The following is a 110,751-nucleotide window of genomic DNA, read 5'->3' as shown; positions in this document are numbered from 1 at the left end:
GCGCAACGGCTCGGTGCTGGGCGCGGTGACGACGCTGGCCGATCCGGTGCAGGGCTGCCGCATCCATGCGCTGGGCAGCATGCGCTACGTAGCGACGTGCACGCCGGCTTTCCACAAACGCTACTTCGCGCAAGGCGTGAACGCGCAGACGCTGGCGCAGGCGCCAGTGCTGGTGTTCAACCGCAAGGACGCATTGCAGGCCCGCTTCGCCCACAAGATCTCCGACCCGGCGCCGTGGCAGCCGCCGGTCTGGTGGGTGCCGTCCACGCGCGCCTTCGTGCAGGCTACGCTGGGCGGGCTGGGCTGGACGATGAATCCGCTACCGCTGGTGCAGGAACATCTTGACGCAGGTCATCTGGTGCTGCTGCGGGGCCGCGCCTGGGAGGATGTGCCCCTGTATTGGCAGCATTGGCGGGTAAACTCCGAGGCCATGGAAGCTTTGACCGACTCGGTTCTGTCAGCCGCCCGCAGCCTGGTCCGGCGGCGTTAACCCTTTAGGAGAACACCTCATGAACATCCGCAAGTTCGCCGCTGTCGCCATCCTGGGCCTGTGCGCGGCCGGGTCCGCCTGGGCCAAGGACTACAAGGTTGGCGAGGTCGAGGTCGATGATCTCTGGGTGCGCGCGTCCGCGCCGGGCCAGTCCAACGGCGCCGGCTACATGGATATCGACAACGATGCCAAGACGCCCGACCGCCTGCTATCGATCTCTTCCGACGCTGCCGAGCGCGTTGAGCTGCATACGGTCGAAACCGCCAACGGCGTGGCCAAGATGCGCCAGGTCGAGGGCGGCATCCCGCTGCCGGCCAATGGCGAGGTCAAACTTTCGCCGGGCGGCTATCACGTCATGTTCATCAAGCTGAAGGCGCCGTTCGCCGAGGGCGCCACCGTGCCGGCCACGCTCAAGTTTGAAAAGGCGGGCGAGGTGGCGGTGCAGTTCAAGGTCAAGCCGGCTTCGCACAATCCCGGCATGAGCCATGACCACGGGGCGATGAAGCACTGATCCCGCCAGGCTGTCCGGAATAAAGAAAGGCGGCAGGCTGTTCGAGCCTGCCGCCTTTCTTTTGCCGCCAGCCGGCGCACGGGGCGCCGGCATGTCGATCAATACAGCCCTTGCTGGCGCATCGCGTCGGCGACCTTGACGAAGCCGGCGATGTTGGCGCCGTCCAGGTAGTTCACGTATTCGCGCTCGCTGTGGCCGTGGCGCACGCAATTCTCGTGGATGTCGCGCATGATGGCGTGCAGGCGCGTGTCCACTTCTTCGCGGGTCCACGCCAGGCGGGCCGAGTTCTGGGCCATCTCCAGGCCCGACACGGCCACGCCGCCAGCGTTGCTGGCCTTGCCCGGGGCGTACAGCACGCGGGCGGCGATGAAGGCCTTGGCGGCGTCCAGGGTGGCGGGCATGTTGGCGCCTTCGGCCACGCATTGCACGCCGTTCTTGATCAGCGTTTCGGCGTCGGCCAGCTCCAGCTCATTCTGGGTGGCGCAGGGCAGGGCCACGTCCACGGGCACGTGCCAGGGGCGCTTGCCGGGTTCGTAGACCAGGCCGAATTGGCGTGCGTAGGCGTCCAGGCGGCCGCGCAGGTCGTTCTTGACGTGCATCAGCGCCACCAGCTTCTCGTGGTTGAAGCCGGCTTCGTCGACCACCGTGCCGTTCGAGTCGGACACCGTCACGACCTTGGCGCCCAGCGCCATGGCCTTCTCGATGGCGTACTGGGCCACGTTGCCCGAGCCCGAGACCGACACGCGCAGGCCGTCGAACGACTTGCCGACGCGCTTGAGCATTTCCTCGGCGAAGTAGACGGTGCCGTAGCCGGTGGCTTCGGGGCGGATCAGGCTGCCGCCGAAGGTCAGGCCCTTGCCGGTGAAGACGCTGGCGGTGGAGTTCGACAGCTTCTTCATCATGCCGGCCATGAAGCCGACTTCACGCGCGCCCACGCCGATGTCGCCGGCCGGCACGTCGGTGTCCGGGCCCAGGTGGCGGTACAGCTCGATCATCAGGGCCTGGCAGAAGCGCATGACTTCGGCGTCGGACTTGCCCTTGGGGTCGAAGTCGGAGCCGCCCTTGCCGCCGCCCATGGGCAGCGTGGTCAGCGAGTTCTTCAGGGTCTGCTCGAACGCCAGGAACTTCAGGATCGACAGGTTCACCGAGGGGTGGAAACGCATGCCGCCCTTGAACGGGCCGATGGCCGAGCTGTGCTGGATGCGGAAAGCGCGGTTGACCTGCGCCTGGCCCTTGTCGTCGGTCCAGCACACGCGGAACTGGATCACGCGTTCCGGTTCCACCAGGCGCTCGAGCAGGGCGTGCTCGGCGTAGTGGGGGTGCTTTTCGATGAAAGGCCACAGACTCAGCATCACCTCCTGGACGGCTTGCATGAATTCCGGTTGCTGCGGATCGCGCACGGCGACGCTACGCAGGAAGTCGTCCAGACGCTGCACTTTCAACATGATCTCCTTGGGGGCGCTTCGAATGAGTGCGGAGATGCGCTTTTTTGGGGCGTCGAATCTCCGGATTGGTGCAATACGCACCGGCTTGGTGCGAGATTGTAGGGCTAATTTGTTGCCCTGCGCAAAGCCGAGAGGCGCGCCATCATCTTGATATCAAAGCACTTTTTTCTTATTTTATTGGTGACGTATCAGACTTTGGCGAGTGGGCGGAGAACCCGAGATTTCATAGGTGAAGCCATGGGGCATTGAATTCACAGGGAAAATTTGTATGTCCCCAATATAATTGAGGTCTCGAGCGCGATATGGGATCGCCGCCTCATAGGGGAATCCGGCCTTTTGGCGGGATATGGTCCTCATCTTGCGAGGTCAGTTCTGCTTTATATGTCCCTAATTTTATTTTGAGCAGAATCATGCTCGGGCGGCGGACTTCGGCTCCCCGCCGCCCGCGTCTTCAGAGCGTGGCGTCGTAGTCGATGGTCAGCGGCGCGTGGTCGGAAAAGCGTTCGTCCTTGTAGATGGCGACGCTGCGCGCGCGGGCGGCGATGCCCGGCGTGGCGATCTGGTAGTCGATGCGCCACCCGACGTTCTTGGCCCAGGCCTGGCCTCGGTTGCTCCACCAGGTGTATTGGTCGGGGCGGTCGTCGATGGTGCGGAACACGTCCACAAAGCCGCGCTTGTCGAAGACGTCGGTCAGCCAGGCGCGTTCCTCGGGCAGGAAGCCGGAGTTCTTCAGGTTGCCCTTCCAGTTCTTGAGGTCGATTTCCTTGTGGGCGATGTTCCAATCGCCACAGATGATGAATTCGCGGCCGGTCTTCTTGTGTTCGTGCATCAACTCGTCGATCCATGGGCCGAAGCGGTCCAGGAAGCGGTACTTGGCCTGCTGGCGTTCGTCGCCGCTGGAGCCGGAGGGCAGGTAGGCGCTGATCACGGACAGGTTTTTCCAGTCGGCGCGGATGACGCGGCCTTCCGGGTCGAACTCCTCGCAGCCCAGGCCGATATTGACGCGCTCGGCCGCGTCGCGCAGGTAGATGCCGACGCCGCTGTAGCCTTTCTTGACGGCATGGTGGAAGTGGCCGGTGTAGCCCGGCGGGTGGCGCAGGTCGTCGGTCAGGTCCTCGTCGGACACCTTGATTTCCTGCAGGCACAGCACGTCGGCGGCGTGCTTTTCCATCCAGGGTTGCAGGCCCTTGCGGAAGGCGGACCGGATGCCATTGAGGTTGATCGACGTGATGCGCAGCAAAGCGGGACTCCTGTAGAGCGGCCGGAAACGGCCGGAACAATGCCAGGAATTTAACCGACTGGGCGACGTTGTCCGGGAAAGGCCCCGACAGCGGATAAAATGCCCGGGTTTGCCACCTCCCGGATCCTCCTCGCATGTCTGCCGCCCACACCGCCTCCGCCACCTCGCTCGACTTTGTCCGCTTCGCCCTGAACGAAGGCGTGCTGCGCTTCGGCAGCTTCAAGGTGAAGTCTGGTCGTATCAGTCCCTATTTCTTTAATGCGGGCCTGTTCAACAGCGGCGCATCGGTCGGCAAGCTGGCGGGTTTCTACGCCCAGGCGCTCCTGGATTCGGGCGTGGCCTTCGACATGCTGTTCGGCCCGGCCTACAAGGGCATCCCGCTGGCCACGGCAACCGCTGTCGCGCTGGCCAGCCATCCCGCGATGCAGGGCCGCAGCGACGTGCCGTTTGCCTACAACCGCAAGGAAGCCAAGGACCACGGCGAAGGCGGCACCCTGGTGGGCGCGCCGCTCAAGGGCAAGGTCGTCATCATCGACGATGTGATCACCGCGGGCACCTCGGTGCGCGAGTCGGTGGAGATCATCCGCAGCGCCGGCGCCGAGCCGGCCGCGGTGCTGATCGCCATGGACCGCATGGAACGCGCGGGCGCCGACGACGCGCTGTCGGCGCACTCGGCGGTGCAGGACGTGGCCAAGACCTATGGCATTCCGGTGGTGGCGATTGCATCGCTGGCGGACATCATGGCGCTGCTGCAGGACGACGCCGCGTTCGCCGAGCACCGCGAGGCGGTGCAGGCGTACCGGACGAAGTACGGGGTGAAGTAAGCGCGAGTCGGCCAAGGCATTGCCGGCCACCGTATCGCGCGACAGGCTCGTCGAGCCTGTGGGTCGGCTCATGCCCAACGACCAACACGCCGCTCGCATGTGCCGCTTGCGCCAGACGTTTCGAACGTGGCCAGCGCCGCGCCGCGCCATAACGCGAGTTCCAGGTACGATGCGTCGTAAACGGTAAGCCCGTGTTCGCGGGCGAGCCGCTCGCATTGAGGCAACCAGGCGGTAGAGGGGCGCGATTCGTTGACGACGGGTACGCTGTTCAGCACGGCAGAGAATTTGGCCAATATGGCTGCCGTGGCCTGTTGCTGCCGCTCGACGCGCAAGGTGCCTTGAGCCACTTCCATTGGCCAGATCTGCGGGACAAGGATGGCTTCGCCGTTCAGGTCGTCCAGGATGGCAAACGCCTGTTCGCTGCAGGTTTGACTGGGCAATCGCAGCCAGCTCAACGCAACCGAGGCATCGAGCACGAGCTTCATTCGCGGACCCCTTTGACGGCGTACCACCAGGTGGCTTCGTCGGTGTACGGGATGGCCGGGAACCGTTTCAGTTCTTCTATCGCATTGTGACCCGCTTCGGTCATCAGGGGATTGACCCGCCTGAGCTGCGCTTGCGCCAGACCGTCATGGGTGATGACAACGAACACACCATCGTTTGCGGCTTGGATCATTTCGTCGAGTCGATCCGCAACTTGTTCGCGTGGGATGGATAGGTAGGGGGCGTTCATGGCCGAAATCTCCAGTCGGAATTGACCGGATCATTCTTGGCCAAGCAAAAGGCCGCGACAAGATGCCGCGGCCATAGGAGTGGTCTGATCTTGCGCGCCGCCTCGAGGTCGGGGTGGCGCAGAGGGATCAGCTATCCAGCTTCTGCTTGAGCAGGTCGTTGACCTGCTGCGGGTTGGCCTTGCCGCGCGCGGCCTTCATGATCTGGCCGACCAGCGAGTTGAACGCCTTCTGCTTGCCGGCGCGGTATTCCTCGACGATGGCCGGATTGGCCGCCAGCACCTCGTCGATCATGGCGCCGATGGCGCCGGTGTCGCTGATCTGCTTGAGGCCGCGGGCTTCGATGATGGCGTCGGGCTGGCCGCCGTTCTCGCCGGCCCACATGGCACCGAACACTTCGCGCGCGATCTTGTTGGAGATCGTGCCGTCGATGATGCGGTTGATCAGCGCGGCCAGGGCCGGCGCCTGCACCGGCGCCTCGGCGATGGCCTTTTCTTCCTTGTTCAGGGTGGCGGCCACTTCGCCCATGATCCAGTTGGCGGCCAGCTTGGCCTGGCCGGCCGGCAGCGCGTGCGCCACGGCCTCGAAATAGGCGGCCAGATCGCGGCTGACGGTCAGTTGCGCGGCGTCGTAGGCCGGCAGGCCATACTCGGACTCGAAGCGGGCGCGCTGGGCGGCCGGCAGTTCGGGCATGGCGGCGCGGACCTGGTCGACCCATTCGCGCGAGATCACGAGCGTGGGCAGGTCGGGATCGGGGAAGTAACGGTAGTCGTGCGCGTCTTCCTTGCTGCGCATGCTGCGGGTTTCGTCGCGGTCGGCGTCGTACAGGCGGGTTTCCTGGACCACGGTGCCGCCGTCCTCGATCAGCTCGATCTGGCGCCGCGCTTCATACGTGATGGCGCGTTCCAGGAAGCGGAACGAGTTGACGTTCTTGATCTCGGTGCGGGTGCCGAATTCCTTTTGGCCGACCGGACGCACGGAGACGTTGGCGTCGCAGCGGAACGAGCCTTCCTGCATGTTGCCGTCGCAGATGCCGAGCCACACCACCAGGCTGTGCAGGGCGCGGGCGTAGGCCACGGCCTCGGCGGCCGAGCGCATTTCCGGTTCCGTGACGATTTCCAGCAGCGGCGTGCCGGCGCGGTTCAGGTCGATGCCGCTGGCCGGCGAGCCGTTGGCCAGGGTGAAATTGTCGTGCGAGGACTTGCCCGCGTCTTCTTCCAGGTGCGCGCGCGTCAGGTTGACGGTCTTTTCTTCCTCGCCGACGAAGAACGACAGCGAACCGCCCACCACCACCGGCAGTTCGTACTGGCTGATCTGGTAGCCCTTGGGCAGGTCGGGGTAGAAGTAGTTCTTGCGGGCGAACACCGAACGCGGCGCGATCTCGGCGCCGACCGCCAGGCCGAAGCGGATGGCGCGTTCGGCGGCGCCGCGGTTCATGACCGGCAGGCTGCCGGGCAGGGCCAGGTCGACTTCGTTGGCGTGGGTGTTGGGCGCGGCGCCGAACTCGGTGCTGCTGCCCGAAAAGATCTTGGAGTCGGTGGAAAGCTGGGTATGCGTTTCCAGGCCGATGACGATTTCCCAGTTCATGCTTAGGCGTCCTGCTGGGCCGGCGTGGCCTTGTGCCACGTCGTGACTTGTTGGTAGCGGTCGGCGATGGCCAGGAGGCGGCCTTCGTCGAAGTAATTGCCGATGATCTGCAGGCCGACGGGGCGGAGATTCTCGCTTCCTCCGAAACCGCACGGAACCGACATGGCCGGCAGGCCCGCCAGGCTGACGCCCAGCGTGTAGACGTCGGCCAGCCAGTCGGCGGTGGGGTCGTCGCGGTTGTCGCCGATGTTCTTGGCCACCGTCGGGGTCACCGGGCCCATGATGACGTCGCACTGGCCGGCGAAGGCGCGCTGGAAGTCCTGGGCGATCATGCGGCGCAGGCGCTGGGCCTGCAGATAATAGGCGTCGTAATAGCCGTGCGACAGCACGTAGGTGCCGATCAGGATGCGGCGCTTGACCTCGTCGCCGAAACCTTCGGCGCGCGAGCGGCTGATCATCTCGTTCAGGTCGCCGTACTGCTTGGCGCGGTGGCCGTAGCGCACGCCGTCGTAGCGCGCCAGGTTGCTCGACGCTTCGGCGGGGGCGATGACGTAGTAGGCGGGGATGGCCAGCTCGGTGCGCGGCAGCGACACCGGCACGCGCACCGCGCCCAGGGCTTCGAACTGGGCCAGAGCGGCCTGCACCGCGGCGGCCACGTCCGGGGCCAGGCCGGCGCCGAAGTATTCCTCGGGCACGCCGATGCGCAGGCCCTTCAGGGGCTGGCTGCCGGCGGCGTCGAACTTGCCTTGCGCGGCATCGAAATCGCGCCGCACGCGGCCCGGTTCGTTGATGGCGGCGTCGCATTTCTCCAGGCTGGTGGCGTCGCGCGGGTCGAAGCCGCTGATGACGTCCAGCAGTTCGAGCAGATCGCGGCTGCTGGGGGCCAGCGGGCCGGCCTGGTCCAGGCTGGAGCCGAAGGCGACCATGCCGTAGCGCGACACGGTGCCGTAGGTCGGCTTGATGCCGCTGACGCCGCACAGCGCGGCGGGCTGGCGGACCGAGCCACCGGTGTCGGTGCCCGTGGTGGCGGCCACCAGGCGGGCGGCGACGGCCGCGGCCGAACCGCCCGACGAGCCGCCGGGCACGGCGGCCGGATCCCACGGGTTGCGGACCGCGCCGTAGGCCGAGTTCTCGTTGCCCGAGCCCATGGCGAATTCGTCGCAGTTGAGCTTGCCGAGCGACACGGCGCCGGCGGCCTGCAGGCGCTCGACCACGGTGGCGTCGAACGGGCTGACGTAGCCGTCCAGCATCTTGCTGCCGGCGGTGGTGCGCCAGCCGCGGGTGACGAAGGCGTCCTTGTGGGCGATGGGCACGCCCGCCAGCGGACCGGCATTGCCGGCGGCCAGCGCGGCATCGGCGGCGCGGGCCTGGGCCAGCGTCAATTCGGCATCAATATGTAAGAAGGCGTTCAGGCCGCTGGCCGCCTCGGCGGCCGCCAGCGAGCTTTGCGCCAGCTCGACGGCGCTGACCTGGCGTTGGGCGAGGGCCGCGCGCAGGGCGGCGATCCCCTCGAATTGAGTATGCAGGGCGGGTTGGGTCATGGCTTAATCGAGAACCTTGGGGACCAGGAAAAGACCGTCCTGGGCATCGGGGGCGTTGGCCAGCAGTTCGGCGCGGCGGGCCTCCGAGGCGGATTCGGTCACGGCGTCCTGGCGCAGGCGCAGCACGATGTCCTCGTGGGCCGACAGCGGGTGGGCGAGGGGTTCGACGCCCTGGGTGTCGACGGCCTGCAGCCGTTCGATCAGGTGGAGGATGCCATTGAGCTCGGCCTGCGCGTGGCCGCGCTGGTCCGGGGTCAGTTCGATTCTGGCCAGCCTGGCAATGCGGGCCACATCTGTGTCATTGAGCGCCATGGGGATTGCAAATATAGAGAAGCGGAGGCCGAGGGGGGACTGGGCAGTATGCACATGCCAAACCCGTTACAAAGCTTGAATAGCCTGCATTTATGCGCTATTTCCGGGGAAATTATAAGTTATGATTCACGGTTTAATCGCCGTGATGACAGGCGCACCCAGGCTTTCCTGGGCCGTACGCCCCGCGGCATGACCCCAATTCCCCCCAGAATTTAGCTGAGCTCCCATGTTCGGATTCCTGCGCAGTTATTTTTCCAGCGATATGGCGATCGACCTCGGTACCGCCAATACGCTGATCTACGTCCGCGGCAAGGGCATCGTGCTCGATGAGCCCTCCGTGGTCGCTATCCGTCATGAAGGCGGGCCGCACGGCAAGAAAATCATCCAGGCCGTCGGGCAGGAGGCCAAGCAGATGCTGGGTCGCGTGCCCGGCAACATCGAGGCCATCCGGCCCATGAAGGACGGCGTCATCGCCGACTTCACGGTCACCGAGCAGATGCTCAAGCAGTTCATCCGCATGGTGCACCCGCGCAACATGCTGGCGCCCAGCCCGCGCATCATCGTCTGCGTGCCCTGCGGTTCCACCCAGGTTGAACGCCGCGCCATCCGCGAATCGGCCCTCGGCGCTGGCGCCTCGCACGTGTTCCTGATCGAAGAACCCATGGCCGCGGCCATCGGCGCCGGCCTGGCCGTCTCCGACGCCAGCGGCTCCATGGTCGTGGACATCGGCGGGGGCACCACGGAAGTGGCGGTCATCTCGCTGGGCGGCATGGTCTACAAGGGTTCGGTGCGCGTCGGCGGCGACAAGTTCGACGAGGCCATCGTCAACTACATCCGCCGCAACTACGGCATGCTGATCGGCGAACCCACCGCCGAACTCATCAAGAAGGAAATCGGCTCGGCATTCCCGGGTTCCGAGGTCCGCGAAATCGAAGTCAAGGGCCGCAACCTGGCCGAAGGCGTGCCGCGCAGTTTCACGGTGTCGTCCAACGAAATCCTGGAATCGCTGACCGACCCGCTCAACCAGATCGTCTCGGCCGTCAAGATCGCCCTGGAGCAGACCCCGCCCGAACTCGGCGCCGACATCACCGACAAGGGCATTGCCCTGACCGGCGGTGGCGCGCTGCTGCGCGACCTCGACCGCCTGCTGCAGGAAGAGACCGGCCTGCCGGTGGTGGTCGCCGATGATCCCCTGACCTGCGTCGTGCGCGGCTGCGGCGAGGCGCTGGAACATCTTGAGAAACTGGGCGCGATCTTCATCAACGACTAATTCCGCCCGCCAGCCCGGAGCCCCGCTTTTTCCAGGCTCCGGCCGCTGCGGGGGCTGCGGGCGCGGGCGCCCGGGCTGAGATTCATGCAACGACAAGGGACTCCCCCCCTATTCAGGCGCGGCCCTCCCGCGGAGGTGCGGCTGGTCATCCTGGTCGTCCTGGCACTGGCTCTGATCATCATGGATTCGCAGTGGCGCATGCTGGAACCGGCACGCCGCGCGATGTCCGTGGCGCTGTATCCCTTCCAGCGCGCCGTCATGGCGCCGCGCGACCTGGTTCAACAGGTCAACGAGTGGGTCAATGCCGCCAACCTCATCCGCACTGAAAACGAAGCCCTGCAGCGCCAGCGCATCGAGTTGGCCCAGGTTGCCACGCACGCGGCCCAGTTGGCCGCCGAAAACGCGCAATTGCGCCGCCTGCTTGGCGTGACCGATACCGTGGCGCAGTCGGCCGTGGTGGTGGAAGTGCTGTACGAGCCTACCAACGCCTTCAACCAGCGGCTGGTGTTCAACAAGGGCAGCAAGGCCGGCCTGGCGCCGGGCATGCCCGTGATCGATGAAGGCGGCGTGGTCGGCCAGATCGTGCGCGTGACCCCCATGACGGCCGAAGCCGCCCTGGTCACCGACGAGCAGGTGTCCATTCCGGTGCAACTGCTGCGCAATGGCCTGCGGCTGATCGCCTTTGGCGGGAACTCTCCCGGCAAGATGGAGGTCCGTTACCTCGCGGCCAATGCCGACATCAAGGAAGGCGATACGATCGTCACCAGCGGTGTCGGCGGGCTGTTTCCCGCCGGCCTGCCGGTGGCCAAAGTAACCTCGGTCGAGCGCGATACCGCTTCCGGCTTCGCGCGCGCCGTCTGCGAACCGCTGGCCCACCCTGAACGCTATCGCCACTTCCTGGTCCTGCAGGTGGACGTGGAACGTGCCGAGTCCAACCGTCAGGAGGTCGATTCCGGTGGATCGGACTAACCAACAATCATCCGGGCAACCGCGGCGCCGGCTGGGCACGCCCAGCAACGTCCACCCGGAACGCCTGTCGGGCCCCGCGCACGGGGTGTTCGTCTGGGGCACCATCCTGCTGGTCTGGCTGGTGTCGCTGCTGCCCTGGCGCCTGTGGCAGGGCGCGCCGGACGTCCTGATCCTGATCATCGCCTTCTGGTGCGTGCACGAGCCGCGCCGTGTCGGCCTGTTCACCGCCTTCTTTTTCGGCCTGCTGATGGACGTGCATGACGCCGGCCTGCTCGGCGAGCACGCGCTGTCCTACACCTTGGTCGCCTACGGCGCCGTGGTGCTGCACCGCCGCCTGCAACGGTTCGACCTCTGGAGCCAGGCCATGCACATGCTGCCTGTGTTCCTGATCGCCCGTTTCCTCACCCAGATCATCCACGCCTGGCTGGCCGGCAAGTGGCCGGGTTGGGATTGGGGCGTCAGCGTGGCCATCACGGCTGCTCTGTGGCCGCTGGCGGGCTGGGTGCTGCACTTGCCGCAGCGCGGCGCCGACGACGCCGAATCTTCCTCCGCCTGACGGCGGCGCCGCGTCTCATGTTCGAATTCAAGAAAACCGGCCAGCAGCAGAAGCAGCGCTTTCGCCTGCGCGCCTGGGTGGGCGGCGTGTTCGCGCTGGCCTGCTTCGGCGTGCTGGTGGGCCGGTTCTGGTACCTGCAGGTCGACCGCTACGAAGGCCTGTCCGAGCGCGCCGACCGCAACCGCATCGCGGTGGTGCCGATCCCGCCGCGCCGCGGCGAGATCCTCGACCGCAACGGCGAGGTGCTGGCGCGCAACTACCGCACCTACACGCTTGAAGTGGTGCCGGCGCAGGCCGGCAACATGAATGCGCTGTTCGAGCGGTTGACGCAGGTGGTCTACATCAGCCCGGCCGACCAACGCCGCTTCAAGCGCCGCGCGGCCGAGTCCAGCCGTTACGCCAGCCTGCAACTGCGCAACAACCTCAATGAAACCGAGGCCGCCTGGTTCGCCGCCCACGCCTTCCAGTTTCCGGGTGTCGAGCTGCGCGCGCGCTGGGTGCGCGAGTATCCGCAAGGCCAGTCCGCCGCCCACGTGGTCGGCTACATCGGCCGCATTGCCGAGGGCGACATCGAGGAACTCGAGCGCGCCGGCCAATTGGGCAATTACCGGGGCACTGACGTCATCGGCAAGAAGGGCATCGAGAAAACCTGGGAAGAAGCCCTGCACGGCCGCACCGGCCTCGAAGAAGTGGAAGTGACCGCGGGCGGACGCCCCATGCGCACGCTGCGCAGGATCGATCCCGTGCCTGGTTCGGACATCATGCTGTCGATCGACCTGGGCCTGCAGAAGGTGGCCGAGGAAGCCTTCGTCGGCCAGCGTGGCGCGCTGGTGGCGATCGATCCCGACACCGGCGAGGTGCTGGCCTTCGTATCGCAGCCTTCGTTCGACCCCAACCTGTTCGTCGATGGCATCGACGTGGACAACTGGCGCATGCTGAACGAATCGCCGGACCACCCGCTGATCAATCGGCCTCTGTACGGCACCTATCCGATCGGCTCGACCTACAAGCCCTTCGTTGGCCTGGCGGCGCTGGAGCTGGGCAAGCGCCGCGCCACCGACCGCATCTCCGATCCCGGCTACTTCGAGTTCGGCGGCCAGAAATTCCGCAACGCCGGCGGCGCCGCCTACGGCATGACCGACATGCACAAGGCCATCGTGGTGTCGTCGGATACGTATTTCTATTCGCTGGGCCCCGAGATCGGCGTGAACGCGCTGCACGATTTCACCAAGCAATTCGGCTTCGGCCAGATCACCGGCATCGACCTAGAAGGCGAAAAGCGCGGCGTGCTGCCGTCCACCGACTGGAAGCGTTCGGCCTACAAGGACAAGGAACGCCAGCGCTGGTACGCCGGCGAGACCATCTCCGTCGCCGTGGGCCAGGGCTACAACGCCTTCACATTGCTGCAGTTGGCGCAGGGCACCTCGACGCTGGCCAACGACGGGCTGTACCGCCGTCCGCACCTGGTGCACGCGGTGCGGGATCCGCGCTCGGGCGTGGCCAAGCCCACCGAGTCCGCGCCCGACTACCGCATCCCGCTCAAGCAGGCCAACGTCGACGTCATCAAGAACGCCATGGCCGACGTGGTCCGCGCCGGCACGGCGCGCCGCGCGTTTGCCAATGCACCCTACCAGGCCGCCGGCAAGACCGGCACGGCCCAGGTTTTCAGCCTGCGTGGCGGCCACTACCGCGCCAGCGCCATCGACGAACGCCTGCGCGACCACGCGCTGTTCATGGGTTTCGCGCCGCTGGAACACCCGCGCATCGCGGTCGCCCTGATCGTCGAGAACGCCGGCTGGGGCGCCAGCGTGGCCGCGCCGGTGGCGCGCAAGGTATTCGACTACTGGTTGTCCAAGGACCGCCAGGACAAGATCCAGCGCCCCGAGCGCAACGCGTCGACGGCCTCGGTCGAAACCATCACCTCCGACCTGGTGCGCCAACAATGAAGCGTCTCGGCCTGATCCTGCTGCGCGTCTTCACGGCCTTTGACTGGCCGCTGCTGGCGATCCTGATGATGTTCGCCGCGCTCGGCCTGACCGTCATGCATTCGGCGGTGGGCGGCACCGACTGGCGCTTCGCCGAGCAGTCGCGCAACTTCATCATCGCCTTCTTCGCCATGTGGACCATGGCGCTGATCCCGCCCAAGTGGCTGATGAAGCTGGCCTTGCCGTTCTACGTGGTCGGCGTGGTGCTGCTGCTGGGCGTGGAATTCTTCGGCGAGACCAGCAAGGGCGCGACGCGCTGGCTCAACCTGGGCGTGACCCGCATCCAGCCGTCCGAGATGATGAAGATCGCCGTGCCCATGATGCTGGCCTGGTACTTCCAGCGCCACGAGGGCGCGGTCCGCATCCGCGACTTCCTGGCCGCCGCCGCGATGCTGGCGGCCCCTTTCGGCCTGATCGTGCTGCAACCCGACCTGGGCACCGCGCTGCTGGTGTTCGGCGCCGGTTTCTTCGTCATCTACTTCGCCGGCCTCTCATTCAAGCTGCTGGTCCCGGTCATGCTGGCCGGCATCATCGGCATCGGCACGCTGGTGTACTACGAAGACCAGTTATGCGAACCGGACGTCAACTGGGTGGTGCTGCACGACTACCAGAAGCATCGCGTCTGCACGCTGCTCAACCCCAGTTCCGACCCGCTCGGCAAGGGCTTCCACACGATCCAGTCGATGATCGCGGTGGGCTCGGGCGGCGTCTACGGCAAGGGTTACATGAAGGGCACGCAGACCCATCTGGACTTCATTCCCGAACGCACCACCGACTTCATCTTCGCCGTCTACGCCGAGGAATTCGGCCTGTACGGCGGCATCGCCATCCTGGTGCTGTACGGCCTGATGATGGCCCGCGGCCTGACCATCGCTTCGCGCGCGTCATCGCAGTTCGGGCGGTTGCTGTCCGGGGCGTTGACGATGATGCTGTTCATCTATGTATTTGTGAACGTGGGCATGGTGACGGGGATTCTGCCTGTCGTGGGCGTGCCATTACCTTTCATGAGCTATGGCGGTACCGCGTTGTTCACCATGGGGATTGCGTTTGGGATCATGATGAGCATTAGTCGGCATCGGTCGGTCAAGAGCTGAGCAGTTTTTCTTCGTAGGCCGCCCGGGGTGGTGGGCGCACGGGTGGGCGCGCCTGCGATTGCGGTCCGGAGCGTTCGCTCCGGACTTCCCCGTCCTCAACCTCGTCCGCCTTCGGCTCCCTACGGTTTCCGTCGGGCGCATCTGAACGGCGCGCCCCCCCGTGCGCCCACCGCCCCGGGCTACCGGTGTCGAGGAATGTGACGCTGCTGCAGCGTGGGGTAAGGAGAGAGTCTTGCGTCGCCCGCCGATGATGGCCGCGCGGGTGGCCATCATCGGCATACATGGTGTCTGGCGTCGGGGCGGGGTTCGCTGCGCGTGGGTGACGAGTGGGGTTCTGATAATTCCGTATGGTCAGGGGAGGGGGCGGTGGTGGTCGGCGCGGCGTAGAACGTATTGCGCGTGACGGACCTCTCGCGCCGACCACGCCGATGAACATCACACGTCCCTCACCAGCGGCTACGCCGCCACCCCCTCGACGTTTCCACATCGCGTAAGCCCAAAAAGGCCGCCCGCGCGGCCGGCTTTGGGCGGGCCCCGCAAGATCCTCCCCTCCATTCCAGTCGTTGGCAAAAACGCCAAGCACACTGCTCGTCCCTGCAATGGCGAAACCAAGACGACGTGAGCCCGTTGCGTTGGCGGGCGGGGGCGGCGGGGCGTGTAGATGCGCCCGAGGGAAACCGTAGGGAGCCGAAGGCGTACGAGGTTGACAACGGGGCAGTCCGGAGCGAACGCTCCGGACCGCAATCGTAGCCCCGCCGCCCCCGCCCGCCAACGCAACGGGCGGCTCAAGAACCCCTGAGCCGCCCGCAAAAACAACCGTAAACACAAACCCTCAAGGCAACGCTTCAGGCACCCCTAAGTCCGCGGCCAGCTTCTTCAATCCATCCCAGATTGGGGGCGCGAATTCCAGCGACTCCGCGTTCAGCTCGCGATTGCGGGCTTCGTACTCGCCCGGATACTGGACGCCGTCCACGCCCGGTTGCGGCGGGCAGGCATGCAGGTAGTCGATGAACGCGCCCACTTCCATCGAGCGCCAGTCCGTATTGAAGTCCACCTGCGGATCCAGCAGCAGCGCGAACATGTTGTTCGTCGCCACCCCGTTGCGCGGATGCTCCGGCTGGATCGTGCCGCCGCCGGACAGCACGCCCGCCAGCAGCTCGGCCACCAGGCCCATCGCGTAACCCTTGTGGCCGCCGAACGGCAGCAGGGCGCCCGGCGGATCGGTGAACAGCGCGCCCGGATCCGTGGTCGGATTGCCCTGCGCATCGATCAGCGACCCCGGAGGCGCCTGCTCGCCCTTGGCCGCCAGCACGCGCGCCTTGTTCACCGCGATCGAGCTGGTCGCCATGTCGACGATGAACGGCGGGCGGCCGCCCGGCAGCGGGCCCGCGAAGCACAGCGGATTGGTCGTCAGGCAGGCGCGCGCGCCGCCGAACGGCGCCACCGTGGGGGCGCGGTTGATTACGTTGGTGAAGGCCAGCAGGATCAGGCCCTTGGCCGCCACCATCTCGCCGTAATGGCCCATGCGGCCCAGGTGATGGCTGCGGCGCAGCGTCAGGATGCACTGGCCGTGCTCCTGCGTGCGTTCGATGGCCTTCTCGATCACGACCTTGCCGATGTACTGGCCCAGGCCGTTGTGGCCGTCATAGGCCAGCATGGCGCCGCGGTCGTTGAGCAGCTCGGGGCGGCCGTCGGCCTGCGCCAGGCCTTCGCCCAGCACACGCCGGTAGTTGGTCAGGATCGACAGGCCGTGGCTGGTGTAGCCGACCCGGTCGGACTCCACCAGGTGCTCGGCCACGTCGTGGGCGATGTCTTCCGGCACGCCTTGCGCCATCAGCACGCGGCGCCCGTATTCATTGGCTTGGGCAATGGAGATCTTCATGATGCGACCTCCTTACAGCCAGCCGAGCCAGCGCCAGTAGGTCATGCCCATCAGCATCATCAGCGCATAGCCGATGACGGTGACCAGGATGCCGACCTTGGCGAACTGCTTGGCGTTGAAGGTTTCCGTGCCCAGGCACACCATGTTCTGCGGCGCGTTGATCGGCAGGATGAAGCCATAGCTCACCACGAAGCCCAGCAGCATGGTCATGCCCAGGCGGCTGAAGTCGCCCGGCAGCGTGGCCAGCACCGAGATCAGGATCGGCAGCATCGCCGAGGTCAGCGCGGTGGCGCTGGCGAACCCCAGGTGGATGATGATCAGGAAGGCCGACAGGATCGCGAAGATGGCCAGCGGGCCGAGGTGGTCCAGACCCGTGTGCGCCACCACCTGGTTGCCCAGCCACTGGCCGGCCTGCGTGGTCAGCAACGCGGTGCCCAGGCTGATGCCGACGCCGAACACGATCACGGTGCCCCATGGAATGCGCGATTGCACGTCTTTCCACGTCATCACGCCAAAGCGCGGCAGCAGCAACAGGACCAGGCCGAAGTAGGTGGTCGAGGTGGTGTCGAACTTGTGCAGCTTGCCTTCGGTCGACCAGAACAGCAGCAGCATGACCGATACGGCCATCAGGCGCTTTTGCGCGCCCGTCATCGGGCCAAGCTCGAGCAGCGATTTCTCGACGGCTTCCTTGCCCCCCGCGATGCTGTCGCTCTCCGGCGGCAGCAGCTTGAGCACGATGATGATCAGCACGGCCGACATGATCAGCGACCACGGTGCGCCCGCGATCAGCCAGTCCGACCAGGCCACGCGCTGGCCCAGCATCTTTTCCATGAAGCCGACGGTCAGCAGGTTCTGCGCGGCGGCGGTCTGGATGCCGACGTTCCAGATGCTGGTGGCCTGCGCCACGATGATCATGATGCCGGCGGCGATGTTCGAGCGCTTGTCCACGCCGAAGGCCGCGATCACGCCCATCATGATGGGCACCACGGCGGCGCTGCGGGCGGTCGCGCTGGGCACCACCAGGCTCAGCACGATGGTCACCGCGATACATCCGATCAGGATGCGGCGCGTGCTGGTGCCGACCTTGGACAGCGTCACCAGCGCGATGCGCCGGTCCAGCCCGGTGAAGGTCATGGCCGCGGCGATGAACAGGGCGCCGGTGACCAGCGCGAGCGCCGAGTTGGCAAAGCCGGTCAAGGCCATGCTGATGGCAGCCGAGGTGCCGTACAGCACCTGGGGATCCTTGATTGTGGGCGCGGTGCCCAGCAGGAAGGCCATCAGCGTCGTGATCATGATCGCGCTGGCTTCGTAGGACACGGCTTCCGTGATCCACACCACCACCGCGAAGGCCAGGATGGCCAGCATGCGATGCCCTGCGACCGGCAGGTCGGCGGGCAGCGGCAGCATCAGCACGCCGATCATGACGATGAAGCCGGCGACCAGGCCGATCGGGATTTTTGTTTTCTTGGGGGCTTGCGAGGCAGGGACAGCGGTTTCCGCAGTCATATCCATCTCCGGTTGAGGTCAAACTGACGGCGCCTCGTTGCCAAGCCTTGGCTGGTGCAGAACGAAGTGCCGACGCTACAGAATGATCGTGACGGCATTAAGGAAAACCCGTATTGATAGATGTCAATTTGGGGGACAATCGTGCTTGTCGGAAAACCGATCCGGAGATTATGCTCGTCGGCTGCCGAAAATCGCAACCCTGCGAATGTTGCATAAAAACAAACAAATGCAGGGATCGCAGTCGCACAAGACCGCTAATTCGTTCGTGTTATGACGCGAATAAGGTCAACCCAGCGCCAGGCGCAACTGTTCGTCCAGGTGCTGTGTGGGTAACACGCGCCAGCCGCTCTGGGCGTAGCGCAGCCATCGGCCCAGCACCAGGTGCGTCAGCAGGCTTGCGTGCGCGGCCACGTTGGCCTCGGGCGGCAGGCCGCCATCGCTGACGGCGATGCGCAGCGATTGCTTCAACGACGCCTCGATGCGGTCGTTGATGTGGTTGATCCGTTCCTGCAGGCGATTGTCCTCCGTGACCAGGGCGTCCCCGGTCAGCACCCGCGTCATGCCCTTGTTGCGTTCCGAGAACGTCAGCAGCATCGATACCGTCTGGTGGGCCTGCGACAGGCCGTAGGGCTCGGCGGTCGCGATCTGGTTCACCAGCGTGAAGATGCTGGTCTCGATGAACTCGATCAATCCCTCGAACATCTGCGCCTTGCTGGCGAAGTGCCGGTACAACGCGGCTTCCGAGACCGCCAGGCGCGCGGCCAGCGCCGCCGTGGTGATGCGCGAAGCGTGCGGCTGCTCCAGCATTTCGGCCAGGGTCTGCAGAATCTGGGTCTTGCGCTCGCCGGGTTTGCTCGCCATGGACGGGTCTGGTGTTACGCAGGCAGGGGGTGGGAGAGGAGGGCGCTAGCCCCGCAAGGGACGCCGGCGCAGCAGCAGATCACTGACGCAGTTTACCCGCAAGTCGACGTACGACGGTCGCTGCGCGCGGCCCCGTCCGAACGGCGTGCCGGGATGGAATACGTGCACCGTGCGCAGTCCGGCGCGACGGGCGCCGCGCAGGTTTGCAAGCGTGTCTTCGACCAGCACCGCCTGGCGCGCCGGCACGCCTTCGCGCGCCAGCACGTGGCGCAGCAGGGCGGGTGAAGGCTTGGGACGGAATTCGCCGTGCAGCCGCATGTGCTCGATGGCCCACAGGCTGTCGAACTGTCGCAGGATGCCCAGCCGCCGCAGCACGGCGCGCGCGTAATGCAGCGGCGCGTTGGTCAGCAGCACCTTGCGGCCCGGCAACTGCCGCAGCTTGTAGGCCAGCGCCTTCTCGGCGCGCACCAGCGGGTTGACATCGAAGTCGTGGCTGCGGTGCAGGAAGGCGTGCGGATCGATGCCATGGTTGCGCACCATGCCGATCATCGTCGCGCCGTAGCGCTGCCAGTATTGCTTGCGCACGGCGTTGGCGGTATCGACGTCCACGTCCAGCGCCTCGGCCACGGCCATGGTCATGCCGTGATCGATCTGCGGAAAGATGGCGTGCGAGGTGTCGTGGAGCGTGTTGTCCAGGTCAAACAACCACAGGCGCCCGGGGGCGCCTGTGGCGGTGCGGCGCGAGCGGCGCTGGCGCACCGCCGGCCGCAGCAGGGTGCGCAGCGCTCGCATCAGTGCGAGCTGATCATCGTGCCAACGCCCTGGTCGGTCAGGATTTCCAGCAGCAGGCAGTGCGGCACGCGGCCGTCGACGATGTGCACCGAGTTGACGCCGTTCTTGGCGGCATCCAGCGCCGACGAGATCTTGGGCAGCATGCCGCCCGAGATGGTGCCGTCGGCGAACAGCTCGTCGATGGTCTGGGCCGACAGGCTGCGCAGCAGCTTGCCGCCCTTGTCCAGCACGCCCGGGGTGTTGGTCAGCATCAGCAGCTTTTCGGCGCCCAGGACTTCGGCCATCTTGCCGGCGACGACGTCGGCGTTGATGTTGTAGGCAGTGCCGTCTTCACCGTAGCCGATGGGCGAGATGACCGGAATGAACTGGTCGTCCTGCAAGGCCTTGACCACCGCCGGTTCGACCAGGGTGATGTCGCCCACGAAGCCGATGTCGATCGGTTCGGCGGGGTTCTCCTTGTTGGCCATCAGCTTTTTCTGGGCCTGGATCAGTCCGCCGTCCTTGCCGGTCAGGCCCACGGCCTTGCCGCCGACCTCGTTGATCATCATGACGATGTCCTGCTGGACCTGGCCGCCCAGCACCCATTCGACCACTTCCATGGTCTCGGCGTCGGTCACGCGCATGCCCTGGATGAAGGTGCCTTGCTTGCCGATGCGGCGCAACGCGTCGTCGATCTGCGGACCGCCGCCGTGCACCACCACCGGATTCAGACCCACCAGCTTGAGCAACACCACGTCATGCGCGAAGCTGCGTTGCAATCGCTCTTCCGTCATGGCGTTGCCGCCGTACTTGACCACGATGGTTTTGCCGTGGAATCGTCGGATATAGGGCAGCGCTTCGGAGAGCACCGCGGCTTTGACAGCGGGAGACGAGACGGCAGCAGGGTCGGGGGTGTCGGTCATGGCGGCTAAGTCGGCAATAAGTAGGGTATGAAAGTTAGAGGTTGAAAGCCTGCGCCGCTGATGGCGTGAAGGCATTGCCCCCCGTGGGGGCGTGGGGTCCGGCAGTAAAAAATGCCTGCACAGGAACGCGTTGGCAACGCGGTAGCGCAAGCATACGACGGATTGTAGTCCCCCCAGGTTTCTTATGCTTTAAACCCATGTTGATATGCCCGACAAATAACCGGCATTGGGGTAAATTGGGGGCGTTTTCGCAACGGAGCGCCCCTCACAAGGGGGAATCTCCACACCGGCCGGGCATATGCCCCCAAATTTCTACCTATAAAAGAGGCAACTCATGCGTTTGAATTTCGTCCGTTCCGCCCTGGTGGCGTCGGCCCTGCTGGTGGCGGCCACCGCCGCCCACGCCGAAAAGATCGTCGTCGGCGCCACCCAGGTGCCGCACGCCGAGATCCTGGAAGTGGTCAAGCCGCAACTGGCCAAGGAAGGCGTGGAACTCGACATCAAGGTCTTCAACGACTACGTCCAGCCCAACCTGCAACTGGCCGACAAGCAGCTCGACGCCAACTTCTTCCAGCACAAGCCGTACCTGGACACCTTCAACAAGGACCGCAAGGCCACGCTGGTGCCGGTCGCCCTGGTGCACGTCGAACCCTTCGGCGGCTACTCCAAGAAGATCAAGACCCTGGCCGAACTGAAGGACGGCGCCACCGTCGCCATCCCGAACGACCCCTCCAACGGCGGCCGCGCGCTGGTGCTGCTGCAGAAGCAGGGCGTCATCAAGCTGAAGGATCCGTCCAACATCCTGGCGACCGCCGCCGATGTGGTCGAGAACCCCAAGAAGCTGAAGTTCCGCGAACTCGAAGCCGCGATGCTGCCGCGCTCGCTGGACGACGTCGACCTGGCCCTGATCAACACCAACTACGCGCTCGAAGCCGGCCTGGTGCCGACCAAGGACGCGCTGTTCATCGAAGGCGCCGATTCGCCCTACGCCAACATCCTGGTGACCCGCGCCGACAACAAGGACGCGCCGGGCATCAAGAAGCTGGTCAACGCGCTGCACTCGCCCGAGGTGAAGAAGTTCATCCTCGACAAGTACAAAGGCGCCGTGGTGCCGGCGTTCTGATCGCGACGCGGGCCTGATTCCCCGCCAAGGCCGCCCGCTCATGCGGGCGGTTTCTTTTTGCGGGCCAGGCCGCGGCCAAATGAAAACCGCCCGACAGTGAACTGACCCCCGAAAGTTGGATATTGATCCGACCTTCGGGGGTTTTTACATGGCGAAGTATGAAGAGCAATTCAAGATCAAAGTGGTGCAGGCGTACCTGCAAGGCACGGACGGCTTCAAATCGGTGGCGCGCCGATACGAAGTGCCGCACTCAATGGTGCGGCGCTGGGTCGGGAGTTTTCGAGCGCATGGCGTTAACGGGTTGCGCAGGCAATCTGGCTCGTACAGCGCGGCCTTCAAACAATCGGTGCTGATCAAGATCCGGCGCGAAGGTCTGTCGGACACGCAGGCAGCGGTGTTGCTGGGGATTCGTCATACAGGGCACATTACGAAATGGCGCGCCCAGTATGATGCTGGGGGTATAGAGGCGCTGGCGCGCAAGCGCCGAGGAGCAAGCATGCCGCATAAGTACCCCCCAGAGCCGGTGTCCAAGGACATGACCAAGGAAGAACTCGAGCAAGAGCTGGCCTATCTGCGCGCGGAGAACGATTACCTAAAAAAAATGAAGGCCTTGATCGAAGCGGAGAAGACCCGGGCGCTGGTTGGAAAGCGCAAGTGGTCCAAGGATTAAGGCCCAAGCATCCGCTGGCACTACTGCTACGCGTCGCCAAGCTGTCGCGCAGCACGTTTTATTACCACCTGAAGTCGTTCGGAGCCGTGGACCCGTACGCCGAGCTCAAGCAGCGCATCAGCGCGGTCTACGCCCGTCACAAGGGCCGCTACGGCTACCGCCGGATTACGGCGGTCTTGCGCCAGGCCGGTGAGCTAGTGAACCACAAGACCGTGCAGAAGCTGATGCAGGCGCTAGGCTTGAAGTCGCTGGTGCGCGCCAAGAAGTACCGGTCCTACCGAGGCCAATCACACCACGTGGCGGCCAACGTGTTGGCGCGCGACTTCGAGGCGGCGCGTCCGAACCAAAAGTGGGTCACCGATGTGACCGAGTTCAACGTACGAGGCGAGAAGCTGTACCTGTCGCCGGTGATGGACCTATACAACGGCGAGATCGTGGCCTACGAGACCAGCCGCCGGCCGGTGTTCAAGCTCGTGGGCAGCATGCTGAAGAAGGCGCTGGCGCGGCTGCTGCCGACGGAGCGTCCAGTGCTGCACTCCGATCAGGGCTGGCAGTACCAGCAGCAGAACTACAGGCGGATGCTGGCAGATAGATCGGTGACGCAAAGCATGTCACGCAAGGGAAACTGCCTGGACAATGCCGCTATGGAAAGCTTCTTCGGCACGCTCAAGGCTGAGTTCTTCCACTTGAATCGCTTCGAAAGCATCGAGCAGTTGCAAGCCGGCATTCGACAGTACATCCGTTACTACAATCACGATCGCATCAAGCTCAAGCTAAAAGGCCTGAGCCCGGTGCAATACCGAGCTCAGGCCTTCGGGCTTTAGCTGACTGTCCAACTTCTGGGGGTCAGTTCACAGGCGGGCGGTTCATGGCGGCGGCAAAGGGGACCGGGATCAGCCCGCGGCCAGCGCCTTCTCGACGGTGGCGTGGAATTCAGCCACGTCGTATTCACCCAGGTAACGCTTGATAATGCGTCCCTGCTTGTCGATCAGGAACGCGGTGGGCGTCAGGCGGATGTCGCCGAAGGCGCGGGCGATCTCGCCCTTGGTGTCCAGGGCCACCGGGAACGGCAGCTTGCGGCTTTCCTTGAAGTTGAGCACGAAGTTGGGCGGATCGTAGTCCATGGCGACAGCGATGGCCTCGTAGCCCTTGCCCGCGTATTCGTTGTAGGCGGAGATCGTCTCGGGCATCTGCTTGACGCAGGTCACGCAACTGGTGGCCCAGAACTTGACCAGCACCACCTTGCCGCGCAGGTCCTGCATGGAGAAAGTCTTGCCTTCCAGCGTGGTGAAGGTGACATCCGGCGCGGCTTGCGTGGGGCGCAGGGTGAACCAGGCGCCGATACCGACCGCCACCAGGACGGCCAGGGCTACGATGGCTTTTTTCATTTGATGGGCATGGCCTCTACGGCACTGCCACCGCTGGGCGCGCTGCTGCCGCCGCCGGCAGCACTCGTGTCGCTCTCGATGGGGGCCTTGGTTTCGGTGGTGGTCGATTTGCCGCCGCTGTTCGACAGGCGAATCGCTTCCTCGCGGCTGATGGTCTCGAACAGTTTAACCACCTTTGCGACGCCGCTGAGATCCGCGACCGCGTTGGCGGCGTAGTCGCCCTCGGCCTGCGTCACCTTGCCCATCAGGTAGACCACGCTGTGGTCGGTGGTGACGGCGATGGTGCCGGAGGGCACGTACTTGGTGTTGAGCAGGGCGGTCTTGGCTTTGGAGGTGAGCCAGGTGTCGTTCGAACGCACGCCGAAGGACGCGATCGGGCCCACGGTGAGCTGGTTTATCACCTGCTTGACGTTCTCGACGCTCTGGGCGATGGCGGTGGCCTGCGACTTGGCTTCCTCGGTGGGCACGTCTCCGGTCAGCAGCAGGTGCCCGCCATAGGCCATGGCGTTGACGCGCGCGGTTTCACCCAGCTTTTGGGAGATCTGGCTCTGGGCCTTGAAGGCCATGTTCTGGTCTTCGAGCTGGATACCCGAGGTGCGCCGGTCGGTCACGACCACGGCCGTGGTGGCGGCCGCGCCACCCACGATCAGGGGCGCGCATGCGGACAGCGACAGGGCCGCGCCGGACAGGGCCGCGGCGAGCAGCAGGGGGCGGGCGGCGGTTCTGACGTTTGAAATCATTCGGTGTCTCCAAGCAGAAGAGCGTCAATGCCGTCGCAAAGCGCATGCAACAGCAGTATATGGACTTCCTGGATCCGCATGGTGCGATCGCTGGGAACACATAGATGGACGTCCATCGGCGTAATGAGTTCCCCCATGACGCCGCCGCCCTTGCCCGTCAAGGCCAGGACGTGCATTTCGCGGCTGGCGGCGGCTTCCATGGCGCGCACCACATTGGGCGAGTTGCCGCTGGTGGAGATGGCCACCAGCACGTCGCCAGCCTGGCCGAAGGCGTTGACCTGGCGTTCGAAGACTTCGTCGAAGCCGTAGTCGTTGCCGACCGCGGTGAGGATCGAGGTGTCGGTGTTCAGGGCGATGCCGGCCAGGGGCAGGCGTTCGCGTTCGAAGCGGCCCACCAGCTCGGCGATGAAATGTTGCGCGTCGGCGGCCGAGCCACCGTTGCCGCAAGCCAGAATCTTGCCGTTGTTGGCCAGGGCGCCAAACAGCACGTCCACCGCGATCGCCAGCGGCTCGGCCAGCACGTTCATGCTTTGTTCGTACGTGGCCATGGCGTCGCGAAAGTGCGACGTCATTCGAGAGGTCATATCCATGGCCGCGATTATCTCACGGGCGGACCCGAATCAAGCCAGCTCGAACGCCGCGCGCAGCCACCGGACCTGGTCGCCGTCGAACAGCACGGCGTCGAAGCGGGCCGGCGGCACGGCGCCCTGCCAATGGCGCTGGGCCAGGGTGGGCAGCCAGTGCGCCGCGGCGCGCGCCAGGCGCGCCTGCTTGTCGCGGCCGATGCTGGCCGCCGCGCCGCCGTAGGCGTCGCTCTGGCGTGAGCGCACCTCGACGAACACCAGCACATCGCCGTCGCGCATGACCAGGTCGATCTCCCCGGCGCGGCAGCCCAGGTTGCGGGCCAGCAGCACCAGGCCGGCGGCCCGCAACAGGCGCAGGGCGGCGTCTTCGTGGCCGTCGCCAATACGCTGGCGCGGCGAGCGCCGGGGCGCCGGGCGGTGGTGGTGGTCGGCCGTGGCGCGCGTTCCAGCGCGCCGGCGCCGCTTTTGCGCGCGGCGGCGCGCCGCCAGGGCCAGCTCGAAAGCGAATGTGTCATCCGGCATGCCAGTTCCGAAATGGGGGGGCGATGGCGGCTACACTGACATGGTTTTCCGCGTGAGTAGGCAGCAATGAATCAAAATGTCTCATCCCCGGTGGCCGGCGACGCCTGGGCCCGCGTCGCTGAACGCGTGGCCGGACAGCATTGGCCCGCCTCGACGCTGTATGTGGTGGCCACACCGATCGGCAATCTGGGCGACCTGGGGCTGCGCGCCTGGCATGCGTTGCAACGCGCCGACGTGATCGCGGCCGAAGACACCCGCGCCAGCCGCACGCTGCTGGACGTCTGGGGCGTCAGCACGCCGCTGATGGCGGCCCACCGGCACAACGAGGCCGCGGCGGCGCAGGCCATCTGTGAACGCCTGGCCCAGGGTCAGCGCGTGGCGCTGGTGTCGGATGCCGGCGCGCCGGCGGTCAGCGATCCCGGCGCGCGCGTGGTGCGCGCCGTGCGCGAGGCCGGTTTCGCGGTGGTGCCGGTGCCCGGCCCCAGCGCCGTGATCGCCGCGCTGATGGGCAGCGGCGTCACCACCGACGAGAATCCCGCCTACGCCTTCGCCGGCTTTCCGCCGTCCAAGGCCACCGCGCGCCAGCGCTGGCTGCGAACCTGGTGCGCGCTGCCGGCGCCGGTGGTGATGTTCGAATCGCCGCATCGTCTGGCCGCGACGCTGGCCGACCTGCTGGAGGTCTGCGGTCCCGCCCGCCTGCTGACCGTGGCGCGCGAACTGACCAAGCGCTTCGAGGAGATCGCCACGTTTCCGCTGGGCGAGGCCGCCGCCTGGCTGGCGGCCGATGCGCACCGCGAGCAGGGCGAGTTCGTGCTGATCGCGCATGCCCAGGCCGGCCAGCAGGCCGATGAAGACGCCGACCCGCGCGCCGATGCCTTGTTGGATGCGCTACTCGAAACCCTGTCGGTGCGCGACGCCTCGAAAATCGCCGCCAAGGTCACCGGCCTGTCGCGCGACGTCCTGTACAACCGGGCCCTGGCCCGCAAGAATTCGTAAGCCATGATCTACACCGCAGAGACCCGCAAGCGTCCCGGCGAAGCGGCGGAGCCGATCGTCTACCGTGACATCCCCACGCCGCTGGGCGAAATGCGACTGGTCGCCAGCGCCAAGGGGTTGCGGGGCGCCTGGTTCACTGACCAGACCCTGCTGCCGTCCGCCGAAGGCTGGACCCGCGACGAAGCCGATCCCATTCTGGAACAGGCGCGGCGCGAGCTGGACGAATGGTTCGCCGGCCGGCGCCGCGAGTTCGAGGTGGCGCTGGATCCGGTCGGCACGCCGTTCCAGCATGAAGTCTGGCGCGCCTTGTGCAAACTGGATTTCGGCCAGCTCGCCAGCTACGGCGAACTGGCGCGCATCGTCGGCCGGCCCAAGGGCGCCCAGGCCATCGGCGGGGCGGTGGGCCGCAATCCCGTCATCATCATCATTCCGTGCCATCGCATCATCGGCGCCGATACCTCGCTGACCGGTTTCGGCGGCGGCCTGCCACGCAAGCAGGCGCTGCTCAAGCACGAAGGCAGCGAGTACCTGAGCCGCAATGCGCGCGCGCGACGGGTCTGTGACGGCCAGGCGCAACTGCCGTTCGAGCAGCCCTCGTTCGACTGGCCGCCGGGGCCGTAGGCGACGGGCCGCGTTATTGCGCGGCGATGCTGGGCGTGATGCCGATGCGGTCCGACACCAGTTGCACCGCGTTCAGGGCGCTCTGGCGATCCGGATAGGGGCCGATCTTGACCCGGTACAGGTTGTTCGATTGCTCCACGGCCGCCGGTGGCGCGCCTGCCGCGCCCAGTTGGGTGTTGATGCGGCTGACCAGCGACTGCGCGTTGGCCGGCTGGCTGAACGCGCCCACCTGCAGATAGACATTGCCGATGCCGCCAGCCGCCGGTTGCCGCACCGGCGCGCTGCCCGGCGCGGGCGCCGGTTGCTGCGCCAGCGGTTGCGGCTCGAGCGGCACGGGGGCGGCCGCCACGGGCGTGGCCACCGGCGTCGAGCCGGTCGCCGAGGCGGGCTCGGGGGCGGGCCCTTGCGAGGCCCAGCGGCGGATCTCGTCCTGCTGAATGCTTTCCACCACCACCTGGCCGCTGCCCGGCCCGATGATGCCCAGCTTGTAGGCCGCCACGTACGACAGGTCCATGATGCGGTCGCTGTGGAACGGCCCGCGGTCGTTGACCCGCACGATGATGGTCTTGCCGTTGACCAGGCTGGTGACCCGCGCGTAGCTGGGAATCGGCAGCGTGGTGTGGGCTGCGGTCATGGCGTACATGTCATAGGGCTCGCCGATCGAGGTCGAGTTGCCGTGGAATTTCTTGCCGTACCACGAGGCGATGCCCTGGCGCTTGTAGGGCTGGCCGGTGGTATCCGGCACATAGCGCTGGCCGAACACCACGTACGGACGATTGGCGCCGCTGGCGTAAGGTTCGATGCGCGGCACCGCGTCCGGCACCTGGTCCAGGTTGGACGGCGGATTGGCGTCCGGGCCGTCGTCCTTGTAGTACCCGCCGCCCTTTTTACGTCCCCCGGTGGAAGAGCAGCCGGCCACGGCAATGGCCAGCAACAGCATCATCAGGATATGGAGCGGTCGGGACAGGATCATGCGGATTCGTCGGGCAGTTGGGTGCGATGGCGCACCAGCAGCGGGTCGTGGTCGGCAAAGCGCTTGGCCAGTTGTTCGACCACGTAGACCGAACGGTGCTGGCCACCGGTGCAGCCGATGGCGACGGTGAGGTAATTGCGGGTGTCTTGCGTGTATTGGGGCAGCCAGCGGTTCAGGAAGCCGGCGATGTCGTCGATCATCAGCCCCACTTGTTCATAACCTGCCAACCAGGCGGCGACGGGTTCGTCGCGGCCGGTCAGCGGACGCAGGTTACGGTCGTAATAGGGGTTGGGCAGGCAGCGCACGTCGAACACCAGGTCGGCGTCGCGCGGCACGCCGCGCTTGTACGCGAACGATTCGAAGGTCAGCACCAGCGGCGCGCGGTCGGCCTGGATCAGGTCGCGGATCCAGGCGCGCAGTTGGCCCGGCGTGAGCTCCGAGGTGTCGATGACATGTTCCTGCTCGCGCAGTGGCGCCAGCAGTTCGCGCTCGAGCGCGATGCAGTCGGTCAGCGACGGCGCGGTGCCGCCGCGTTGCAGGCGGTCGGTCAGCGGATGGCGGCGGCGGGATTCGGAATAGCGCTGCACCAGGGTGTCAGTGCTGGCGTCCAGAAACACCACGCGCAGGCTGGTGCCCATGGCGCGCAGCGCGGTGACCACGTCGGGCAGTTCGGCCAGCTCGCCGGGCGAGCGCACGTCGATGGCGACCGCGACGCGCTCCAGGCCATCGTCGCGGGCATTGGCCACGAACTCGGTCAGGAACCGCACGGGCAGGTTGTCGACGCAGGTGTAGCTGGCGTCCTCGAGCATGCGCAGGGCAACGGACTTGCCTGAGCCTGAGATGCCGGTAACGAGGACGACTTTCAACATGGACATGATTGTGGCACGCTTTTCCAGGAGGATGCCGGCGGGTTGGCATCTGATATGGCCGTAAACTGCGAATCTGCGCCTGTACTGCCGCGCGGGCCCTGGCGTAAGCTTGGGCACCCGCACACGACCGATTCATCTACGCGCCCCGCCGCCATGCGCCTTCGGGGTTGGAATTCGACTTAGTGTTAACTGGCCCTAGATGTTAGCCCTCATTTCCTTTCGTAGTGTTTCACTGCCGCGGTTTTGGGCAAAATCCCGCCTTCTGGCCGCCGTCGTTGTTGCCTTTTCGGCAGCGCCCGCGCTGGCCCAGGACACCCCCCAGGTGCTGCAGCCGGGCACCATGGCGGCGCGGGTGGCGGCCTGTACGGCCTGTCATGGCGAACAGGGCCGCGCCGGCGCCGACGGTTACTACCCGCGCCTGGCCGGCAAGCCGCAGGAATACCTCTACCACCAGTTGCTGAACTTCCGCGACGACCGGCGCCAGTACCGCCCCATGGCGCACCTGCTGGCGGGCCTGCCCGACGCCTACCTGCACGAAATGGCCGCCTATTTCTCGGCACAGCATGTGCCGTATCCGCCGCCGGTGCGCGTGGAAGTGTCGGCCGCCACGCTCGAGGCCGGCCGCAAGCTGGCGCTGTCGGGCGACGCCGCCCGCGGCCTGCCGGCCTGTGCCGCCTGCCATGGCGCCTCGCTGGGCGGGGCGCTGCCGGCCATCCCCGGCCTGCTGGGCCTGCCGCGCGATTACGTCGGCTCGCAGATCGGCAGTTGGAAGAACGGCCTGCGCCGCGCCGCCGCGCCGGACTGCATGGCGGATATCGCCGGCAAGCTCACGCCTGAAGACATCGGCGCGCTGGCGGCATGGCTGTCGTCGCAGCCGGTGGCCGACACCTATGCGCCCGAGCCCGCCGGGGCCCTGCGGCTGCCTGCCGAGTGTGGCAGCCAGGCGCAACGTTGAAGGATTGCCGGATGAAACTGATGAAGCGAATCCTTGGCACCCTGCTGGCGCTGGCCGTGATCGCGGTGGGCGCCCTCTACTGGCTCGGCACGCGCGACGACGCCAGCACCGGCGCTGCCGCGGCGCCCGCCGATCCGCAGCAGCGCCTCGAACGCGGACGTTATCTGGCGCTGGCCGGCAATTGCATGGCCTGCCACACCGCGCGTGGCGGCCAGGCCTATGCGGGCGGCACGCCCATTCCGACCCCGTTCGGCACGATCTACGGTCCCAACATCACGCCGGACGAGAAGACCGGCATCGGCGCCTGGAGCGCGGACGATTTCTGGCAGGCGCTGCATAACGGCAAGTCGCGTGACGGCACGCTGCTGTATCCAGCCTTTCCGTACACCGAGTACACCCGCGTGACGCGGGCCGACGCCGATGCGCTGTTCGCCTATCTGCGCACGATCACGCCGGTGAGCCAACCCAGCCGCGCGCCGGATCTCGATTTCCCGTATGACCAACGCCTGCTGCTGGCCGCCTGGCGCGCCCTGTATTTCCGGCCGGGCGTGCAGGAAGCCGATCCGGGCCAGTCGACGCAGTGGAACCGCGGCCGCTACCTGGTCGAAGGCCTGGGCCATTGCGCCGCCTGCCACGCGCCGCGCAACAGCCTGGGCGCGACGCGCGCGGCCGATGGCCTGGCCGGCGGCCTTATCCCGATGCTGGACTGGTACGCGCCGCCGCTGACCAATGATCCGCAGGCGGGCCTGGGGCGCTGGTCGGCCGAAGACATCGCGGCGTTGCTGCGCACCGGCATGGCGGCGCACTCCAGCGCCAGCGGTCCGATGGCCGAGGTGGTGCTGGGCAGCACCCAGCACCTGACCGAGGAAGATGCGCTCGCAATGGGCGTGTATCTCAAGTCGTTGCCGGCCACGCCCGTGGCCTCATCGCGGCCCGCCGTGCCGGTTTCCCCGGCGGCCATGGAACTGGGCGGCAAGATCTACCGCCAGCAATGCGCGCAATGCCACCAGCCGCAAGGCGAAGGCAGCGCGGGCGCCTGGCCCGCGCTGGCTGGCAATCCGACGGTGACCGCGCCGTCGCCCGTCAATGCGATCCGCATCGTGCTGGACGGCGGCTTCGCGCCCGCCACCGCGGCCAATCCGCGGCCGCATGGCATGCCGCCCTTCGGCCAACTGCTCAACGACAACGACGTCGCGATGCTGGTGTCCTACATCCGCAATAGCTGGGGCAACGAGGCCGGCGGCGTGACGCCCCTCGAGGTCAAGCGCGCCCGCGCCGCCTCGACCCGCAACTGATCAGGACGGCCGCGCGGCCAGTTGGCAGGCCGCGCGCGCCATCTCTCCCAGGGAGCGGATGGCATCGGCCTTGGCGTCGTCCCACGGGTGGCCGTAGTTCAGCCGCAGCGCATTGCCGAACTGGCCGCTCGCCGAGAAGATCGGGCCGGGTGCCACGCTGATGCCGCGCGCCAACGCCTGCCGGTGCAGCGCCAGCGCATCGACCGCCGCCGGCATTTCCAGCCAAAGGAAAAAGCCGCCTTGCGGCCGGGTCACGCGAGTGCCCGCGGGAAACTCGCGCGCGATCGCATTGGCCATCAGGTCCTGCTGCGCCTGCAGCGTTTCGCGCAGGCGGCGCAGGTGGCGGTCGTAGCCGCCTTGTTCCAGGTATTCGGCGATGGCGCCCTGCGCCGGACTCGACGCCGACAGCGTGGACGACAGCTTCAGGCGCTGCACGCGTTGCGCGTAGCGTCCAGCGCTGGCCCAGCCGATGCGGTAACCCGGCGCCAGGCATTTTGAGAACGACGAGCAGTGCAGCACCAGCCCCTGCTTGTCGAAGGCCTTGGCGGGCACCGGCCGCGTCGCGCCGAAATACAGCTCGCCGTAGACGTCGTCCTCGATCAGCGGGATCTGGTGGCGCGCAAGCAGTTCCACCAGTTGCCGTTTCTTTTCTTCGGGCATCAGGCTGCCCAGCGGATTCTGGAACTGCGTCATCAGCCAGCAGGCCGTGGGCGCGTGGCGCTGGATCGCGGTTTCAATCGCGCCCAGGTCGACGCCGGTGCGCGGATGCGTGGGCACTTCCAGCGCCTTCAGGCCGTGGCGTTCCAGCGCCTGCAGCGCCCCGTAGAAGGTGGGGGCCTCGACAATGACCGTGTCGCCCGGCCGCGTCACCGCCTGCAGGCAAAGGTTGAGCGCTTCCAGCGCGCCGTTGGTGACGACGATATCGCTGGCCGGCACGTTGATGCCGGCGATCAGGTAACGCAGCGCGATCTGTCGGCGCAGGCCGGGATTGCCGGGCGACAGGTCTTCCATCGTGTCCAGCGGGTCCTGGCGCTTGAGATGTGCCGACATGGCCTGGGCCAGCCGCGGCAGCGGGAACAGCAGAGGGGAAGGGAAGGCCGAACCCAGCGGGGTGACATCGCGGTTGCGCACCGAGTCCAGGATGTCGAAGATGCGCTCGCTGATCGCGAGTTCGGTCGATTCGCCGTCGGGACAGGAAGTGTCGGGTTCTGGGGGCAGGCTGTCGCCGCGCGCGTTGACGTAGTAGCCGGAACGGGGACGGGCGCGGATCAGACCGCGCGCTTCCAGCAGGTAGTAGGCCTGGAATACCGTCGACGGACTGACGCCGCGGCTGGCGCAGGCCTCGCGCACCGACGGCAGTTTGTCGCCCACGCGCAGCACACCGTCGCGGATCGACCTGGCGATCTCGTTGGCGAGTTTCTCGTACAGGCTCACGGTTCCGCGCGGTAACGCGCGTTTACTTGCTGCTTTGCAGGATCGCCATGGCCTGGCGTTCCATGAATTCGCCCAGGGTGTCGATGCCGCGAAGCTTGAGGATGGTGTTGCGCACCGCGGCTTCGACCAGCACCGCCAGGTTGCGGCCGGCTGCCACCTGCAGCATGACCTTGCGCACCGGCAGGCCCAGCATGTCCTGGGTGATGTCCTGCAGCGGCAGGCGTTCGAACTTGTCCTGCGCGGTGGCGCGCACCAGGTGCACGATCAGCTTCAGGCGCATCTTGCGACGCACCGAGGTCTCGCCGAAGATGGTGCGGATGTCGAGCAGGCCCAGGCCGCGCACTTCCAGCAGGTTCTGCAGCAGTTGCGGGCAGTGGCCTTCGATCATGTTGGGCGCGGTGCGCGAGAATTCGACCGCGTCGTCGGCCACCAGCCCGTGGCCGCGCGAGATCAGTTCCAGCGCCAGTTCGCTCTTGCCCAGGCCGGATTCGCCGGTGATCAGGACGCCCAGGCCCAGCACGTCCAGGAACACGCCGTGCACGGTGGTGGTGGGCGCGAGTTTCTTGCCCAGGTAGATGCGCAGCAGGTCGATCAACTGCGCGGCCGCCACCGGAGTGGACAGCAAAGGCACCTGGTGCTGGTCGCACTGGTCCACCAGGTCCTGCGGCGGCGTCAGGCCGTCGGCCAGCAGGATGGCGGGCACGCCGCCGATCAGCAGCTCGTCCATGTGATGCATGCGGCGGCGCAGGTCGAAGCGGGTGTAGTACGCCAGCTCTTCCTGGCCGAACACCTGGATGCGCGACGGGTGGATCAGGTTCAGGTGGCCCACCAGGTCGGCGGCCGCCATGCCGTCATCGGGAATCGCGCGGTCCGCGGCCCCTTGGCCGGAAATCCAGTTGAAGGGGATTTTGTCGGCGTTGTCGTCGACGAGTTCCTGCACCGTGAGCATGGCAGCGTTTCCGCGAGGGGTCAGAGTTGGCCGGTGGTGAGCATCTTGTGGACGACGGCCGGATCGGTCTCGGTGGCCAGCGCTTCGCGCAGCGCCTTGTTGGACATGAGCTGCGCCAGTTCCGCCAGGATATCCAGGTGCTGCTGCGTGGCGGTTTCGGGCACCAGCAGACAAAGCAGCATCGATACGGGCTGTCCGTCGGGGGCGTCGAACGTGATGGGCTGCGCCAGGCGGATGAAGGCGGCAAGCGCCTGCTCCAGTCCCTTCACGCGGCCGTGCGGCACGGCGACGCCCTGGCCGAGCGCGGTCGAGCCCAGACGCTCCCGCGCAAACAGGCTGTCGAACACGAGCGCGCGTGCCAAGCCGTGGTTGTTTTCAAAGAGAAGGCCAGCCTGTTCGAACGCGCGCTTCTTGCTCGTGGCGAGCATATCGAGGACGACGTTGCCGGCGGGAAGGATGCGCGACAAATGATTCATCAGGTCATTATAGGGTTATATGACGCACTGCAAAAAACTCCGGTGGGAGGCGCTCGCGCCGCGGTCCGCACCCTCCTGGATCAGGCCGCCGGTCTCGGCACGAGAGCGACAGCATAGACCGATAGCGCCGGGTTGTGGGCATTCTTCGTGCGCAGGTGGGTATACCAGCACGGTATGGCGTGGATGCCTTGATCGGGTTTTCAGGGGAGGGAATGCGGTTCGCCGGCCTGTGCCGGAGAATGGGGGACAAAGAAGGCGGGGGGAGTTTGCCGATGCCCCGGCTGGACGGGACGTCTAGCGGGACACCGGGACTTAGGCAGGATTCAGGAATCGCTGTTTAGCTTGGCTCGCACGGCGAGCGAATCATGAAGCGCGGTATTACTGGGTTGGCGAAAGGTTCGCCGCTTGCCGCTTCACGGACTCTGCCGTGTGACTTCGCACCTTGTCCTTGTGCTTGATGACCTGACGGTCGACTTTGTCAGCAAGAAGGTCGATCGCGGCGTAGAGGTTTTCATCGGTTGCTTCACAATGAATGTCCTTGCCACTAAGACGCATGGTGATTTCGGCTCTGTGCCGCAGGGGCTCTACTGAGAGCATGACCTGGGTATCGATGACGTGATCGAAATGCCGCAGCACTCGCGCCAGTTTGTTCATGACATATTCCCGGATGGCCGGGGTGACGTCGAGGTGACGACCGCAGATGCTCAGGTTCATAGTGTGCTCTCCTTCTAAAAGAGGAAAAAATGGTGCGCGGAAGGCGCGGTGGGGTCGTTAGGCGTTCTCCTTGTTTGAGGGGTTCGTTTGATACTAGTGTATAGACTCGGGCCGATAAAACAAGCTGACCTAACGCAAGTTCATGGCATTTTCATTGCGCCCGCCCAGGGGCGTGCCCCAGGGGCCGTCACGGACCCTGGGATTTTCCCCAATGGAGGTGTTACATGCGGAAGTGTTCGCCCAGGTAGACGCGGCGAACGGCCGGATCGCCGACGATTTCGTCGGGATGACCGTCGGTCAGCACCTTGCCTTCGCTGATGATGTAGGCGCGGTCGCAGATGCCCAGTGTTTCGCGCACGTTGTGGTCGGTGATCAGCACGCCGATGCCGCGACCCTTCAGGAAGCGCACGATGCGCTGGATCTCGATCACGGCGATCGGGTCCACGCCGGCGAACGGCTCGTCCAGCAGGATGAAGCGCGGACTGGTGGCCAGCGCGCGCGCGATTTCGACGCGGCGGCGCTCGCCGCCCGACAGCGAAATGGCGGCGTTGCTGCGGATGTGGCCGATCTGCAGCTCTTCGAGCAGCAGTTCCATCTGTTCATTGATCTTGGGCGTGGACAGCGTGCGGCCGTCCGGCCCGATCTGCAGTTCGAGCACCGCGCGGATGTTCTGCTCGACCGTCAGGCGGCGGAACACCGAGGCGTCCTGGGGCAGGTACGACAGTCCCATGCGCGCGCGCTTGTGGATCGGCATCGCGGTGATGACCGAGCCGTCGATCTCGATACGGCCGGCGTCGGCCGGCACCAGGCCCACGATCATGTAGAAGCTGGTGGTCTTGCCGGCGCCGTTGGGGCCAAGCAGGCCCACCACTTCGCCGCTGGAGACGGACAGGGACACGTCCTGCACCACGGTGCGGCCGTTGTAGGTCTTGCGCAAGCCGGTTGCGCGCAGGCTGCCCTGCTTGACGCCCGAAGGGGCGGAGGTCACGGGAGTCTGCACTGAAGGTTGGTTCATCGTGGCTGCGTATGGGTGACATGGGAGGCGCTGTCAGCGCCCCTTCTTCGATTCCTGCTGCTTGCGGCACTCGGCCACCGCGGCGTCCGACTTGGCGCGCGGCTCGGCCACGGAACGGACCCGGCCGCCAGCCGCCGAGGAGTTCGGGCCGCCCTGGGCTTCGTAGGTGCCGCTTTTCTCGTTGTAGCGCACCCGGTCGCCGCGAATCGTGTCAAACGGTTTGCCGCAGACATAGCGCACCACCACCGCCTGGCCGATCAGGTCGAAGGTGCTCTTGGTGCCGTCGTATTCGGCGCGCAGGCCCTTGCCCTCGATCAGTTCGAAGGTCTCGGGACGTTCCTGGCGGATGGTGACGACCTTGCCCTTGTTCGCGGTGGCGGTGCCGTACTGGTTGCCAGCGGCGTCCTCGCGCATTTCCAGGTTGTCGGAGGTGAGCGTCATCAGGCCACGCGTCATGTTGACGTTGCCGGTGAACACGCTTTGTTTCTTCACGTCGTCGTAGTGCAGCGTGTCCGACAGGATCGTGGTGGTGGGTTCCTCGGCGGGCGCGGTCTTGCTCGCGCCGGCGGCGGCCGGCTTGGGGTCGGCCGCGAGCGCCGGCGCTACCGCCGATGCCATCAGCAGCATCGCGCCCAGCAGGCGCGTGGTGGGGGCAATGCGAATCCGGAAGTCGGTCATGGTTTCTTCGGGTCAGTGGTGTTGGCAGGCGTCTCGGCCGGGCGGCGCGATTTGTTTTCCGTGCCGGCGATTTCCACGTCGGTGGACGCCGATACCTGCAATTGGCGTGTCTTGTTGTTGTAGTGCATGCCCTTGCCGTTCATGCGCGAGCGGCCCTTGATGACTTCCGCGGGCAGGTCGGTGTAGACCACGTCGTCGTCCGGCAGCAGGATCAGTTGCTGGCTGCGCACGTCCAGGACGTCGTTGTTGGCGTCCGGCTGGCGGTGCACGTGCGCGTCGCCGTTCATGACGATGCGCTTGCCGCCCTGTTCCATGACGGCCGTCTTGGACACGCCCACGGTGATCGGACTGGCTTCGCGCTGGCCGATGGCGCGCGGCTGGGTGATGTGATACGAATCGTCGTCCGGGAAATGTTCGGCGTAATCGCCCTCGAGCCGATTGATGGGTCGCCCGGTGGGGTCGGTGCGCAGCATCACGAAATTACGCGACCAGGCGTCCATTTCGTGCGTGACGCGGCGCGGCGGGTCCGTCTGGATGGCCCGCTGCGCGTAGTCGGCGGCCCAGTACGTGCTGGCGACGAGCACCAGCAGCAGGAACAGCGCGATCAGGGAAGGGAAACGATCTTTCATCAGGTCTGCGGGGCGTGATAGGGGCGCTTACTGGATGGCGCCAGGACCGAGCAGTCCCGGCGCCGCCAGGAATCCGCCCAGCCGGCCCTGGGAGGCCAGCAGCAGGTCGCAACATTCGCGCACCGCGCCGTTGCCGCCCGCTTGCGTTGCGATCCAGTGGGCCGCCTGGCTGACGTAGCCCGGCGCATTCGGCACGCTGGCGGCGAAGCCGGCGCGTTGCATGGCCGGCAGGTCGATGATGTCATCGCCCATGTAGCCGGTCTGGTTCAGTTGGACCGCGCTGCGCTGCGCAAGTTCGGCCAGCGCGGCGCCTTTGTCGCGCACGCCCTGCATGATCTCGGAAATTCCCAGCTCGGCGGCGCGGCGCGCCACGATCGGGCCGGAGCGGCCAGTCATCAGCGCCACCTTCAGGCCGCCTTCCATCAGCAGGCGCAGGCCATGGCCATCCAGGGCGTTGAAGCGCTTCTGGACTTCGCCGGTCTCGCCGTAATACAGGCCGCCGTCGGTCAGCACGCCGTCCACGTCGAAGACCATCAGGCGCACGGCGGCGGCGCGTTCGCGCACCGCTGGCGCGATACGGGCCAGGACCAGGGCTTCGGCGGGGTGGGTGATCGAAGGGGGGAGAGTCATAGTCATACCACTTTGGCGGCCATCAGGTCGTGCATGTGCAAGGCGCCGAGCAGGGCGCCATCGGCGTCCAGCACCAGCATGTGATTGAGCCGCAGTTCGTCCATCTGGCGCGCGGCCTCGACGGCCAGCGCGTCCGGGTTGATGCTGCGCGGCGAGCGCGTCATGCCGGCTTCGACGTTCAGGCTGCGGATGTCGCCGTAGCGTGCGATCAGGCGGCGCAGGTCGCCGTCGGTGAAGATGCCGACCGGGCGGTGCTGCGCATCGCTCACCACGGTCATGCCCATCCCCTTGGCCGACATGACTTCGAGCGCCTGCGAGACCGGCGTGCCCTGCGCCACGACGGGCAGGGCGTCGCCCTGGCGCATGACGTTGCGCACGTGGGTCAGCAGGCGCCGGCCGAGCGCGCCGCCCGGATGCGAGCGGGCGAAATCCCGGGGCCCGAACCCGCGCGCCTCCAGACAGGCCACGGCCAGCGCATCGCCCAGGGCCAGGGCCGTGGTGGTGCTGGCGGTCGGCGCCAGGTTCAGCGGGCAGGCTTCCTGGGACACGCTGGCGTCCAGGTGGACGTCGGCGAGCCGCGCCAGCTCGGACTGCGGATTGCCGGTAATGGCCACCAGGCTGGCGCCCATGCGGCGCACCACCGGCAGGATGGTGAGCAGCTCCTGGCCCGACCCGGAATACGAAATGGCGATCAGGACGTCGTCGCGGGTGATCATGCCCAGGTCGCCGTGCACCGCTTCGGCGGCGTGCACGAAGAAGGCGGGCGTGCCGGTGGAGGCGAAGGTGGCGGCGATCTTGCGGGCGATGTGGCCGGTCTTGCCGATGCCGCTGACGACCACGCGCCCACGGCAGGCCAGCAGCATGGCGACGACCCGCGCGAAGCTGTCGTCCAGCCGCGCGGACAGGTCCAGGATGCCCTGGCTTTCGATTTGCAGCGTCCTGCGCGCAGATGCCAGCGCGGTCTCGGACGTTGTGGTGGGATGATCGGTCATCAGGGGATTTTAATATCAGGTTGCGGGTTTGCCCCTGGGAGGGGGGTATGGCATCCTGGCGACTCTTTTATCCGGCTATCAATCTTTCCTTTCCAGGCCCGCTCATGTCCAGCATTCCCAGCCCCGTCCTTGGCACGCCCCTGTCCCCCCTGGCCACCCGAGTCATGCTGCTCGGCTCGGGCGAGTTGGGCAAAGAGGTCATCATCGCTCTGCAGCGGCTGGGCGTGGAAGTCATCGCGGTGGACCGGTATGCCGACGCGCCGGGCCACCAGGTGGCGCATCGCGCCCATGTGGTGTCGATGACGGACCCTGAAGCCCTGGAAAAAATCATCCGGCAAGAGCAACCGCACGTTATTGTCCCCGAAATCGAGGCCATTGCCACCAATTTGCTGGTGGATCTGGAAGCGGCCGGCGTGGCGCGGGTCACCCCGACCGCCCGGGCGGCGCAACTGACCATGAACCGCGAGGGCATCCGCCGCCTGGCGGCCGAGACCCTGGGCCTGCCCACCTCGCCCTACGCCTTCGTCGATACGGAAGACGAATTGCGCCGGGCCATCGACGGTGGCATCGGCTATCCCTGCGTCATCAAGCCGGTCATGTCCTCGTCGGGCAAGGGCCAGTCCGTGATCAAGGGCGCCGAGGACCTGGGCGCCGCCTGGCGCTACGCCCAGGAGGGCGGCCGGGTGGGCGGCGGCCGCGCCATCGTCGAGGGCTTCATCCGCTTCGATTACGAAATCACGCTGCTGACCGTGCGCGCCCGCGGCGCCGACGGCCAGGTCGAGACCCGCTACTGCGAGCCGATCGGCCACAAGCAGGTCGACGGCGACTACGTCGAGAGCTGGCAACCCCATCCCATGTCGCCCGCGGCGCTGGAGCGTGCCCGCGAGATCGCCCTTGCCGTGACGGCCGAGCTGGGCGGCCTTGGAATTTTCGGCGTCGAACTGTTCGTGGCCGGCGACCAGGTGTGGTTCTCGGAAGTGAGCCCGCGCCCGCATGACACCGGCATGGTCACCATGATTACCCAGGCGCAGAACGAATTCGAACTGCACGCCCGCGCCCTGCTCGGCCTGCCGGTGGACACCTCGCTGCGCCAGCCTGGCGCGAGCAGCGTCATCTATGGCGGCGTCGAGGCCAAGGCCGTGTCGTTCCACAACGTGGCGCAGGCGCTGGCAGAGCCGGGCACCGACATCCGTCTGTTTGGCAAGCCCGAGTCCTTCGTCAAGCGCCGCATGGGCGTGGGCCTGGCGATCGCCGAGGATGTGGCCGCCGCGCGCGCCAAGGCCAAGCGCGTGTCGGCCGCCGTCACCGTCAAGGCCGGCTGACCCGCCCATCCGCCCCGCGCGCCGGGGGCGGCGCCCTGGATTTCCCCTTGATTCGCAGCCACCCGCCAACCGGCGGGTGGCTTTTTTTCGTGGCGCGTCCACCACAGATTGCGACTGATTTCGGGGGCGGAACGACAGAATTGTCATCCCTTGCGGCTATACCCCTGTCATCGGTGTGGTTTGTGTTTTCGCACAGTTTGTTCGATAATTTCAGGAATCTCTGAAAACGGCGTAACTATTTATGTATGCCGTCATCGCATTTGCCGGCCTGGATGGATCATGGTGCTCACCCCTCAAAACGAACGTTTCGTCCTGCACTTTGGCGAAATGGGCAGCCGTTGGGGCGTGAACCGCACCGTCGGCCAGATCTACGCCTTGCTGTTCCTGGCGCCCCAGCCCCTGCATGCCGACGACATCGCCGAAACGCTGGGCTTTTCCCGTTCGAACGTCAGCCTGGGCCTGAAGGAGCTGCAGTCCTGGCGCCTGGTGAAGCTGGTGCACCAGGTCGGCGACCGCCGCGACTACTTCGAGACGCCCAAGGATGTCTGGGAGATCTTCCGCATCCTGATGGAAGAGAAGCGCAAGCGCGAAATCGATCCCACCCTCACCCTGCTGCGAGACACCCTGCTGGAGCCCCCCACGGGACCGGACGGTGCCTACGCGCAGCAACGCATGACCGAAATGCTGGAGCTCATCGAACTGTCCACCGGGTGGTTCGATGAGGTTCAACGTCTGCCGCCGGAGACTCTGCAGAACCTGATGAAGCTGGGTTCGAAAGTGCAGAAAGTGCTGGGCTTCGCCGGCAAGTTGCGGGGCAAAGGCTGATCGCTGATCCGCCCCGATTTTTTCAGGAAACCTCTATGAAGCTGTATACAACGCCCTTATCATGGCGCCAGAGACGGCCTGGGAACCATGCCGGTTGCTGTGGCTACTCACCTGCATGGGAGCGCCCCAATGATTGATCTCGACGTCGTCAACCTGTCGCGATTCCAGTTTGCCGCGACCGCGCTGTACCACTTCCTCTTCGTCCCCCTCACGCTCGGCCTGTCGTTCATCCTGGCCATCATGGAAAGCGTGTACGTCATGACTGGCCGCCCCATCTGGAAGCGGATGACGATGTTCTGGGGCACCCTGTTCGGCATCAACTTCGCGCTGGGCGTGGCCACGGGCGTGGTCATGGAGTTCCAGTTCGGCATGAACTGGTCGTACTACAGCCACTACGTGGGCGACATCTTCGGCGCGCCGCTGGCGCTCGAAGGGCTGATGGCCTTCTTCCTGGAAGCCACCTTCGTCGGCCTGTTCTTCTTCGGCTGGAACCGCATGTCCAAGGTCAGCCACCTGGTGGTGACCTGGCTGGTGGCATTCGGCACCAACTTCTCGGCGCTCTGGATCCTGATCGCCAACGGCTGGATGCAGAACCCGGTGGGCGCGGTGTTCAACCCCGACACCATGCGCATGGAAATGACCGACTTCGCCGCGGTGATCTTCAACCCGGTGGCCCAGGCCAAGTTCGTGCACACGGTCAGCGCGGGCTACGTGGCGGGCGCCATGTTCGTCATGTCGATCAGCGCCTGGTACCTGCTCAAGGGCCGCCACACCGACCTGGCCAAGCGCTCGATGGCGGTCGCCGCCAGCTTCGGCCTGGCCTCGGCGCTGTCGGTCGTCGTGCTGGGTGACGAGAGCGGTTATCTCACCACCGAACACCAGAAGATGAAGATCGCGGCCATGGAATCCATGTGGCACACCGAGCCGGCGCCCGCGTCCTTCAACCTGATCGCGCTGCCCAACCAGGCCGAACGCAAGAACGACTTCGCCATCGAGATTCCCTACGTCATGGGCCTCATCGGCACGCGCTCGCTGACGACCCCGCTGCTGGGCATCAACGACCTGATCCTGCGCGCCGAGAATCGCATCCGCGACGGCATGGTGGCGTACGACGCCCTGCAGAAGATCCGCGCCAATCCCAAGGACGTCGACGCCCGCATGGTGTTCGACCGCACCTGGCCCGATCTCGGCTACGCGTTGCTGGTCAAACGCTACCAGACCGACATGAGCAAGGTCACCGAAGAGGACATCAAGAAGGCCGCGGTGGATACCGTGCCGAACGTGGCGCCGCTGTTCTGGGCGTTCCGCATCATGGTGGCCGTGGGCATGTACCTGATCCTGTTCTTCGGCGTGGCATTCTGGCTGGCCTCGCGCGGTCGCCTGGACAGCCGCCGCGGCCTGCTGAAGGTGGCGCTGTGGAGCCTGCCCATGCCCTGGATCGCCATCGAGAGCGGCTGGTTCGTGGCCGAGTACGGCCGCCAGCCATGGGTGATCGAAGGCGTGCTGCCCACGTATTACGCGGCGTCCGGCCTCACGATCGCCGACCTGGCCATCAGCCTGACGATCTTCCTGGTGCTGTACACCGTGCTGCTGATCATCGGCGTGAAGGTCATGCTGCACGCCGTGCGCAAGGGCCCGAAATCCGACGCGCCGGTCCCGGCCAGCGCCGCCGCCGATCCCGTCCACGCCGCCGTGCGCGCTTAAGGGGAGAGAAACAATGGATACCCTTATTCCTTTCGACTACGCCACCTTGCGGGTGGTCTGGTGGGTGCTGCTGGGCGCGCTGCTGATCGGCTTCGCCGTGATGGACGGCTTCGACCTGGGCGTGGCGGCGCTGCTGCCGGTGGTCGCCAAGACCGATGCCGAACGCCGCGTGGTGATCAACGTGGTCGGCCCCGTGTGGGAAGGCAACCAGGTGTGGCTGATCACCGCGGGCGGCGCGATCTTTGCCGCCTGGCCGCTGTTGTACGCCGCCTCGTTCTCGGGCTTCTACCTGGCGATGATGCTGGCGCTGATCGCGCTGATCCTGCGTCCCGTCGGCTTCAAGTACCGCAGCAAGATGGAAGGCACCCGCTGGCGCAATAGCTGGGACGGCGTGCTGTGCTTCTCCGGCGTGGTGGCCTCGCTGGTGTTCGGCGTGGCCGTGGGCAACATCATCCTCGGCGTGCCGTTCACCTTCGACGAAAACGCGCTGCGCATGGTGTACCAGGGTCACTTCTACCAACTGTTCACGCCGTTCGCGCTGCTGTGCGGCGTGCTGAGCGTGGTGATGCTGGCGATGCACGGCGCGGTGCTGCTGGCCTGGCGCACCGAGGACCCCGTGTCGTCGCGAGCCCGCAACTGGGGCCGCCTGTGCGCGTTGCTGACGCTGGTGTTGTTCGTCGCCGGGGGCTTCTGGGTGAAGTCGCTCAGCGGCCATGCCATCACCAGCGCGGTGGACATGCAAGGTCCTTCGGATCCGATGCTCAAGACGGTCGCGGTGCAGGCCGGCGCCTGGATGGCCAACTACGCCAAGTGGCCGCTGATGTGGATCGCGCCCGCGCTGGGCGTGGCGGGCGCCGTGCTGGTGCTGCTGTTGCTGACGTTGCGCGCCAACGTGTTGTCGTTCCTGGCCTCGGCCGTTTCGATCAGCGGCGTCATCCTGACGGTCGGCTTCTCGCTGTTCCCGTTCCTGATGCCGTCGTCGACCAACCCGAAAGCCGGCCTGACGGTCTGGGACGCCTCGTCCAGCCACATGACGCTGTGGATCATGGTGATCGCGGTGGTGGTGTTCCTGCCGATCGTGACGCTCTACACCGCCTGGGTGTATCGCGTCATGCGCGGCAAGGTGACGCATGCATCCGTGGGCGACACGCCCAATTCGTACTGACAAGGAGCCTTCACCATGTGGTATTTCTCATGGGTACTCGGCCTGGGATTGGCGTGTGCGTTCGCCATCCTCAACGCAATGTGGTTCGAGCTGCGCGAAGGTCACTCGCATGACCCGCGCGCCAGCCGTAACGACGAGTGAGCGGCCGCGCCAGCAGCCTCGAGCATGACCCCTCGGCCACCCTGCGCAAGCCGCCCCGCGAGCAATCGCGCTGGCTGATGGCGCTGGCCGGGGCGGCCCGGCTGCCGCTCATCCTGGCGGGCGCGGCGCCGCTGGTGTCCGGCGCGTTGCTGGTGGTTCAGGCCTGGCTGCTGGCCAGCGTGCTGGATGCCGCCGTCGTGCGGCAGGCGCCGCGCCTGGAACTGCTCGGCCAGATCCTGGCCATCGCCGCGCTGATGCTGGCGCGCGCCTGCATCACCTGGGCGGGCGAGCGCGCCGGGGCCGATGCCGCCGAGCGTATCAAGCGTCACGTGCGCCAGGCGCTGTTCGCGCGCCTGCTGCGCAAAGGACCTGACTGGAGCCGCCGGCAGGCCTCGGGCGAGATCGCCAGCGCGCTGGTGGACCAGGTCGAGGCGCTCGACGGATTCTTCTCCAAGTATCTGCCGGCCATGGCCGCGGCGGCGCTGCTGCCGGTGGCGTTTGCGGTCCTGTTGCTGCCGGTGGATGTGATCGCGGGGCTGGTGCTGTTGATCACCGCGCCGCTGATTCCGCTGTTCATGGCGCTGGTCGGCTGGGGCGCGCAAGGCGCCAGCCGGCGTCATCTGCGGGCTTTCGCGCGGCTGTCGGGATTCTTCGCCGACCGCCTGCGCGGCCTGTCCACCCTGAAGCTGTATGGCCGCGCCGAAGCCGAGGCGGCTTCCGTCGCCGCCGCCAGCGATGCGCTGCGCCAGCGCACCATGTCCGTGCTGCGGATCGCCTTCCTGTCGTCGGCGGTGCTGGAATTCTTCGCCGCGCTGGGCGTGGCGGGCGTGGCCGTCTACATCGGCCTGAGCTACCTGGGGTTCCTCGACCTGCGCTGGTCGCCGTTCACGCTGCAGGCCGGCCTGTTCTGTCTGCTGATGGCGCCCGAGGTCTACGCGCCCTTGCGCCAGTTTGCCGCGCACTACCACGACCGCGCCACGGCGCTGGCCGCGGTGTCGCAGATCGCCACGCTGTTCGATGGGCTGCCGCAGGGGGAAGCCGTCGAATCGCGCCAGGATGGGCCGATGGCGCCGGTATCGGGCGCCGCCGGCCTGACGGTGGCGGGGCTGACCATGACGGCGCCCGGGCGGCCCTTGCCGGTGCTGTCCGCGGCGGCGTTGGCGCTGGCCCCGGGCGAGCACGCGGCCTTGATGGGGCCGAGCGGTATCGGCAAGTCCACGCTGATCGAGGCCATCGCGCGCCTGCGCCGGGGCGACGGCGACATTCGCCTCGATGGCGTGCCGCTGGACCAGTGGAGCGAGGCCGATCTGCGCGCGCGCGTGGCGCTGATCGGGCAGAGGCCGCAACTGCTGGCGGGGTCGATCGCGGACAACATCCGGTTGGGACGCCCCGATGCCACCGACGCGATGGTGCATGATGCGGCTCGCCGCGCCTGTGTGCTCGAATTCGCCGCCGGGCTGCCGCAAGGGCTGGATACGCCGCTGGGCAGCCGCGGTCATGGCCTGTCGGGCGGCCAGGCGCAGCGCGTTGCGCTGGCGCGCCTGTTCCTGCGCGATCCCGGGTTGATCCTGCTGGACGAGCCCACGGCACACCTGGACGAGGCCACGCAGGCGCGAGTGCTGGACGAGATCCTGGCATTCGCCGCTGGCCGCACGCTGCTGCTCGCCACCCATTCGCCCGCGGTCGCGGCGCGTTTCGCGCGGGTGCTGCGCCTCGCCGATGCAAAAGTGAAAGACGTATGAAGAACCTGTTGTTGCTCCTGCCGCTATATGCGCGCCGCAAGGCGGGTTTGTTGCTCGCGCTGTTCTGCGCGCTGGCGACGGTGGCCGCGGGCGTCGGCCTGCTGGGCGTGTCCGGCTGGTTCCTGACCGGCGCCGCGCTGGCCGGCGCGGGCGGCGCCTTCAATCTGTTCGCGCCGTCCGCGCTGGTGCGCGGCCTGTCGTTCCTGCGCATCGTGTCGCGTTATGCCGACCGGGTGGTCGGGCATGCCGCCACGCTGCGCCTGCTGGCCGACCTGCGCGCGGCAGTCTTCACGGCGCTGATCCGCCTGACGCCGCGCCAGTTGGCGAGTTACCGCAGTGGCGACCTGGTGGCGCGCATGACAGGCGACGTCGATGCGCTCGACACCGTGTTCCTGTTCGTGTTGGCGCCGCTGGCGACGGCCATCCTGGCCGGCGCGGCGTTGACCGCCGTGCTGGGTTATTGGGTGCCGGCGGCGGCCCTGGTGTTCGCGCTGGCGCTGCTGGCGGTCTGTGTCCTGGTGCCGCTGTGGCTGCTGCGCGCCGCGCGCAAGCCTGGCGTAGCCGCGCAGGAGAGCGCGGCCGGACTGCGTGCTGCCGTGCTCGACGCGGTCGATGGTCACGCCGACATGGTCGCGCTGCATGCGCAGTCGCAGACCCAGGCGCATTTCGACCAATTGTGCGAGGCCAGCGCGCGTGCCCGCGGCAGCCAGGCCCGGGTCGCGGCGCGGGGGCAATGGTTCCTGCAGGCGGCGGCCGGGCTATCGGTGCTGGCGCTGCTGTGGTTCGGCCTGGCGCGTTACGAAGCCGGCGTATTGCACGGGCCGTTGCTGGTGGGACTGTTGCTGGCCGTAATCGGCATCTTCGAAGTGGCCGGCCCGATCATGCGCGGCGCCTCGCGCATGGGGTCGGCGCTGTCGGCCGCCGCGCGCATCCGCGACGTGGCGCAGCGCGAGCCGGACATGTGCGATCCCGCCGTGCCCAGCCCGCTGCCGACGCGCGGCGCGCTGGAACTGGTTGATGTGTCCTTCGCCTATCCGGCGCGGGCCGGCGAGACGCCCCTGCCTGTGCTGCATCACCTGCAACTGCGGGTCGAGCCGGGAGAACGGGTCGCCATCCTGGGCGAGAGCGGCGCGGGCAAGTCCACGCTGCTGCATCTGCTGCTGCGGCTGGAGGATCCGCTGGACGGCCAGGTGCGCTACGCGGGCATCGATGCCCGCGCCTGTGCGCAGGCGGACTGGCATCGACGCATCGCGTTGCTGTCGCAGGACGCCCCGGTATTCCTGGGCACCTTGCGCACCAATCTGCTGATCGGCGACCCGCAGGCCGGCGACGCCGAGTTGTGGCGCGCGCTGGACGCCGCCCGCCTCGGGGAATTCGTGCGCGGGTTGCCTGATGGGCTGGATACCTGGGCCGGCGAAACCGGTTCCCTGCTGTCCGCCGGGCAGGCGCGGCGCCTGTGCCTGGCGCGGGCGTTGTTGTCGCCGGCCGATGTCATCGTGCTGGATGAACCGACCGCGGGTCTGGATGCGGCCGCCGAGGCGGCGTTCTTCGCCGACCTGGAACACGCGGTGGGGGGACGCACCGTCATCCTGGCCACGCATGCCGTGCTGCCGCCCGGCGCCGTCGACCGCTGTTGCACTTTGCGCGGCGGACAGTTGCATGAGGTGTCCTCAGCCGTGGCGGTCCTGGCTTAAGCGCGGTTGCGCGGTTATAGTTCGCCTTGCTTCAATTCTCCAGGGCCAGCTTCCATGCAGACCGACAACGCCGAGTACATCCGGCGCACCATCCGCAGCGTGCCTGACTGGCCCCAACCTGGTGTCATCTTTCGAGACATCACGCCGGTGTTGCAGGACCCGCGTGCGTTCCGGGTGCTGATCGACCTTTTCGTCTACCGCTACATGCGCCAGCGCCTGGATCTGGTGGCCGGCGTGGACGCGCGCGGCTTCATCATTGGCAGCGTGCTGGCCTATGAGCTCAACCTGGGTTTCGTGCCGGTGCGCAAGAAGGGCAAGCTGCCGTACCGCACCGTCGCCGAGGAATACTCGCTCGAATACGGCAACGCGGCCGTCGAGATGCACACCGATTCCGTGCGTACCGGACAGCGCGTTCTGCTGGTGGATGACCTGATCGCCACGGGCGGCACGATGCTGGCGGCGATCAAGCTGCTGCAGCGCCTGGGCGCGAACGTGGTCGAGGCGGCAGCCATCATCGACCTGCCCGAACTCGGCGGCTCCGCCAAGATCGCGGCCACCGGCACGCCGCTCTACACGGTCTGTCAATACGATAGCGCGTCGGTCTGAGGCCGGCGCGGGCGGACGATTCAGGCGTCCATTCGCCTCAGGCGTCCGAGAGCCGTGGCTGGATGAAGTCCAGGAAGGCCTTGGTCTTGGCCGGCAGCATGCGCGATGGCAGCAGGGCGAACAGGGGCAGGGGCGTCAGGCTCCAGTCGGGCAGCACGCGCACCAGACCGGTCTGCTTGATGGCTCGCTCCATCGCATCGAACACCAGCAGCGGCGTGATGCCCAGGCCCTGTCCGGCCAGGCGTCCCAGCATGCCGACATTGTTGGCCGACAGCCGGCCCGACACCTGCACGCGCTCCACCTTGTCACCCGAATGCAGCATCCAGAAGGATGACTCGTCGCGCATGGTGGGGCGCAGGCATTCGTGGTGGCTCAGGTCGGCCGGCACCCGCGGCTCGCCATGGCGCGCCAGGTAGTCGGGCGAGGCATACAACTGGTGCGCCATCAGCACGATCTTGCGCGAAATGAGGCTGGAATCGGGCTGCTGCCCGAAACGCAGAATCAGGTCGAAGGGATTGCTGATCGGGTCGATCGGCCGCATGCTCAGATCGAAATCACATTCGATGTCGGGGTGCTGTTCGCGGAACTCGCGGATCACGGCGGGCAGGAACAGTTGCGCCAGGCTGGTGGGCAGCGAGATGCGCAGGCGGCCCTTGGGTTGCACCGCCATGTCGAGCAACTGGTCGTGGGCGATGCGGGCTTCTTCCACTATGTGCCGGCAACGCTCGAAATAGATGGCGCCCGCCTCGGTCAGGTCGATTTTGCGGGTGCTGCGATTCAGCAGGCGCATGCCGACGCTGCGCTCCAGCTCACTGACGCGCCGCGAGAGCGTGGACGTTGGAATATTCAAGGCTTCGGCGGCGTGGCTGAAGTTCTTGCGCTTGGCGACCTCGACGAAGAGCGCGATGTCGTTAAGCTGGATATCCATGGTGCCCTCAAACTCAAAATTCCATTTCTGGCAGGTTCATATGATAAGTGGAAATATTGTCCCGCCAGTGGAAATGTCTATTTAGCCACCATGAACGACTATTCCGCCGGACGGGACGCACACATTCCGTTACCGGGCTGGCGCGCCGCTGAATGTCAGGCTGGCCCTGCGGCAGAGGGCGCGAGCGGTTGTTGCACGGTGCCCGAGTCGTGCGGACGGGATACGCTTTGCAATTGTCCCGTCCATGCAAATATGTTCACCAAAATAAGGGTTTTTACTAGGGCCTGATCGCCAGATACTGCATCCCAGCAATCGAATTGTCACATTGCCGCCGCCGCCCTGGCGGCGGACGGTGTGCCAGGTTTAGGATGGAGTCATCACAATGAAAGCCCTAGCTACCGCACTCATGGTTACCGCAACGCTGGTGGGTATGTCCGCCGCCCACGCCGATGGCAAGACGCGTGAACAGGTTCAACAGGAACTGCAGGCCGCCAAGGCCGCCGGGCAGGTCACGTTCGGCGAATTGGACTATCCGCCCGCCATCGCCCAACAGACGGGCATGACGCGTGAGCAGGTCCAACAGGAACTGCAAAGCGCCAAGGCCGCCGGCCAGGTCACCAGCGGCGAATTGGATTACCCGCCGCGCGCGGCGGCCACCCAGACGGCCGGCAAGACCTGCGAGCAGGTTCGCGAGGAACTGGCGCAGGCCAAGGCCCGCGGTGAATACACCTTCGGTGAACTGGACTACCCGCCCAAGGGCCGTTGACCCGCGGCCTTCACCGTTCGGCGCGAAACCAAAGCCCCTTGCACGCCAAGGGGTTTTTTATCTCTCCGTCCGGAGTCCGTCCTCGTCTCGTTGTCGTGTTTATGCCGCATGGACTGTGCCGCCCACACAACATGTGATGTCAATCCCGCTTGAGTGCGACGACCGGCGACCGCGCGGCGAAACCGAATTATGAGCAAGAATTCGCATTTGATATCAAGGCCTTAATACGCAGCTTCCAAGCCCGAGGCGGGTTGGGCGGCGGGCATTATCCCGCCCATGGAAAGTTGTTCTTCGAAATCCGCGTTACTTCAAATTGTTCCAAGGCAGACACTAGATTCAGTGCAGACGCCGCTCGCTTTGTCGTCGCGGCACGCAGGCAGCGGCGATGCCGCCGCGTGGTTGCGGGATGCCTTTATCTTTCGCCATTTTGGGGACTTTTATGAAGAAGACGCTATTGGCTGTCGCGTTGCTGACCGGTTTTGCCGGCGCCGCGCATGCCGCTGATTCCGTGACGCTGTACGGGTTGATCGACGCCGGTATCGGCTACGAGCAAGTGAAGTTCAAGGGCCAGTCGCAGAGCCGCATCGCCGGCGTGCAGGGCGTGAGCAGCGGCTCGCGCTTCGGGCTGCGCGGCACGGAAGACCTGGGTGACGGCCTGCGCGCCGTGTTCAACCTGGAAGGCGGTTTCGGCCCGATGAACGGCCAATCACTGCAGAATGGCCGCCTGTGGGGCCGCCAGGCCACCGTGGGCCTGGACAGTGATTCGTGGGGACGCCTGGAATTCGGTCGCCAGACCAACCTGGCCTCGAAGTACTTCGGCTCGATCGACCCGTTCTCCATCAGCTACAACACCGCCAACCTGGGCACCACGTTCAGCAGCGCCAACACGATGCGCCTGGACAACATGGTCCTGTACCAGACCCCCAGCATGGGCGGTTTCAAGGTGGGCGTGGGCTACTCGTTCAGCGCCGATGACACCGTCGAGGACGGCGTCAAGGAAAAGCACCAGACCGGCTTCGCCACGGGCAACAACAACCGCGTCCTGACCGTGGGCGCGCAATACCTGAACGGTCCGCTGAATCTGGCCGCGGCCTACGACCGCTTCAATCCGTCCAATGACAACATCGGCGGCAAGTCGAGTTCGCGCATCCAGGAATACATCGTTGGCGGCACCTACGATTTCGAGGTCGTGAAGCTGGCGGCGGCGTTCAGCCAGACCCGCGACGGCTGGTTCATCGGCCAGAACATGGGCACCACGCCGGACGGCATGCAGAAGCTGGGCACGTTCAAGCTGGCCGACGGCTTCCGCGCCAATTCCTACATGATCGGCGCCACCGTGCCGCTGGGCCGCCATGCCATCTTCGGCTCCTGGCAGCGCGCCACGCCGAACAACGCCAAGCTGACCGGCGACGACGCGACGTTCAACGTCTACAGCCTGGGTTACACGTACGACTTCACCAAGCGCACCAATCTGTACGCGTATGCCTCCTACGGCGACAACTACGCGTTCCAGCACGATGCGCGCGACACCGCGTTCGCGGTGGGTCTGCGTCACCGTTTCTAAGCGAGGGCATCGGTCCGGTCGCACCTTGCTGAATGCGCGGCACATCTCCGTGAGCCGCCGAGTGACAGCGAACCCCCCCTTCAGGTTGCGGTCGGGCGAGTCCTGAGCAGAGAAGGGAAGGGCCTCCATGCGGAGGCCCTCTCGGTTTTTTGGCCTACAGAAACAGCTTGTAGGCTGGATTGTCGGTCTCGTTCCAGTGGGGATAGCCCAGCTCGGCGACGAAGCCGCGGAATTGCTTCTTGTCCGCCGCCGGCACCTGGATGCCGATCAGGATGCGGCCATAGTCGGCGCCCTGGTTGCGGTAATGGAACAGGCTGATGTTCCAGTCCGGGTTCATGGCGTTCAGGAAACGCATCAGCGCGCCCGGGCGTTCCGGGAACTCGAAGCGATAGAGCAGTTCGTCGCGCGCCTGCGCCGACCGGCCACCGACCATGTGGCGCAAGTGGGTCTTGGCCATTTCGTCGTGCGTCAGATCGAGCGTGTCGAAGCCATGGCGGCGGAAGTGGCTGGCGATCTTGTCGGGTTCGGCCGGCGACGATACCTGCAGGCCGACGAACACGTGGGCGCGGTCCGAATCGGAAATGCGGTAGTTGAACTCGGTCACACTGCGTTCTCCGACCAGTTCGCAGAAGCGGCGGAAGCTGCCGCGCTGCTCCGGCATGGTGACGGCGAAGACCGCCTCGCGCATTTCGCCGACCTCGGCGCGCTCGGCCACGAAGCGCAGGCGGTCGAAGTTCATGTTCGCGCCGCAGGCGATGGCGACCAGCGTCTTGTCCTTGAGCTTGTGTTCGGCGGCGTATTGCTTGGCGCCGGCCACGGCCATGGCGCCGGCTGGTTCCAGCACGCTGCGGGTGTCCTGGAACACGTCTTTGATGGCGGCGCAGATCGAGTCTGTGTCGACCACCACGAAATCATCGACGTACTTGCGGGTGAGCTTGAAGGTCTCGGCGCCGACCAGCTTGACCGCGGTGCCATCGGAGAACAGCCCCACGTCGTTCAACTGCACGCGCCGGCCGGCGCGCACGCTGCGCAGCATGGCGTCGGAGTCCTCGGTCTGCACGCCGATGATCTTGATCTCGGGGCGCAACTGCTTGATGTAGGCGGCCACGCCGGCGATCAGGCCGCCGCCGCCGATGGCCACGAAGATGGCGTCGATCGGGCCAGGGTGCTGGCGCAGGATCTCCATGCCCACCGTGCCCTGGCCGGCGATCACGTCGGGATCGTCGAAAGGGTGCACGAAGGTCAGTTTTTCCTTTTTCTCCAGCGTCTGCGCGTGGGCATAGGCGTCGGAGAAGCTTTCGCCGGCCAGCACCACTTCGCCGCCCAGACGGCGCACCGCGTCGATCTTGACCTGCGGGCTGGTGGTGGGCATGACGATGACCGCGCGGCAGCCGAGCCGGGAGGCGGCCAGCGCCACGCCCTGGGCGTGGTTGCCTGCCGAGGCCGCGATCACGCCGCGGTTGCGCGCCGCCGGCGTCAGGTTGGCCATCTTGTTGTACGCCCCGCGCAGCTTGAAGCTGAATACGGCCTGCGTGTCCTCGCGCTTGAGCAGGATCGTGTTCGCCATGCGCTGCGACAACAGCGGCGCGGATTCGAGCGGCGATTCGACCGCGACGTCGTAGACCTTGGAGGTCAGGATGCGTTTCAGATAATCGGTGGACATGGACTGCGCTTGGGGTAGGGGCGGAAAATTGGGCGGCGCAAAGAGTGGACCCATGCGCGCCATGGCGTGAGCGCGATTATTGCAGGGAAAGCCTCGGTCCCAGGCGGTTTTCGCGGGCTTTCGCCACGGACCGGACGGCGGCGGCCGGGTGCGGGAGGCGCGCGGCTACACTCGACGGCATCATGGAAGAAAGCCTCCTCTCCGCCATCCACTGGCTGCTCGGCCTGCTGGCCCTGCCCTCGGTGGGCCTGTCCGCCATCTTCGCCGTCTCGCTGATCTCGGCCACGTTGCTGCCGCTTGGCTCGGAGCCGGCGGTGTTCGGCTATATCAAGCTGTCGCCCGACATGTTCTGGCCCGCCATCCTGGTGGCGACCGCCGGCAACACCATCGGCGGCGCCATCAGCTACGCCATGGGCCTGGGCGCGGAAAAGGCCGTCGAGCGCTGGAAGGAGCGTCACCCCCACGCGCCGGCCCAATCCCGCATGCGCGGGCGCTGGCACGAGCGTGCCCATGACTGGATACACCGCATGGGGCCGCCGGCGCTGCTGCTGTCCTGGCTGCCGGCCGTGGGCGATCCGCTGTGCGCCGTGGCCGGCTGGCTGCGGCTGCCGTTCTGGCCGTGCGTGGCCTATATGGCCATCGGCAAGTTCCTGCGCTATCTGGCCATGACGGCGAGCCTGCTGTGGCTGTTTCCAGGGCAGGTCTAAGCGCTGACGCCCCGCTTAATTGGGGACGCATAAACATGCCATTGTCCCGTTTCTGGACGCTTCCCAGGGGGTATTCGGGGGCGGTTCCGGCCAATGGCATAAAATAATTTTTTAAGGGCCCCCTCTTGCCGCCATGAACGCCCCACTCGCCAGCCACATCTTGAACGGGGCGACGCCGCCCACAGCACCCGCGCGACTGCGCGAAATTCCCTACAACTACACGTCGTTCTCCGATCGCGAGATCGTCGGCCGGCTGCTGGGCGACGACGCCTGGAGCCTGTTGACCGACCTGCGCGGCGAACGCCGCACCGGGCGCTCCGCCCGCATGCTGTACGAGGTGCTGGGCGACATCTGGGTGGTGCGCCGCAATCCGTACCTGCAGGACGACCTGCTGGACAACCCCAAGCGCCGCAAGCAACTGATCGACGCACTGCACCATCGGCTGGGCGAGATCGACCGCCGCCGCGAACCCGGCGCGCCGGCCGAGGCCGGCCACGATCCGCATCGCGACGAAAAGGTGCTGGGCCTGCTGGGCCGGGCGCGTTCGGCCATCGCCGCCTTCGAGGGCGAGTTCGACCAGACCGCCATGCTGCGCAAGCAGGCGCAGAAGGTGCTGGGCCGCATCACCGCGCGCGACAACATCAAGTTCGACGGCCTGTCGCGCGTATCGCACGTGACCGACGCCACCGACTGGCGCGTGGAGTACCCGTTCGTGGTGCTGACGCCGGACTCGGAAGACGAGATCGCCGCGCTGGTCACCGCCTGTATCGAGCTGGGCCTGACCATCGTGCCGCGCGGCGGCGGCACCGGCTACACCGGCGGCGCGATTCCGCTGACCTGGAAGTCGGCCGTCATCAACACCGAGAAATTCGACAAGCTGGGCAAGGTCGAGTCCTGTATCCTGCCCGGGCTCACCGAGCCCGTGGCCGTCATCCATGCCGGCGCCGGCGTGGTGACCAAGCGGGTGTCGGAGGCGGCCGAGGCGGCCGGTTTCGTGTTCGCCGTGGATCCGACCTCGGCCGAGGCCTCGTGCGTAGGCGGCAACATCGCCATGAACGCCGGCGGCAAGAAGGCCGTATTGTGGGGCACCGCGCTCGACAATCTGGCCTGGTGGCGCATGGTCGATCCGGACGGCAACTGGCTCGAAGTGACGCGCCTGGACCACAACATGGGCAAGATCCATGACGTGGAGGTGGCCCGCTTCGAACTCAAGTGGTTCGACGGCCGTGGCAAGCCGGGCGAACGCCTGCTCAAGACCGAGACCCTGGAAATCGCCGGCCGCGTGTTCCGCAAGGAAGGCCTGGGCAAGGACGTCACGGACAAATTCCTGGCCGGCCTGCCCGGCATCCAGAAGGAAGGCTGCGACGGCCTGATCACGTCGGCGCGCTGGGTGCTGCACCGCATGCCCAAGCACACCCGCACGGTCTGCATGGAATTCTTCGGCCAGGCGCGCGACGCGATCCCGTCGATCGTCGAGGTCAAGGGCTACCTGGACGGCGAAGGCCGCGCCCGCGGCGCCATCCTGGCCGGCCTGGAGCACCTGGACGAGCGCTACCTGCGCGCGGTCGGCTACGCCACCAAGAGCAAGCGCGGCTCGCTGCCCAAGATGGTGCTGATCGGCGATATCGTCGGCGACGACGAGGACGCCGTGGCCGCGGCCGCCAGCGAAGTGGTGCGCCTGGCCAACACCCGCCATGGCGAAGGCTTCGTGGCGGTGAGCGCCGAGGCCCGCAAGAAGTTCTGGCTCGACCGTTCGCGCACCGCCGCGATCGCGCGCCACACCAACGCCTTCAAGATCAACGAAGACGTGGTGATCCCGCTGCCGCGCATGGGCGAGTACACCGACCATATCGAGCGCATCAACATCGAGCTGTCGACCCGCAATAAGCTGCGCCTGCTGGACGCGCTGGACGACTATCTCTGTACGCCGCTGCCGGTCGGCAAGGCCGAAGACGCCGCCGACGACGAGACCCGCGCCGAGGTGCTGGCCGAGCGCACGCGCCAGGCCATCGAGCTGCTGGCCGCCGCGCGCCAGCGTTGGCAGTGGCTGCTGGACAACCTGGACCTGCCGCTGGCCGACGCCATGCCGCAACTGGAAACGCTGGGCATGGGCCACCTGCGTGGGGCGCTGGCCGAGCGTCTGGCGGCGCAGCCGCAGGCGCGCGTGTTCGATGTGGTGCAGGATCGCACCATCCGCGTGTCGTGGAAGACCGAGGTGCTGGCCGGCCTGCAGGCGGCGTTCTCAGGCGCGGCGCGCAAGCCGATCCTGGACGAGCTGGTGGCGATCCACGGCCGCGTGCTCAAGAGCCGCGTGTTCGTGGCGCTGCACATGCACGCTGGCGACGGCAACGTCCACACCAACATCCCGGTCAACTCGGACGACTACGGCATGCTGCAGGAGGCCCACCAGGCCGTCGAGCGCATCATGCAGATCGCGCGCGACCTGGACGGCGTGATCTCGGGCGAGCACGGCATCGGCCTGACCAAGTACGAGTTCCTGACGGAGGCCGAACTGGCGCCGTTCCAGGACTACAAGCGCCGCGTCGATCCCAATGGCCACTTCAACGCCGGCAAGCTGATGCCCGGCGCCGACCTGCGCCACGCCTGGACGCCCAGCTTCAACCTGATGGGCCACGAGTCGCTGATCATGCAGCAGAGCGACATCGGCGCCATCTCGGATTCGATCAAGGACTGCCTGCGCTGCGGCAAGTGCAAGCCGGTGTGCGCCACCCATGTGCCGCGCGCCAACCTGCTGTATTCGCCGCGCAACAAGATCCTGGCGACCTCGCTGCTGGTCGAGGCCTTCCTGTACGAAGAGCAGACCCGCCGTGGCGTCAGCCTGAAGCACTGGGAAGAATTCGAGGACGTGGCCGACCACTGCACCGTCTGTCACAAGTGCTACAACCCCTGTCCGGTCGACATCGACTTCGGCGACGTGTCGATGAACATGCGCGCCGTGCTGCGGCGCATGGGCCGCAAGTCGTTCAATCCGGGCACGGCCAGCGCCATGTTCTTCCTGAACGCCAAGGATCCGGCCACCATCAATGCCACCCGCAAGGCGATGGTGGGCGTGGGCTACAAGGTGCAGCGCGCCGCGCACGATCTGCTGTCGGGCCTGGTGAAGAAGCAGACCTCGGCGCCGCCGGCGACCGTGGGCAAGCCGCCGCTGCGCGAGCAGGTGGTGCACTTCGTCAACAAGAAGATGCCGGGCGGGCTGCCCAAGCAGGCCGCGCGCAAGCTGCTCGATATCGAGGACGCGAACTACGTGCCGATCATCCGCGATCCCAAGGCCACCACGGCCGACACGGAAGCGGTGTTCTACTTCCCGGGCTGCGGGTCGGAGCGCCTGTTCTCGCAGGTCGGCCTGGCCACGCAGGCGATGCTGTGGCATGCCGGCGTGCAGACCGTGCTGCCGCCGGGCTACCTGTGCTGCGGTTATCCGCAGCGCGGCAACGGCATGACCGACAAGGCCGAGCAGATCATCACCGACAACCGGGTGCTGTTCCATCGCGTCGCCAACACGCTCAACTACCTGGACATCAAGACCGTGGTGGTCAGCTGCGGCACCTGCTACGACCAGTTGGCCGGCTACGAGTTCGAGAAGATCTTCCCGGGCTGCCGCCTGATCGACATTCACGAATACCTGCTGGAAAAGGGCATCAAGCTGGAAGGCGCCAAGGGCGTGCGCTACATGTATCACGATCCTTGCCACACGCCGATGAAGCTGCAGGACCCGATGAAGACCGTGCGTTCTCTGGTGGGCGACGGCGCGGTCAAGAGCGACCGCTGCTGCGGCGAGTCGGGCACGCTGGCGGTCAGCCGGCCGGACATCTCGACCCAGGTGCGCTTTCGCAAGCAGGAAGAGCTGCTCAAGGGCGATGCCGCGCTGCGCGGCGATGGCTTCACGGGTGACGTCAAGGTGCTGACCTCGTGCCCGTCGTGCCTGCAGGGCCTGTCGCGCTACCAGGGCGACACCGGCATGGACGCCGACTACATCGTGGTCGAGATGGCCCGCCACATCCTCGGCGAAGGCTGGATGGAAGACTACGTGCGCCGCGCCAACGCGGGCGGCATCGAACGCGTGCTGGTGTAGCGCGCCGCCGGCCGATGGCCGGATGGCCGCGTCTCGCAACGCCCGGCGGATTCGCCGGGCGTTTTGTTTGCTCGCGTGGCGGCACAGGCGCGTCGTAGCCGCGCCGACTTGTGCGGCTACTTCATTGCAAATAATATTGCGTCTCAATTTTAATGTGAGGTGTCAGCAGTTTCCATGCCCGTTTCCCCCCGCACCCCAATCCTGGCCGCCGTCCTGGCGGCCACGGCCAGCCTGCCCGTCCAGGGCGCCATGCAACCCGCCGCCGAAGCGCCGCTGTCCGGCGACACTGAATTCCACTGCCGCTTCGGCCAGGACAACAGCACCGAGTGCGTGAGCACATACCGCTATACCATCCTGACGCTGGCCGGGCGCGAGCTGGTCTCGCGCATTGACCGTACTTATGCCGAGAACGACAGCGTCGAGGTCGAGCGCGCCGAGCTGATCCAGCCAGGCGAAAAGCCGGTGCCGCTGAGCGCGGACCAGATCGACACCCGCATGGCGCCAAATCCGGACCAGGGTTTTCTGCGTCACAAGCAGACCTCGCTGGCCTTTCCCAACCTGCGGGTGGGCAGCACCATCGTCTACACGCTGCGCGAGCGTTACGCCGGCATTCCGTCGGCGACGCAATTCCACTACGTGCTCGGCTTGCAGCCGCGGGCAGTGCGCCAGGAGCGCTTCCACGCCGAGTTCAGCGCCGAGCGCCCGATGGTCTGGCGCACCGAGGCGATGGATGCCTATCGCGTCCAGGCCTCGCCCGATGCGCGCCGCATCACGGTGGAACTGAAAGCCACGCCGTACTACTACGCCTATGTCAACGAGGCGGACCAGGGCTATCTGCGCCAGTCGCCGCGCCTGGAGATCGGCAGTTCGGCCGCGTTGCAGGACCACTTCGGGCCGTTCGCGGCGCGCTACAACGCCATCCTGGCGGCGGCCTTGCCGCAGGCCGCGGCCGCGGCCGTCTCGGCCCAGCGGGGCAAGGCACCGGCGCAGACCGTGGCCGCGCTGATGCGCCACATCCATGAACGCTATCGCTACCTGGGCGATTGGCGCAGCAGCGAGCGGGGCCAGGTTCCCTTCGCGCTCGACGAGATCGAGCGGCGCGGCTACGGCGACTGCAAGGACCTGGCGGTGCTGCTGACGGCCATGCTGCGCGCGGCCGGGGTCGCCGCCGAACCCGCCCTGGTGACGCGCGGCACCGTGGCGCCAGCGGTGCTGTTGCCGGGTTTGTCGGCGCCCAACCACGCCATCGTGCGCGCCCAGGTGCAGGGCGAGACCTGGTGGCTGGATCCCACCAATCCAGTGTTCGTGCCGGGCTTCACCATGCCGGACATCCAGCAACGCTGGGCCTTCGTCATGGATGACCAGGGCAATGTGCGGCGCGAGGACATTCCGCTGGAACGCCCCGCGCCCAGCATCCTGGTGACGCGCCATGAACAGTTCGACAAGGATGGGCAGGCCAAGGTGCGCGCTTCGGTCGAGGTAAGCCGCATGGTGGCCGCGGAAATCAGCGCGGGCGATCAGCAGAACGGCGCGACGGCGATGGACCAGGCGTTGTGCCGCAGCTTCGCCGCCGAGAACCGCGACTGCCAGTTGCGCCGTGCCGCCAGCGATTTCGTGGTGCCGCAGGCCTACCGCATCGATGCCACGCTGGTGGACCTGCGCGCGCTGGAACGGGTCGGCCGCCAGCATGTGTACACCCACACCGAACTGAGCGATGACTGGGAGCTCTTCGCGCGCTATCGCCAGGCGGGCCAGTTGGCCGACATCTACCTCGGCACGCCGGAAACCGCGTCTTATGACGTGACGCTGGCCGGTGGCAAGGTCCAGGCGCCGCCGCTGCATTGCCAGGTCCGTTCGCCGTGGATCGACGTGGACCTGGACGGCAAGCCGGCCAAGTCGGGCTACCAGTACCGCTACCGCAGCGCCAGGAAGGTTAGCTGGTTCAGCCATGACGAGATCGGCTCTGACGCGTTCGGGCGGGCGATCGAGCAGGGCCGGCAATGCGTCGAGGCGTTGCGCATGGTCGTGACGCTGCCGCGCAAGTGAACGCCGGGCCCGGCGTCGCCGCCATGAAAAACGCGGCCGGATGGCCGCGTTTTTTTCATGCAAGGCCAGGCGCGCTCACTCGAGCTTGATGTTGGCCTTCCTGATTACCTCGGCCCAGGCGGCGCGTTCCTTGTCGGCATAGGCCTTGAAGTCCTGCGCCGACATCGGCATCGGGATGACGCCCATGTCCAGCATCTTCTGCGACACGGCCGGCGACTTCAGCGCGGCGTCCAGTTCGGCGGACAGCTTCTTGACCACCGGCTCCGGCAGGCCGCCGGGGGCGACCAGGCCTTGCCAGGCGTAGGCGGTGAAGTCGGGCACGCCCTGTTCAGCCATGGTGGGCGCGTCCGGCAGCACGGCAACGCGCTCGGGCGTGGCCGCGGCCAGCACGCGCAGCTTGCCGGCCTTGACGTTGGGCAGGCCGGCGGCCAGGTCGATGAACATCACGTCCACCTGTCCGCCCAGCAGGTCCTGGATGGCGGGCGCCGCGCCCTTGTAGGGCACGTGCAGCAGGTTGGCGCCGGTGCGCTGCTTGAACAATTCCAGCGCCAGGTGATGCGGAGAACCGGCGCCAGCGGAGGCGGCGGTCAGCTTGCCCGGCTCCTTCCTGGCGGCCTGGATCACGTCGTTGACCGTCTTGTAGGGCGAATTGACGTTCACCGCCAGCAGCAGCGGGAACTTGGCGATGCCGCCGACGTAGGTGAACTTGGACGGATCGTAGGCCAGCTTGGCGTACAGCGTGGGGTTGTAAGCCAGGGTGCCGGAATCGGCCGTGCCGATGACGTAGCCGGAGGGGTCGGCCTGCGAGATCGCGGTGGCGCCGATGATGGTGGCGGCGCCGGGGCGGTTCTCGACCACGATGGTCTGGCCCAGCGGCTTTTCGATGCCGCTGGCGACGGTGCGCGCGACCACGTCGGCGCCGCCGCCGGCCGGGTAGGGCACGATCCAGCGAATGGGTTGGGTGGGCCAGGATTGGGCCGAGGCCGCGGTGGCGGCCAGCGACAGTGCGGCAAGCGCCAACAGGCGCCGGGCGTGCTTGTGCATGGGGAGTCTCCTCGTTTTTTTGCGAGGGTATTATGCCCCGGCCGTCCGGCAATATGCGCTCGTTTGCGGCCCCGGAATCAGCGGCTTATTGCGGATCGGGGTAGCTGCGGGCGCCGAAGATGGCGGTGCCGATGCGTACTTCGGTCGAGCCTTCCTCGATCGCCAGCTCGAAATCGCCGCTCATGCCCATGGACAGGCGTTCCAGCGACACGCCGGCGATGCCTTCCTGGCGCAATTGGTCGCGCAGCTCGCGCAGGGCGCGGAAGCAGGCGCGCACTTCCAGCGGGTCGGGGGAGTTGGCCGCCATCGTCATCAGGCCCTGTACCCGCAGGGTGGGGAAATCCGCCACGATGCGGCGCAGGAACGCCGCCACCTCGGCGGGGGGCATGCCGTACTTGCTGGGTTCGCTGGAGGTCTTGACCTGGACCAGTACGTCCAGGGTCCGGCCCTCATTGACCAAGCGGCGATGCAGGGCTTCGGCCAGGTCGACCCGGTCGAGTGATTGCAATTCGGTGGCGTCGCGCGCCGCGTCCTTGGCCTTGTTGGTCTGCAAATGGCCGATCAGGGCCCATTGCAGGCCCTGGCCGGCCAGCGCGGCCGCCTTCTGGCGCAGCTCCTGGGTCTTGTTCTCGCCAAAACGGGTCAGGCCCAGCGCCATGGCTTCGCGGATGGCGTCGACCTCGAAGGTCTTGCTGACGGGCAGCAGCGTCACGCTGTCCGGCGCGCGGCCTGCGCGCTCGCAGGCCTGCGCAATGCGTTGTCGGATCCCGGCCAGGCGGGTGGCCATGGTGTCTACATCGGTCATGCGGTTCTCTTGGGAACGGAATGTCCCATAGTGTAGGACGCGCGCGCACCGTTTCGCCACACCGGGCCGCGCGCCACGCTATCTTCGTTGACCCTGTCCGAATCGCAGGCTTAGAATTTCAGGATATTTGTTTAGATTTCAATGTTCTAAACCCGCCGGCGCGGTCCTCGTGGATCGCGCGGTTCCCTCCTCCTTCTCGCCGTTTCCCTCCGCCATGTCCAGCGCCGCGCCCGAGTACGCATTTGCCACGCCCTTCCTGAATCCCCCCGCTTCGCCGATCCGATCACTCATGCCCTACGCGCTGCGTCCCGGCACGATCTCTCTGGCGGGCGGCTACCCCGCGCAGGAACTGTTCGACGTGGACGGCCTGTCGATCGCCTCGACGCAGGTGCTGGCGCGCCTGGGCGCCTGCCTGCAGTACTCGAACATCGACGGCCAGGCCAGCCTGCGCCATGAGCTGGCGCGGCTTTCGGCGGCGCGCGGGCTGCAATGCAACGCGGATACGGAACTGGCCGTCACGGGGGGCTCGCAACAGGCGCTGGCGCTGTTGAGCCGGGTGATGCTGCAACCGGGCGACCACGCCATCATCGAATCGCCCGCCTTCCCCAATTCCGTGCAGGCGCTGCGCTACACCGGCGCCACCGTGCACACCGTGTCGTCGGGCCCGGATGGCATCGACATCGACGCGCTCGACGAACTGGCCGCGCGCATCAAGCCCAAGGTCGTGTGCGTGGTGGCGTCGTTCTCCAATCCCTGTGGCGCCACCATCTCTCGCCAGCGCCGCCTGCGGCTGCTGGATCTGGCGGTCAAGCACCGCTTCCTGATCGTCGAAGACGATCCCTATAGCGAACTGCGCTTTGCCGGCGAAGCGGTGCCGCCCATCATGGCGCTGGCCGAGGGCGAAGCCCGCAACTGGGCTGTGTACCTGGCCAGCATGTCCAAGACCATGGCGCCCGCGCTGCGCATCGGCTGGCTGGTGGCCCCGCCCGAAATCCGCCGCCGCTGCGTCGGCGCCAAGGCCGCCGACGACATGGCCTCGTCCGCGTGGATCCAGGAAGTGGTGGCGCAGTACCTGGCCAATGGTCGCTACGAGGAACACGTGCCGCGCATCCGCGCCGCCTACGGCCTGCGTTGCGACGCCATGGCCGCCAGCCTGGAGCGCGAACTGGCCGGCCGCATTACCTTCAGCAAGCCCGAAGGCGGCATGTTCTTCTGGGCGCGCCTGACCGGCGAGGTCGACGCCACCCGCCTGCTGCCCTACGCCATCGAGCACGAAGTGGTCTACGTGCCGGGCAAGGCGTTCTACGCCGACGCGGCCCAGGCCGACATGCACGCCATGCGCATGTCGTTCGCCACCATGAACGAAAGCCAGATCGCGCAGGGCATGCAGCGCCTGAGCCGCGCGCTGGAGGCCTGCGAGGCCAACCAGCCGGTGTCTATTTCGCTGGCGGCGTGATATACCCAAATAAGCGCTTGTTATTTGGCGCGGGCGCTTCATGCCGATAAGCTTCTCGCCTCGGCGCGCTTGCGCGCCCCGCTACAACAGGACGCTTGCGCGTTCCGGTACAACAGGAAAACGAGTCATGAACATTGCAAAAGGGTTGGCGGGCGCGGCGTTGTTGTTCGCCGCGGCACAAGGGGCACAAGCGGCGACGCTGGACATCGTGCGCCAGCGCGGGGCGGTCACCTGCGGCACCACCACGGGCTTTGCGGGGTTTTCCGCGCCCGACGCGCAGGGCAAGTGGCAGGGGCTGGACGTGGACCTGTGCCGCGCCATCGCCGCGGCCGTGTTCGGTGACGCCGACAAGATCAAGGTGGTGCCGCTGAATTCGCAGCAGCGCTTCACCGCGCTGCAGTCGGGCGAAGTCGATGTGCTGACCCGCAACACCACGGTGACGCAGCAGCGCGACACCGCGCTGGGCATCATCCACGCCGGCATCAACTTCTACGACGGCCAGGGTTTCCTGGTGCCCAAGTCGCTGGGCGTCAAGAGCGCCAAGGAAATCAACGGCGCGACCATCTGCCTGCAGACCGGCACCTCCAACGAGAACACGCTGGCCGACTGGGCGCGTGCCAACAAGGTTACCTACAAGCCGGTGGTGATCGAGACCTTCAATGAAGTGGTCAACGCCTTCGCCGCGGGCCGTTGCGACGTGTTCTCGACCGACGCCTCGGGCCTGGCCTCGATCCGCATCTCCAAGCTGCAGAAGCCTGACGACTACGTGGTGCTGCCCGAGATCATTTCGAAGGAGCCGCTGGGGCCGTTCGTGCGCCAGGGCGACGACGCCTGGCTGAACATCGTGCGCTGGTCGCTGTCGGCCATGATCGAGGCCGAAGAGTACGGGGTGACCTCCAAGAACGTCGACGAGCAGGTCAAGAGCGACAACCCCAACATCAAGCGCATCCTGGGCGTGACGCCCGGCGGCGGCGCGAACCTGGGGCTGGACGAGAAGTGGGCCTACAACATCGTCAAGCAGGTCGGCAACTACGGCGAGAGCTTCGAGCGCAACGTCGGACAGGGTAGCCCGCTGAAGATCAAGCGCGGCTTGAACGCGCAATGGACGCAAGGCGGCCTGATGTACGCGCTGCCGATCCGCTGACGAGGCGTACCGTCCGGCGCACTGGCCGGATCCCCAATGAAAAACCGATGCCGCGGCATCGGTTTTTCATTGGGCGCGCGTTGCGACAGGACCGTCAGCGGCGCCGGTACACCTGCGCGATCTGGGTGAAGGCGGCGCGCAGTTCGCGCGTGCCGCCCTGGAAGATCACCGGCCGGCCGCGGTGTGTGAACACCACCAGGCGCTTGGAAAATATCATCGGCACGAACCGCGCTTCGCGTACGTCTTCCCAGGCGACCTCGCGGCGCGAGAACCAGGTCTGGCGCAAGCCGCGCTCATCGATGGTGGTGATGGAGGTCTGCATGTGCCAGGACACGAACAGCAGGCCGATGAAGCACAGCCCCACCACCAGTGCCATCGAGCTTTCGAGCGGCTGGCCCGGCGCGCGAATGGCGGTCGTGACCACCTGCACGCCCAGCACCGCCAGGGTCACCCAGGTCAGAATGCGCACCCAGTCGGGCCACGCCTGCCCTGACAGGGGCAGCGGGCCGAGGGCGCGGAGCAGGGCGGCGTGTTCCTCGGGCGAGGGGGGCGGTACGAGGGGCGTCATGCGGCTGCGGAGTTCCGGTAGCGTTGCGGAAAGACTTGCGCCGGTTGACCCGGACGCTCACGCGAAACGCGCGCAGCCATTCTACGGCGTTTCGCGGTCAGGCTGCCCGCTTGGCGGCAATGGCGTTGCCAGCCCGGCTGGAGCCCTTGCGGTTGAGGTTGGCCGACATCCATTGGCCGATGTCCACCACCGCATCGAAGTCGACGCCAGTGTCGATGTCCAGCCCGCGCAGCATGTACAGCACGTCTTCGGTCGCGACATTGCCCGTCGCGCCCTTGGCGTAGGGGCAGCCACCCAGGCCGGCCACCGAGGCATGGAATATCGAGATGCCGGTCTCCAGTGAGGCCAGGATGTTGGCCAGCGCCTGGCCGTAGGTGTCGTGGAAGTGGCCCGAGACGCGCGCCGGGTCCACCACGCGGGTGACCGCGGCCATGACGTCGCGCACGCGTTGCGGCGTGCCCACGCCGATGGTGTCGGCCACGTCGATCTCGTCGACCTGCATGGCCAGGTAGCGCTGGGCTACATCGACCACGGATTCGATCGGCACTTCGCCCTGGTAGGGACAGCCCAGCGCGCAGCTGATGCTGCCGCGCACGCGGATGCCGGCCTCGCGGGCGGCATGCACCACCGGTTCGAAGCGCGCGATGGATTCGGCGATCGAGCAATTGATGTTCTTTTGCGAGAAGGCCTCGCTGGCCGCCCCGAAGATGACGATTTCGTCCGCGCCGGCGGCCAGCGCGCCCTCGAAGCCCTTCATGTTGGGCGTGAGCACCGAATAGATGGTGCCCGGGCGGCGCTGGATCCGCGCCATGACGTCGGCGCCGTCGGCCATCTGCGGCACCCACTTGGGCGACACGAACGAGGCCGCCTCGACATTGGGAAAGCCGGCGGCCGCGAGGCGGTCGATCAGTTCCACCTTGATGTCGGTGGGCACGAATTCCTTTTCATTCTGCAGGCCGTCGCGGGGCGAAACCTCGACGATCTTGACGCGTGTGGGCAATGCCATGTCTCTTCCTGTATCGGTATCGGGGGCGGCCGCGGCGGCGGCTCGGCGCCAACGCCAATATTAGCGCCATCGCATCCGGCCCCGCTCGCGCTCGGGCCGAGGGCGGTCCAGGCGCCGGCCGGCCCCTGGCGCGATCCCTTATTTCAGGCGCTGGAAGCGGCCGTCGTCCAGGCGCGCCACGCGCAGGGCCAGTTCCAGTTCCAGCAATTGCGCCTGCAGGTCGGCGGTATCCAGGCCACAGCGGGCCTGGATCGCATCCAGGTGCAACGGGTCGAAGCCCAGGGCGTCGAGAACCGGATGGGGGGCGGCTGCCTCAACCGCCGCGGCCGGGCGGGCGCCGGGTTGTGGGCCGCCGCCCAGTTCGTCGGTGATGTCGGCCGCGGTCTCCACCAGCTTGGCGCCCTGGCGGATCAGCGCATGGCACCCGCGCGACAGCGGCGAGTGGATCGAGCCGGGAATGGCGAACACCTCGCGCCCGCTTTCGCCCGCCAGCCGCGCGGTGATGAGAGAGCCGCTCTGTTTTGCGGCCTCGACCACCAGCACGCCGCGCGCCAGTCCGGCCACGATGCGGTTGCGCTTGGGAAAGTGCTGGGGCAGGGCGCCCGTCCCCATCGGCAATTCGGAGACCAGCGCGCCGTGCGCGGCGATGCGATGCGCCAGGTCGCGGTGCCGCGCGGGGTAGATGCGGTCGATGCCGGTGCCCATCACCGCGACCGTGCCGGCGCCTGCGGGGCCGGCGTCCAGGGCGCCTTCATGGGCCGCCGCGTCGATGCCCAGCGCCAGCCCGCTGACCACGCGCCAGCCGTTGCCGGCCAGGTGGCGAGCGAAGGCGCGGGCGTTTTCCTGGCCGCCGGGGGTTGCATTGCGGGCGCCCACGACGGCCAGCGATGGTCCCTGCAGATAGGCCGGGTCCCCATTCACGTAGAGCAGGATGGGCGGGTCGGCGATGGTGAGCAGGCTTTGCGGATAGGTGGGATCGGCCAGCGTCAGGATGTGGTGACCTTGCCCCTCGACCCACTGCAGCGCGTTGTCGACCTGTGCGGCCATGTCGACCGGCATGGGCGCGGCCAACTGGCGGGCCAGCGCGTCCGGCAGTTGGCGCGCCAGGGCCGAGGCGCGCTGTGCGTAGATCTGTTCCGGCAGGCCCAGCGCGCCAAGCAGCGTGCAGGCGGTGGCCGGGCCGATGCCGGGCTCCAGGGACAGGCGCAACCAGGCGGACAATTCAGCGGCGGTATGGGTGAGCGGCATGGCAAGGGCGCCGGCGGACGGGCGCGAAGGAAACGGGGGGGGCCGGCGCCCGGGCGCCGATCGTTCGAGAGTGTCGCATGGCGGCCACGGCAGCCCCGGCAGGCAGGACCGAATGATCCCGGCCGGACGGGGCTGTAAATCGGGGCCAGGCCGGTCCGGATAATCCTCGGGTTAGCCGAAAACTATTAGAAATCAAGAATCTAATGAATTAAACTGTTGGTCAGGCACTCTTACCGACGATTCCTTTTCAATGGCATTACTTCCTATTCTTCGCTACCCGGATCCGCGCTTGCACAAGAAGGCCAAGCCGGTCGCCGAGGTCGATGACCGCATCCGCCAACTGGTGCGCGACATGGCCGAAACCATGTACGACGCGCCGGGCGTCGGCCTGGCCGCGACGCAGGTCGACGTGCACGAACGCGTGGTCGTCATCGACGTCTCCGAAGAAAGCAACCAACTGCTGGTGCTGATCAATCCCGAGATCACCTGGCGCAGCGACGATTACAAAATCTACGAGGAAGGCTGCCTGTCGGTCCCTGGCATCTACGACGAAGTCGAGCGCGCTTCGCGCATCCGCTGCAAGGCGCTGGACATCGACGGCAAGCCGTTCGAGTTCGATGCCGACGGCCTGCTGGCCGTGTGCGTGCAGCACGAGCTCGACCACCTGGAGGGCAAGGTGTTCGTCGAATACCTGTCCAACCTGAAGCAGAACCGCATCAAGACCAAGCTGAAAAAGGCCGAGCGCGAAGCGCTGCGCGCCTGACGCCCGTTTCCTTCCTCCCGGTCCGCTCCCCATGCGCCTAGTTTTCGCCGGCACGCCGGAATTCGCCCGTATCGCCTTCGACGCCCTGCGGGCCGCCGGCCACGACATTCCGCTGGTCATGACCCAGCCCGACCGCCCGGCCGGGCGCGGGCTCAAATTGACACCGAGTCCCGTAAAGCAGGCCGCGCTCGACGCCGGCATCGAGGTCGCCCAGCCGCGCAGCCTGCGGCTCGATGGCCGCTATCCCGAGGAGGCTGCCGAGGCCCGCGCCCTGCTCGAGCGCATCGCGCCCGACGTGATGGTGGTCGCGGCCTATGGCCTGATCCTGCCGCAGTGGGTGCTGGACCTGCCGCGCCTGGGCTGCCTGAACATCCACGCCAGCCTGCTGCCGCGCTGGCGCGGCGCGGCGCCGATCCAGCGCGCCATCGAGGCGGGCGACGCCCGCACCGGCGTGACCATCATGCAGATGGACGCGGGCCTGGACACCGGCGACATGCTGCTGGAGCGGGTCGTGCCGATCGGGGCCGAGACCAATGCCGCGCAATTGCACGACGCGTTGGCGCTGGCCGGCGGCGAGGCGATCGTGGCGGCCTTGGCCGCGCTGTCCCGGGGCGGTTTGACGCCGACCCCGCAACCCGAGGACGGCGTGACCTACGCCGCCAAGTTGGACAAGGCCGAGGCCGCGCTCGATTGCAGCCAGCCCGCGGAACTGCTGGCGCGTCGCGTGCGCGCCTTCAACCCGGTGCCCGGCGCCAGCATCCGCCTGCCCGGCCTGGCCGATCCGGTGAAGGTGTGGCGCGCGCAGGCCCTGCCACAGTCCGCGGCGGCCGCGCCCGGCAGCGTGCTGCGCGCGCAGGCTGATGGCATCGACATTGCGACCGGCGAGGGCGTGTTGCGCTTGCTTGAGTTGCAGAAGGCCGGCGGCAAGCGCCAGCCGGTGGACGTGTTCGTGCGGGGCTGGCAGCCGGCCTGAGGCCGTTCGCCGTTGCCAGGGGCTGGCCGCCGTGGCGCAGGCGGCCTTTCTCAGGCGCGCTCGGCCAGCAGGTCGAGGTAGGCGCCCGACAACAACTGGTCCGGCGCGATCTGCAGGCTGGCGAGCAGCTCATGGGCCTCGGCCATGCCGGCCTCGACGCTTTCGCCGTCGCGCAGCACGACTTCCAGTTCCAGGAATTCCCCCAGTCCCTCGACCCGATCCAGGTGGATGCGGGTGCGGCCGGCCATGAATAGCAGGCGCTGCTTGCGCACGCGGCCGATCACGCCATAAGCCAGCCCCAGCGCGTCGCGCAGGGTATCGGGCGAGGCGGTCGGTGAAATGACGTAGAAGCTTTCCTTGGGGCCGGCCTCGTCGGCGCGGCGGTAGAAGATCAGTTCGCCCTTGCCATCGGCGAACACGCGCAGCTTGAGCCGGCCGTCAGGGCAGGCGAAGAAGGTGTCGTCCTGCGCGATGGCGACCGGAGCCTTGCCCGACAGCGCGGCGGCCAGCGATTCGAGGGCCGCCAGGCTGGCGACCCTTGCCTTGATTTCGACGTTGCGGGCCATGGGGGTGTCCTTGTCGGGGCGCGGCGTCAGGCCAGCGCGGCGGGCAATTCGGCGACCTGCATGAACAGCTCGTCGGGGCCGCGGTCGCGCAGCGCGTCGACGTGGTTGTAGCCCCAGGCCACCGATCCCACGCGCACGCCGGCCTTGCGGGCCGCGTCGATGTCGCGCATCTCGTCGCCCACCAGCAAGAAGCGTTCCGGCGGGGTGTCGTGGCGCTGCAGCAGGCGCTCGATCTTGGCGGCCTTGCCGAATAGGTCGGTGCCGCATTCGTAGTCGTCGAACAGCGCCGCGGTCTCCGGCCCGAGCACGCGCTGCACGTTTTCCAGCGAGTTCGAGCTGACCACCGCCAGCCGCAGCCCGCCCGCCTTCAGTCGGGCCAGCGCGTCCGGAACGCCATCGAACAGGCGCACGCTGGGATCGATCTCCTGCATCAGCGTGCGCACGTGCGCCATGATGGCGGGCAGTTTCCACAGCGGGATGCCCAGAAACTTCAGGATCTCGCCTGCGTCGCGGTGGCGCAACTGGTCGCGCTCGGCGGCGTCGATCTTGCGAAAGCCGTACTTGTCGGCCACCGTGTTGAGGATGGAATTGAACCAGGGCATGGTGTCTGCCAGGGTTCCGTCGAAATCAAAAGCTGCGATGTCGTATTTCAAGAAAAAATCCGATGCCGATCTACATGGGGTGAAGCAGATACTGCACCACCGGCGCCAGGTCTTCAAGCGGCGGGGCGCCGGCGACGACGCGCTGGGCGTTGGTCCAGGGATAGTCCAGCGCGAGCAGCCAGCCGAACACCGCGTCGGTGGCGGCCGGGGGCAGCGTCACCATGGTCTCGATGGTAATGGTCAGGTGAGTCGCGCGGTATGGCTCCGGCTGGAAGGTCCAGGCGTAGCGGCCACAGCCCACGCGCACGTTGCCGGTGGCCTTCTCTGTCATGCCGACGATCCAGTCACAGGAATAGTCGGACAGGCGCGCATCGGCCTCAGGCCGCGCCAGGTAGAAGGTGTAGACGTTGTCGTAGGTCTGGCCGAACTTGCGCACCAAGGTGTCGGTGATCGCGGCCAGGCCGTGGGATTCGGGCGGAAACGCGATGGCCTGCGTGCGCAGCGCCATCTTCAGCACCGCCTGCGGCGCGAAGGCGCGCGCCATGTAGTGTGGGCGGTTTTCGTCCTTGGCGTGGAAGTAATCGCGCAATACGGACTCGGTGCTGGCGGGGAACGACGAACCGTTGGACATTGCGGGGCTTTCCTTGGAGCGGGTTAGGGGGCGCGATGCTCGGGCTTGACGGGCTCGAACCACTTGGAGACGTTGGGCGGCTCGTAAATGGCGTAGCGGTCCAGCAGCGTCGCCGGATCGCTTTCCACCACCAGCATGTCGCGGTGCTGCGGGCGCATGAAGGCTTCGTCGACGGCATGGTCGACGAACTGCATCAGCGCGTCGTAATAGCCGGCGATATTGAGCAGGCCGCAGGGCTTGCTGTGCATGCTGAGCTGGGCCCAGGTCCAGACCTCGAAGAACTCTTCCAGCGTGCCGGCGCCGCCGGGCAGCGCGATGAAGCCGTCGGCCTTCTCCATCATCATGGCCTTGCGCTCGTGCATGCTCTGCACCAGGTGCAGCTCGGTCAGGCCGCGATGGGCCTGTTCCTTTTTCTGCAGCAGTTCCGGGATCACGCCGATCACGCGGCCGCCGCCGGCCAGCACCTCGTTGGCGATGACGCCCATGATGCCGACGACCGAGCCGCCGTAGACCAGGCCGAGGTCGCGCTTGACCAGTTCACGGGCCAGCACGCGGGCCTGCTCCAGGTATTCGGGGCGCGCGCCGGGATTGGAGCCGCAATACACGCAGATGTTCTTCAGGGTCATATGAAGCTACTTGTTGTCGGGCCCGTTACAGATTGCGTCACGGGCCGTCCGGGAAGCCGATAGTTTACGAGAAGCGCCGGGCGGGTTTTTAGCCGGCGCACGAAAGCCGGATCCGGCGCCATGGGCAATGTTTGGACACAGCATCTTTTCGTACGCCCGGTAGACTGGGTTGTTCGGAACGACTGGAAGTCCAGCGTCGTATTGCCAACCCCACAAGGAGCTAACGATATGGAAAACACGACCCGTAACCAAGACAAGGCGAGCCGCCCCTTCGACATGGATGTGAAGGCGATCCGCGCCAAGGCGCGCCAGGATATCGAGTCCGGCGCCGTCACCGACACTTACCGTGCCGACCGCCAGACCGTGCTCAAGCTGCTGAACGAGGCGCTGGCCACCGAGATCGTCTGTGTGCTGCGCTACAAGCGCCACTTCTTCATGGCCCGCGGCCTGAACGCCGAGCCGGTGGCCGCGGAATTCGCGGAGCACGCCGCTCAGGAACAGGATCACGCCGACAAACTGGCCGAGCGTATCGTGCAACTGGGCGGCGAGCCCAACCTGTCGCCCAAGGGCCTGCTCGAGCGTAGCCATTCCGAGTACGTCGAGGGCTCCTCGCTCGAGGAGATGATCAAGGAAAACCTGATCGCCGAGCGTATTGCCATCGACAGCTACCGGCAGATGATCGAGTACATCGGCGAGCAGGATTCGACCACCCGTCGCCTGCTGGAGGAAATCCTGGCGGTCGAGGAAGAGCACGCCGACGATCTGTCTGATTTCCTGGCCAAGCATTAAGGCCCGTCAGCGGTCGATGGCGCACCGTGGGGCGGCGGTGCGCCATGGGGCTGCGCGTCCCGCCCGGGTTGTTCAACCCTGGCGCGCGGCAGCCGCGTCGTGGCGGCGCGCCGCCGCATCCAATTGGGCATGGTGGCTTTCGGCCCATCGATCCAGCGCCACCAGCGCCACATTCAGCGACTTCCCCAGTTCGGTCAGGTGATAGCGCACATGCGGCGGCACCGTGCGCATGTCCTCGCGCAGGACCAGTCCGTGGCGTTCCAGTTCGCGCAGTGTCTGCGTCATCATCTTCTGCGAGATTCCGTCGAGCTTGCGCAGCAGCTCATTGTTGCGCAGCGGGCCATGCGCGAGCGCGGGCAGCACCAGCGGTACCCATTTGCCGGAGATCAGTTCGAGCGCGCGGCGCGATGGACAGGCGGCGTCGAAGACGTCGCCCGCGGAAGCGGGAGAGACTGCCATGGGGTGCCCTTCATGGTTACCAATAGGTGCGTACTTGTGCCTGGGTAACTATAGGCCCTAAGCTGGCCGCATTCCAATAACGAAGGGAGGCCGGGATGGCCTGGTGGATCCTGTTGGCCGCGAGCGCGGTGGAAATCGTGATGGCGCTGGCGTTGAAGTACGCGGACGGCTGGACGCGGTTCTGGCCCAGCGCCATCGGCATCGCCGCGGCGCTGGGCAGTATCTTCCTGCTGACGCTGGCGATGCGGCACCTGCCCGCGGGCACCGCTTACGCCGTGTGGACCGGCATCGGGTCCGTGGGCATCACGCTGCTGGGTATCCTGCTGTTCGGCGATTCGCCGTCCGTCGCGCGCCTGGCGTGCATTGCGTTGATCGTGGGCGGCGTGGCGGGCCTGAAACTGCTGGAGGCCTGAACCGGGCCGCGGGCCTTTCGCGCCGGCGGCCGATGCCGCCGGCCTCATGACGCTCAGACCGTGTCGGCCCAGAGGTCGTACTCGTCGGAGTCGGTGACGCGGGCGCGCACCAGGTCGCCGGCCTTGAGCTTGCGGTCCGAGCTGACGTAGACGCAACCGTCGATTTCCGGCGCGTCGCCAGCGCTACGGCCCACGGCGCCGTCTTCGTCCACTTCGTCGATCAGTACGTCGATCTCGCGGCCGACCTTGCGCGCCAGGCGCGCGGTGGAAATCGACTGCTGCAGTTCCATGAAGCGTTCCCAGCGTTCCTGCTTGACCTCGTCCGGCACGGGATTGTCGAGCAGGTTGGCGGGCGCGCCTTCCACCGGCGAATACTGGAAACAGCCGACGCGGTCGAGCTGGGCTTCCTGCATCCAGTCCAGAAGGTACTGGAAGTCTTCCTCGGTCTCGCCGGGGAAGCCGACGATGAAGGTCGAGCGGATGGTCAGGTCGGGGCAGATATCGCGCCACTGCTTGATGCGCGCCAGCGTCTTGTCCTCGAACGCCGGACGCTTCATGGCCTTGAGGATGCGCGGGCTGGCGTGCTGGAACGGAATGTCCAGGTAGGGCAGGATCTTGCCCTCGGCCATCAGCGGAATCACTTCGTCGACGTGCGGATACGGATACACGTAATGCAGGCGCGTCCAGACGCCCATCTCGGACAAGGCCGTACAGAGCTCGGTCATGCGGGTGCGCACGGGCCGGCCGTTCCAGAAGCCGCTGCGGTACTTGACGTCGACGCCGTAGGCGCTGGTGTCCTGCGAAATCACCAGCAGTTCCTTGACGCCGGCCTTGACCAGGCGCTCGGCCTCGCTGAGCACGTCTCCCACCGGACGGCTTACCAGGTCGCCGCGCATCGACGGGATGATGCAGAAGCTGCAGCGGTGATTGCAGCCTTCCGAGATCTTCAGGTAGGCGTAGTGGCGCGGGGTCAGCTTGACGCCCTGCGGCGGCACCAGGTCCAGGTAGGGGTTGTGGTCCTTTTTGGGCGGCGCGGCGTCATGCACGGCGCGCACCACTTCCTCGTATTGCTGCGGGCCGGTCACGGCCAGCACGCTGGGGTGCACGTTGCGGATCACCGATTCCTCGACGCCCATGCAGCCGGTGACGATGACCTTGCCGTTCTCGGCGAGCGCTTCGCCGATGGCTTCCAGCGACTCCGCCTTGGCGCTGTCGATGAAGCCACAGGTGTTGACCACCACGACGTCGGCGTCGTTGTACTCGGGCGTGACTTGGTACCCTTCGGTGCGCAGTTGGGTCAGGATGCGTTCGGAGTCGACCAGGGCTTTGGGACAGCCCAGGCTGACGAAGCCGACTTTGGGGGAAGACATGGAATACCTCGGTGGGCGCGAGCCGGCGCCAGTGATCAAATACTGCGCAATTCTAGCGCGGCAGGGCGGGGGGCCGTTATTTTAGCGGGTTGCCGGGGGCGATTCCCGGCTGGTGTGCGTCCCTAATATCCGGGCAGGGCGACGTCGGGCGTCAGGCGCCGCTGCGGCGGTACAGCGCCAGGGTGCCGGCCAGCCCGATCATGAGCGAGCCACAGACCCGGTTCAGCCAGCGCAGGCCCGAGCCGCGAAAGGCCCGCACCAGTTGCGCGCCCAGGGTGGCGTAGGCCAGCATGGTCAGGATGTTCATCAGCGCCAGCACCGCAGCCACGGTGGCGTATTGCGGCAGCAGGGGCGCCTGGGTATTGATGAACTGCGGCAGGAAGGCGGACATGAACAGCAATGCCTTCGGGTTGGTCAGCGCCACCACGAAGCTGCGCAGGCCCAGCTTGAGGCCCACCGGCCGGGCGGCGCCGGGTTCGGCGGCCGGCAGCACCAGCGCGGCGTCCGAGCGCAGCATCTTCCAGCCGAGATAGGCCAGGTAGGCGGCGCCCGCCCACTTGATGACATGGAAGGCGACCTCGGAAGCGGCCAGCACCACGCCCAGGCCGGAAGCCACCGCGCCCACCAGGATGAAATCCGCCATTACCGCGCCGCCCATGCCCCAGCAGGCGGTGCGCACGCCGTGGCGCGAGCCGTTGCTCATGGCGAGCAGGACGGTCGGGCCGGGCGTCACGATGGCGACGGCCGAGGCCAGGATGAACAGCAGCAGCGTGGCGGTGGACATGGCGGGCTCCGAGGCAGGCGGCCAGTGTGACGCGCCCGGCGCGGTTCGTCCAGCGCTCCCCGCGAGGCCGTCGACGGGGCGGCAGCCCGCGCCGGGCTACCATAGCGGTCTTGTCCTTTGATTTGCTGCCATGTCCACGCGTTCCGATACCCCCCATCTGGCTCCCCCGCTTTCCGCCGTTTTGCTTGCCAGCGCGCGCGTGGTGGAGGACGTCCTGGAAGGCCGCTCGATGACCGATGCCCTGGCCGACGTCGATGGCGCCCTGCGCCCCGCGGCGCAGGCGGTGTCGTTCCACGCGATGCGCTACCTGGGCTGGGCCGATGCGGTCGGCCGCGAACTGGTGCAGCGCTATCCCAATGTGCTGTTCGAATCGCTGCTGCTGGTCTCGCTGACGCTGCTCAAGGCCGAGGGCGAGGCCGCTGCCGGCCTGCCGGGCATGCCGGTCTACGCGCCCCACACCGTGGTGGACCAGGCCGTCACGGCCGCGTCCTCGACCCGTTCCCTCGGGGCGTTCAAGGGCCTGCTCAATGCCTGCCTGCGCCGTTTCCTGCGTGAGCGGGCGGCGCTGGAGGCCGCCGTGGCCGACAGCCCCGAGGCCGAATGGAACCATCCGGGCTGGTGGGTCAAGCAATTGCGCGTGGCCTATCCGCAGCAGTGGCAGGAGATCCTGCGGGCGGCCAACGTGCCGGCGCCGCTGACCCTGCGCGTCAACCGCCGCCGCGCCAGCCGCGAGCAGGTCCTGGCCGCGTTCCAGGACGCGGGCCTGGCCGCCGACACGGTGGGCCAGGCCGGCCTGGTGCTGGCCACGCCGCGGCCGGTGGCTCAACTGCCCGGTTTCGCCGAAGGGTGGTGGTCGGTGCAGGACGCCGGCGCCCAGTTGGCCGCCGAGCTGCTGGCGCCGCAGGACGGCATGCGGGTGCTGGATGCCTGCGCCGCGCCGGGCGGCAAGACCGCCCACCTGCTGGAGCTGGCCGACATCGACCTGCTCGCCCTGGACGCCGACGCCGACCGCCTGACGCGGGTCGGCCAGAACCTGGACCGCCTCGGCCTGGCGGGCGAGCATGTGCGGCTGCAGGCCGCCGACGCCGCCGACCTGGACGCCTGGTGGGATGGCAAGCCCTTCGACGCGGTGCTGGCGGACGTGCCGTGCACCGCCTCGGGCATCGTGCGGCGTCATCCCGACATCCGCTGGCTGCGCCGCGAGAACGATGTGCGCCGCACCGCCACGCTGCAGGCGCGCATCCTGGACGCGCTCTGGCGCACGGTCGCGCCCGGCGGCCGCCTGCTGTACGTGACCTGCTCGATCTTCCCGATCGAGGGCACGCGCCAGGCGCTCGAGTTCCTGCAGCGCCACCCCGAGGCCCGGCGCCTGGACGCGCCCGGCCAATTGCTGCCAGTTGCGGTCGATGCAACACCCGCGGCGCAACGCGATGGATTTTTCTACGCCTTGTTTGCCAAGCAGTCCTGAATCGCCAAGAATAGGGGGCATGACGGGGTTTCGGTGTCGTATGTCCATCATTTCACGGTTATTTCTGGGGTTATTGTTCGCAACTGCCGCGCTGTCGTTGGCGCCGGCCGGTCAGGCACACGGGTCCGAACCGAAGGTGGTGCGCGTCGAACCGGTCGTGCGTGGCGACAAGCTTGAAATCGACGCCGACATCGAGTTCGAACTGAACCAGCAACTGCGTGACGCCGCCCAGCGTGGCGTACCCCTGTACTTCACTGCCGACCTGACCATCACGCGCGAGCGTTGGTGGTGGTTCAACAAGTCCCTGGTCGACACCTCCCGCACCTGGCGCGTGATCTACAACGCGCTGACGCGCCAGTGGCGTGCCGGGGTCGGCGAGCTGTCCTTCCCGGTGGCGTCGCTGGACGACGCAATGAGCGTCATCCGCCATGTGCGCAACTGGCAGGTGGCCGATGCCGACGATTTCGACGAGGGCGTGGTCTATGGCGGCCAGTTGCGGCTGCGGCTGGACACGTCGCTGCTGCCCCGGCCGTTCCAGGTCAATGCCCTGAACAGCAGCTCCTGGGTCCAGGGCACGCCGTGGACCGATTTCTCGTTCTCGCTGGGTGACAAGGAGAAAGACCCCTCATGAGGCTGTTGCTTCGGCTGGCCCTGATGGTCGGCGCGGTGAGCGGCCTGGCGTTGCTGGGCCTGCTGGCATGGTCCACGGGCAATGCCTCGCGTTTTGCCCGCTATTACGACACGCTGCTGGTTCTCAACGGCATCTTCGCGCTGGCGCTGTTCGTCTGGGTGGTGGCCCTGACGGTGCGGCTGGCGCGGCAGATCCGGCGCCGGCAGTTCGGCGCCAGGCTGACCGCCCGCTTCTCTTTGGCCTTCGCCCTGATCGGCGTGGTCCCCGGCGCCCTGATCTACACAGTCTCGGTGCAGTTCATGTCGCGCTCGATCGAGTCCTGGTTCAACGTACGGGTCGACACCGCGCTGGAGGCCGGCCTGAACCTGGGCCGCGCCGCGCTCGACTCGCTGCTGGCCGACCTGGACGCGCGGGCCCGCTCGATGGCGGCCGAGCTGAACCGCAATTCCGATACCGGCGTGACGCTGGCCCTGACCCGGCTGCGCGAAGCCAACGGCGTGCAGGAAGCCATGGTCTTCACCGGCAGCGGCCGCATGGTGGCGTTCTCCACCAGCCAGTATGGCCAGTTGCTGCCGGCCATGCCGCCGTCGACGGTCATGAACCAACTTCGGCTGTCGCGCGGCTATTCGGCCGCCGAGGCCGATGACCCGGTCAAGCCCGGCACCGACGGCGGGCTGCACCTGCGCGTGGTGATCCCGCTGACCGGGCCCGACCGCTACGACAACCTGCTGGGCGCCGCCTCCGAGCCGCGCTGGCTGCAACTGCTGCAGCCGGTGCCCGAGCAGATCGCGCACAACGCCAACCTGGTGCAGCAGGGTTTTCGCGACTACCAGGAACTCGCCCTGTCGCGGCTCGGCCTGCGCAAACTGTATGGCATCACGCTGACCCTGGCGCTGCTGCTGGCCGCGTTCGGCGCCATCGCCGTGGCGTTGTCGCTGTCCAAGCGGCTGGTGCGGCCATTGCTCAGCCTGGCGGGCGGCACCCAGGCGGTGGGCGTGGGCGACTACCGGCCGCTGCCCGAGCCGCCCGAGCGCGACGAGGTCGGCCAGTTGACCCGCTCGTTCAATGCCATGACGCGCCAGCTCGACGAGGCCCGCCGCATGGTCGAGAGCAACCGCCAGCAGCTCGAGCGGTCCAACGTCTATCTGGAAAGCGTGCTGTCGAACCTGTCCTCGGGCGTGCTGGTGTTCGACGAGTCCTTCCGCGTCACCACCGTCAACCAGGGCGCCCAGACCATCCTGCAGGCCGACCTGCGCTCGGTGATCGGGCGGCCGCTGGAAACCGTCGATGGCATGCTCGAATTCGCGAACGTCGTGCGGCAGGCTTTTTCCACCCACGCCGCCGTGGGCTCCGAACGGCAGCACTGGCAGCAGCAGTTCGAAATCGCGCCCAAGCAGGGCGACACGCCCAACGGGCCCCAGGCCCTGACGCTGCTGGCGCGCGGCACCCACCTGCGGGTGGACGGCCGCGGCAACGGCTACCTGGTCGTGTTCGACGATATTACCGAGGTGATATCGGCCAACCGCACCGTCGCCTGGGGCGAAGTGGCGCGCCGCCTGGCCCACGAGATCAAGAACCCTCTGACGCCGATCCAACTCTCCGCCGAGCGCCTGGCGATGAAGCTGGAAGGCAAGCTGCCGCCGGCCGAGGCCCAGATCGTCGAGCGCTCCACCAACACCATCGTCAACCAGGTGGCCTCGCTCAAGCAGATGGTGGATGATTTCCGCGAATACGCCCGCACGCCGCCGGCGGTGATGCAGCGTATCGACTTCAACGCGCTGGTGGCGGATGTGCTGTCCCTGTATGGCTGGGAGCCGGACGGCGCCGCTTCGGTGCGTTCGGCCTCCGGCAAGGCGCTGAACCTGGACGTCAGCCTGGGCGCGGACCTGCCCGCCATCGAGGGCGATCCGACCCAGTTGCGCCAGGTGATCCATAACCTGCTGTCCAATGCCCGCGACGCCATCGCCGAGAAGGGAGGGGAAGGCCGGGTCAGCGTCACGACCCAACTGATGCGCAGCGAGCAGCCCGACCGCGCCGACCAGCAGGCCCTGCGTTTCACGGTCGCCGACACCGGCCCGGGTTTCCCGCCGCAGGTCATGCAGCGCGCTTTCGAGCCCTACGTAACCACCAAGTCCCACGGGACTGGGTTAGGATTGGCAATCGTACGCAAGATCGTGGAAGAGCATGGCGGGCGGATCGACCTTGCGAATCGCAAGGAAGGAGGCGCGCGGATTTCCATCTTGTTGACCCGGCTCGCTCCCGGGGCCGATACTATGGACGCGACCGCGCAAGAAAAGGATAATGCGGCTACGCAATAGGTGGATGCTTTATGGCCAGAATTCTGGTGGTTGACGACGAAGTCGGTATTCGCGAGCTTTTGTCGGAAATCCTTTACGACGAAGGGCACACGGTCGAGTTGGCCGAAAACGCGGCGCAAGCGCGCGCCGCGCGCCTTCGCACGCGTCCCGATCTGGTGCTGCTGGACATCTGGATGCCGGACACCGATGGCGTCAGCCTGCTCAAGGAATGGGGCTCGCAGGGCCTGCTGGACATGCCGGTCATCATGATGAGTGGTCACGCCACCATCGACACGGCGGTCGAGGCCACCCGCATCGGCGCCATGGATTTCCTCGAAAAGCCGATTACGCTGCAACGCCTGCTCAAGACCGTGGCCGCCGGCCTGGCCCGCGGTCGCGTGCCGCATCCGGCGCCCGTGACGGCGCCCACGACCGCCAGCGCCACCGTGGCGCTCGAGGACGAACTCGATCCGCCGACGCTGTCGTTGGCCCCCGCGAATGAAGTTCCGGTCACCGCCAACGGCCAGTTGGGCAGCATCTCGCTGGACCAGCCGCTGCGCGAGGCGCGCGACGAGTTCGAGCGCATCTATTTTGAATACCATCTGGTCCGCGAAAGCCACAGCATGACCCGCGTGTCCGAACGCACCGGCCTCGAGCGCACCCACCTCTACCGCAAGCTCAAGCAGTTGGGCATCGAGTCGGCGCGCAAACGGGGCGCATGAAGATCCTGATCATCGGCGCTGGTCGCGTAGGCACCAGCGTGGCGGAAAACCTGGTGTCCGAGCAGAACGACATCACGGTGATCGATTCGGACTCTTCCCAGTTGCAATACCTGCAGGAACACTTCGACCTGCGCGTCGTCCATGGCGACGGCTCGCAGGTGTCGGTGCTGGAAGGCGCCGGCGCCGCGGACACCGACCTGCTGATCGCCTGCGCCGCGTCCGACGCGGCCAACATGGTGGCCTGCAAGATCGCCCGTCAGCTTTTCAACATCCCTCGCCGCATCGCCCGTATCCGTTCTGGCGAATTTTCCGAACATCCCGAACTGATGAGCGAAGACGGCTTCTGCATCGACGCCATCATCAGTCCCGAGCGCAGCGTCACCACCTACCTGCACAGCCTGATCGAGTTCCCCGAGGCGCTGCAGGTAGTGGAATTCGCCGAAGGGCGGGTCAGCGTCGTGACGGTCCGCGTCGGTCACGGCAGCCCCATGGCGCACCATCCCGTCGACAAGCTGCGCGAGGTCTGGCCCGACGTCACGGCGCGGGTGATCGACGTGCTGCGCGGCGGCCGCCCGTTGCGGGCGGGGTCGGGCACCGTGATCGCCCCGGGCGACGAGGTGGTGCTGGTGGTGGACACGCGCCACGCGCGCCGCGCCGTGCGGCAACTGCGCGAAGCCGAAAAGGCCGTGCGCCGCGTGATGATCGCCGGCGGCGGCAACATCGGCCTGCGGCTGGCGCGCGCGCTGGCCGAGGAAAACTACAGCGTGCGCATCATCGAGCGCGACCTCAAGCGCTGCGAATACCTGGCCACGCAGTTGCCCGACAGCGTGCTGGTGCTGCACGGCAGCGGCACCGACGAGGCCCTGCTGGAACGCGAGAACATCGAGGACATGGACACCTGGCTGGCGCTGACCAGCGACGACGAGGACAACATCATGTCGTCGCTGCTGGCCAAGCGGCTGGGCGCGCGCAAGGTGATCGCGCTGATCAACCGCCAGGCCTATGGCGAACTGATGCAGGGCAGCCATATCGACATCGCGGTGTCGCCGTCGCAGGCCACCATGAGCGAGCTGCTGCGCCATGTGCGGCGCGGCGACGTGGCGGCGGTGCACCGGTTGCGCCAGGGCGTGGCCGAGGCGCTGGAGGCCATCGCCCACGGCGACCGCTCCAATTCCAAGGTGGTGGGCCGCAAGGTGGGCGAGATCAGCCTGCCCAAGGGCGCCAGCATCGGCGCGCTGGTGCGCGAGGACGAGATCATCCTGCCTGACGCGGATACCGTGATCGAGACCGACGATCACGTCATCGTCTTCGTGCCCTCGCGCAAGCAGATGCCGCGCGTGGAAAAACTGTTCCAAGTCTCGGCGTCGTTCTTCTGATGAGCCCGCGCGTCCCGCTTTCCGACGGACCGGCGACGGCCGGGGAGGCCGCATGAAGCGGGTCCTGGCGACGCTGCACATCCTGGGCCTGACGATGGTGATGTTCGCCCTCACCATGCTGATCCCGCTGGGAGTGGCCTACATCGGCGGCGACGCCGCGCGCGATGCCTTCCTGCACGGCTTCCTGATTTCGGTCGGTATCGGCGTGGCGCTGGCGGCGCTGACGCGGCGGGCCCGCAGCGAGCTGCGCGCCCGTGACGGCTTTGTGCTGGTGTCGGCGGTATGGGCCGGCCTGCCGCTGCTGGCGGCGATCCCGCTGTTGATCTACTTCCACCGTGCCGGCCTGCCGCTATCGTTCACCGGGGCTTATTTCGAGGCCATGTCCGGGCTGACGACCACCGGCGCCACCGTGCTGACCAATCTGGACGCGCTGCCCGCCTCGATCAACCTGTGGCGCGCCACCCTTATCTGGATCGGCGGCATGGGAATCCTGGTTCTGGCAGTGGCGATCCTGCCGCTGCTGGGCGTCGGCGGCCACCAGGTGGTGCGGGCCGAGACCCCGGGGCCGATGAAGGACGAGCGCCTGACCCCCCGCATCGCCAGCACCGCCAAGGCGCTGTACGCGGTGTATTTCGCGTTCTCGATCCTGTGCTTCCTGGCTTACCGCGCGGTCGGCCTGTCGTGGTTCGAGGCCTGGTGCCACATGGCCACCACCATGGGCCTGGGCGGCTTTTCCACCTGGGACGACGGCTTTGCCCATTTCGATTCGGTAGCGGTGGAAATGGTGGCCATGGTGTTCATGTTGATCGCCGGCATCAACTTCGCCACCCATTTCAACGCTTTCCGCCAGCGTAGTCCGCGCGCTTATCTGCGTTGTCCGGAAGCCATTCCGTACCTGGTGGTGGTGCTGGGGGTGGGCCTGGTGATCTCGGTGTTCCTGTACGTCAAGGGCGTCTACCAGGAGCCGCTGCAGGCTCTGCGCTACGGGATGTTCAACACGATCTCGATGGCCACCACCACGGGCTACGCCAATACCGATTTCGCCCAGTGGCCGCTGTTCGCGCCCTTGACCATGCTGCTGCTGTCGGGCTTCGCCACCTCGGCTGGTTCGACGGGGGGCGGGATCAAGATGATCCGGGCCATCCTGCTGATCAAGCAGGCGCGCAATGAACTTGTCACAATGTTGCATCCGCATGCGGTCAGCCCGGTACGGATCAACGGCCGCGCCGTCGAGGCCCGCACCATGTCGTCGGTGCTGGCGTTCATGCTTTTCTACGGTCTGTCCATCGCTGTCTTCACCAGCCTGCTGCTGCTGTCGGGGCTGGACCCGATCACGGCGTTCTCGGCCGTCTTCGCCAGCGTCAACAACACCGGCCCCGGCCTGGGACCGGTCGGACCCATGGGAAATTTCGCGGTGCTGTCGGATTTCCAGATCTGGGTCTGCACCTTCGCCATGCTGATCGGCCGCCTGGAGCTGCTGACCGTGCTGGTGCTGTTCACGCCGATTTTCTGGCGCAAGTAGGCGGCCTCGCCCGTGCGCGGCACAGCCCGAATTTCCGGCCTCCCGTCGCCGCGGCGCGTCCCCGTCGGGATAGGTCTGTTTTTATAAGGGATAACCCTTTATAGGGTTATCCTATCCCCTCTGGAAACCCGCACCCAGCCTGCGCTTGCAGGCTTCCCGGGCCGGCGAGCCGCGCCACCATTACGTTGTGAGCGCTCGCTCACTTTGTTCTAGAGAGCAAAACCGAATGCATCGTGATGTTGCACACAAATGTCACGATTTTCAATCGTTTTGCCACAAACATGCGGCTATTATGCGTTCACAAGCCGCCGTCTAGCGCCCCCCGGGAAGTTGCCGGGCTTCAAGGTCGAACGGCGCATCCCCTCATCAAACATCCGAAGGAGTCCGAGATGGAACAGATCCCGTTCATTTCGTCGGCCCCCAACACCCTGGGCATCGAACTCGAGCTGCAACTGATCGACCCCCGCAGTTTTGACCTGACCGCAGCCTCCGACGAACTGCTGGCCCAAATGGCCAACCATCCCATTGCCGATCGCGTGAAACCCGAAATCACGCGGTCCATGATCGAACTGAATTCCTCGGTGCACGAGCACCCCATGGGCCTGCTGGCGGAAATGCGCGAAATGCGCGATGCCCTGGTCGAAGCGGCTGACGCCGTGGGCGTCTCGGTAGCCGGTGGCGGCGCCCACCCGTTCATGCGCTGGCAGGAACGCTCCATCTCGGATACGCCCCGCTTCCAGTACCTGGCGGAAATGTATGGTTACCTGGCGCGTCAGTTTACGGTGTTTGGCCAGCACATCCACCTGGGCGTGAAAAACGGCGACGAAGCCATCAAGCTGCTGCGTCGCCTGTCGCCCTATGTCCCGCACTTTATCGCGCTGTCGGCCTCCTCGCCGTATTGCGAGGGCGTCGATACACTGTTTTCGTGCTCGCGCCTGAACGCGGTCAACAGCTTCCCGCTGGCCGGTCACATGCCGGCCGAGGTCAAGGACTGGTACCAGTTCGAGGCCCACCTGGCGCAACTTCGCGCCTATGGCCTGGCCGAGAGCATCAAGGACCTGTACTGGGACATCCGTCCCAAGCCCGAATTCGGCACGGTCGAAATCCGCGTCTGCGATACGCCGTTGACCGTGGAGCGCGCCTGCCAGATAGCGGCCTTCGCCCAGGCGCTGTCGGTGCTGTTGATGCGCGAAGAAGATCCCAGCGACAAGGCCTGGCTGTCCTACCGCAGCAACCACTTCCAGGCCTGCCGTTTCGGCCTGCAGGGCAGCTATGTGACGCCGGATGGCGAGCGCCTGCGCTTGATGGACCACCTGCGGGCGCTGTTCCAGCGGCTGATGCCGGTGGCCGAAGAACTGGGGACCGGCGACATGATCGCATCGCTGCGCGACGAAGCCATGCGCAGCGGCAACGATTCGCGCTGGCTGCGCAGCCAGTTCCATCGTTTGCGCGATCTGCCGCTGGTGGTGGAATCGATGTCGCAAGCCTGGCGCGGTGAGGTCGCCCAGGCGGCGCCGGCCGAGCCGACCGCGGTGTTGCGGCGGCGAATCCGCGCCACGTCCGAGCCGATGCAGCCCCTCTCGACGGCGGAGCCGGGAGTGACCGCGCCACTGCCCGAACGCCTGCACTAGGCCTGTCCGGGCGTCTTGTTTCAGGGCGTGCCGCGCTGGCGGCCGCCGATGGCGCTGACCGAAAGCCGGGTCTCGCCTGCAGTGCCGCGGTGGGCGGCGGCGCGCCAGGCGTGGCCGTAGGCGACTTCGATGCTCAGCGCGATGACGCCGTCCGGGCGGCGCTGGGCTTCCAACGCATCGCACAGGCGCGCCCGCCAGTCTCGCCCGACCAGGCCGCCGCGCCGACCGGCGGCGGGGTTGCCGCCCAGGGCGCGCACGTCCTGCAGCAGCTTTTCCGGCGTGCGGTACGTCAACGTCAGGATTTCCTGGTCCATGACCGGATCGGCGAAGCCGTTTTCCACCAGCAGATCGCCAAAATCATGCATGTCGACGAAGGCCGGGGTGGCGGTGCGCAGTCCGGCGTCGTCCAGCGCCTGGCGCAATTCGCGCAGCGTCGCCGGCCCCAGACAGGAGAACATCGCCAGCCCGCCGACCTTGAGAATGCGGCGCCACTCGGCCAGCACGGCATGCGGCTCGCGGTGCCAGTGCAGGGCCAGGTTGGACCACACCAGTTCCTGCGATTCAGGCGCCAGACCGGTGGCGGCCAGATCGGCATTGATGAAGGCATTGGTCGGCCCGCGTCGCGCCAGTTTGCCTATCCAGGCCGACAGGCCGGCCGGGGCGTGGCGCTTGCGGGCGATCTCCAGCAGCGGGTCGCAGTTATCCAGGCCGGTGTAGGCGGCTTCGGCATAGCGTTCGCGCAGCAGCGCCAGGTTGTCGCCGGCGCCGCAGCCGGCGTCGAGCATGGCCTGCGGCTGCACGCGGATGTACTGCAGCCGGCCCAGCATGCGGCGGGCGACTTCGCCGTACAGGAACTGGGCGTCCGAAAGATCGCCGCGGCGGGCGAATTGGCGCGGCACGTCGGCGGCGACGAGCGGGAGCGAGGGCGGGGTGGCAGGTGCGGGCAGGGACATTTCGGTCGCGCCCGGGCGCGGCGCCGCGGGCGGATCATGATTTCATGGGGGATGGCTCACATTATTGCCCATCCCGGCCGCGGCGGCCGATTGTCCCTACAGGCCATGGGGCGGGGGTTGCTGGCCCGGGTGCCCTGCGACTGTCCGCTGTGCGGGGGGCGGGTCGGCGGCGCCCGCCTGTGTGAGGGCTGCGAAACCGATCTGGCCGAAGCGTCGTTGGCGCCGCGCTGCCCGCGTTGCGCCCAGAGGCTGGCGGCGGATGCGCTGCATTGCGCCGACTGCCTGGCGCGGCCGCCAGCCTTCATCGGCACGGTCGCCGCCTTCGACTACGAGCCGCCCGCCGAGGTGCTGATCCGGCAGCTCAAGACCCAACTGCGGCTCAGCGCGGCGCCGGTCCTGGCGCGGCTGCTGGCGCATGCGGTGTGGTCCGAACCCCCGCCGCGGGCCTTGCTGCTGGTGCCGGTGCCGTCCAGTCGCGCATCGCTGCGCCGGCGCGGCATGAATCCGGCGGCCGAGATCGCCCGCAGCCTGGCGGCGCAACTGGGCTGGCCGCTGCTGCGCGGGGCGTTGCGGCGGCGGCGCGAAACGCCCAGGCAGACGGCCCTGGGGCGCCAGGCCAGGCTGAGCGGCGCCCGGGGCGTGTTCGATTGCGCGCGCGATCTGGCCGGCCGCCATGTCGGCTTGGTGGATGACGTCATGACCACGGGCAGCACCGCCGATGCGGCCGCGCGCGCCTTGCTGGCCGCGGGCGCGGCCAGCGTGACGGTGCTGGTGGTGGCGCGCACGCCGCGCCGGCCCTGATGTCCGGGCGGGGAGGGGGCGGCGGGGGCGGCCCCTCATGCGGCCTCGCGCGCCGGGGCGGCCGTCCAAATCGGCGACAATCGCTCCTGCGCGGCCCTGGCCGGCCGCCCGTCATTCAACGTCTTTCCGTCCGTTCATCATGTTCCACGTCATCCTCGTATGCCCCGAGATTCCGCCCAACACCGGCAATGCCATCCGTCTGTGCGCCAATACAGGCGCGCAATTGCACCTGGTGCGTCCGCTCGGTTTCGAGCTGGACGATGCCCGCATGCGGCGGGCGGGGCTGGACTATCACGAGTGGCAGCCGGTGCGCGTGCATGACACGCTGCAGGAGGCGCTGGCGGATACAGGGGCGACGGCTTCCCACCTCTATGCATTGACCACGCATGCCCAGCGCAGCGTGGGGGATGTGCGATTCGAGGCGGGGGACGTGTTCGTATTCGGACGGGAGAGCGCCGGTTTGTCGGAGGAGCATCACGCGATGTTCGCGCCGCAGCAGCGGTTGCGGCTGCCGATGCGGGCGGGGCAGCGGAGTTTGAATTTGTCCAACGCGGTGGCGGTGACGGTTTTCGAGGCTTGGCGGCAGTTGGGATATGAAGGGGGCGTCTGATCGCCCCTGGCGGATGCCTGCGCGCGGGGCGCCAAAGGCCGCCCGCGCGGCCGCCTTCGGCGCTGGGGGGCGGCGTCAGTCGAGCGACAGGTTCAGCTTCTGGATGACCTGATCCCAACGAGCCTTTTCGTTCTGGATGCGGACGGTCAGGGCCTCGGGGGTGGAGGCGGCGGGGGTGAAGTATTGCAGGGCCATCTGCTTGCGGACCGTGTCGCTGTTGATGATGCGGTTAAGTTCGCTGTTCAGGCGCTCGATGACGGGCGTCGGCGTTTCCGCGGGGGCCAGGATGGCGTTCCACGAGATGGCTTCGAAGTCGGGGTAGCCCTGCGAGGCCATGGTGGGCACGCCGGGCAGGGTATCGCTGGGCTGCAGGCTGGTGACGGCGAGGATCTTGACCTTGCCGTCGCGGGTCTGCGGCACCGCGATGGCGGGGACCATGAAGCCGGCCTGGATGTCGCCGCCGATGATGGCGCTGATGACCTGCGGGAAGCCGGCGTACGGGATATGCGCCATGTCGATGCCGGCGCGTTCCTTGAACATTTCCATGGCCAGGTGGGCCGAGCTGCCGGGGCCGACGGAGCCATAGTTCAGCGAGCTGCCGTGCTCCTTCACCATGCGCACGAAGTCCTGCACGGAATTGACGTTCTTCAGGTTGCCAGGCACGGTCAGCACATTGGGGCTGGTGCCCACCAGCGTCACGGGCGCCAGATCTTGCAGCGGGTCGTAGCCCAGCGTCTTCTTGTAGAGCGTGGGGGCGGTGACCAGCGGGCCGTTGATCGTGTAGAGCAGGGTGTAGCCGTCGGGTTTGGCCTGCGCGACGATGCGGGTGCCGATGTTGCCGCCGGCGCCGGTCTTGTTGTCGATGACGATGGGCTGTCCCAGCGCTTGTCCCAGCGGCTCGGCGATGGTCCGCGCCAGGATGTCAGGCGACGAGCCGGGCGGGAACGGCACCACCATGTGGATGGGGCGGTCCGGCCAGTCGGCGTGGGCGGCGGCGGGCAGGATGGCCGCCAGGCTCAGGCAGAGGCCGCGCAGCAGGGGGCCGACCCGGAACTTGCGGGTTTGCGTCATGAAGGATGTCTCCTGGGAGTCGTGCGTCGTGTTGTTATGAGGACGAGGGGGTGGGGGCCGGCTGCATCGGCGATGTCAGCCCGCGTTGCCGTGTTCGTCGCGGGCGTCGCGCGCCAGCAGGGTGGACACGGCCGTCATGGGCGAGACGCCGTCGAACAGTACGGCGCACACGGCTTCGGTGATGGGCAGTTCGACGCCGACGGCGCGGGCGCGTTCCAGCGCGGCGCGCGCGCAGCGCACGCCTTCGGCGGTGATGCCGCTGGCCAGGACGTCGGCCAGCTTGCGGCCCGCGCCGATTTCCAGGCCGACGCGGCGGTTGCGCGACAGTTCGCCGGTGGCGGTCAGGACCAGGTCGCCCAGGCCGGTCAGGCCGGCGAAGGTCTCGGCTTGCGCGCCCAGCGCGACGCCGAAGCGCGTCATCTCGGCCAGGCCGCGGGTAATCAGCGCGGCGCGGGCATTGGTGCCCAGCGCCAGGCCGTCGCCGATGCCGCAGGCCACGGCGATGACGTTCTTGAGGGCGCCGCCCACTTCCACCCCGACCAGGTCGCCGCTGGCGTAGACGCGCAGCGCGGCGCCGTGCAGGGCCCGGGTGGTGGCGGCGCGCAGGGAGGCGTTGTCGCTGGCGACGGTCAGCGCCACGGGCAGGCCCTGGGCGACTTCGCGGGCGAAGGACGGGCCCGACAGGACGCCGCCGACGGCTCCGGGCAGGGCCTGGCGCACGATTTCGTGGGGCAGTCTGGCCGTGTCGGCTTCAAAGCCTTTGCAGGTCCAGACGATGGGGGTGTCTTGCAGGCCCAGGGCGGGCAGGCGACGCGAGAGTTCGGCGCAGGTGGCGGCGAGGCCGGCCACGGGAACGCCTAGAATGATCAGCCCCGTCGCGCCGTCCTGTTGCAGGCTGCGCAGCGTGGCGTCGAGATCGGAGGTAATCGTCAGCGCCTGGGGCAGGGCGATGCCAGGCAGGTAGCGCGCATTTTCGTGGCGGGCGGCCATGTCGGCGGCCTGCGCCGGATCGCGCGCCCAGAGTACGGTGGGGTGGCGGCGGCTCGCGGCCGCCGCCAGCGCGGTGCCCCAACTGCCCGCGCCCAGGACGGCGACGCGCAGGCTGGGCGGAGTGGGCTGGTTCATGGGGCGCCGCGGTCTGCCTTATTGGCGGGTGGCGCTGGCGGGCAGGATGATGCCCGAGTCGCTGCCGTTGGCGTTGCTTTGCTGCTGTTGCAGTTCGGCCAGGCGTTGTTCGTACAGGGCCTGGAAGTTGACTTCGGTCAGGTGCAGCGGCGGCATCGAGGTGCGGGTGATCGCGTCGGCGATGTTGGCGCGCAGGTACGGGTACAACATCGTCGGGCAGACGATGCCCAGCAGCGGGTCGAGTTGCTCTTCGGGGATGTTGGCGGCTTCGAAGATGCCGGCCTGGGTGCCTTCGACCAGGTACACGACCTTGTCATTGACACGGGTGGTGACGGTGACCGTGACCGTGGTTTCGAACACGGTTTCGGCCAGGCGCTGGCCGCCCACGGTGATGCTCACTTCGACCTGGGGGGCTTCTTGCTCCAGGAAGACGTGGGGCGCGTTCGGCATTTCCAGCGAAAGGTCTTTCAGGTAGACGCGCTGCAGATTGAACGAGGGCGCGTCGTTGCCGCCTTCTTGCTGGGTGTTTTGGTCTTGATCAGCCATGAGTGTTTCCGTTGGTGGGAGGGGCAAAAAGGGGCGTCAGCCGTTGAGCAATGGGGTCAGGCCGCCCGAGCGGTCCAGCGCCATCAGGTCGTCGCAACCGCCGACATGGGTATCGCCGATGAAGATCTGCGGTACCGTGCGCCGGCCGGTGCGTTCGATCATGCGATCGCGTTGGCCGGGTTCGCGGTCGATCTGGATGATTTCCAGGTCGGTCACGCCGCGCTGCTCCAGCAGCGCCTTGGCGCGGGCGCAATAAGGACAATAGTCCTTGCTGTACATGACAACTTTATTCATAGGCGCTCCAGGCGGATTCTGTCGATAAGATGGGGGCGCGTCGCCCGGGTTCAACCCTTCTGGGTGACCGGCAGGCTGGCGGCCAGCCAGGCGCGCATGCCGCCTTCGAGCGGCACGACGTCGGCGAAACCCTGCGCGCGCAGCTTGGCGGCGGCGCGGGCGGAATCACGGCCATTGTCGCAAACCACGACCAGCGGCTTGTTCTTGGGCAGCGAGGCGGCCTTTTGTTCCAGGTCGGCGGCCGGCACGCTGCGTGCCTGGGCGATGTGGCCGGCCTGGAACTGTTCGGCGGGGCGCACGTCGACCCACACGGCCTGGCGCTGGTTGACCATCTGGATGGCTTCCGTGGTGCTCACGGCCGAGCCGGTGCGGCCCTTGCGCAGGGCGGGAATGGCCAGCATGACGCCGGAAACGAGGGTTACGGCGACAATGAAGATGTTGTTTTTATCGAGCAAGAATTGCAGAAGGTCCACGGGGCATCCTGAAGTGCGGCGTCTAGCCTGGTAAGGGCGAACCCTGACGCGCCGCGCGGCGAAATTGACGGGTGCGCCGGGGCAAAATCAAGGGCAAAATCGCTCAATTATAAAATGAGCGCATTCCGCAACTTTAACCCGCGTTACACGCCTGCCAAACCATGCACAAACTCGTTCTGATGCGCCACGGCGAAAGCCAGTGGAATCTGGAAAACCGCTTCACCGGCTGGACCGACGTCGACCTGACCGAAACCGGCCGTGAGCAGGCCCGCAAGGCGGGCGAACTGCTCAAGAAGGAAGGCTACACCTTCGACCTGGCCTACTCGTCGGTGCTCAAGCGCGCCATCCGCACCCTGTGGATCGCCCTGGACGCCATGGACGCCATGTATACCCCGGTGGGCGTGAACTGGCGCCTGAACGAGCGCCACTACGGCGCCCTGCAGGGGCTGAACAAGGCGGAAACCGCCGCCAAGTACGGCGACGAGCAGGTGCTGATCTGGCGCCGCGCCTACGCCATCGCGCCGGAACCCCTGTCGCTGGACGACGAGCGCCACCCGCGCTTTGACAGCCGCTACGCCAAGATCCCGGCCGACCAGTTGCCGGCCACCGAGTGCCTGAAGGACACCGTGGCGCGCGTGCTGCCGTTCTGGAACGAATCCATCGCCCCGGCCATCCGCGCCGGCCGCAAGGTGCTCATCGCGGCCCACGGCAACAGCCTGCGCGCGCTCATCAAGCACCTGGACAACGTGTCCGACGACGACATCGTCAACCTGAACATCCCCACCGGCCAGCCGCTGGTGTACGAATTGGATGATGACCTGCGCCCCATCCGCCACTATTATCTCGGCGATGCCGCCGAGATCGAGGCGGCCATGGCCGCCGTCGCGGCCCAGGGCAAGGCGAAGAAGGACTGATACATGGTGCGCAAGGCGGGGTGGTTGTTGGCGGTCATGCTGGCCGGCGGAGCGCTGCCGGCGGGCGCCGCGCCCAACGATCTCGCCGGCCGCCAGTCCGAAGCCGAAAGGCAGCAGGCGCAACTGCGCGACCGTATCGAGAACCTGCAAAAGGATATCGATGCGCGCGAAGCGGCCCGCAAGGAAGCCGCCGATGCCCTTAAGCAGTCGGAATCGGCGATTTCCAGGATCAACCTGCGGCTGAAGGAACTGGCCGAGTCCAGCCGCCAGGCGACCACCGACCTGTCCGGCCTGGAAAAGCAGATCACCGCCCAGCAGGCCGTGCTGGCCAAGCGCCGGGTCGAATTGGCCGACCAGTTGCGCACGCAATACACCAGCGGCCTGTCGCCCTGGACCGCGCTGCTGTCCGGCGACGATCCCCAGGTGCTGGGCCGCAACCTGGGCTACCTCGATTATGTCTCCCAGGCCCGCGCCCGCGCCGTCGAGGCGCTGCGCGCTGACATCGACCGGCTGGCCGCCCTGCAGGGCCGCGCCGACGCCCGGCGCGCCGAGATCGAAAAGCTGGTGGCCGAAACCTCCGAACAGAAGAGCGCCCTGGTCGCCCAGCAGAAAGAGCGCGGCACCCTGCTGGCGCAACTGGAAGGCCAGATCGCCGCCCAGCGCGCCGAAGCCAACAAATTGGGTCGTGACGACCAGCGACTCTCGCGCCTGATCACCGACCTGGACGCGGCCATCGTCAAGCAGGCCGAAGAGGCCCGCAAGGCCGAAGAGGCGCGCCGCCGCGCCGAGGAAGCCCGCAAGGCCGAGGAGGCCCGCCGCGCCGAAGAAGCCCGCAAGAAGGCCGAAGCCGAGCGCCGCGCCGAGGAGGCCCGCAGGAAGGCCGAGGCCGACCGCAAGGCGGCCGCCGACAAGGCCGCAGCCGACAATGCCCGTCGCGACCGTAACGCGCGCGAGGCCCGCGAGGCCGCCGAAGCGCGCGAACAGGTCGAGGCCGCGTCGCGCCAGGCGCGGGGGCCCGTGGCCGTGGCCGATCCCGACGCCGCTGGCCTGCGCCCCGCCGATTCGCGCCATACCCGCCTGACCGGGCAGGCCGAGGCGCCGCCCCCGGTAAAACCCGCGGATCCTCCCAAAAAGGCGGAACCCGCGGAGGCGGAATCCACTCCAACCCGAACTGCATCGGTCCAGCAGACCCCGCGCGCCGCGCCGGTAGGCGGCGGCAACGGGCTGCGCCACGGGTTGGCGGCGCCGGTGCGTGGCCAGGTGCAGGGCCGTTTCGGGGTCGATCGCCCGGACGGCGGCGTCTGGCGCGGCATCGTGCTGCGCGCGCCCGAGGGAACCCCCGTGAAGGTGGTGGCCCCCGGCACGGTGGTCTATGCCGATTGGCTGAGGGGCTTCGGCAACCTCATCATTGTGGATCATGGCCAGCAATATCTGACCGTCTATGCTTACAACCAAAGTCTGCTCAAACGGGTGGGCGATTCCGTCGCGGCGGGGGATACTATTGCTTCGGTAGGCGCAACCGGCGGCCAAGTGGAATCCGGCCTATACTTTGAAATTCGCCATCGCGGCGCTCCTGTGGATCCAGCCCAGTGGCTGGCCCAGTAAGCCAAAAACCCTCAAGGGCGAAAACCATTCGGGAAGTGTGCATGAGCACTCGCAAGTTTCGCGGTTTCGGTCTGATTGCCATCGGTGCGGTGGCTGGTGTCCTGCTCAGCGTGGGCGTCACCGCTGTCGCCCAGCGCGGCAGTCCCTTGCCGCTGGATGAACTCAGGCAACTGAGCAACGTCTTCGCCGCCATCAAGAACAACTACGTCGAGTCGGTGGACGACAAGACGCTGATCGACAATGCCATTTCCGGCATGGTGTCGAACCTGGACCCGCATTCCGCTTACCTGGATGCCGACGCCTTCCGCGAAATGCAGACGGCCACGCAGGGTGAGTTCGGCGGCCTGGGCATCGAGGTCGGCGCCGAAGACGGCTTCGTCAAGGTCATCTCGCCCATCGAGGACACCCCCGCCGCGCGCGCGGGCGTCATGGCCGGCGACCTCATCATCAAGATCGACGACACGCCCACCAAGGGCATGTCGCTGAACGACGCCGTCAAGCTCATGCGCGGCGCGCCCAAGTCGCCCATCACGCTGACCATCATGCGCGCCGACCGGCCGCAGCCGATCGTGCTCAAGATCGTGCGCGACATCATCAAGGTGCGCAGCGTGCGCAGCAAGATGCTGGACAACGGCGTGGCCTACGTGCGCATCGCCCAGTTCCAGGAAAAGACCGGCGTCGACCTGGCCAAGCAGCTCAAGGACCTCGGCGCCAAGGAAGCGCCCAAGGGCCTGGTGCTCGACCTGCGCAATGACCCGGGCGGCCTGCTGACCAGCGCCATCGGCGTGTCCGGCGCGTTCCTGCCGGCCGACGCCCTGGTGGTGTCGACCGACGGCCGCACCCCCGACGCCCGCCACAAGTACCTGGCGACCCCGTCGGAATATGCCCGCGGCGAAAGCAACTACCTGTCGGGCCTGCCGGCCTGGACCAAGACCGTGCCGATGGTGGTGCTGGTCAACGTCGGTTCGGCCTCGGCTTCCGAGATCGTGGCCGGCGCGCTGCAGGACCACAAGCGCGCCAAGGTGCTGGGCAACCGCACCTTCGGCAAGGGCTCGGTGCAGGTGATCCTGCCGCTGTCGGAAACCACCGCGGTCAAGCTCACCACGTCGCGCTACTTCACGCCCAGCGGCCGTTCGATCCAGGCCACCGGCATCGAGCCCGACTACGTCGTGGCCGACACCGCTGACGGCGACCTGTTCCGCCTGCCGCGCGAAGCCGACCTGCAACGCCACCTGTCGAACCCGGGCACGGCCAACGAAGTGAAGTCCAACTCGGACCAGGACAACGTCGACGTGCCGACCAAGGTGTTCGAATTCGGCGGCAAGGACGACTTCCAGTTGCAGCAGGCGATCAACCTGCTGGCCGGCAAGCCGGTGCAGAAGGGGTCGGCCCGCGCCCAGGCCAAGGCCGACGCCAAGCCCGGCACCGGCACCGCCCAGCGCATGAAGATCACGCCGACCGGAGTCGAGCCCAGCAAGGACAAATGAACGACGAGCAACTGCTGCGCTACGCCCGCCATATCCTGCTCGACGAGCTGGGTATCGAAGGGCAGGAAAGACTGCTGGCGGCGCGAGTGCTTATCGTAGGGGCGGGTGGACTGGGTTCGCCCGCCGCGCTCTACCTGGCCACCGCCGGCGTCGGTGACATCACGCTGGCCGATGACGACGTCGTCGAACTCAGCAACCTGCAGCGTCAGATCCTGCACACCACCGCGAGCGTCGGCCGGCCCAAGGCCGAGTCCGGGCGCGACATGCTGGCGGCTTTCAATCCGCAGACCCGCGTGCATGCCCGCGTCGAGCGGCTACAGGGCCAGGCCCTGTCCGACGCGGTGGCGCAGGCCGACCTGGTGCTGGATTGCACCGACAACTTCACCACCCGCCACGCCATCAACCGCGCCTGCGTGCAGCATCGCAAGCCGCTGGTGTCGGGCGCCGCCATCCGCTTCGACGGCCAGGTCAGTGTCTACGACCTGCGAGACGCGGACGCGCCGTGCTACCACTGCCTGTTTCCCGAGGCGGACGACGTCGAGGAGGCCAACTGCGCCACCATGGGCGTGTTCGCGCCGGTGGTCGGCATCATCGGCAGCATGCAGGCGGCCGAGGCCCTCAAGCTGTTGTCCGGGGTGGGTGAGAGCCTGTCTGGGCGGCTGCTGTGGCTGGACGTGCGCACCATGCAATGGCGCAGCGTCAACGTCCAGCGGGATCCGGAATGCGCTGTCTGTGGCGCGCACGCGCACTGATGCGCCGGACAGGCGATTATTCCGTCCCCGTAAAATCTGCCTGTCATTCTCCGCGTAAATAATATTAAAGGTTTGAAATACCTGCTATAACGCCAGCCAGCCTTCCTTTCATGGCAGGCAGCATTGGACGTATCGGAGTGGACACAGGATTGAGCTTCAGCCTGCCGAAATGGCGGCTGACCCGATGGTTGACGGATTCCGGGCAGGACACGCCTGCGGACATCCGCGCCGCGCTGATTGCCAGCCTGTTCGGCACCCTGCCCATCTTCGCGGGCGGTGTCATCAACACCTTGATGATCTCGGGCGTGGTCGCGTGGCGCCGTCCCGAGCCGCTCTATATCTCGTGGCTGGTCCTGGAGATCGTGCTGGCCGTGGTGCGGGTCACCATCCTGCGCTCGGCCTTGCGCAACGCCGCCCGGGGCGGCAACACCCATACCGACATCTACATCGTGCTGGCGTTGCTATGGGCGTTCAGCGTCGGCTACGGCGTTTTCGTCACCTTCCTCAACCATGACTGGCTGGCCGCCACGCTTGCCGGCGTGTCCTGCGGCGCCATGGCCGGCGGCATCTGCTTTCGCAACTACGGCGCGCCGCGGCTGGTGGCCGCGATGATCTTCCTGAGCCTGGGGCCGATGTGCCTGGGCGCGCTGTTCGCCGGCGAATACGTCACCGTCATCGTCTTCATCCAGATCCCGTTCTATCTGGTCAGCATGAGCATCGCCTCGCAGCGGTTGCGCCGCATCCTGGTGTCCACCATGCTGGCCGAGCGCGAGAACGAACGCCGCGCCAGCCAGGACGCGCTGACCGGCCTGGCCAACCGCGCCGGGCTGGAAGCGGCGCTCGAGCGCATCTGCGCCAGCGCGCGCGGGCAGGACAGCGCCGCCGCGCTGTTCTACATGGACATGGATGACTTCAAGATCATCAACGACACCCATGGCCACGCCGCCGGCGATCATGTGCTCAAGACCATCGCCCAGCGCATGCGCGCCATGCTGCGGGTGGACGATGTCGCGGCCCGCATCGGCGGCGACGAATTCATCGTGCTGGTCACCGGCATCGACGCCACCGCCGCCCTGCGCCTGGGCAACCACCTGCTGCGCGATGCCATCCAGCCGATCACGCTGGCCGACGGCACGCGGGTCAGCGTGGGGTTGTCGATCGGCATCTCGATCATTTCCGGCGTCGACCGCAAGGCCCAGGCGGTGCTGGATTCGGCCGACGCGGCGCTGTACCGCGCCAAGGCGCAGGGTGGCCGCCGCTGCGCGGTCGCTGGCGCGCCGGACCTGCAGGAAGCCCGGGAAACCGGCGACGCCGCGACGGCCTGAGGCCACACGCTTCAAGCCTACGCCGAGGTACGGCACGACAAATTCCCTCCGATTCACCCAAAGTTATCAGATAACCTGAAAAGTCTGCGCTATACTCGGCCGCTATGCTGACCAAGAGCCTCACCTTGACCGAACAGGTCGCCCGCCAGATCGCGGGCGACATCGCCCATGGCGTCTATCCCGTGGGCGCCAAGCTGCCTTCCGGCCGCGTGTTGGCCGAGCAGTACGGCGTCAGCGCCGCGGTCATCCGCGAAGTCACCGAGCGCCTGCGCGCGCAGGGCCTGGTGCAGAGCCGCCAGGGATCGGGCAGCGTGGTGCTGGCACGCACCGGCGCGCAGGGCTTCCAGGTGCCCGCCGATATCGCCGTCAGTCGCGAGCAACTGGCCAGCGTCTACGAGCTGCGCATGGAACTGGAAGGCGGCGCCGCCGCGCTGGCGGCCGAGCGCCGCAACGCCGCCGACCTGGAGGCCATGGCCCGCGCCCTGGCCGACCTGGAACATCACCAGCACCATCCCGAACACGGGGTCGAGCACGACATTGCCTTCCATCTGGCGATCGCGGCCGCGACCCACAATCCGTTCTACCAGGACCTCCTGCAATACCTGAACCTGCAATTGCGCCTGGCTGTCAGCACCGCGCGCGCCAATAGCCGCCAGTTGGCCGGCATGACGGACGCCGTGCACCACGAACACGTCGCCGTGTTCGAGGCCATCCGCGACCACGATGCGCCGCGCGCGCGGCGCATGGCCGAACGCCACTTGCGGCAGGCGGCCAGCCGCCTGCGCCTCGATTCCCTCTTTCCCGCCTCCAGGCAGACATCATGAGCACAACCGACATCGCCCAGCGCCTGGTCCAGGCCCTCGGTCCCGACACCGTCTTCACCGCCAGCGAGGACATCGCGCCCTGGCTGTCCGACTGGCGCGGTCTGTACAACGGCCACGCCCAGGCGGTGGTCCGTCCGCGCACCACCGCCGAGGTCGCGACCTGCCTGGCGCTCTGCAACGAGGCCGGCGTGCCGGTGGTGCCGCGCGGCGGCAATACCGGCCTGTGCGGCGGCGCCACGCCCGACGCCGCGCCCATCAACGTCGTGCTGAGCCTGGACCGCATGAACGCGGTGCGCGCCATCGACACCATTGCAAACACCATGGTCGCCGAGGCCGGCTGCATCCTGGGCAACCTGCGCCGCGCAGCGCAGGACGCCGGCCGGCTGCTGCCCCTGAGCCTGGCCGCCGAGGACTCCAGCCAGATCGGCGGCAACGTCGCCACCAATGCCGGCGGCGTCAACGTGGTGCGCTATGGCATGGCGCGCGAACTGGTGCTGGGCCTGGAAGCGGTGCTGCCCAACGGCGAAATCTTCAACGGTCTGCGCACCCTGCGCAAGGACAACACCGGCTACGACCTCAAGCAACTGCTGATCGGCTCCGAAGGCACGCTCGGCGTCATCACGGCAGTGGCGCTGCGCCTGTATCCGCGCACCGACGTGCGCTCGGTGGTGCTGGCCGCGGTCGAATCGCCCGCCCAGGCGCTGCAACTGTTCGAGATCCTGTTCGAGCAATGCGGCGCGCGCTTGCAGGCCTTCGAGTATTTCTCCGGCGACTGCCTCGACCTGGTCCTGACCCACGCCGCGGGCGTGCAGGAGCCGTTCGACCAACGCTACCCGGCCTATGTGCTGGTTGAACTGGCCGACACCGCCGACGAAGCGGCGCTGACCGCGCTGCTGGAAAACGTGATCGGCACGGCGCTCGAGCGCGGCCTGTGCCTGGACGCCGCCGTTTCCGCCTCGCTGGCTCAGTTGCAGGCGCTATGGAAGCTGCGAGAGGAAATCTCCGAAGCCCAGCGCGCCGACGGCCCGCACTTGAAGCACGACGTGTCGCTGCCGATCGAGAGCATTCCGGATTTCATGGCGTCCGCCGAAGCGCGCGTGCGCGCGCTGTATCCGGATATCCGCCCCTTCATCTTCGGCCATTTCGGCGACGGCAACCTGCACTACAACCTGTCGCGTCCCGCCGGCGCGGACCGCGGCTGGGTCGCCGAACACGGCGCCGCGATCACCGACGCCGTCCTGGACGAGGTCAACCGGTACGGGGGCAGCATCAGCGCGGAGCATGGGATCGGGCAGCTCAAGCGGGAGCATTTCCTGCATAGCAAGGATGCGGTTGAGTTGCGGTTGATGCGGGAGATCAAGCGGGTTTTGGATCCTAAGGGGATTATGAATCCTGGGAAGCTGCTTTAAGAAGGGCTTGTTGGCGGGGAAGGCGCTTCGTAGGTCGCCCCTCGGTCGGGCGGACCCGATGGCGGGCGCCCACGATTGCGGTCCGGAGCGAAGGCTCCGGACCGCAATCGTAGCCCCGCCTCCCCCCGAGGGCTGCCGCGCCGGGTGCCTTAAGAACTCAACCCCACCTTCGCAACCCAAGATCAGACCAACTCCGCAAAAAAAACACCACGGATAACAAAAAGGCCTGGAGCAACGCATCCAGGCCTTTCATATCGCCTCAAGTCCACCAAGCCACCGCCATCAGCGCCCAGCCCGGCAAAAGCGAAATCCGCTCAAAAGATCACTGCCGGTGATAAACCTCGGCTCCCTTCTTCACGAACTCGATCGACTTCTCCTGCATGCCTTTCTGCAGCGCTTCCTTCTCGGTCACGCCCTGCGACGCCGCATAATCGCGCACATCCTGCGTGATCTTCATGCTGCAGAAATGCGGCCCGCACATCGAGCAGAAGTGCGCCACCTTCATCGAATCCTTCGGCAGCGTCTCGTCGTGGAACTCCTTGGCCGTATCCGGATCCAGGCCCAGGTTGAACTGGTCGTCCCACCGGAACTCGAAGCGCGCCTTTGACAGGGCGTTGTCGCGGATCGCCGCGCCCGGATGGCCCTTGGCCAGGTCCGCCGCATGCGCCGCGATCTTGTACGTGATGATGCCGTCCTTCACGTCCTTCTTGTTCGGCAGCCCCAGGTGCTCCTTGGGCGTCACGTAACAGAGCATCGCCGTGCCGTACCAGCCGATCAGCGCCGCGCCGATGCCCGAGGTGATGTGGTCGTAGCCCGGCGCGATGTCGGTCGTCAGGGGGCCCAGCGTGTAGAACGGCGCCTCGTGGCAGTGTTCCAACTGCAGCTCCATGTTTTCCTTGATCATCTGCATCGGCACGTGGCCCGGGCCTTCGATCATCACCTGCACATCGTGCTTCCAGGCCACCTGCGTCAGCTCGCCCAGCGTCTTCAGTTCCGCGAACTGGGCTTCGTCATTGGCGTCATAGCCCGAGCCCGGGCGCAGGCCGTCGCCCAGCGAGAAGCTGACGTCGTAGGCCTTCATGATTTCGCAGATTTCCTCGAAGCGCTCGTACAGGAAGCTCTCCTTGTGGTGCGCCAGACACCACTTGGCCATGATCGAGCCGCCGCGCGAGACGATGCCCGTCATGCGGTCCGCCGTCATCGGAATGAACGGCAGGCGCACGCCGGCGTGGATCGTGAAGTAGTCCACGCCCTGTTCGGCCTGCTCGATCAGCGTGTCGCGGAAGATCTCCCAGGTCAGTTCCTCGGCCTTGCCGTCGACCTTCTCCAGCGCCTGGTAGATAGGCACCGTGCCGATCGGCACCGGCGAATTGCGGATGATCCATTCACGCGTTTCGTGGATGTGCTTGCCCGTCGACAGATCCATGACCGTGTCGCCGCCCCAGCGGATCGCCCAGGTCATCTTCTCGACTTCCTCGCCGATGCCCGAACTGACGGCCGAGTTGCCGATGTTGGCGTTGATCTTGACCAGGAAATTGCGGCCGATCGCCATCGGCTCGACTTCCGGGTGGTTGATGTTGGCGGGGATGATGGCGCGGCCGCGCGCGATCTCGTCGCGCACGAATTCCGGCGTGATGGCGGCCGGGATGGCGGCGCCGAACGATTGGCCCGGGTGCTGGCGCAGCAGGCGCTTGACCATCTTCTCGCCATCCGGACCGCTGTCGCGCAGCGTCTGCAGGTAGTGCTCGCGGCGCAGGCTTTCGCGGATCGCCACGTATTCCATTTCGGGCGTGATGATGCCGCGGCGCGCATAGTGCATCTGCGAGACGTTGGCGCCGGCCACGGCGCGGCGCGGCGGGCGCTGCAGGTCAAAGCGCATGGCCGTCAGCTTGGGATCGGTCAGGCGCTGCTTGCCGTACTCGCTGGTCGGGCCGGACAGCACTTCGGTGTCGCCGCGCTCGTCGATCCAGGCGCGGCGCACTTCCGGCAGGCCGCGGCGGATGTCGATCTTGACGTCGGGGTCGGTGTAGGGGCCGCTGCAATCGTAGACGGTCAGCGGCGGGTTCTTTTCGCCACCGAACATGGTGGGCGTGTCGTCCTGCTCGATCTCGCGAAACGGGACGCGGATGTCGGGACGGGAACCGACCTCGTAGACCCGGCGGGATTTGGGCAACGGGGCGACCGCGGCCGCGTCGACTTCGGCGGTGGCGGCCAGGAATTTGGGATTGGCGTTCATGGAAAGCTCCAAGCGAATGGTTTGGAGCCGATCGGGAATGGACTCCCGCCATGCGGGCATGGCGGAAATACGGCTCCCAGCATCGGCATTATCCGTACTGGTACGAAGGGACTCTCTCAACACGTCGTGCCGTTCTGGCGCGACGAGTACCCCTGCGCGAAAGCGAAGTATAGAGCCTGCATGGCCGCCGCGCGAACGGCGGCCGATGCTGCGTTGCGGCAGCCATGGTCCGTCGTGCCCGCCCATGGTGGTAGTACCGCTTTACATTTGGAATCAGTCTGCGGAGACAGTGCCATACAGGTTCTGTACACTTTTTTGGTCAGTCGGCGGTCAGCCTGCCGGCTTCAGTCCACTCCAAGAAGGAAACGAGCATGCAACTTACCCTACGCAAACTGGCGCCCGCCCTGGTGGTCATGACCCTTGCGCTTGCGGGTTGCAAGACCGCCCCGACCAAATCCGGCGCCGCCGCCACGCCCGATGCGGCCGGCCAGCAGCAATCCTCCGGGCAGCAGCAGCCCGCCACCGCCTCGGTGGTCGAGTTCTACGTGGCCCAGACCCAATCCGCGCCTGGGCTGGTCGAAGTCAGCCTGCCCGACGGCAAGCTGTACATGCAGCAGCAGCCCGTGCTGACGCGCGCCGACCTGACCGAAGCCGCCGCCCTCGTGGATCGCCAGGGCGCCAATTTTGTCGGTCTGCGTTTCTCGGAAGCCGGCACGCGCAAACTGACCGACATCAGCACCAAGAACGTCGGCAATATGCTGGCGCTGGTGATCGATCGTGAACTGATCGCCGCGCCCCGCATCGGCGAACCGCTGAACCGCGGCGTGCTGGCCTTCGGCGTGCCGTCGGCGCAAGCCGCTTCCGACATCGCCGCCAAGATCCGTGGCGAAAGCGCGCCCGCGCCGGCCCCGGCGCCCGCCAAGCCCTGAGCTGTCCTGGCACAAAAAAACCCGGCCATGCCGGGTTTTTTTTGTCCTGCTTCAGCCGTTTCCTCAGTTCTTGCGGCCGCGCGGCTTGACGCCGCGACGCGCCGTCATGGCTTCAATGAAGGCCAGCGTCACCGCCTCCAGGGCCACCCGATCCTCGGCCGTGAGCGTGTCGAGCATCGCGGGCGAGATCGTCGCGTAGGGCCAGGGCGCCAACGGCCGCCCGCGCCGCGCGATGGCACGGGGCAGCGGTTCCGAGACGCCGGTGGGGGGCAGTGTGTCGCTCAGGTCGTAGCTCTCCATGGGCAGTTCCATGGGACCCTTGCCGGTCTCCAGCCACTCGAGTTCCACCTTCAATACCTGCGCCAGTTTGCGCAGGGAACGGCTCGAATGCCGCAGCCCGCTCTCGTAGCTGCCGATCGCGCTTTGCGACAGGCGGGTCAGGCGCGCCAAGGTTTTCTGCGTGTGGCCACGCAAAAGACGGGCGTGCTTCAGTCGGTCTGAAAAAGTCTTCACGCGTCGATTGAAGCTTGCGCCGTAGGCACTTTGGTGGATATAAATATTACTTAAGTGATAAGTTCGAAGAGGCGCTCACATGCAGGAAAGAGGTTACGTCCTCGTCGTGCAACTTGGTGGAATGGCATGCAACAAGTTCGTGCATACCTTACGTCAATTTCAGTGGGAGGTCGGCCTGTGCCGATCCCCCGAGGGGCTGCTGGCGCGCCTGCGCAATGAACCCGCCGATGTCGTCGTGTTGCGGGGCACCGCTGACGACCTGCCGCAGTTGATTGCCGCGCTGCGTCGCGCCGCGCCGAGTTGCGCCGTGGTCTGGCAGTCGCCGGAAGATTCCGCGCCGGCCCGCATCGCCGCGCTCGATGCGGGCGCCCATGTGTGCGTGCCGCCACAGGCGAACATTCCCGAATGGGACGCCGTCCTGCGCAACCTTATTCGTTGCCAGCATCCCGCGGCCGACAGCATGCCGCGGTGGCGCGTCGATGGCCGTAGCCGCATGCTGGCAGGACCCGCCGGTGAACGACTGCCCCTGACCAACACCGAGCGCGCCTTTTTCGTCAGCCTGTTGAACGCGCCGCACCAGTGCCTGCCGCGTGAAGGTTTCTTTCCCGATGCCACGCGTGATCCCATGGATGGCGCGCGGCGCGTCGACGTGCTGGTGTCGCGTCTGCGCTCCAAGGCGCGCCGTCTCAATATCGACCTGCCCGTCCTGGCGGTGCGAGGGTGGGGCTACATGCTGCTGCCACAGGGCGTGCCGGCCGAACATCAATAGTCCGGTCCATCCGGGGATTGTGGGCGATGACCATGAACGGCCGTTGCCGCCGCGCGGGCTTCGCGACAAAAACGGCCATGCAGCCGTATTGAAAAAGGCGCCCATGTGGGCGCCTTGCTTCATGGGCACGCGGCGGTATCCGTCAGAGCACGACCAAGTTGTCGCGATGCATCAGTTCGGGATCGGTCATGCTGCCAAGGATGCGGGCGATCTGCGATGACGGCTGGCGCAGGATGCGGCGGGTATCGGCCGACGAATAATTGATCAGGCCACGAGCGCATTCGCGGCCCTGGCCATCGACGCAGGCCACCACGTCGCCGCGGCCGAATTCGCCTTCCACATCGACCACGCCGATCGGCAGCAGGCTCTTGCCTTCGCGCAGCAATGCCTGCACGGCGCCGTCGTCCAGCACCACACGGCCGCGCAGGCGCAGATGGTCGGCCAGCCATTGCTTGCGCGCCGACCAGATCGGCAACACGGCGCGCAATTCGCTGCCGATGCATTCGCCCTGCGCCAGGCGCGTCAGCACGTTGCGTTCGCGACCCGAGGCGATCACGGTGTGCGCGCCGCTGTGCGCCGCGCGCTTGGCCGCCAGTACCTTGGTCAGCATGCCGCCGGTGCCGATGCCGCTGCCGGCGCCGCCGGCCATCGCTTCCAGCGCCGGGTCGCCGGCCTGGGCGTGCGCCATGAACTTGGCGTCCGGATTCTTGCGCGGGTCGGAATCGTACAGGCCGCGCTGGTCGGTCAGGATGATCAGCGTGTCGGCTTCGATCAGGTTGGTGACCAGCGCGCCGAGCGTGTCGTTGTCGCCGAGCCGGATTTCGTCCGTGACCACCGTGTCGTTTTCGTTGACGATCGGCACCACGCCCAGGCGCAGCAGCGCGAACAGCGTGCTGCGCGCGTTCAGGTAGCGGTGGCGGTCGGCCAGGTCTTCGTGGGTCAGCAGGATCTGCGCGGTGCGCAGGCCGTATTCGGCGAAAGCCGCTTCGTAGGCCTGGCACAAGCCCATCTGGCCCACGGCGGCCGCGGCCTGCAGTTCGTGCATCACCGACGGCCGCTTGCGCCAGCCCAGGCGGGCCATGCCTTCGGCGATGGCGCCGCTGGAGACCAGCACGACCTGTTTGCCCTGCTTGTGCAGCGCGGCGATCTGGGCTGCCCAGTGCGCCACGGCGGCGCGATCCAGGCCTCGGCCTTCATTGGTGACCAGCGATGAGCCGACCTTGGCGACGAGGCGCTGGGCGTGGGTGACGACGGAAACGGCGGGTGATTCGGCAGACATGATGGCGGCGGGCTGCGGCGCGAGAAAAGGCGTAATCGAACGAGATTGCGATTATGGCTTATTCGTCGCCGCGCGGCGCGGCCGGTCTCTTGTCGGCGTCGGTGCGGGTGTCGTCGAAGCGCGGGTCTTCGGCGACGTAGGTGCCGTCGGCCTGGTCCTGCGCCAACTGTTCCTTTTCGCGCTCGGCGTCCAGGTAGTCCTGCAGCGCGTAGATCAGGTCCTGGGTGCCGTCGCCGGACAGGCCGGAGATGCCGAACACCGGGCCTTTCCAGTCGTACAGCTCGATGAAGCGGCGCTTGGTGTCCTCGGGATCGGCCACCATGTCCAGCTTGTTCAGCACCAGCCAGCGCGGCTTGGCGGCCAGCTCGGGATCGTAGCGGCGCAGTTCCTCGACGATGGCGCGGGCATCGACCACGGCCTGCTCCACGGGATCGGCGTCGGGATCGGGGGTGGACACGTCCACCAGGTGCAGCAGCACGCGGGTGCGCGCCAGGTGGCGCAGGAACAGGTGGCCCAGGCCGGCGCCTTCGGAGGCGCCTTCGATCAGGCCGGGAATGTCGGCCACGACGAAGCTGCGCGACGGCGAGGTGCGCACCACGCCCAGGTTCGGGTGCAGCGTCGTGAACGGGTAGTCGGCGATCTTCGGCTTGGCGTTGGAGATGCGGGTGATCAGCGTGGACTTGCCGGCGTTGGGCAGGCCCAGCAGGCCGACGTCGGCCAGCACCTTCAGTTCCATGCGCAGGTAGCGGTGTTCGCCTTCCTTGCCGGGGGTCCATTGGCGCGGGGCGCGGTTGACGCTGGACTTGAAGTGCATGTTGCCCATGCCGCCCTGGCCGCCGGCCGCCAGCACGACCTTCTGGTCGTGGCGGTTCAGGTCGAACAGGACTTCGCCGGTCTCGGCGTCATGGATGATGGTGCCGACGGGCACGCGCAGCGTGATGTCGGGAGCGGCGGCGCCGTACTGGTCCGAGCCGCGGCCGTTTTCGCCGTTCTTGGCGCGGTGCAGGCGCGCGTAACGGAAGTCGATCAGCGTGTTGATGTTGCGATCGGCCACGGCAAAGATGCTGCCGCCGCGTCCGCCGTCGCCGCCGTCAGGGCCGCCCTTGGGAATGAATTTTTCGCGGCGAAAGCTCGCCACGCCATTGCCGCCTTTGCCGGCGACGACTTCGATGGTGGCTTCGTCTACGAATTTCATGATGTCTGCGCGTGTATGAGATAGGGAGTCGCCGCAACGCGGCGAGGGCCGCCACGCATTTGCGGTGGCCCGAAGGAAAAAAAGCCCTGCCGCGTGCGACAGGGCTTTGCCGTTCTGGCTGGCGGCGGGTCGCTGAGGCAACCGCGCCGCTGGCCGGACCGTGCTGCGTCGAGGATTACTCGGCGGCGACGATCGAAACGGTTTGCTTGTTCAACGCGCCCTTGAAGCCGAATTGAACCTTGCCGTCGATCAGCGCGAACAGGGTGTGGTCCTTGCCCATGCCGACGTTCACGCCAGCGTGGAAACGGGTACCGCGCTGACGCACGATGATCGAACCAGCGGGAATCAGTTCACCGCCGAAAGCCTTGACGCCCAGACGCTTCGATTCTGAGTCGCGTCCGTTTCGCGTAGAGCCGCCGCCCTTTTTCTGTGCCATGTTTAGCTCCTGCTAATGTGGTGCCGAGTCGCGTCTTAGGCCGTGATGGCTTCGATGCGGATTTCGGTGTAGTTCTGACGGTGGCCCTGACGCTTCTGATAGTGCTTGCGACGGCGCATCTTGAAGATCTTGACCTTGTCGTGGCGGCCTTGCGCAAGAACCGTTGCCTTGATCACGGCGCCGGCGACGAGGGGCGTACCAACTTTCAGTTGGTCGCCTTCGCCCACGGACAGCACTTGATCCAGGGTGATTTCTTGCCCAATGTCAGCCGGTATCTGTTCTACCTTGAGTTTTTCGCCAATGGCAACACGGTACTGCTTGCCACCGGTTTTTACGACCGCGTACATGGGGTATTCCTTAAATAGGTAAATGGGCTCATTCGCTTGCCGGCCCTGCTGGGCTGGCAGTGCTTGCCTGGGGTTGCCAATATGGGGTTGCCAAGATCAAGCGCGCGTAATTCACCGACGTAATTCGGGCATCTCTGACCGAATCCGGCATATTAGCCCGCGGCTGGGGAAAAGTCAAAAAGCGCTTGCAGGCTAAGGGCTTAGGTGTGGCCGGGGCGCCGCGTCGGGGTGGCGCGCAGCCGAAAAAACGGGGGCGGGGCGGTTCGGAGTGGGGTGGCGCAGGGGGAGGCCGCACCCCGGGCAGGGGCGTCGCTACGTCCGGCTCCGGTTCCTGGCAGCCCGTATAATCGCTGGTCGAATCCCCCCGCCATCCCGGCGGCCCAGCGGTAAGAGCTGTTACATATGGCTCGTTTCACTCTCCGGATACGTCTTGAATCTCCCCGCGCTCATTGCTCCCATAGTTGACGATATGAAAGCCGTCGATGCGGTTATCCGCGAGCGGCTGAATTCCGATGTGGTGCTGATCCGTACGATCGGCGACTACATCATCGGGGCCGGCGGCAAGCGTATGCGTCCGGCGATGGTGCTGATGGTGGCGCGCGCGCTGGGCTACGAAGGGACGCATCATCAGTTGCTGGCCGCCGTCGTGGAATTCATTCACACGGCGACACTGTTGCATGACGACGTGGTCGACGAGTCCGACCTGCGTCGTGGCCGCGAGACCGCCAACGCGGTGTTCGGCAACGCCGCCAGCGTGCTGGTGGGCGACTATCTCTATTCGCGCTCGTTCGAGATGATGGTCGAGGCCGACTCGATGCGCATCATGAGCATCCTGTCGGAGGCCACCACGGTGATCGCCGAGGGCGAGGTGCTGCAGTTGCTGAACGTGCATGATCCGGACGTCTCGCAGGAGCGCTACCTGCAGGTCGTGCGCTACAAGACCGCCAAGCTGTTCGAGGCCGCCGCCCAGGTGGGGGCGGTGCTGGCCGGCGCCACGCCGGAGCAGGAAGCCGCCGCGGCCGCCTACGGCCGCCATGTGGGCACCGCCTTCCAGTTGGTCGACGACGTGCTCGACTACAGCGGCGATGCCGCCGCGCTGGGCAAGAACGTGGGCGACGATCTGCGCGAGGGCAAGCCCACGCTGCCGCTGATCCGCGTGATGGAAGTGGGCACGCCGGCGCAGCAGCAGTTGATCCGCGACGCCATCAAGACGGGCGACGCCGACTTCGCCGCCGTGGCGGCCGCCATCCAGGCGACGGACGCGCTGGAGCATGCCCGCCAGGCCGCCGTGGCCGAGGCGAATCGGGCTCGCGAAGCACTTTCTTCGTATCCCGTTTCCCCTTTTCTAAATTCTCTGTTAGAATTCTGCGCTTTCGCGGTGAATCGAGATCGCTAGCTGAAAACAGCACTGCAAGCGCTGCTTTGAGCAAGGTTGGAATTCACGAGGCGGGAAGGGCAAAACCTTCAAGCCGAAGCGGGAAGTTGATTTGGTTGCACTGAGCGCAACGAAGTCAGTAGCTGTAGGGTGTGGGAGATGTATAAGCCCATGCCCAGACTCGGGGCGTAGCTCAGCCTGGTAGAGTACTGCGTTCGGGACGCAGGAGTCGGAGGTTCGAATCCTCTCGCCCCGACCACTTATCTGTGGTCGAATTCTTGAAGGTGTTTCCCGACACCTTTGGCTGAAAGCCGGTACCGCGCAAGCGTTGCCGGCTTTTTTGCGTGGGCACGTCGCTTGCTGGCGTGGGGCCCATGAACTCGTTTTCTCTCGCAGACGGCCCGCTCGTGGTCGCTTATCCTCGCCGTGCCCGGGCGTCCGAGCACGAAGTGGCGTCGCATGACGCCCTGGCGGCGCGCCTGGCCGCGCTGTTGGGCGGGCGCCATGTTCCCGATTACCGGCCCAGTCGCCATCGCGGCGGCCCGCTTCCGTATTACGTGCCTGACCGCAGTATCGCCGGCGCGGCGCGCGCAACCATCCTGGGTATCTCGGGCATCGCCGACCTCTATGGTGGCGTCGTGCCGCATGCCTTCGTCGCCACCAAATCCATCAGCCATGGCCTGGCGCGGCCGGATGCGGCGGCGCCAGCGGGTTGGGTTGCCTCGCTGGCGGATGCTTTGGGTGACGCGGTGCTTGCCGGCTACACGGCGTTCCGCCCGGAAGACGCGCTGGCTGGTGGCCTGCGGCTGCTGCAACGCGGGTCGGTGCGGTTGAAACCTGCCGATGCGAACGCCGGGCGCGGGCAGGAGGTCGCATCGGATGCGGATGCGCTGCGGCAGGCCCTGGAGCGCCAATGCGCGCGGACGATGGGACGGCTCGGCCTGGTGATCGAGGAGGACCTGAACGAAGTCGAAACCTGCAGCGTGGGCTGGTCCAAGGTGGGAAAAATGGAGATCGCCTACGTCGGCACGCAGTCGCTGACGCCCGACAATGCGGGCTGCCTCGTGTACGGCGGCTCGGAACTGCGCGTGGCGCGGGGCGGCTTCGATGCCTTGCGCCGGCTGGATCTCGCCGACCGTGAACGCCGGGCGATCGACCTGGCGTGCCAGTATGACGCGGCGGTATCGGCCGCCTATCCCGCGCTGATTGCTTCGCGGCGCAATTACGATGTGGCGTTTGGTCTCGGCGCCGATGGCCGGCCGCGCGCGGGCGTGCTGGAGCAATCGTGGCGCGCGGGCGGCGCCAGCATCGCGGAACTGGCCGCCATGCAGGCCTTTGCGCTCTCGCCCGTGCTGCGCGAAGTGCGCGCCGCAACCCGCGAGCGCTATGGCGCCGACGAACCGCCGCCAATCGCGCAACGCCTGGTGTTCCACGGCCACGACGCGGCGGTCGGACCCATCAGCAAGTCGGGCGGCATCCTGGAGGCGGCCGATGGCGGCGCATAGCAGTCCGCTCGCGCTCGACGTGGATGGCGTGTCGCTGGACGCCACGTTCCTCACCCCGGAAGACAAGGTGCCGGGGGTGCTGTTCATCCACGGCTGGGGCGGCAGCCAGCAGTTCGACCTGTCGCGCGCCAAGGGCATTGCCGCGCTGGGTTGCGTCTGCCTGACCTTCGATCTGCGCGGACACGCCGCCACGCAGGCGCGGCAACGCGAGGTGACGCGCGAGGACAATCTGCGCGACGTGGTGGCGGCCTATGACCGGCTGGCGCAGCATCCGTCGCTGGACTCCGGTTCGATCGCCGTGGTGGGCAGCAGCTACGGCGGTTATCTGGCGGCGCTTTTGAGTACGCTGCGTCCCGTGCGCTGGCTGGCGCTGCATGTGCCTGCCCTGTATCGTGACGACGAATGGCTGGTGCCCAAGAACCAGCTCGATCGCGAGACCCTGCGCGCCTATCGCAGCGTCTACGTCGCGCCGGAAGAGAACCGCGCGTTGAAGGCGTGCACGGCGTTCGCCGGCGATGTGTTGCTGGTGGAAGCGGAACACGACAGCTATATCCCGCATTCGACCATCATGAGCTATCGCTCCGCGTTTCGCCGATCGCACTCGTTGACGCACCGGATCATCGACGGCGCCGACCACGCGCTGACGGAAAAACCGGCGCAACGCGCCTATACCTCGATACTGGTGAACTGGGTGACCGAAATGGTCATGGGCGCCCGCATGGGCGAGGGGCGGGCGCGCTATTGAGCGGCGGCGTCAGGGTGGGTGCGCAGCAGGGAAGGCCGGCAACGACGCCGGCCGTTTTCTCTCGCGGCGCGGGTCAACCCGGGTAGAGATCGGTGCGGCGATGGTCCCAGGCCGGCAGGCCGGCGCGCAGCGTGGCGACGCGCTCCGGGTCGAGGTCGGCCATGACGTAGCCGGTGCGGTCTGGCATGCAGGCCAGTACCGTGCCCCAGGGATCGACGATCATGCTGCGGCCCAGGCAGGGCAGGCCCGGCCCGTCGCCGCCGATCTGGGCGGCGGCGATCACGTAGCACTGGTTCTCGATGGCGCGGGCGCGCAGCAGGATTTCCCAGTGATCGCGGCCGGTGTGCAGGTTGAAGGCCGCGGGCGCCACCAGCACGTTGGCGCCGCGTGCGCGCAGCGCGCGATACAGCTCGGCAAAGCGCAGGTCGTAGCAGATGCTCAGGCCCAGCGTCAGGCCCGCCGCTTCGACCGTGCGCAGGCGCGTGCCCGGGGCGAAGTCGGCGGATTCGCGGTAGGGGGTGCCGTCGACCACCGCGTCATACAGGTGGACCTTGCGGTAGGAGGCGGCGATGCTGCCGTCCGGGGCGAAGGTGACGCCGGTGTTGCCGAGCCGGTCCTGGTC

Annotated in this window: 108 protein-coding genes and 1 tRNA gene (2 of these 109 cut by a window edge); 55 read left to right on the top strand and 54 right to left on the bottom strand. The window is 66.9% G+C overall.

All coding sequences use genetic code 11. The annotated features are described in order from the left end of the window. Together ACUDCK_RS27345 and ACUDCK_RS27340 are read left to right on the top strand one after the other, a co-directional pair. Positions 1-490: the 3' portion of a LysR family transcriptional regulator ArgP gene (locus ACUDCK_RS27345; RefSeq protein WP_049076946.1), read on the top strand. Its footprint begins 410 nt before the window's first position; the window shows 490 of its 900 coding nt (coding positions 411-900); its start codon lies beyond the left edge, outside the window; its stop codon occupies positions 488-490. Between the two features lie 19 nt (positions 491-509). After that, positions 510-1,001: a copper chaperone PCu(A)C gene (locus ACUDCK_RS27340; RefSeq protein ID WP_054500374.1), complete on the top strand. Its 492-nt coding sequence runs from the start codon at positions 510-512 to the stop codon at positions 999-1,001. Positions 1,002-1,099: 98 nt separating this feature from the next. Here the strand turns inward: ACUDCK_RS27340 and gdhA are convergent, their stop codons facing one another. Together gdhA and ACUDCK_RS27330 are read right to left on the bottom strand one after the other, a co-directional pair. Further along, positions 1,100-2,446: an NADP-specific glutamate dehydrogenase gene (gene gdhA / locus ACUDCK_RS27335; RefSeq protein WP_054500375.1), complete on the bottom strand. Its 1,347-nt coding sequence runs from the start codon at positions 2,444-2,446 to the stop codon at positions 1,100-1,102. Positions 2,447-2,897: 451 nt separating this feature from the next. Beyond that, a complete protein-coding gene (locus tag ACUDCK_RS27330; protein WP_049076940.1) occupies positions 2,898-3,686 on the bottom strand; it encodes an exodeoxyribonuclease III in 789 nt (262 codons plus the stop codon). A 134-nt stretch (positions 3,687-3,820) separates the two neighbouring features. On the opposite strand from ACUDCK_RS27330, the gene pyrE reads away from it, so the two are divergent. Continuing rightward, a complete protein-coding gene (gene pyrE / locus ACUDCK_RS27325; protein ID WP_054500377.1) occupies positions 3,821-4,510 on the top strand; it encodes an orotate phosphoribosyltransferase in 690 nt (229 codons plus the stop codon). Positions 4,511-4,578: 68 nt separating this feature from the next. Here pyrE and ACUDCK_RS27320 read toward each other — a convergent pair whose 3' ends face one another. The 5 genes from ACUDCK_RS27320 to gatC form a co-directional block, all read right to left on the bottom strand. Further along, positions 4,579-4,995, bottom strand: a complete 417-nt coding sequence (locus tag ACUDCK_RS27320; RefSeq protein WP_244976983.1) for a type II toxin-antitoxin system VapC family toxin — start codon at positions 4,993-4,995, stop codon at positions 4,579-4,581. Further along, on the bottom strand, positions 4,992-5,243 hold the full coding sequence (locus ACUDCK_RS27315; protein WP_054500378.1) for a hypothetical protein: 252 nt from the start codon (positions 5,241-5,243) through the stop codon (positions 4,992-4,994). The genes ACUDCK_RS27320 and ACUDCK_RS27315 overlap by 4 nt, the downstream gene beginning before the upstream one ends. A 127-nt stretch (positions 5,244-5,370) precedes the next feature. Next, complete coding sequence (gatB, locus tag ACUDCK_RS27310; RefSeq protein WP_175144072.1) at positions 5,371-6,828, bottom strand: Asp-tRNA(Asn)/Glu-tRNA(Gln) amidotransferase subunit GatB; 1,458 nt, start codon at positions 6,826-6,828, stop codon at positions 5,371-5,373. Positions 6,829-6,830: 2 nt separating this feature from the next. Continuing rightward, the gene (gene gatA / locus ACUDCK_RS27305; RefSeq protein ID WP_054500380.1) at positions 6,831-8,369 is read right to left on the bottom strand and encodes an Asp-tRNA(Asn)/Glu-tRNA(Gln) amidotransferase subunit GatA; all 1,539 of its coding nucleotides are present in this window, start codon (positions 8,367-8,369) and stop codon (positions 6,831-6,833) included. Between the two features lie 3 nt (positions 8,370-8,372). Continuing rightward, positions 8,373-8,681, bottom strand: coding sequence for an Asp-tRNA(Asn)/Glu-tRNA(Gln) amidotransferase subunit GatC (gatC, locus tag ACUDCK_RS27300; protein WP_054500381.1), 309 nt, complete (start codon positions 8,679-8,681; stop codon positions 8,373-8,375). 226 nt (positions 8,682-8,907) lie between these two features. Here gatC and ACUDCK_RS27295 point away from each other — a divergent pair, with 226 nt between their 5' ends. The 5 genes from ACUDCK_RS27295 to rodA all read left to right on the top strand — a co-directional run bounded on the left by ACUDCK_RS27295 (position 8,908) and on the right by rodA (position 14,555). After that, a complete protein-coding gene (locus tag ACUDCK_RS27295; RefSeq protein WP_006391829.1) occupies positions 8,908-9,951 on the top strand; it encodes a rod shape-determining protein in 1,044 nt (347 codons plus the stop codon). 84 nt (positions 9,952-10,035) lie between these two features. Next, positions 10,036-10,920: a rod shape-determining protein MreC gene (mreC, locus tag ACUDCK_RS27290; protein ID WP_049076925.1), complete on the top strand. Its 885-nt coding sequence runs from the start codon at positions 10,036-10,038 to the stop codon at positions 10,918-10,920. Further along, positions 10,907-11,476: a rod shape-determining protein MreD gene (gene mreD / locus ACUDCK_RS27285; protein ID WP_054500382.1), complete on the top strand. Its 570-nt coding sequence runs from the start codon at positions 10,907-10,909 to the stop codon at positions 11,474-11,476. Before mreC ends, mreD begins: the two co-directional genes overlap by 14 nt. Before the next feature lie 17 nt (positions 11,477-11,493). Continuing rightward, positions 11,494-13,422 (top strand): penicillin-binding protein 2, encoded by a 1,929-nt coding sequence (mrdA, locus tag ACUDCK_RS27280; protein WP_054500383.1) that lies wholly within the window; start codon positions 11,494-11,496, stop codon positions 13,420-13,422. Then, positions 13,419-14,555 carry a rod shape-determining protein RodA gene (gene rodA, locus ACUDCK_RS27275; RefSeq protein ID WP_049076918.1) on the top strand — a complete coding sequence of 379 codons (1,137 nt, stop codon included), beginning with the start codon at positions 13,419-13,421 and terminating at the stop codon, positions 14,553-14,555. Before mrdA ends, rodA begins: the two co-directional genes overlap by 4 nt. A gap of 832 nt (positions 14,556-15,387) precedes the next feature. Here the strand turns inward: rodA and ACUDCK_RS27270 are convergent. The 5 genes from ACUDCK_RS27270 to argB form a co-directional block, all read right to left on the bottom strand. Further along, the gene (locus ACUDCK_RS27270; RefSeq protein ID WP_175168405.1) at positions 15,388-16,437 is read right to left on the bottom strand and encodes an Ldh family oxidoreductase; all 1,050 of its coding nucleotides are present in this window, start codon (positions 16,435-16,437) and stop codon (positions 15,388-15,390) included. 12 nt (positions 16,438-16,449) lie between these two features. Then, positions 16,450-17,943 (bottom strand): DASS family sodium-coupled anion symporter, encoded by a 1,494-nt coding sequence (locus tag ACUDCK_RS27265; protein WP_081273410.1) that lies wholly within the window; start codon positions 17,941-17,943, stop codon positions 16,450-16,452. A 285-nt stretch (positions 17,944-18,228) separates the two neighbouring features. Beyond that, positions 18,229-18,804, bottom strand: a complete 576-nt coding sequence (slmA, locus tag ACUDCK_RS27260; RefSeq protein WP_054500386.1) for a nucleoid occlusion factor SlmA — start codon at positions 18,802-18,804, stop codon at positions 18,229-18,231. 45 nt (positions 18,805-18,849) lie between these two features. Further along, entirely contained in the window at positions 18,850-19,596 is a 747-nt protein-coding gene (locus ACUDCK_RS27255) for a pyrimidine 5'-nucleotidase (protein WP_054500387.1), read from the bottom strand. Next, a complete protein-coding gene (gene argB / locus ACUDCK_RS27250; protein ID WP_026382124.1) occupies positions 19,596-20,498 on the bottom strand; it encodes an acetylglutamate kinase in 903 nt (300 codons plus the stop codon). The genes ACUDCK_RS27255 and argB overlap by 1 nt, the downstream gene beginning before the upstream one ends. Positions 20,499-20,832: 334 nt before the next feature. On the opposite strand from argB, the gene ACUDCK_RS27245 reads away from it, so the two are divergent. After that, positions 20,833-21,621, top strand: a complete 789-nt coding sequence (locus ACUDCK_RS27245) for a MetQ/NlpA family ABC transporter substrate-binding protein (protein WP_054500388.1) — start codon at positions 20,833-20,835, stop codon at positions 21,619-21,621. Positions 21,622-21,769: 148 nt separating this feature from the next. Continuing rightward, positions 21,770-23,115 (top strand): IS3 family transposase gene (locus ACUDCK_RS27240; protein WP_374700840.1). Its coding sequence is split into 2 segments (ribosomal slippage): positions 21,770-22,234 and positions 22,237-23,115, totalling 1,344 coding nucleotides; the frame shifts between segments, so codons are not numbered across the junction. Between the two features lie 69 nt (positions 23,116-23,184). Here ACUDCK_RS27240 and ACUDCK_RS27235 read toward each other — a convergent pair. The 4 genes from ACUDCK_RS27235 to ACUDCK_RS27220 are packed head-to-tail and all read right to left on the bottom strand — an operon-like array spanning position 23,185 to position 25,525. Continuing rightward, complete coding sequence (locus ACUDCK_RS27235; protein WP_054500389.1) at positions 23,185-23,679, bottom strand: peroxiredoxin family protein; 495 nt, start codon at positions 23,677-23,679, stop codon at positions 23,185-23,187. Next, positions 23,676-24,419: a BON domain-containing protein gene (locus ACUDCK_RS27230; protein WP_054500390.1), complete on the bottom strand. Its 744-nt coding sequence runs from the start codon at positions 24,417-24,419 to the stop codon at positions 23,676-23,678. Before ACUDCK_RS27230 ends, ACUDCK_RS27235 begins: the two co-directional genes overlap by 4 nt. Beyond that, a complete protein-coding gene (locus tag ACUDCK_RS27225; RefSeq protein WP_006389868.1) occupies positions 24,416-25,009 on the bottom strand; it encodes a phosphoheptose isomerase in 594 nt (197 codons plus the stop codon). The genes ACUDCK_RS27230 and ACUDCK_RS27225 overlap by 4 nt, the downstream gene beginning before the upstream one ends. Positions 25,010-25,039: 30 nt before the next feature. Next, the gene (locus tag ACUDCK_RS27220; protein ID WP_054500391.1) at positions 25,040-25,525 is read right to left on the bottom strand and encodes a YraN family protein; all 486 of its coding nucleotides are present in this window, start codon (positions 25,523-25,525) and stop codon (positions 25,040-25,042) included. Between the two features lie 66 nt (positions 25,526-25,591). Between ACUDCK_RS27220 and rsmI the strand changes: the two genes are divergently transcribed. Continuing rightward, complete coding sequence (gene rsmI, locus ACUDCK_RS27215; protein ID WP_054500392.1) at positions 25,592-26,521, top strand: 16S rRNA (cytidine(1402)-2'-O)-methyltransferase; 930 nt, start codon at positions 25,592-25,594, stop codon at positions 26,519-26,521. A 3-nt stretch (positions 26,522-26,524) separates the two neighbouring features. Next, positions 26,525-27,142 carry a methylated-DNA--[protein]-cysteine S-methyltransferase gene (locus ACUDCK_RS27210; protein ID WP_054500393.1) on the top strand — a complete coding sequence of 206 codons (618 nt, stop codon included), beginning with the start codon at positions 26,525-26,527 and terminating at the stop codon, positions 27,140-27,142. A 13-nt stretch (positions 27,143-27,155) separates the two neighbouring features. Here ACUDCK_RS27210 and ACUDCK_RS27205 read toward each other — a convergent pair whose 3' ends face one another. Both ACUDCK_RS27205 and rapZ read right to left on the bottom strand, forming a co-directional pair. Then, entirely contained in the window at positions 27,156-28,115 is a 960-nt protein-coding gene (locus tag ACUDCK_RS27205; protein WP_054500394.1) for a septal ring lytic transglycosylase RlpA family protein, read from the bottom strand. Then, positions 28,112-28,984 (bottom strand): RNase adapter RapZ, encoded by an 873-nt coding sequence (gene rapZ, locus ACUDCK_RS27200; RefSeq protein ID WP_054501178.1) that lies wholly within the window; start codon positions 28,982-28,984, stop codon positions 28,112-28,114. The genes ACUDCK_RS27205 and rapZ overlap by 4 nt, the downstream gene beginning before the upstream one ends. Before the next feature lie 199 nt (positions 28,985-29,183). Here rapZ and ACUDCK_RS27195 point away from each other — a divergent pair, with 199 nt between their 5' ends. Beyond that, positions 29,184-29,939, top strand: coding sequence for a c-type cytochrome (locus tag ACUDCK_RS27195; RefSeq protein ID WP_155755490.1), 756 nt, complete (start codon positions 29,184-29,186; stop codon positions 29,937-29,939). 11 nt (positions 29,940-29,950) lie between these two features. Continuing rightward, complete coding sequence (locus ACUDCK_RS27190; RefSeq protein ID WP_054500395.1) at positions 29,951-31,234, top strand: c-type cytochrome; 1,284 nt, start codon at positions 29,951-29,953, stop codon at positions 31,232-31,234. Here ACUDCK_RS27190 and ACUDCK_RS27185 read toward each other — a convergent pair whose 3' ends face one another. The 9 genes from ACUDCK_RS27185 to ACUDCK_RS27145 all read right to left on the bottom strand — a co-directional run bounded on the left by ACUDCK_RS27185 (position 31,235) and on the right by ACUDCK_RS27145 (position 38,751). Then, a complete protein-coding gene (locus tag ACUDCK_RS27185) occupies positions 31,235-32,668 on the bottom strand; it encodes an aminotransferase-like domain-containing protein (protein ID WP_175166970.1) in 1,434 nt (477 codons plus the stop codon). A gap of 22 nt (positions 32,669-32,690) precedes the next feature. Next, the gene (gene hprK / locus ACUDCK_RS27180) at positions 32,691-33,617 is read right to left on the bottom strand and encodes an HPr(Ser) kinase/phosphatase (protein ID WP_006216298.1); all 927 of its coding nucleotides are present in this window, start codon (positions 33,615-33,617) and stop codon (positions 32,691-32,693) included. Between the two features lie 20 nt (positions 33,618-33,637). Continuing rightward, positions 33,638-34,093, bottom strand: coding sequence for a PTS sugar transporter subunit IIA (locus ACUDCK_RS27175; protein ID WP_006391807.1), 456 nt, complete (start codon positions 34,091-34,093; stop codon positions 33,638-33,640). Between the two features lie 378 nt (positions 34,094-34,471). After that, on the bottom strand, positions 34,472-34,807 hold the full coding sequence (gene hpf / locus ACUDCK_RS27170; RefSeq protein WP_006391806.1) for a ribosome hibernation-promoting factor, HPF/YfiA family: 336 nt from the start codon (positions 34,805-34,807) through the stop codon (positions 34,472-34,474). Between the two features lie 220 nt (positions 34,808-35,027). Continuing rightward, positions 35,028-35,822 (bottom strand): LPS export ABC transporter ATP-binding protein, encoded by a 795-nt coding sequence (gene lptB / locus ACUDCK_RS27165; RefSeq protein WP_049076872.1) that lies wholly within the window; start codon positions 35,820-35,822, stop codon positions 35,028-35,030. Between the two features lie 33 nt (positions 35,823-35,855). After that, positions 35,856-36,500 carry a lipopolysaccharide transport periplasmic protein LptA gene (lptA, locus tag ACUDCK_RS27160; RefSeq protein ID WP_064524017.1) on the bottom strand — a complete coding sequence of 215 codons (645 nt, stop codon included), beginning with the start codon at positions 36,498-36,500 and terminating at the stop codon, positions 35,856-35,858. Continuing rightward, complete coding sequence (gene lptC / locus ACUDCK_RS27155; protein ID WP_054500398.1) at positions 36,497-37,129, bottom strand: LPS export ABC transporter periplasmic protein LptC; 633 nt, start codon at positions 37,127-37,129, stop codon at positions 36,497-36,499. Before lptC ends, lptA begins: the two co-directional genes overlap by 4 nt. A gap of 27 nt (positions 37,130-37,156) precedes the next feature. Then, on the bottom strand, positions 37,157-37,765 hold the full coding sequence (locus ACUDCK_RS27150) for a KdsC family phosphatase (protein WP_081273411.1): 609 nt from the start codon (positions 37,763-37,765) through the stop codon (positions 37,157-37,159). Continuing rightward, a complete protein-coding gene (locus ACUDCK_RS27145) occupies positions 37,762-38,751 on the bottom strand; it encodes a KpsF/GutQ family sugar-phosphate isomerase (RefSeq protein ID WP_175166971.1) in 990 nt (329 codons plus the stop codon). Before ACUDCK_RS27145 ends, ACUDCK_RS27150 begins: the two co-directional genes overlap by 4 nt. A 104-nt stretch (positions 38,752-38,855) precedes the next feature. Between ACUDCK_RS27145 and purT the strand changes: the two genes are divergently transcribed. From purT to ACUDCK_RS27105, 8 genes are all read left to right on the top strand, one after another. Continuing rightward, positions 38,856-40,073 carry a formate-dependent phosphoribosylglycinamide formyltransferase gene (gene purT, locus ACUDCK_RS27140; protein WP_116792211.1) on the top strand — a complete coding sequence of 406 codons (1,218 nt, stop codon included), beginning with the start codon at positions 38,856-38,858 and terminating at the stop codon, positions 40,071-40,073. Between the two features lie 279 nt (positions 40,074-40,352). Continuing rightward, a complete protein-coding gene (locus ACUDCK_RS27135) occupies positions 40,353-40,898 on the top strand; it encodes a GbsR/MarR family transcriptional regulator (RefSeq protein ID WP_049076860.1) in 546 nt (181 codons plus the stop codon). Positions 40,899-41,027: 129 nt separating this feature from the next. Next, complete coding sequence (locus ACUDCK_RS27130; protein WP_054500402.1) at positions 41,028-42,602, top strand: cytochrome ubiquinol oxidase subunit I; 1,575 nt, start codon at positions 41,028-41,030, stop codon at positions 42,600-42,602. Positions 42,603-42,615: 13 nt separating this feature from the next. After that, complete coding sequence (gene cydB, locus ACUDCK_RS27125; RefSeq protein WP_064524021.1) at positions 42,616-43,767, top strand: cytochrome d ubiquinol oxidase subunit II; 1,152 nt, start codon at positions 42,616-42,618, stop codon at positions 43,765-43,767. A gap of 15 nt (positions 43,768-43,782) precedes the next feature. Continuing rightward, complete coding sequence (gene cydX, locus ACUDCK_RS27120) at positions 43,783-43,908, top strand: cytochrome bd-I oxidase subunit CydX (protein WP_054474887.1); 126 nt, start codon at positions 43,783-43,785, stop codon at positions 43,906-43,908. Beyond that, complete coding sequence (gene cydD / locus ACUDCK_RS27115) at positions 43,905-45,650, top strand: thiol reductant ABC exporter subunit CydD (protein ID WP_175166972.1); 1,746 nt, start codon at positions 43,905-43,907, stop codon at positions 45,648-45,650. The genes cydX and cydD overlap by 4 nt, the downstream gene beginning before the upstream one ends. Beyond that, a complete protein-coding gene (gene cydC / locus ACUDCK_RS27110; RefSeq protein ID WP_445659276.1) occupies positions 45,647-47,344 on the top strand; it encodes a thiol reductant ABC exporter subunit CydC in 1,698 nt (565 codons plus the stop codon). Before cydD ends, cydC begins: the two co-directional genes overlap by 4 nt. A 54-nt stretch (positions 47,345-47,398) precedes the next feature. Next, positions 47,399-47,950, top strand: a complete 552-nt coding sequence (locus ACUDCK_RS27105; protein WP_006391794.1) for an adenine phosphoribosyltransferase — start codon at positions 47,399-47,401, stop codon at positions 47,948-47,950. 37 nt (positions 47,951-47,987) lie between these two features. On the opposite strand, the gene ACUDCK_RS27100 is transcribed toward ACUDCK_RS27105, so the two are convergent. After that, entirely contained in the window at positions 47,988-48,878 is an 891-nt protein-coding gene (locus ACUDCK_RS27100) for a LysR family transcriptional regulator (protein WP_054500406.1), read from the bottom strand. 382 nt (positions 48,879-49,260) lie between these two features. On the opposite strand from ACUDCK_RS27100, the gene ACUDCK_RS27095 reads away from it, so the two are divergent. Together ACUDCK_RS27095 and ACUDCK_RS27090 are read left to right on the top strand one after the other, a co-directional pair. Next, positions 49,261-49,644 (top strand): DUF4148 domain-containing protein, encoded by a 384-nt coding sequence (locus ACUDCK_RS27095; RefSeq protein ID WP_175166974.1) that lies wholly within the window; start codon positions 49,261-49,263, stop codon positions 49,642-49,644. 439 nt (positions 49,645-50,083) lie between these two features. Further along, positions 50,084-51,208 carry a porin gene (locus tag ACUDCK_RS27090; RefSeq protein WP_054500408.1) on the top strand — a complete coding sequence of 375 codons (1,125 nt, stop codon included), beginning with the start codon at positions 50,084-50,086 and terminating at the stop codon, positions 51,206-51,208. 154 nt (positions 51,209-51,362) lie between these two features. On the opposite strand, the gene ilvA is transcribed toward ACUDCK_RS27090, so the two are convergent. Further along, on the bottom strand, positions 51,363-52,871 hold the full coding sequence (gene ilvA, locus ACUDCK_RS27085) for a threonine ammonia-lyase, biosynthetic (protein WP_054500409.1): 1,509 nt from the start codon (positions 52,869-52,871) through the stop codon (positions 51,363-51,365). 182 nt (positions 52,872-53,053) lie between these two features. Here ilvA and ACUDCK_RS27080 point away from each other — a divergent pair, with 182 nt between their 5' ends. The 3 genes from ACUDCK_RS27080 (at position 53,054) to ACUDCK_RS27070 (ending at position 59,717) form a co-directional block, all read left to right on the top strand. Then, positions 53,054-53,578 (top strand): YqaA family protein, encoded by a 525-nt coding sequence (locus ACUDCK_RS27080; protein ID WP_054500410.1) that lies wholly within the window; start codon positions 53,054-53,056, stop codon positions 53,576-53,578. 133 nt (positions 53,579-53,711) lie between these two features. Further along, complete coding sequence (locus ACUDCK_RS27075; protein ID WP_064524025.1) at positions 53,712-57,671, top strand: DUF3683 domain-containing protein; 3,960 nt, start codon at positions 53,712-53,714, stop codon at positions 57,669-57,671. 174 nt (positions 57,672-57,845) lie between these two features. Continuing rightward, entirely contained in the window at positions 57,846-59,717 is a 1,872-nt protein-coding gene (locus tag ACUDCK_RS27070; RefSeq protein WP_054500412.1) for a DUF3857 domain-containing protein, read from the top strand. Between the two features lie 75 nt (positions 59,718-59,792). Here the strand turns inward: ACUDCK_RS27070 and ACUDCK_RS27065 are convergent, their stop codons facing one another. Together ACUDCK_RS27065 and ACUDCK_RS27060 are read right to left on the bottom strand one after the other, a co-directional pair. Further along, positions 59,793-60,761: a Bug family tripartite tricarboxylate transporter substrate binding protein gene (locus ACUDCK_RS27065; protein WP_054500413.1), complete on the bottom strand. Its 969-nt coding sequence runs from the start codon at positions 60,759-60,761 to the stop codon at positions 59,793-59,795. 85 nt (positions 60,762-60,846) lie between these two features. Further along, positions 60,847-61,566 carry a YggS family pyridoxal phosphate-dependent enzyme gene (locus tag ACUDCK_RS27060; protein ID WP_175143349.1) on the bottom strand — a complete coding sequence of 240 codons (720 nt, stop codon included), beginning with the start codon at positions 61,564-61,566 and terminating at the stop codon, positions 60,847-60,849. A 214-nt stretch (positions 61,567-61,780) separates the two neighbouring features. Between ACUDCK_RS27060 and ACUDCK_RS27055 the strand changes: the two genes are divergently transcribed. Both ACUDCK_RS27055 and ACUDCK_RS27050 read left to right on the top strand, forming a co-directional pair. Next, positions 61,781-63,022 carry an aminotransferase-like domain-containing protein gene (locus tag ACUDCK_RS27055; RefSeq protein ID WP_175166975.1) on the top strand — a complete coding sequence of 414 codons (1,242 nt, stop codon included), beginning with the start codon at positions 61,781-61,783 and terminating at the stop codon, positions 63,020-63,022. Between the two features lie 127 nt (positions 63,023-63,149). Next, positions 63,150-64,166, top strand: coding sequence for an amino acid ABC transporter substrate-binding protein (locus tag ACUDCK_RS27050; protein ID WP_064524026.1), 1,017 nt, complete (start codon positions 63,150-63,152; stop codon positions 64,164-64,166). 94 nt (positions 64,167-64,260) lie between these two features. Here ACUDCK_RS27050 and ACUDCK_RS27045 read toward each other — a convergent pair whose 3' ends face one another. The 3 genes from ACUDCK_RS27045 to dprA all read right to left on the bottom strand — a co-directional run bounded on the left by ACUDCK_RS27045 (position 64,261) and on the right by dprA (position 66,988). Next, positions 64,261-64,734, bottom strand: a complete 474-nt coding sequence (locus ACUDCK_RS27045) for a hypothetical protein (RefSeq protein WP_175166976.1) — start codon at positions 64,732-64,734, stop codon at positions 64,261-64,263. Positions 64,735-64,831: 97 nt separating this feature from the next. After that, complete coding sequence (locus tag ACUDCK_RS27040; protein WP_054500418.1) at positions 64,832-65,740, bottom strand: hydroxymethylglutaryl-CoA lyase; 909 nt, start codon at positions 65,738-65,740, stop codon at positions 64,832-64,834. A 138-nt stretch (positions 65,741-65,878) separates the two neighbouring features. Continuing rightward, positions 65,879-66,988 carry a DNA-processing protein DprA gene (gene dprA / locus ACUDCK_RS27035; RefSeq protein ID WP_064524028.1) on the bottom strand — a complete coding sequence of 370 codons (1,110 nt, stop codon included), beginning with the start codon at positions 66,986-66,988 and terminating at the stop codon, positions 65,879-65,881. Between the two features lie 250 nt (positions 66,989-67,238). Here dprA and def point away from each other — a divergent pair, with 250 nt between their 5' ends. Beyond that, positions 67,239-67,751 carry a peptide deformylase gene (def, locus tag ACUDCK_RS27030; RefSeq protein ID WP_006389914.1) on the top strand — a complete coding sequence of 171 codons (513 nt, stop codon included), beginning with the start codon at positions 67,239-67,241 and terminating at the stop codon, positions 67,749-67,751. A gap of 31 nt (positions 67,752-67,782) precedes the next feature. Continuing rightward, complete coding sequence (fmt, locus tag ACUDCK_RS27025; protein WP_175166977.1) at positions 67,783-68,724, top strand: methionyl-tRNA formyltransferase; 942 nt, start codon at positions 67,783-67,785, stop codon at positions 68,722-68,724. Positions 68,725-68,774: 50 nt separating this feature from the next. Here the strand turns inward: fmt and ACUDCK_RS27020 are convergent, their stop codons facing one another. The 4 genes from ACUDCK_RS27020 to ACUDCK_RS27005 are packed head-to-tail and all read right to left on the bottom strand — an operon-like array spanning position 68,775 to position 71,149. Continuing rightward, positions 68,775-69,290 (bottom strand): class IV adenylate cyclase, encoded by a 516-nt coding sequence (locus ACUDCK_RS27020; protein ID WP_054500421.1) that lies wholly within the window; start codon positions 69,288-69,290, stop codon positions 68,775-68,777. A gap of 26 nt (positions 69,291-69,316) precedes the next feature. Continuing rightward, positions 69,317-69,943, bottom strand: a complete 627-nt coding sequence (locus ACUDCK_RS27015) for an HAD hydrolase-like protein (RefSeq protein ID WP_054500422.1) — start codon at positions 69,941-69,943, stop codon at positions 69,317-69,319. Positions 69,944-69,962: 19 nt separating this feature from the next. Next, the gene (locus tag ACUDCK_RS27010; RefSeq protein ID WP_064524030.1) at positions 69,963-70,523 is read right to left on the bottom strand and encodes a hypothetical protein; all 561 of its coding nucleotides are present in this window, start codon (positions 70,521-70,523) and stop codon (positions 69,963-69,965) included. A 23-nt stretch (positions 70,524-70,546) separates the two neighbouring features. Beyond that, positions 70,547-71,149, bottom strand: a complete 603-nt coding sequence (locus tag ACUDCK_RS27005; RefSeq protein ID WP_054500424.1) for an LOG family protein — start codon at positions 71,147-71,149, stop codon at positions 70,547-70,549. Between the two features lie 228 nt (positions 71,150-71,377). Here ACUDCK_RS27005 and ACUDCK_RS27000 point away from each other — a divergent pair, with 228 nt between their 5' ends. Next, positions 71,378-71,938 (top strand): ferritin-like domain-containing protein, encoded by a 561-nt coding sequence (locus ACUDCK_RS27000; protein WP_054500425.1) that lies wholly within the window; start codon positions 71,378-71,380, stop codon positions 71,936-71,938. A gap of 72 nt (positions 71,939-72,010) precedes the next feature. Here ACUDCK_RS27000 and ACUDCK_RS26995 read toward each other — a convergent pair whose 3' ends face one another. After that, complete coding sequence (locus ACUDCK_RS26995) at positions 72,011-72,397, bottom strand: winged helix-turn-helix transcriptional regulator (RefSeq protein WP_054500426.1); 387 nt, start codon at positions 72,395-72,397, stop codon at positions 72,011-72,013. A 95-nt stretch (positions 72,398-72,492) separates the two neighbouring features. Here ACUDCK_RS26995 and ACUDCK_RS26990 point away from each other — a divergent pair, with 95 nt between their 5' ends. Further along, positions 72,493-72,810: a DMT family transporter gene (locus ACUDCK_RS26990; RefSeq protein ID WP_054500427.1), complete on the top strand. Its 318-nt coding sequence runs from the start codon at positions 72,493-72,495 to the stop codon at positions 72,808-72,810. 53 nt (positions 72,811-72,863) lie between these two features. Here the strand turns inward: ACUDCK_RS26990 and rimO are convergent, their stop codons facing one another. Together rimO and ACUDCK_RS26980 are read right to left on the bottom strand one after the other, a co-directional pair. Next, positions 72,864-74,180: a 30S ribosomal protein S12 methylthiotransferase RimO gene (gene rimO, locus ACUDCK_RS26985; protein WP_175166978.1), complete on the bottom strand. Its 1,317-nt coding sequence runs from the start codon at positions 74,178-74,180 to the stop codon at positions 72,864-72,866. 151 nt (positions 74,181-74,331) lie between these two features. After that, positions 74,332-74,964 carry a LysE family translocator gene (locus tag ACUDCK_RS26980; RefSeq protein WP_054500429.1) on the bottom strand — a complete coding sequence of 211 codons (633 nt, stop codon included), beginning with the start codon at positions 74,962-74,964 and terminating at the stop codon, positions 74,332-74,334. Between the two features lie 130 nt (positions 74,965-75,094). Here ACUDCK_RS26980 and rsmB point away from each other — a divergent pair, with 130 nt between their 5' ends. The 7 genes from rsmB (at position 75,095) to ACUDCK_RS26945 (ending at position 84,611) form a co-directional block, all read left to right on the top strand. Beyond that, positions 75,095-76,432, top strand: a complete 1,338-nt coding sequence (gene rsmB / locus ACUDCK_RS26975) for a 16S rRNA (cytosine(967)-C(5))-methyltransferase RsmB (RefSeq protein WP_054500430.1) — start codon at positions 75,095-75,097, stop codon at positions 76,430-76,432. Positions 76,433-76,472: 40 nt separating this feature from the next. Next, positions 76,473-77,063, top strand: coding sequence for a DUF4390 domain-containing protein (locus ACUDCK_RS26970; protein ID WP_116792223.1), 591 nt, complete (start codon positions 76,473-76,475; stop codon positions 77,061-77,063). After that, positions 77,060-79,381 (top strand): sensor histidine kinase, encoded by a 2,322-nt coding sequence (locus ACUDCK_RS26965; protein WP_054500432.1) that lies wholly within the window; start codon positions 77,060-77,062, stop codon positions 79,379-79,381. Before ACUDCK_RS26970 ends, ACUDCK_RS26965 begins: the two co-directional genes overlap by 4 nt. 11 nt (positions 79,382-79,392) lie before the next feature. After that, positions 79,393-80,082: a response regulator gene (locus ACUDCK_RS26960; protein ID WP_054500433.1), complete on the top strand. Its 690-nt coding sequence runs from the start codon at positions 79,393-79,395 to the stop codon at positions 80,080-80,082. Beyond that, positions 80,079-81,458, top strand: a complete 1,380-nt coding sequence (gene trkA / locus ACUDCK_RS26955; RefSeq protein WP_054500434.1) for a Trk system potassium transporter TrkA — start codon at positions 80,079-80,081, stop codon at positions 81,456-81,458. The genes ACUDCK_RS26960 and trkA overlap by 4 nt, the downstream gene beginning before the upstream one ends. 52 nt (positions 81,459-81,510) lie before the next feature. Continuing rightward, complete coding sequence (locus tag ACUDCK_RS26950) at positions 81,511-82,980, top strand: TrkH family potassium uptake protein (protein ID WP_054500435.1); 1,470 nt, start codon at positions 81,511-81,513, stop codon at positions 82,978-82,980. A 389-nt stretch (positions 82,981-83,369) separates the two neighbouring features. Beyond that, on the top strand, positions 83,370-84,611 hold the full coding sequence (locus ACUDCK_RS26945; protein ID WP_054500436.1) for a YbdK family carboxylate-amine ligase: 1,242 nt from the start codon (positions 83,370-83,372) through the stop codon (positions 84,609-84,611). Positions 84,612-84,631: 20 nt separating this feature from the next. Here ACUDCK_RS26945 and ACUDCK_RS26940 read toward each other — a convergent pair whose 3' ends face one another. Next, on the bottom strand, positions 84,632-85,564 hold the full coding sequence (locus ACUDCK_RS26940) for a methyltransferase domain-containing protein (RefSeq protein ID WP_175166980.1): 933 nt from the start codon (positions 85,562-85,564) through the stop codon (positions 84,632-84,634). A gap of 51 nt (positions 85,565-85,615) precedes the next feature. Here ACUDCK_RS26940 and ACUDCK_RS26935 point away from each other — a divergent pair, with 51 nt between their 5' ends. Together ACUDCK_RS26935 and ACUDCK_RS26930 are read left to right on the top strand one after the other, a co-directional pair. After that, positions 85,616-86,365 carry a ComF family protein gene (locus ACUDCK_RS26935; protein ID WP_367648729.1) on the top strand — a complete coding sequence of 250 codons (750 nt, stop codon included), beginning with the start codon at positions 85,616-85,618 and terminating at the stop codon, positions 86,363-86,365. Positions 86,366-86,504: 139 nt separating this feature from the next. After that, positions 86,505-86,975: a tRNA (cytidine(34)-2'-O)-methyltransferase gene (locus ACUDCK_RS26930; protein WP_054500438.1), complete on the top strand. Its 471-nt coding sequence runs from the start codon at positions 86,505-86,507 to the stop codon at positions 86,973-86,975. A 75-nt stretch (positions 86,976-87,050) separates the two neighbouring features. Here the strand turns inward: ACUDCK_RS26930 and ACUDCK_RS26925 are convergent, their stop codons facing one another. From ACUDCK_RS26925 to ACUDCK_RS26905, 5 genes are all read right to left on the bottom strand, one after another. Continuing rightward, positions 87,051-88,046 (bottom strand): Bug family tripartite tricarboxylate transporter substrate binding protein, encoded by a 996-nt coding sequence (locus ACUDCK_RS26925; RefSeq protein WP_064524037.1) that lies wholly within the window; start codon positions 88,044-88,046, stop codon positions 87,051-87,053. A gap of 75 nt (positions 88,047-88,121) precedes the next feature. Then, entirely contained in the window at positions 88,122-89,171 is a 1,050-nt protein-coding gene (locus tag ACUDCK_RS26920) for an NAD(P)H-dependent glycerol-3-phosphate dehydrogenase (protein WP_064524038.1), read from the bottom strand. A gap of 18 nt (positions 89,172-89,189) precedes the next feature. Beyond that, complete coding sequence (gene secB, locus ACUDCK_RS26915) at positions 89,190-89,717, bottom strand: protein-export chaperone SecB (RefSeq protein WP_175143356.1); 528 nt, start codon at positions 89,715-89,717, stop codon at positions 89,190-89,192. Positions 89,718-89,753: 36 nt separating this feature from the next. Continuing rightward, entirely contained in the window at positions 89,754-90,011 is a 258-nt protein-coding gene (gene grxC, locus ACUDCK_RS26910; protein ID WP_006391755.1) for a glutaredoxin 3, read from the bottom strand. Positions 90,012-90,061: 50 nt separating this feature from the next. Further along, positions 90,062-90,484, bottom strand: a complete 423-nt coding sequence (locus ACUDCK_RS26905; protein ID WP_049076757.1) for a rhodanese-like domain-containing protein — start codon at positions 90,482-90,484, stop codon at positions 90,062-90,064. Between the two features lie 161 nt (positions 90,485-90,645). Between ACUDCK_RS26905 and gpmA the strand changes: the two genes are divergently transcribed. From gpmA to ACUDCK_RS26870, 7 genes are all read left to right on the top strand, one after another. Beyond that, positions 90,646-91,398: a 2,3-diphosphoglycerate-dependent phosphoglycerate mutase gene (gene gpmA, locus ACUDCK_RS26900; RefSeq protein WP_049076754.1), complete on the top strand. Its 753-nt coding sequence runs from the start codon at positions 90,646-90,648 to the stop codon at positions 91,396-91,398. Between the two features lie 3 nt (positions 91,399-91,401). Next, on the top strand, positions 91,402-93,003 hold the full coding sequence (locus ACUDCK_RS26895; RefSeq protein WP_175166981.1) for a murein hydrolase activator EnvC family protein: 1,602 nt from the start codon (positions 91,402-91,404) through the stop codon (positions 93,001-93,003). Between the two features lie 41 nt (positions 93,004-93,044). Beyond that, positions 93,045-94,490: a S41 family peptidase gene (locus ACUDCK_RS26890; RefSeq protein ID WP_054500441.1), complete on the top strand. Its 1,446-nt coding sequence runs from the start codon at positions 93,045-93,047 to the stop codon at positions 94,488-94,490. After that, positions 94,487-95,242 carry a HesA/MoeB/ThiF family protein gene (locus ACUDCK_RS26885; RefSeq protein ID WP_175166982.1) on the top strand — a complete coding sequence of 252 codons (756 nt, stop codon included), beginning with the start codon at positions 94,487-94,489 and terminating at the stop codon, positions 95,240-95,242. Before ACUDCK_RS26890 ends, ACUDCK_RS26885 begins: the two co-directional genes overlap by 4 nt. Positions 95,243-95,391: 149 nt before the next feature. Next, on the top strand, positions 95,392-96,567 hold the full coding sequence (locus ACUDCK_RS26880) for a GGDEF domain-containing protein (RefSeq protein WP_231132900.1): 1,176 nt from the start codon (positions 95,392-95,394) through the stop codon (positions 96,565-96,567). Positions 96,568-96,671: 104 nt separating this feature from the next. Then, positions 96,672-97,391, top strand: a complete 720-nt coding sequence (locus ACUDCK_RS26875; protein ID WP_054500443.1) for a FadR/GntR family transcriptional regulator — start codon at positions 96,672-96,674, stop codon at positions 97,389-97,391. Continuing rightward, positions 97,388-98,800 (top strand): FAD-binding oxidoreductase, encoded by a 1,413-nt coding sequence (locus ACUDCK_RS26870; protein ID WP_175166983.1) that lies wholly within the window; start codon positions 97,388-97,390, stop codon positions 98,798-98,800. The genes ACUDCK_RS26875 and ACUDCK_RS26870 overlap by 4 nt, the downstream gene beginning before the upstream one ends. Before the next feature lie 322 nt (positions 98,801-99,122). Here ACUDCK_RS26870 and thiC read toward each other — a convergent pair whose 3' ends face one another. After that, positions 99,123-101,036 carry a phosphomethylpyrimidine synthase ThiC gene (gene thiC / locus ACUDCK_RS26865; protein WP_054500445.1) on the bottom strand — a complete coding sequence of 638 codons (1,914 nt, stop codon included), beginning with the start codon at positions 101,034-101,036 and terminating at the stop codon, positions 99,123-99,125. Between the two features lie 371 nt (positions 101,037-101,407). On the opposite strand from thiC, the gene ACUDCK_RS26860 reads away from it, so the two are divergent. Next, positions 101,408-101,965: a SecDF P1 head subdomain-containing protein gene (locus tag ACUDCK_RS26860; protein ID WP_054500446.1), complete on the top strand. Its 558-nt coding sequence runs from the start codon at positions 101,408-101,410 to the stop codon at positions 101,963-101,965. Between the two features lie 63 nt (positions 101,966-102,028). On the opposite strand, the gene ACUDCK_RS26855 is transcribed toward ACUDCK_RS26860, so the two are convergent. Next, positions 102,029-102,478, bottom strand: coding sequence for a helix-turn-helix domain-containing protein (locus tag ACUDCK_RS26855; RefSeq protein WP_162876648.1), 450 nt, complete (start codon positions 102,476-102,478; stop codon positions 102,029-102,031). 79 nt (positions 102,479-102,557) lie between these two features. On the opposite strand from ACUDCK_RS26855, the gene ACUDCK_RS26850 reads away from it, so the two are divergent. Continuing rightward, on the top strand, positions 102,558-103,247 hold the full coding sequence (locus tag ACUDCK_RS26850; protein WP_240317331.1) for a winged helix-turn-helix domain-containing protein: 690 nt from the start codon (positions 102,558-102,560) through the stop codon (positions 103,245-103,247). A 142-nt stretch (positions 103,248-103,389) separates the two neighbouring features. On the opposite strand, the gene proB is transcribed toward ACUDCK_RS26850, so the two are convergent. The 4 genes from proB to rplU all read right to left on the bottom strand — a co-directional run bounded on the left by proB (position 103,390) and on the right by rplU (position 106,504). Next, positions 103,390-104,526: a glutamate 5-kinase gene (proB, locus tag ACUDCK_RS26845; protein WP_054500448.1), complete on the bottom strand. Its 1,137-nt coding sequence runs from the start codon at positions 104,524-104,526 to the stop codon at positions 103,390-103,392. 58 nt (positions 104,527-104,584) lie between these two features. Then, on the bottom strand, positions 104,585-105,721 hold the full coding sequence (gene obgE, locus ACUDCK_RS26840) for a GTPase ObgE (RefSeq protein WP_054500449.1): 1,137 nt from the start codon (positions 105,719-105,721) through the stop codon (positions 104,585-104,587). A 175-nt stretch (positions 105,722-105,896) separates the two neighbouring features. Further along, on the bottom strand, positions 105,897-106,157 hold the full coding sequence (gene rpmA, locus ACUDCK_RS26835) for a 50S ribosomal protein L27 (protein WP_006216229.1): 261 nt from the start codon (positions 106,155-106,157) through the stop codon (positions 105,897-105,899). Positions 106,158-106,192: 35 nt separating this feature from the next. Next, positions 106,193-106,504: a 50S ribosomal protein L21 gene (gene rplU / locus ACUDCK_RS26830; protein ID WP_006389960.1), complete on the bottom strand. Its 312-nt coding sequence runs from the start codon at positions 106,502-106,504 to the stop codon at positions 106,193-106,195. Between the two features lie 430 nt (positions 106,505-106,934). On the opposite strand from rplU, the gene ispB reads away from it, so the two are divergent. The 4 genes from ispB (at position 106,935) to ACUDCK_RS26810 (ending at position 110,129) form a co-directional block, all read left to right on the top strand. Next, complete coding sequence (gene ispB / locus ACUDCK_RS26825; RefSeq protein ID WP_054500450.1) at positions 106,935-107,900, top strand: octaprenyl diphosphate synthase; 966 nt, start codon at positions 106,935-106,937, stop codon at positions 107,898-107,900. Positions 107,901-108,061: 161 nt separating this feature from the next. After that, positions 108,062-108,138: transfer RNA gene (locus ACUDCK_RS26820), tRNA-Pro, on the top strand. 115 nt (positions 108,139-108,253) lie between these two features. Then, the gene (locus tag ACUDCK_RS26815) at positions 108,254-109,384 is read left to right on the top strand and encodes a DUF3182 family protein (protein ID WP_175166984.1); all 1,131 of its coding nucleotides are present in this window, start codon (positions 108,254-108,256) and stop codon (positions 109,382-109,384) included. Next, a complete protein-coding gene (locus ACUDCK_RS26810) occupies positions 109,371-110,129 on the top strand; it encodes an alpha/beta hydrolase family protein (RefSeq protein WP_006389963.1) in 759 nt (252 codons plus the stop codon). The genes ACUDCK_RS26815 and ACUDCK_RS26810 overlap by 14 nt, the downstream gene beginning before the upstream one ends. A 73-nt stretch (positions 110,130-110,202) precedes the next feature. On the opposite strand, the gene ACUDCK_RS26805 is transcribed toward ACUDCK_RS26810, so the two are convergent. After that, positions 110,203-110,751, bottom strand: the 3' portion of a protein-coding gene (locus ACUDCK_RS26805) for a carbon-nitrogen hydrolase family protein (protein ID WP_116793423.1). Its footprint extends 267 nt past the window's final position; 549 of the gene's 816 nt are visible here — the last part of the coding sequence; the start codon falls outside the window, past its right edge; it ends in the stop codon at positions 110,203-110,205.

This window comes from Achromobacter sp. CF-sbj1-Ac2-l, assembly GCF_052698165.1.
Note: the sequence above shows the minus strand (reverse complement) of the source record. Positions and strands in the feature narration are given on the sequence as shown.

Excerpts from the sequence above, each read along its gene's own strand:
- pyrE (WP_054500377.1), top strand. The coding sequence starts at position 3,821 with ATGTCTGCCGCCCACACCGCCTCCGCCACCTCGCTCGACTTTGTCCGC.
- ACUDCK_RS27320 (WP_244976983.1), bottom strand. The coding sequence starts at position 4,995 with ATGAAGCTCGTGCTCGATGCCTCGGTTGCGTTGAGCTGGCTGCGATTG.
- ACUDCK_RS27065 (WP_054500413.1), bottom strand. The coding sequence starts at position 60,761 with ATGCACAAGCACGCCCGGCGCCTGTTGGCGCTTGCCGCACTGTCGCTG.
- ACUDCK_RS26860 (WP_054500446.1), top strand. The coding sequence starts at position 101,408 with ATGCAACTTACCCTACGCAAACTGGCGCCCGCCCTGGTGGTCATGACC.
- ACUDCK_RS27230 (WP_054500390.1), bottom strand. The coding sequence starts at position 24,419 with ATGATTTCAAACGTCAGAACCGCCGCCCGCCCCCTGCTGCTCGCCGCG.
- ACUDCK_RS27095 (WP_175166974.1), top strand. The coding sequence starts at position 49,261 with ATGAAAGCCCTAGCTACCGCACTCATGGTTACCGCAACGCTGGTGGGT.
- ACUDCK_RS27195 (WP_155755490.1), top strand. The coding sequence starts at position 29,184 with ATGTTAGCCCTCATTTCCTTTCGTAGTGTTTCACTGCCGCGGTTTTGG.
- cydB (WP_064524021.1), top strand. The coding sequence starts at position 42,616 with ATGGATACCCTTATTCCTTTCGACTACGCCACCTTGCGGGTGGTCTGG.
- ACUDCK_RS26895 (WP_175166981.1), top strand. The coding sequence starts at position 91,402 with ATGGTGCGCAAGGCGGGGTGGTTGTTGGCGGTCATGCTGGCCGGCGGA.
- mreC (WP_049076925.1), top strand. The coding sequence starts at position 10,036 with ATGCAACGACAAGGGACTCCCCCCCTATTCAGGCGCGGCCCTCCCGCG.
- ilvA (WP_054500409.1), bottom strand. The coding sequence starts at position 52,871 with ATGTCCACCGATTATCTGAAACGCATCCTGACCTCCAAGGTCTACGAC.
- rplU (WP_006389960.1), bottom strand. The coding sequence starts at position 106,504 with ATGTACGCGGTCGTAAAAACCGGTGGCAAGCAGTACCGTGTTGCCATT.
- ACUDCK_RS27315 (WP_054500378.1), bottom strand. The coding sequence starts at position 5,243 with ATGAACGCCCCCTACCTATCCATCCCACGCGAACAAGTTGCGGATCGA.
- ACUDCK_RS27000 (WP_054500425.1), top strand. The coding sequence starts at position 71,378 with ATGGAAAACACGACCCGTAACCAAGACAAGGCGAGCCGCCCCTTCGAC.
- rodA (WP_049076918.1), top strand. The coding sequence starts at position 13,419 with ATGAAGCGTCTCGGCCTGATCCTGCTGCGCGTCTTCACGGCCTTTGAC.
- lptA (WP_064524017.1), bottom strand. The coding sequence starts at position 36,500 with ATGACCGACTTCCGGATTCGCATTGCCCCCACCACGCGCCTGCTGGGC.
- ACUDCK_RS26990 (WP_054500427.1), top strand. The coding sequence starts at position 72,493 with ATGGCCTGGTGGATCCTGTTGGCCGCGAGCGCGGTGGAAATCGTGATG.
- gatB (WP_175144072.1), bottom strand. The coding sequence starts at position 6,828 with ATGAACTGGGAAATCGTCATCGGCCTGGAAACGCATACCCAGCTTTCC.
- purT (WP_116792211.1), top strand. The coding sequence starts at position 38,856 with ATGTCCAGCATTCCCAGCCCCGTCCTTGGCACGCCCCTGTCCCCCCTG.
- ACUDCK_RS27255 (WP_054500387.1), bottom strand. The coding sequence starts at position 19,596 with ATGCGAGCGCTGCGCACCCTGCTGCGGCCGGCGGTGCGCCAGCGCCGC.
- mrdA (WP_054500383.1), top strand. The coding sequence starts at position 11,494 with ATGTTCGAATTCAAGAAAACCGGCCAGCAGCAGAAGCAGCGCTTTCGC.
- ACUDCK_RS27295 (WP_006391829.1), top strand. The coding sequence starts at position 8,908 with ATGTTCGGATTCCTGCGCAGTTATTTTTCCAGCGATATGGCGATCGAC.
- ACUDCK_RS26890 (WP_054500441.1), top strand. The coding sequence starts at position 93,045 with ATGAGCACTCGCAAGTTTCGCGGTTTCGGTCTGATTGCCATCGGTGCG.
- ACUDCK_RS27075 (WP_064524025.1), top strand. The coding sequence starts at position 53,712 with ATGAACGCCCCACTCGCCAGCCACATCTTGAACGGGGCGACGCCGCCC.
- ACUDCK_RS27050 (WP_064524026.1), top strand. The coding sequence starts at position 63,150 with ATGAACATTGCAAAAGGGTTGGCGGGCGCGGCGTTGTTGTTCGCCGCG.
- def (WP_006389914.1), top strand. The coding sequence starts at position 67,239 with ATGGCATTACTTCCTATTCTTCGCTACCCGGATCCGCGCTTGCACAAG.
- ACUDCK_RS27190 (WP_054500395.1), top strand. The coding sequence starts at position 29,951 with ATGAAACTGATGAAGCGAATCCTTGGCACCCTGCTGGCGCTGGCCGTG.
- slmA (WP_054500386.1), bottom strand. The coding sequence starts at position 18,804 with ATGGCGAGCAAACCCGGCGAGCGCAAGACCCAGATTCTGCAGACCCTG.
- ACUDCK_RS26885 (WP_175166982.1), top strand. The coding sequence starts at position 94,487 with ATGAACGACGAGCAACTGCTGCGCTACGCCCGCCATATCCTGCTCGAC.
- ACUDCK_RS27080 (WP_054500410.1), top strand. The coding sequence starts at position 53,054 with ATGGAAGAAAGCCTCCTCTCCGCCATCCACTGGCTGCTCGGCCTGCTG.
- ACUDCK_RS26935 (WP_367648729.1), top strand. The coding sequence starts at position 85,616 with ATGGCTCACATTATTGCCCATCCCGGCCGCGGCGGCCGATTGTCCCTA.
- thiC (WP_054500445.1), bottom strand. The coding sequence starts at position 101,036 with ATGAACGCCAATCCCAAATTCCTGGCCGCCACCGCCGAAGTCGACGCG.
- cydX (WP_054474887.1), top strand. The coding sequence starts at position 43,783 with ATGTGGTATTTCTCATGGGTACTCGGCCTGGGATTGGCGTGTGCGTTC.
- ACUDCK_RS27020 (WP_054500421.1), bottom strand. The coding sequence starts at position 69,290 with ATGGCCCGCAACGTCGAAATCAAGGCAAGGGTCGCCAGCCTGGCGGCC.
- ACUDCK_RS26945 (WP_054500436.1), top strand. The coding sequence starts at position 83,370 with ATGGAACAGATCCCGTTCATTTCGTCGGCCCCCAACACCCTGGGCATC.
- ACUDCK_RS27070 (WP_054500412.1), top strand. The coding sequence starts at position 57,846 with ATGCCCGTTTCCCCCCGCACCCCAATCCTGGCCGCCGTCCTGGCGGCC.
- gatA (WP_054500380.1), bottom strand. The coding sequence starts at position 8,369 with ATGACCCAACCCGCCCTGCATACTCAATTCGAGGGGATCGCCGCCCTG.
- ACUDCK_RS26970 (WP_116792223.1), top strand. The coding sequence starts at position 76,473 with ATGTCCATCATTTCACGGTTATTTCTGGGGTTATTGTTCGCAACTGCC.
- lptB (WP_049076872.1), bottom strand. The coding sequence starts at position 35,822 with ATGAACCAACCTTCAGTGCAGACTCCCGTGACCTCCGCCCCTTCGGGC.
- ACUDCK_RS26940 (WP_175166980.1), bottom strand. The coding sequence starts at position 85,564 with ATGTCCCTGCCCGCACCTGCCACCCCGCCCTCGCTCCCGCTCGTCGCC.
- ACUDCK_RS27340 (WP_054500374.1), top strand. The coding sequence starts at position 510 with ATGAACATCCGCAAGTTCGCCGCTGTCGCCATCCTGGGCCTGTGCGCG.
- ACUDCK_RS26960 (WP_054500433.1), top strand. The coding sequence starts at position 79,393 with ATGGCCAGAATTCTGGTGGTTGACGACGAAGTCGGTATTCGCGAGCTT.
- rsmI (WP_054500392.1), top strand. The coding sequence starts at position 25,592 with ATGAATCAAAATGTCTCATCCCCGGTGGCCGGCGACGCCTGGGCCCGC.
- gdhA (WP_054500375.1), bottom strand. The coding sequence starts at position 2,446 with ATGTTGAAAGTGCAGCGTCTGGACGACTTCCTGCGTAGCGTCGCCGTG.
- ACUDCK_RS27205 (WP_054500394.1), bottom strand. The coding sequence starts at position 28,115 with ATGATCCTGTCCCGACCGCTCCATATCCTGATGATGCTGTTGCTGGCC.
- ACUDCK_RS27210 (WP_054500393.1), top strand. The coding sequence starts at position 26,525 with ATGATCTACACCGCAGAGACCCGCAAGCGTCCCGGCGAAGCGGCGGAG.
- gatC (WP_054500381.1), bottom strand. The coding sequence starts at position 8,681 with ATGGCGCTCAATGACACAGATGTGGCCCGCATTGCCAGGCTGGCCAGA.
- hpf (WP_006391806.1), bottom strand. The coding sequence starts at position 34,807 with ATGAACCTGAGCATCTGCGGTCGTCACCTCGACGTCACCCCGGCCATC.
- ACUDCK_RS27220 (WP_054500391.1), bottom strand. The coding sequence starts at position 25,525 with ATGCCGGATGACACATTCGCTTTCGAGCTGGCCCTGGCGGCGCGCCGC.
- secB (WP_175143356.1), bottom strand. The coding sequence starts at position 89,717 with ATGGCTGATCAAGACCAAAACACCCAGCAAGAAGGCGGCAACGACGCG.
- ACUDCK_RS27100 (WP_054500406.1), bottom strand. The coding sequence starts at position 48,878 with ATGGATATCCAGCTTAACGACATCGCGCTCTTCGTCGAGGTCGCCAAG.
- ACUDCK_RS27175 (WP_006391807.1), bottom strand. The coding sequence starts at position 34,093 with ATGAATCATTTGTCGCGCATCCTTCCCGCCGGCAACGTCGTCCTCGAT.
- ACUDCK_RS27090 (WP_054500408.1), top strand. The coding sequence starts at position 50,084 with ATGAAGAAGACGCTATTGGCTGTCGCGTTGCTGACCGGTTTTGCCGGC.
- dprA (WP_064524028.1), bottom strand. The coding sequence starts at position 66,988 with ATGCCGCTCACCCATACCGCCGCTGAATTGTCCGCCTGGTTGCGCCTG.
- gpmA (WP_049076754.1), top strand. The coding sequence starts at position 90,646 with ATGCACAAACTCGTTCTGATGCGCCACGGCGAAAGCCAGTGGAATCTG.
- rsmB (WP_054500430.1), top strand. The coding sequence starts at position 75,095 with ATGTCCACGCGTTCCGATACCCCCCATCTGGCTCCCCCGCTTTCCGCC.
- proB (WP_054500448.1), bottom strand. The coding sequence starts at position 104,526 with ATGTCTGCCGAATCACCCGCCGTTTCCGTCGTCACCCACGCCCAGCGC.
- ACUDCK_RS26875 (WP_054500443.1), top strand. The coding sequence starts at position 96,672 with ATGCTGACCAAGAGCCTCACCTTGACCGAACAGGTCGCCCGCCAGATC.
- rpmA (WP_006216229.1), bottom strand. The coding sequence starts at position 106,157 with ATGGCACAGAAAAAGGGCGGCGGCTCTACGCGAAACGGACGCGACTCA.
- ACUDCK_RS26965 (WP_054500432.1), top strand. The coding sequence starts at position 77,060 with ATGAGGCTGTTGCTTCGGCTGGCCCTGATGGTCGGCGCGGTGAGCGGC.
- ACUDCK_RS26850 (WP_240317331.1), top strand. The coding sequence starts at position 102,558 with ATGCAGGAAAGAGGTTACGTCCTCGTCGTGCAACTTGGTGGAATGGCA.
- ACUDCK_RS27055 (WP_175166975.1), top strand. The coding sequence starts at position 61,781 with ATGTCCAGCGCCGCGCCCGAGTACGCATTTGCCACGCCCTTCCTGAAT.
- obgE (WP_054500449.1), bottom strand. The coding sequence starts at position 105,721 with ATGAAATTCGTAGACGAAGCCACCATCGAAGTCGTCGCCGGCAAAGGC.
- ACUDCK_RS27005 (WP_054500424.1), bottom strand. The coding sequence starts at position 71,149 with ATGACCCTGAAGAACATCTGCGTGTATTGCGGCTCCAATCCCGGCGCG.
- ACUDCK_RS26815 (WP_175166984.1), top strand. The coding sequence starts at position 108,254 with ATGAACTCGTTTTCTCTCGCAGACGGCCCGCTCGTGGTCGCTTATCCT.
- ACUDCK_RS26950 (WP_054500435.1), top strand. The coding sequence starts at position 81,511 with ATGAAGCGGGTCCTGGCGACGCTGCACATCCTGGGCCTGACGATGGTG.
- hprK (WP_006216298.1), bottom strand. The coding sequence starts at position 33,617 with ATGCTCACGGTGCAGGAACTCGTCGACGACAACGCCGACAAAATCCCC.
- ACUDCK_RS26980 (WP_054500429.1), bottom strand. The coding sequence starts at position 74,964 with ATGTCCACCGCCACGCTGCTGCTGTTCATCCTGGCCTCGGCCGTCGCC.
- grxC (WP_006391755.1), bottom strand. The coding sequence starts at position 90,011 with ATGAATAAAGTTGTCATGTACAGCAAGGACTATTGTCCTTATTGCGCC.
- argB (WP_026382124.1), bottom strand. The coding sequence starts at position 20,498 with ATGACCGACACCCCCGACCCTGCTGCCGTCTCGTCTCCCGCTGTCAAA.
- ACUDCK_RS27150 (WP_081273411.1), bottom strand. The coding sequence starts at position 37,765 with ATGACTATGACTCTCCCCCCTTCGATCACCCACCCCGCCGAAGCCCTG.
- ACUDCK_RS27010 (WP_064524030.1), bottom strand. The coding sequence starts at position 70,523 with ATGTCCAACGGTTCGTCGTTCCCCGCCAGCACCGAGTCCGTATTGCGC.
- rapZ (WP_054501178.1), bottom strand. The coding sequence starts at position 28,984 with ATGTTGAAAGTCGTCCTCGTTACCGGCATCTCAGGCTCAGGCAAGTCC.
- ACUDCK_RS26810 (WP_006389963.1), top strand. The coding sequence starts at position 109,371 with ATGGCGGCGCATAGCAGTCCGCTCGCGCTCGACGTGGATGGCGTGTCG.
- ACUDCK_RS27245 (WP_054500388.1), top strand. The coding sequence starts at position 20,833 with ATGCGTTTGAATTTCGTCCGTTCCGCCCTGGTGGCGTCGGCCCTGCTG.
- ACUDCK_RS27235 (WP_054500389.1), bottom strand. The coding sequence starts at position 23,679 with ATGAAAAAAGCCATCGTAGCCCTGGCCGTCCTGGTGGCGGTCGGTATC.
- ACUDCK_RS27225 (WP_006389868.1), bottom strand. The coding sequence starts at position 25,009 with ATGGATATGACCTCTCGAATGACGTCGCACTTTCGCGACGCCATGGCC.
- fmt (WP_175166977.1), top strand. The coding sequence starts at position 67,783 with ATGCGCCTAGTTTTCGCCGGCACGCCGGAATTCGCCCGTATCGCCTTC.
- ACUDCK_RS27265 (WP_081273410.1), bottom strand. The coding sequence starts at position 17,943 with ATGACTGCGGAAACCGCTGTCCCTGCCTCGCAAGCCCCCAAGAAAACA.
- ACUDCK_RS26920 (WP_064524038.1), bottom strand. The coding sequence starts at position 89,171 with ATGAACCAGCCCACTCCGCCCAGCCTGCGCGTCGCCGTCCTGGGCGCG.
- cydC (WP_445659276.1), top strand. The coding sequence starts at position 45,647 with ATGAAGAACCTGTTGTTGCTCCTGCCGCTATATGCGCGCCGCAAGGCG.
- rimO (WP_175166978.1), bottom strand. The coding sequence starts at position 74,180 with ATGTCTTCCCCCAAAGTCGGCTTCGTCAGCCTGGGCTGTCCCAAAGCC.
- ACUDCK_RS26930 (WP_054500438.1), top strand. The coding sequence starts at position 86,505 with ATGTTCCACGTCATCCTCGTATGCCCCGAGATTCCGCCCAACACCGGC.
- ACUDCK_RS27270 (WP_175168405.1), bottom strand. The coding sequence starts at position 16,437 with ATGAAGATCTCCATTGCCCAAGCCAATGAATACGGGCGCCGCGTGCTG.
- trkA (WP_054500434.1), top strand. The coding sequence starts at position 80,079 with ATGAAGATCCTGATCATCGGCGCTGGTCGCGTAGGCACCAGCGTGGCG.
- ACUDCK_RS27145 (WP_175166971.1), bottom strand. The coding sequence starts at position 38,751 with ATGACCGATCATCCCACCACAACGTCCGAGACCGCGCTGGCATCTGCG.
- ACUDCK_RS26870 (WP_175166983.1), top strand. The coding sequence starts at position 97,388 with ATGAGCACAACCGACATCGCCCAGCGCCTGGTCCAGGCCCTCGGTCCC.
- ACUDCK_RS26995 (WP_054500426.1), bottom strand. The coding sequence starts at position 72,397 with ATGGCAGTCTCTCCCGCTTCCGCGGGCGACGTCTTCGACGCCGCCTGT.
- ACUDCK_RS27040 (WP_054500418.1), bottom strand. The coding sequence starts at position 65,740 with ATGGCATTGCCCACACGCGTCAAGATCGTCGAGGTTTCGCCCCGCGAC.
- ACUDCK_RS27045 (WP_175166976.1), bottom strand. The coding sequence starts at position 64,734 with ATGACGCCCCTCGTACCGCCCCCCTCGCCCGAGGAACACGCCGCCCTG.
- ACUDCK_RS27060 (WP_175143349.1), bottom strand. The coding sequence starts at position 61,566 with ATGACCGATGTAGACACCATGGCCACCCGCCTGGCCGGGATCCGACAA.
- ACUDCK_RS27105 (WP_006391794.1), top strand. The coding sequence starts at position 47,399 with ATGCAGACCGACAACGCCGAGTACATCCGGCGCACCATCCGCAGCGTG.
- ACUDCK_RS27135 (WP_049076860.1), top strand. The coding sequence starts at position 40,353 with ATGGTGCTCACCCCTCAAAACGAACGTTTCGTCCTGCACTTTGGCGAA.
- ACUDCK_RS26925 (WP_064524037.1), bottom strand. The coding sequence starts at position 88,046 with ATGACGCAAACCCGCAAGTTCCGGGTCGGCCCCCTGCTGCGCGGCCTC.
- ACUDCK_RS27130 (WP_054500402.1), top strand. The coding sequence starts at position 41,028 with ATGATTGATCTCGACGTCGTCAACCTGTCGCGATTCCAGTTTGCCGCG.
- lptC (WP_054500398.1), bottom strand. The coding sequence starts at position 37,129 with ATGAAAGATCGTTTCCCTTCCCTGATCGCGCTGTTCCTGCTGCTGGTG.